Here is a 114,366-nt window from a genome sequence, read left to right on the forward strand (position 1 = left end):
GGTGGGCGCGGCCTGCTACCCATGTCTCGGCTTCGTGGGCCGTTCGGAGGACTGGCCCGGGCTGAAGTGGGCCTCGCTGGGGAGGCTGCGGGAGGAGCAGGCTCTGGCCCGGAGTCATCACGCCTTCGTGGTGGGCTCGCGGTACATGGCGGACCACGTGGCGGCGCATGGCTTCGCACGCGAGCGGACGCACGTCATCCCGCTGTACGCGCAAGCCCCGCACCAGTCGCGGGTGCAGGTGGATCGAGAGGAGGACCTGCTCCTGTTCGTAGGGCAGCTGACGACGGGCAAGGGCCTGGACGTGCTGTTCCACGCGCTGACACGCACCACGCAGCCGTGCCGCCTGGCGGTGGTGGGAAGGGGCCGGCAGGAGGAGGAGCTGCGTGCGAAGGTGGACGAGCTGGGGTTGTCGAAGCGAGTGGCCTTCCTGGGCCCGATGGCGCCCGACGCGCTCTCCGCGCAGTACCGGCGTGCCGCATGCGTCGTCTTCCCCAGCCGAGCGCCGGAGACGTCCGGCCTGGTGGGCATCGAAGCACTGGCGCACGGGACGCCAGTCATCGCCAGCCGAGTGGGCGGAGTGGGGGAGTGGCTGACGGAAGGCGAGACGGGGCTGGGTGTGCCGCCAAATGATCCGGAGGCACTCGCGAAGGCGATCGACAGGCTGATGGCGGCGCCGGGCCTGAGGAGGACGATGGAGGCGCACGCGCGAAGGACCTACGAGGAGCGCTTCGTCCCCGAGCGGCACGTGACGCGACTGCTGGCGCTGCTGGAGTCGGTGGCGGGAGCGGGAGGGAGGGCGGCGTGAGGGGCGGACACTTCACGTTGAAGGGCTCGCCCGAGGTGGAGGCGAGGATCTCCCAGGTGGTGGCCGAAGCGGCGGCCGTCATCCACGCGCATGTGCGCCCGGACGAACTGCGGACGCTGGCCCTCATTGGCGGCTACGGGCGCGGTGAGGGAGGAGTGGAGAAGAGAGACGGAGTCGAGCGGCCGCACAACAACCTCGACTTCCTCCTGGTGCTGGAGCGAGCCCCGCGAGAGGGGCTGAAGGCGCGGCTGGACCTGGTGCTGGAGCCGCTGCGCGAGCGGCACGGGCTGGGGTTGGACCTGGGCGTGACGACGGTGCGGGCGCTGCGAAGGTCCCCGTGTCAGGTCATCTGGTACGACATGCGGTTCGGCCACAAGACGGTGGCGGGGGATGCGTCGTTCCTCCCGGGGCTCGAGCACTTCACGCGCGAAGGCATCCCACCCGACGACGTACGGAACCTGGCGGTGAACCGGGGCACGCTGCTGATCATCAACCAGGTGCTGCGAGACCAGGGCGCACCGGATGAGGACGCGCGCCGCACCATCCTCCGGCACACGGCGAAGGCCATCATCGGCTACGGCGACGCGCTGCTGTACTTCCTGGGGGCATACGACTGGAGCTACGCGGAGAAGCGGCGGCGGATGGCGCTGCGGCACGACGTGCCGGCCGGGTTCCGGAAGCTGTACGACGAGGCGAGCGCCTTCCGCCTGGAGCCGGACTACGCGCGCTTCGCCCCAAGCGAGCTGGGGCCATGGATGGACGAGGGGAGGGCGAGGCTCGCGGAGGTCCACCTCACGTGTGAGGCCGCGAGGCTGTCGGTGCCCGGGCTGAAGTGGTCCGGATACGTGGAGCGGGCGTTGAAGCACTCCCTCAAGGAGGGCGGCCTCCAACCGAAGGTCTGGCTGCGACGGGTGCGCAACGGCGTGAGGTTCCGGCCAAAGGCTTCACCCGAACTGGGGCTCCGAGCGCGATTGGGGCTGAGGCTCGGAGGGCCGCGAGGGGTGCTGGCGGCGGCGTTCCCGTTCGTGGCGTTCGAGGTGGGCGGGCCCCGGGACGCAGAGTTCGCGCGACAGCTGCTGGGAGCCGCGAGCCGCGAGCCAGCGGACTTACGGCGCGCATATCTGAGGTACTGGGGCGAGTCGGGAGACCCCAACTTCGCGCACGTGGCGAGGAAGCTCGGCCTGCGCCTGGGAGACCATCCATGAGTCGCAAGGTCACCGTCATCATGCGCTCGAAGGACTCGGCCTGGGTCATAGGCCAGGCGCTCTCCGGCCTGTTCTCGCAGGCGCGCAAGGACTTCGAGTTGCTCGTGGTGGACTCGGGCTCCAGGGACGCGACGTTGGACATCGTCTCGCGCTTCCCCTGCAAACTGATCCGCATCGACGCCGGGGCGTACTTCCCGGGCGTGGTGCTCAATCGAGCCATCCGCGAAGCGCAAGGCGACATCATCGTCTTCCAGAACTCCGACGTGGTGCCGCTGACGCCGCAGGCGCTGGACCGGTTGCTGGAGCCCATCGAGCGCACCGATGCGGACGCGACCTTCGCGCGACAGCTGCCGAGGCCCGAAGCGCACACGTGGGTGCGAAGGGATTACGAAGTGGCATTCCCAGCGCAGGGAGCGCCGCCGCCCTGGATGACGTACTCGCTGCCATTCGCGGCGATGACGCGGGATGCGTGGCTCAAGCAACCGTTCTACGAGGACGCATGGGGCTCCGAGGACACGGAGTGGGGACACCGGGCGCGAGGCCACGGGCTCCGGGTGCGCTACGTGCCGGACGCGTGGGTGATGCATTCGCACAACTACACGTTGAAACAGTTGTACGGGCGCCGCTTCATCGAAGGCGAGGCGGATGCCTTCATCCGGGAGGAGCCCGCATCGCTGACGGGACTGGCCCGGAAGCTGGGCGCGTCATGGGCAAGGGATGCGGTCGCGCACATCCGGGCGCGAGATGCCGCAGGCCTGGCGCTCTCCGTTCCCCGGCGGCTCGTGTACCACTGGGCTTATTGGAAGGGACACCAGTGGGGAGAGCAGCGCCTGCGGAGCGGGAACGCGGACGCGAGCGTGGGTCAGCGGGTGGTGCTGCGGCGGCAGTGAGTTTGAGCGCGCACCGCGCAGACGTTCCCTATGTCGAGGCCGCGCCTGCGCATCGGGCATGCGGATGCGAGCGTGGGTCAGCGGGTGGTGCTGCGACGGCAGTGCGCTTGCTCCGCACCACGCAGCATCTCCTCGATGCCGAGGACGTAGGCGTCGAGTGAGGCGTGTTCCCTCACGATGTCGAGCGCTCGCTGGACAAGCGACGCCTGTGCCGCCGCGTCCCGGTGGAGGGCCGCCAGCGCCTCGGCGAAAGCCTCACCCGTGCACGCCTTCACCAGCCGCGACGCGTCGTGCCGCTCGAGAAAGTCGCGAGCCCCGCCGCTGGGGGACGCCGCCACCGGCAGGCCGCAGGCCATGGCCTCCAGATACGTGAGGCCCTGGCCCTCGTGCTCCAGCTTCGACGCGAACAGAAGCGCATCCGCGTCCTGATACAGCGGAAGCAACTGCTCGCGGGGCAACTGTCCGGCCCATGCCACGCGTCCGCCCACTCGCAGCGCCCGCGCCCGTTGCCGCAAGGACGTGAGGTACGCCGGATCGTCCGCCGCGCCCGCCAGCGTGAGGGTGGCCTGGACGCCGCGCTTCTCCAAAGCCGCCAGGGCGTCGATGGCCGCATCGGGCGCCTTGCTCGGATGGAGCCGGCCGACGAAGAGCAGCCGAGGCTCTGCGCGCATGGGCCGGAAGGGACGTGGGGTGAAGCGCGACAGGTCCACGCCCTGCGACCGCACGACACCGAAGCCCAGCGGTACACCCGCCGCGAGGCACGTGCGCCGGACCGCGTCCGAAAGCCACGCGACCCCCGCGGGTTGGATGCCGGTCCACGTTCGTGAAGGCACCAGCAGCGAGTCGATGACGCCGCCCAGCCGGGCCCAGGGCCGCGCGTCGAGCCCCACGCTGAACGCCACCGGCCAGTCATCGTTCACCGTGACGATCGCAGGGACGCCGGCCTCCTGGAGCACCCGCAGCGGCGCGAGCCCCAGTCTCCGCAGGCTCATGACCAGCACCGCGTCCGGCCTGCCACGGACCTTCAGGTAGCGGCGCACCGCCGCCGTGTTTCGCGCACCGGCCGCGAAGTGTCGGAGGCGATCCCGCCCCGCGGGCTGGCCGAAGCGGCGAGCCAGGCAAAGGGTCCGCAGCACGCGCCCGTTCTCGGAGCCATCGCCGCTGGTGAGGACATCGACCACGTGGCCGCGCCGCTCCAACCCCTCCACCACATCCCGCGCGAGCAGTTCGTAGCCGCCGAGGACGTCGGGCGGGTACAGGTTGGTAAGGACGGTGACTCTCACGGGCAGGCCCAGCAGCTTGCAGGGGACATGCCTCCCGCGAGCGGCTTCCTTGCTGATTCACCGCCCGGATGTCTCGCATTGAGACGTCTCGGAATGGGAATGGGGAAGGAGGGACGCCGCGGGTGGGCGCGGAGTGTCTGGTCCATGAATTGCGTCTTGCCCGTGCATATGACGGCTGTGGAGCGCCCCGGGCGGCGCGTGGTGCATGTCCTTCGCAAGTACGACCCGCGCGAGTGGGGCGGGACGGAGACGCACGTCGTGGAGGTGACGCGGCGGCTGGCGGCGTTGGGCTGGGGGCCAGAGGTGCACGCACCGGCGGGGCCCTCGGAGCCGGATCGAGCGCTGGGCCCCGAGGTCCCGCTGCTGCGCTATCAGGCCTTCTGTCCGTTCCTGGGCCCGGCCGAGAAGCGAAGGGCGCTCATCGCCAATGCCGGCAACCTGGCCACCTTCGATGAGCCGCTCCGGCTCGCGAAGGACGCAGGCCTCGCCCTGGCGCACCTGCACACGGCGGGGCGAATCGGCGGAGCCGTGCGGACGGCCATGAGGCTCACGAGGCGCCCCTACGTCATCTCGGTGCATGGGCCCCTGCTGGCGCGGAAGTCCTGGCTGGAGCAGGACACCGCGCGGCGGCTGTCGGGGCTCATGGATATGGGCCGGCCCATCGGGTGGCTGTTCGGTGCCCGGCGCGTCATCCAGGACGCCGCGCGAGTCATCACCTTCAACGAAGAGGAGCGTCGCGCCCTGTCCGAGGTGATCGGGGACCGGGCGGTGAGGCTCGATCAGGGCGTGGACCTGGAGCGGATGGCCAAGGGAAGCGCGCAGCGGGCGAGAGAGCGGTGGCCCCGGTTCGCGCGCGCACGCGTTGTCACCCTGGTGGGGCGCATCTCGCCGCAGAAGAACCAGGTGTTGGCCGTGAGGGCCTTCGCCGCAGGGGCGCCCGAGGATCACCACCTGGTCCTCGCGGGCGCGACGGTGGACGCCGCCTATGGGGAAAAGCTGAAGCGAGAGATACAGGCACTGGGGCTCGGCGAGCGCGTCCATGTCCTGGGCAATCTTGACGCGGCCCGCGAGGTTCCGGATCTGCTGGCGCTCTCCAGGCTCGTGCTGGTGCCCTCGGCGCACGAGGCCTTCGGACTGGCGGTGTTGGAGGCGTGGGCGGCGGGGAGACCGGCCTTGCTCGCGGATCACTCGGGGCTGGCGGATCTCGCCGGAGCCATTGGTCCAGAAGGGCTGAGCGTGCCGACCCTGGAGGTGGAGGACTGGGCCCAGGCGCTGCGAAAGGCACTCGCCAACCCCGTGCGGCTGGACGTGGCGGCGCGAGCGGGCGCCGGGCAGGTGCGCCAGCGCTTCAGCTGGGACGTGGTGGCAAGCAAGGTCGCGGAGCTCTACCAAGCGGTCCTCGAGGAAGGAGCGCGGCGATGATGGACGGAAGCCCGGTGAGGAGAGGACTCCGTCGCTTGCAGCGGCTGGCGCTGGGACGGCGAGCCCGCACGTTCAACGAGGACGAGCTCCGGTGTCCCGCGATGGTGTTCGCGCCGCACCCGGATGACGAGACGCTGGGGTGTGGGGGCGCCATCCTCCAGAAGCGGCGCGCGGGAGCAGCGGTGCGGATCGTTCTCCTGACGGACGGCGCCAGCTCACACGCGCACCTGATCTCACGCGACGAACTGAAGGCGCAGAGGGCGCAAGAGGCGCTGGGCGCGGCGAAGGTCCTGGGAGTGGAGGAGGCGGACGTCTTCCTGCTGGGCTTTCCCGACGGAGCGCTGGACGCGAACCGGGAGGCGGCAGTGGCCAGGGTGGAGGACCTGCTGCGGAGGCACCGGCCGGAGCAACTCTTCGTCCCGTACGCTCGGGGCGAACACGCGGACCACGTGAGCACGAACCACCTCGTGCATGAGGCAGTGGCAAGGGTAGGGCGGCCCGTCACGGTGTTCGAGTACGCGGTATGGGCCTGGAGGCACTGGCCCATGGTGGGCTTCGGAAGGACACGAAGGCAGCAGCGGTCGGTGCTGGCGGGGACGGTGTCGACGAGGCTGGGACTGCGGATGCTCAAGGACTTCCGGACGAAGGTGTCCCTCCGGGGCGTGGTGGAGCAGAAGCGCGCCGCGCTGGCGCTGCACGCCTCGCAGATGGAGCGCCGAGACGCGGAGCCGCGCTGGCACACGCTGCACGACGTGGACGGAGGCGAGTTCCTCCCGTGCTTCTTCGAGGAAGACGAGCTCTACCGGCGCATCGACATCGCGGCGCGCTGATGGAGACGAAGTCCCTCCTCTTCCTGGGCCTGTGCGCGGTCGTCATTCCCGCCGGGATACACGCCGTCGGGAGGTCCGAACGCCTGAAGCACCTCTGCGTCATCCTGCTCGTCTGGGGCACCACCCACGCCTCGGCGGTGTCCCTCAACTTCTTCAGCCGAGCCTGGTACCGCGGCACCACGCGTGGCTTCGAGTTCAGCTGGCTCGACTTCCTATGGATCTTCCTGTGGGTGGACGAGCTGCGGCACCGCAAGCCAGTCCAGCGGCGCGAGTGGCCCCACGGGCTGGCCATCATGGGAGTGTTCCTCGCCTACAACGCGGTGAACGTCCTGCTCTCCGATCCCCGGTTGTTCGGCCTGTTCGAGCTGTCGAAGATGTTCCGCGCCGTCATGGTGTACGTGACGATCGCGGCCTGCGTGAAGAACGAGCGGGACCTCCGGCGCCTCGTCGCGGCGCTGGCCATCACGGTCATCTACGAGTGCTTCTGGGTGATTCACTCCCGGGTCGTGTTGGGGCACAGCCGGGCGGACGGGACGCTGTTCCACCCGAACACCGTGTCGATGTTCAACCTCATCGCGGTCCCGGTGCTGCTCGCGGTGGCGCTCTCGGACGTAGAGCCACGCCTCAAACGTCTGTGCGGCGTGGCCACCTTCCTGGGCTCCATCTCGGTGCTGTGCACCGTGTCGCGAGCGGGACTGATTTCGCTAGGACTGCTCCTGGTGGCGGTGGCCTTGACGTGTGGGGCGTTGAAGCCAACGCCGAAGACAGCAGGGGTGGCGCTCCTGCTGTTGCTCGCGGCCATTCCCCTGGGCCTCAAGCTGGCACCGGCCTTCCAGGCCCGCTTCGATTCCGAAGGAGGACTCTCCAGTGAGTTCGGGGGCAAGGAGCACGAAGGGCGCGGCGCCTACGTCCACCTCGCCCGGTTGATGCAGGAGGACCATGTCTTCGGAGCCGGGCTGAACAACTGGTCCTACGCGGTGTCCAACCAGTACGGCCGGATGATCGGCTTCGGTTACATCCCCTATGCGGGCACGGATGAAGCGCCGCCCAAGGGGCCCATCCCGGCGGGCTCGAACGTGGACGCGGCCCAGGCCCCCCCGGGACACAGCCTGTATCTCATCACGCTGGGAGAGACAGGCTGGCCCGGAGTCGTCCTCTTCGCGGCGGTCTGGCTGAGCTGGTTCAAGATGGGAGCCAGCTTCTTCCTCAAGCGTTCGCCCGCGCTGCGCTCACGCTTTGGAATCGGAGTCTTCTTCGGCCTCCTGGGCGCCTTCGCCCAGAGCTTCTCCGAGTGGGAATACCGCCAGACGCCACTGCTCTTCCTGCTGCACATCCTGTTGGGAGCACTTGCGGCCGTGTACCCGGCCCGCCCGTCGGTGACGGCGAAGCGAGCCTCCGCGACATGACGGCTCCGTGTTGGAGCATGGAGCCGTCAGCGCGGGATGGCTCCTATAGGCACACCCACTGGTATCTGGGGCTGCTGCCGACGGCACAAGCAGAGCCCAGCTGTGCGCAGGGTCCATCCGGGGAGAAGTTGTTGCAGTTGACGGTCCGGCAGGCGCGGGAGCCGTCGTCGCACGTACCCGTGTTGACCCATCTCGCACCGGAGCTGACGCACGTTCCGCCGCTGCACGTCTGGCCACTGCCACAGGTCTGGACGTCGGTGATGACGACGCCAACACAGCCGCCGCCGGCGATGCAAGAGCCACTGGTGATCCTCTGAATGGTGTTGCCGCTGCAGGTGTAGACGTCATAGGGCGTGCACGTCGTGACGTCGGTGGTGGCGGTGGAACCATTGCAGCCATTGCCAAGGCAAAGGCCTCGGGTGGTCTTCTGAACGGTGTTGCCGTTGCAGGTGTAGGTGTCCACGGGCGAGCACGTCCTGACGTTGGTGGTGCTGCTGCCACTGCAACCGCTGCCGCTGCAGAGGCCGTTGGTGGTCTTTTGGACGGTGTTGCCGTTGCAGGAGTAGGTGTCGAAGGGGGAGCACGTCGTGACGTTGGTGGTGGTGCTGCCACCGCAGCCGCCACCGCTGCATAATCCGCTGGTGGTCTTCTGGACGGTGTTGCCGCTGCACGAATAGCTGTCCACCGGGGAGCACGTCTGGACGGCGGTGTCCGTGGAGCCGCAGGAGCCGCCGCTGCAACCGGTGCCGGTGGTCCTGCGGACGGTGTTGCCGCTGCAGTAGTCGTTGCTCGCGGTGGAGCACGTCTGGACGAGGGTGTCGGTGGAGCCGCAGTTGCCGCCGCTGCAACCGGTGCCGGTGAGCTTCCGGACGGTGTTGCCGCTGCAGTAGTTGCTGCTGGAGGTGGAGCAAGACTCAATGAGTTGCTGGGAGGACGTGCAGGCCCCGTGGGAGCAGCCGCCATGGACGGTCTGGTAGGCGCCGTTGCCGCTGCAGTAGGGGCCGCTGCTGCCGGTCTGGCACGTCTGCACGAGGACGTCAGTGGACTGGCAGGAGCCGCCGCTACAGGTGCCCGTGCCCATGGTCCTCCGGATGTCATTGCCGCTGCAGTAGTTGGTACTGGCGGTGCTGCAACTCAGGGGCGAGCCGCCGCAGGAGCCCGCACCGTTGCAGACATCGCCCGTCGTGCACGAGTTGCTGTCATCGCAGCTGGCGCCCGCGGCCTTCGGCACATAGGAGCAGGTGCCGTTGGAGCAGGTGCCGGCGGACTGGTAGCACTGATTGGGAGGGCTGTTGCAGCTCAGTTCCGAGCCGCGACAGATGCCCGCACCGTCGCAGACGTCGCTCGTCGTACACGAGTTACTGTCATCGCAGAGGGTGCCCGCGGCCTTCGGCGGGTAGGTGCACGCTCCGTTGGAGTACGTGCCCGGGGAGCCATGGCAGGCGTCCGGCGGTGTCGTGCAGGCCGGCACTCCGGCGCAGACGCCCGCTCCGCTGCACACGTCGTTGATGGTGCCCCCATTGTTGTCATCACAAGCCGTGCCCGCCGCCTTCGGAGCATACGTGCACGCCCCGTCGCTGCACGTCCCCGCCAACTCGAAGCACTGGCTCGGCGGGCTGTTGCAGCTCATGGGCGAGCCTGAGCATCCGCCCGCCCCATTGCACGTCTCGCCCACCGTGCACGCATCCCCGTCATCACACGCGGCGCCCGTCGCCTTGTACGCGTAGGAGCACGTCCCATCGCTGCACGTTCCCGCCGTCTCGTAGCACTGCCCCGGAGGACTGCCGCACTGGGTGGCACTCCCCGCGCACACGCCCGCGCCGTTGCACGCGTCCGCGGTGGTGCACGTATCCCCATCGTCGCAGGTGACTCCAACGGCCTTCGGCGCGTAGCTGCACACCCCATTGCCACACGTCCCCGTCGCCTCGTAGCAGGGCCCTGGTGCGCTGTTACAGGTCACCCAGGTGCACGCGTCGTAGCCATACAGCTCCGCCGTCTTCAGGCTCGTGCCGCTGGAGCCCAGGCCGCCCACCACCAGCACCTTGCCCTGCGCCCCCAGCGACACCGCCACATGCGAGTACCGAGCACCGACCATGGGAGTCGCCGCGCTCCACAGCCGGGTGGCGGGGTCGTACACCTCCGTGCTCGCGAGTGCGGCCGTCGCGGCGCTGCCAAACATTCCGCCAGTCACCAGCACATGCCCCGTGCTCAGCAGGGTGGCGGTGTGCAACTCCCTGGCCGTGCCCAGTGCGCCCGTCGCACTCCACTGCCCGGTGCTCGGGTCATACTCCTCGGCCGTCACCAGCAGGCCGGTGCCGTTGCGGCCACCCACCACCAGCACCTTGCCCGAAGGCAGAAGCGTCGCCGTGTGGTTGTAGCGCGCGGACGCCAGGCTGCCCGTCGCCGCCCAGGTATTGCTCGACGGGTTGTACAGCTCCGCCGACGCAAGGCTCACGCTCTCTACGCCGCCCGCCACCAGCACCTGGCCCGAAGGCAGCAGCGTCGCCGTGTGGTTGCGGCGCGGCGCGCCCAGATTGGAGCCGGCACTCCAGCTTCCGGAGGCCGGGTCATACAGGTCCACCTTGAAGTAGGCGCCCGTATTGTTTCCACCGCCGGCCACCAGCACCTTGCCCGAGGGAAGCACCGTCGCCGTCACGGCCGCCCGAGCCACGCCCGTGGCGAAGCTCCCCGCGAAGGCCCAGGTATTGGTGTCCGGGGAGTACACCGCCGCGGAAGCCAGACGGCCCGTCGCATTCTCTCCGCCCACCACGAGCACCTTGCCCGAAGGCAGCAGCGTCAGGGCGTGGATCTGCCGGGCCTCCGGCATGGACGCGGCCGCCGTCCAGGAGCCCGTCGCGGGGTCGAAGAGGGTGGAGGAGGAGAGATAGCCACTGGCGTTGTACCCGCCCGTCACCAGCACCTTGCCTGACGGCAGCGCGACGCCTGCGTGGTACTTGCGAGCCTCCGCCATGGGCGCGGTCTCGGTCCAACCCTCCACCGCCAGTGGCGAAGCCTGTTGGGCCAGCGTCTTCTCTTCTGGTGGTTTGCTACTACAGCCCACGACGACACAGAGCAGCCCCAACAGCAGAGCCCTGCTGACTCTCCACGCGTCCATGACAACTCCAGGGAATGGAGGCGCACAGAGGGGCCCCCATGAAATTTGGTTTAGCCCGCCAGCATGGCGATCCGCTTTTGAAACACAATCATCCCGCCATTCGGCCGACGCTCTACATGAGATCGTGCATTGGCCTCAATCACGACCATGGGGTCGTCCCCTGCGAGCCGGGTGTCGACAGACTCATCCACGCCGAGCTCTTGGGCGCCGCGGAGCACCCCGTCGAGGCGAAGCCTCCGTGCGTTGGGGGCGCACGGAGGCTTCCACGCTGAATTCAAGAGGTGTGAGTGGACGGACTCCGACTCACACATTCATTCAGTACGGCGCGCACTTCCATTCGGTACGACCGGTGGGGCCGCCATACCAGAAGCAAGTGGAACCCACGGGCCTGCAGTCCTGGCCGTCCGGGTTGACGGGGGAGCATTCATTGGCTGGGCACCGGGTGCTGCACGAACCCACCAACTGCCAGAGCCCATCGTTGGAAACGCATGCGCCGTCGCTGCACATCTCGAACTGGCTGTTGCACGTCTGGACCAGGGTGTCCGTGGAGCCGCAGGTACCACTGCCGCTGCAACCCGTGCCAGTCGTCCTCCGGACGGTGTTGCCGCTGCAGTAGGTCGTGCTCGCGGTGGAGCACGTCTGGACCAAGGTGTCGCTGGAGCCACAGTTGCCACCGCTACAGCCGGTGCCAGTGGTCCTCCGCACGTTATTGCCGCTGCAGTAGGTCGTGCTCGCGGTGGAGCACGTCTGGACGAAGGCGTCGGAGGAACCGCAGGAGCCGCCGCTGCAACCGGTTCCGGTGGTCTTCCGCACATCATTGCCGCTGCAGTAGTTGTTGCTGGAGGTGGAGCACGTCTGGACGAGCTGCTGGCTGGACGAGCAGGAGCCTCCGCTGCAGCCGCCATTGACGGTCTGGTAGACGCTGTTGCCGCTGCAGAAAGGGCTGCTGGTGCCCGTCGCGCACGTCTGGACGAGCGTGTCGGTGACGCCACAGGAGCCACCGCTGCAACCGGTGTAGGAGGTCTTCCGGACGGTGTTGCCGCTGCAGTAGTTGCTGCTCCCGGTGGTGCAGTTCTGGACGACGGTGTCGGTGGATCCGCAGGAGCCGCCGCTGCATCCAGTGCCGGTGACCTTCCGGACGGTGTTGCCGCTGCAGTAGTTGCTGCTGGAGGTAGAGCACGACTCGATGAGTTGCTGGGAAGAAGTGCAGGCACCGTTGGAGCAGCCGCCGTAAACGGTCTGGTAGGCACCGTTGCCACTGCAGAAGGGGCCACTGGTTCCGGTCTGGCACGTCTGCACGAGGGTGTCCGTGGAGCCGCAGGAACCGCCGCTGCAGGTGCCAGTGCCCGCGGTCTTCCGCAAGTCATTGCCGCTGCAGTAGTTGGTGCTCGCGGTGGAGCACGTCTGGACGAGGGTGTCCGTGGTGCCGCAGGCGCCGCCGCTGCAAGTGCCGGTGCCGGTGGTCTTCCGGACGGTGTTGCCGCTGCAGTAGTTGCTGCTCGAGGTGGAGCACGTCTCAATGAGTTGCTGGCTGGACGCGCAGGCGCCTCCGCTGCAGCCGGAATTGAGGGTCCGGTAGACGCTGCTGCCACTGCAGAAGGGGCTGCTGGTGCCCGTCGGGCACGTCTGGACGAGCGTGTCGGTGGAGCCACAGGAGCCGTCACTGCAACCGGTGCCGGTGGTCTTCCGCACGTCATTGCCATTGCAGTAGTTGCTGCTCGAGGTGGAGCACGTCTGGACGAGGGTGTCGGTGGAGCCGCAGTTGCCGCCGCTGCAACCGGTGCCGGTCAGCTTCCGGGCGGTGTTGCCGCTGCAGTAGTTGCTGCTGGAGGTGGAGCACGACTCGATGAGCTGCTGGGAGGACATGCAGACACCGTTGGAGCAGCCGCCATGGACGGTCTCGTAGGCGCCGTTGCCGCTGCAGTAGGGACCGCTGCTGCCGGTCTGGCACGTCTGCACGAGGACGTCAGTGGACTGGCAGGAGCCGCCGCTACAGGTGCCCGTGCCCATGGTCCTCCGGATGTCATTGCCGCTGCAGTAGTTGGTACTGGCGGTGCTGCAACTCAGGGGCGAGCCGCCGCAGGAGCCCGCACCGTTGCAGACATCGCCCGTCGTGCACGAGTTGCTGTCATCGCAGCTGGCGCCCGCGGTCTTCGGCACATAGCTACAGGTGCCATTGGAGCAGGTGCCCGCGGCCTCGTGGCACTGGCTGGGCGGACTGTTGCAGCTCAGCGCCGCGCCACCACACGTGCCAGAGCCGTTGCAGACGTCGCCCGTCGTGCAGGCGTTGCCGTCATCGCAGCTCGCACCCGAGAACTTCGGCGCGTAGGAGCAGGTGCCGTTGGAGCAGGTCCCCGCGGCCTCGTGGCACTGGCTGGGCGGGCTGTTGCAGCTCAGCGCCGCGCCACCGCAGGTGCCAGAGCCGTTGCAGACGTCGCCGCTCGTGCAAGCGTTGCCATCATCGCAGAGGGTGCCTGCGGCCTTCGGCGGGTAGGTGCACGCCCCGTTGGAGTACGTGCCCGGGGAGCCATGGCAGGCGTCCGGCGGCGTCGTGCAGGCCGGAACTCCGGAGCAGACGCCGGTCCCATTACAGACGTCATTGATGGTGCCACCATTGCCATCATCACAAGCGGTGCCCGTCGCCTTCGGCGCATAGGTGCACGCCCCATCGCTGCACGTTCCCGCCGCCTCGAAGCACTGGCTCGGCGGGCTGTTGCACGTCACCGGCGTGCCCGAGCACCCGCCCGCCCCGTTGCACGTTTCGTCCACCGTACACGCATCCCCATCATCACACGCGGCGCCCGTCGCCTTGTACGCGTAGGAGCACGTCCCATCGCTGCACGTTCCCGCCGTCTCGTAGCACTGCCCCGGAGGACTGCCGCACTGGGTGGCACTCCCCGCGCACACGCCCGCGCCGTTGCACACGTCCGCCCCGGTGCACGCATTGCCGTCGTCACAGGTGGCCCCGGTCGCCTTCGGCGCGTAGCTGCACACCCCATTGCTGCATGTTCCCGCCGCCTCATGGCAGGACCCTGGGGAGTTGTTGCACGTCACTCCGGCGCACGCGTCATACCCATACACCTCCGCCGTCTTCTGGCTCGCGGCGTTGGCGCCGATGCCGCCCACCACCAACACCTTGGCATGCGTCCCCAGCGACACCGCCACATGCGAATACCGCGCACCAGCCATCGGCGTCGCCGCGCTCCACTGCCGGGTGACAGGGTCGTACAGTTCCGTGTTCGCCAGGGCAGCCGTCGCGGCGCTGCCAAACATTCCGCCGGCCACCAGCACCTTCCCGGTGCTCAGCAGGGTGGCGGTGTGCAGCATCCTGGCCGCGCCCAGCGCGCCCGTCGCACTCCACTGCCCGGTGCTCGGGTCATACTCCTCCGCTGTCGCCAACAGTCCGCTGCTGTTACGGCCACCCACCACCAGCACCTTGCCCGAAGGCAGCAGCGTCTCCGTATGGTCGTAGCGCGCTGTCGCGAGGCTCCCCGTCGCCGACCAGGTATTGCTCGAGGGGGTGTACACCTCGGCAGTCGCCAGGCTCCCGCTCTCGACGCCGCCCGCCACCAGCACCTGGCCCGAAGGCAGCAGTGTCGCCGTGTGGTTGCGACGCGGCGCGCCCAGGTTCGGTCCGACACTCCAGCTTCCGGAGGCCGGGTCATACACATCCACCCGGAAGGACGCCCCCGTACCGTTTCCACCGCCGGCCACCAGCACCTTGCCTGAAGGCAGCAGCGTCGTCGTCATGGCCGCCCGAGCCACGCCCGTGGCGAAGCTTCCCGCGGGGGCCCAGGTATTGGTGTCCGGGGAATACACCGCCGCGGAAGTCAGGCGGCCCGTCGCATTCTCTCCGCCGACGACCAGCACCTTGCCCGAAGGCAGCAGCGTCAGGGCGTGACTCTGTCGGGCCTCCGGCATGGGCGCGGCCGCTGTCCACGCACCGGTCGCGGGGTCGAAGAGCGTGGAGGAGGAGAGATAACCACTGGCGTTGTATCCGCCCGTCACCAGCACCTTGCCGGAAGGCAGCACGACACCCGCGTGGTATTTCCGAGCCTCCGCCATGGGTGCGGTCTCGGTCCACCCCTCCACCACCAACGGCGAAGCGCTGTGGGTCAGCGTTTTCTCTTCTGGCGGCTTGCTGCTACAGCCTGCTGCAACACAGACCAGTCCCAGCAGCAGGGCCCTGCTGGCTCGCATCACGTCCATGACAACTCCGGGGAATGGAGGCGCTCAGAGGGGGCCTCCATGAACTTTGGTTTAGCCAGCCAGCATGGCCGTCCCTCCCTGAAACACAAACATTTTGTCGATTAGGAAACACTTCATTTGGGTTCATACGTCGGCCCCTTTCATGGTTGATGCCTCCACCCGCCGTGGCCGGGTGCCAGGGGACTCATCCGCGCCGAGGCCGGGCGTGTCCAAAGGGACACCCGGCAGACCGATGCTCCACCGGAAGGCACGGTTCCTCTCCAGGAGGAGGTAGAGGCCCAGGGGTCCCATCAGCCCGACGAGTGAGCCCAGCGCCAGGTGCAGCACGAGCGGCGCTCCTGGCAGCACCTTGCCCAAAGCCAGTCGCATCCCGGACACGAAATAGATGTGGAAGAGGTAGAGGGGCATGCTGATCGAGCCCAGGTAGACAATCCGGCTCGCCAATCCCTTCCACGAGGCACCCAGGAGGAAGATGGCCAGGGTGAATTGCATGCAGAAGCCCAGCGGCCCCGTGATCAGTCGCGGATCCAGATGTCCCTCCGCGAGCCCCGAGACATGGAACGAGACCAGCAGTCCCAGGAACCCCAAGGGAACCAGTCCCTGGAGTGCCAGAGGCCACTGGGACAGCCGGCTGCGCGCCAGCACCAGCCAGGGAGACAGGCTCATTCCCAGACCGAAGAGGCAGTTCCAGAAGAGGATGAAGCGGAGGTATCTCATCCCAATTCCAGACAGAGGAGAGTCCAGGGCCTCGACAGCGGCATACAACACCCAGGACAGGCCCAGGTAGCTCAGCCCGTTCCAGTGGTACCGGGCAGGCACGATGCGCTGATACACCCACGCCAGACAGGTACAGCCCACCAGGGCGTGAATGAACCAGAAGATGGCGTACGGAGGGAACCAAGCAGCAGGGAACTGGCCCAGCAGCACCAGCCATCCACCAGGTGTCCGCGGGCGCGCCTGGGAGAGTTCATGGGTGTAGAGGAAGACGGGGGCCCACACCACCATGGGGATGACGAGCTTGCGCAGCTTCTTGTGTGCAAACTCCCGGAAGGACGAGTCCGGCGCGCCGAAGAGTGACACCGCCACTCCCGAGCCGATGATCATCACCGCCATGTTGAAGCTGTGGATGAGCTCCGCCACGAACCGCAGCTCCGCGCGCTCCGGGGAGAAGAGCTTGCGCACTCCCTGGAAGGGCTCCACGCCAATCACATGGACCAGCACCACGAGCAGCAGGCTGACGCCGCGGACGAAGAACAGTTCCTCGGAGAGCGCCTTGCGAACCCGTGCAACGCGCGTTTCAGTAGCTACGTCAGGGAGCGTGAGCATGGCAGGCAGGAGTCCTCAACGGAGGACACGCCCTGCATGCAGATATCGTGCGCCACGCTTCCCGGATTCACGGCCGGCTGCCGGCCGCCGGTGTCTCATTCCGGGACGTCAATCTGTCTCGCGTTGATATTGGCGGTAGGGCACGGGAGCGGCGCGTCCATGGGGAGCCACCCGCGTCCGTTCATCTTGGGTACAGCTTGGGTACGAGGGTGGGGATGGCAGGGGGCAGGGAACCCTTGGCTACGTCAGGCCGGTGACGTCCGTGAACTTCGCGCCAGTGACGCCCGCGCGCTCCATGGCATCCTTGAACTTGATGGGGATCCTGATGCGCTCGCCCGGAGCTCGTCCATCCGATGCGGGCTACTCTGGATCGAGCGCCCAGGTTCCTTCTTCCCAGCGCTTCAATGCCTGCCCGGCTTCGAACGTATCGACCCCCACGTAGGCAATGAGGGAGACGGTCATCACAGCGGCCACGCCCTTCGAGAAAGGCTCGGGCACCGCGAGCAAGATGCAGTACGTGGTCCACGTCCAAAGAACCGCCGCCAAAATGGCCTTGGGGTTGGCCATGTCCTTGAAGTCGTCCATCATCTCGTCCCGTACGACGCCCTGGGCCAGGGCCATGGCGAGGGCGTAACGGCCATCCCCGGCGACTGTGGGGCTCTCCACCAGGAGGCGCAGGCAATCGCCGGGCTTCGGAACCTGTCAACGTGAATGAGACAGTGAAACTGAGAGATTAGTGCGCAGCCCCCTGTGAGGTGGGGAGCGGCGCGAGGTTGTTGATCCAGATGGCGTTTGGAAGGGCCTGGGGCTTCGGAGGGCCGTGAGGAAAGCGCTCGGGATGGGCGTCGTAGGCCGCCGCGAGGGCGGTGGCGCGGGCCGCGATGCGCGCGTCCGCCAGGCCGTGGTGACCCCCAGCTCCCGAGAGAGCGCGTCGAACTCCTCGCCCTTGAGCAATCGGAGCACGGCCTCCTTCTTCCGCTTCGCCGAGAACCGACCGTGCTCCGCCGTCCTGTCCTGCTCCTTATTCACATCTACCTCACGAGGGGGAGGTTATCCCCCAGAGAGATGTCTCAAGAAATCCTCGGGCGGAGGAGGCTGTCCTGCCTGGGAGTGAGTCAGTACCATCGGGAGATGGGGGCTGGATCTCGTTGGTGATGGCGTTAGCTGGCGAGTTCGAGGAATGTGGCAATCCATGCGGAGAATGAGCCAAGGGCGACACCTCGAAGCTCTATGAATACGAGTTGGTTCTTGGTGATGCCACTTTGGCCGAGCTTGCCTGGAACCAGTGCTGTGTAGGTTTTCTGTGGCGAATTCGAGTTGTCGGCAACTGTTATTTGCCAGAACTGTGTCGAGCTGGGGAGCCCAATCATCTTCCAGCCTGTTTGGCCGAGCTGTGCCAGCTCGTGGATGTGTTTCGTTTTTGGAAGAAGTTCGCGCACTGCTCCGATAAACTGGAGTTTTTGGTTGTGGACTGGATTGGCCCTTTCAAAAGGAGGAGGCCTCCCAGGAGGAGGGGCTGGGATGCCCGTCGGAAATGCGTAATCTAGGACCTGTTTGTCGATGGGGATTCCCATTGCTTGGAGCTTGGAGATCGCAGCCCATCCAGTTGGCAGTTGTTCCGAGGAGCAGTCGTGGTACGGCCATGGAAATGGCTGATTGTCGAATAGGACGACACTGCCGCAAGTGCATTGGAATATGAGGATGTTGGCCTTGCAGTGCCAGCATTTGGTGGGGAACGTCCAGGTTGTACAGGAGGGGCCATGGGTGGGGACAGACATTGTCTGATAATAACCCTGATCTGTCCTTCTCTTCTAATGCTACTTGGTCGTATCCGCGACGGTCCGAGAGGAGGAGCGCGGGAGCAGATATGACGTAGGCAGAGCGGACAGTGGCCCAGTCGCCGTAGTGGGTCCTCCGCCCCAGGTGCGGAACACCTTGGCGCTTTCCACCTTCGCCGGGTCGATGCGCATCTCGGACACCGAGGAGTACGTACCCACATGCGCGTCTGACTGAGCCAGTTGCCAGTTGCTCGTTGCTGAACTGCCACTGGTCATCGAGCTTCCGGCCCTCCTGATCGAGAGGATGCCCCAGCTCCCACCGGCCGGAGAGGTACACGTCATCGGTCAACTTGAAGAACCGCCTCGGCATGAGGTCGTCCGTCCGATGCGGGCTTCTCTGGATCGAGCGCCCAGGTTCCTTCTTCCCAGCGCTTCAATGCCTGCCCGGCTTCAAAGGGCACGAGCCCCTTGCCCTTGGCGGCTTCCTCCAGGACCGCTTTGGCTTCAGCCGTCCGGTAGCGGAGCAGATGGGCGGCGGCCATGACACGCACATCCATGCGCTCATGCTTGAGCAGGACGAGGAGGGCGTCACGCCCTTGTCGGGACCACACTTCCATCGCAATCTGAAGCGCTTCGTGTCCAGCGTGAAGACGCTGAAGGAGGCGTGGATCAAATACAAAGGCAGTGAGATGAGGATGAAGCGATTCATCTCGCAGATGCCTGCCACGCGCGGATCGTGGGGATGAGTGGCGGTAGGGCACGGGAATCGAACTCGCCAGGGACTGCTCTCGCAGCCCCTCACCGGTTTTGAAGACCGGGCCGGCCACCAGGTCCGGAGGCCCTACCGCTTCCGATTACCGCCGCTCCGCGCCAGTCCGTCAACCACGGTCACGCCTTGCGCGCGGACACCACGGCGTACTCGTCGCAGTTGAACAGAGCGGGCCACTGGAGCTGCTCCGGTGTCATCCTCATCGCCTTGTGCACGTCCGCGCGCACCTGGTGCAGGGACGTGCTCCCCGGATTGCGCTCCAGCTGCGTCATGCCCCGCAGCGCCACCAGCGCCGTGTTCACCGCCGGGTACACATCCTCCGCGATGGACTCCACCTTCACGTCCTGGAACCCCGCCCGCCGCAGCTCCTCCCGGTAGCGCTCCGTCGACCAGACATTCTCCTCCGGGAAGGCAATCAGCCCCCGCCAGTAGCGGTAGCGCAGCCGCGCTCGGAGTCCTGCTCCAGCCTCACGGTCCGTCTTCTGCGCCATGTCCGCCATCACCAGCCGGCCTCCCGGCTTCAGCACCCGGAAGGCCTCGCGCAGGAAGTCCTGCCGCATCCGGAAGTGCATCGCGGACTCCAGCGCGAACACCACATCGAACGCTCCCGCCCCCGGCAGCGCCGTCGCGCTCCCCACCTCCAGCCGGACCACACCCTCCAGCCCCGTCAGCTTCACGCGCTCCCGGCCCACCTTCACCTGGTTCGGCGTGATGTTCACCCCGACGATGCTCGCGGGCTTGAACTCCTCCGCCCACAGCAGGTCCTGGTCCGCGTACCCGAAGCCGCAGTCCAAGACGGCATCCCCAGGCCCCAGCTTCGCCGTCCTCGCCAACAGGCGCGCCATCTCCGCCTGCGCGGACCGGAACAGCTCCCCCACGCGCTCCACGTTGGAGTCGTCCACCTTCTCCACGTGCTTCCAGTAGCCCAGGTTGATCCAGAAGGGCTCACGGCCCGTCGTCACCCGGATGTCGCTCGGTGCCGGCATCCCCGCCACCCAGGCCCCTGTCTCGTTCGTATAGAAGCGCTCCGGGTCCGCCAGGAACGCACTCTTCAGCCGCGTCGCGACCTGCCTCACGTTGACCATCGCCAGCCTCCTGGGCCTTCCAACCGATGGCCGGAACCCTAGCCCGTGTCACGGCAATTCCAGGCTTGGCCTGCATGGCGGTTTTCACTGGTGAATGAAGCGGGGCCGCTCGCCCGGTGTCCCAGGGGGCGCCTTGCCCGGCGCGTCATCCGGGCTCCATGATGAGCGCCCTTCCGCCATGCGCCGAACCTTCCGTTCCGTCCTCCTGGCACCGGGCTTCTTTCCGGTGCCCGTCCTGCTGCTGTGTCTGTGTCTGTCCTTGAGCGCGGGGGCAGCACCGGCGGCGACGAACGCCAGGCCGTTCCGCGTCGGGCCTCCCGCCGCGTGGGTGAAGCCGCTTCCCATTCCTCCAGACCCCGGCCCGACTCCCGAGGGCGAGGAGGAGACCAGCGTCTCCCGGCTGCTGATCGAGGAACAGGTGCGCGTGTCCGGCCCGTCGCGCGTGCACTACCTGCACTCGGCCCAGAAGGTCCTCTCGCCGCGGGGCATCGACCGCGTCACGGACATCCAGTTCCGCTTCGATCCGACGTACCAGAAGCTCACCGTCCACGGCATCTGGCGCATCCGCGATGGCCGCCGCGAGGACGTCTTCCAGCCCGCCGAGGCCCGCGTCATCCAGCAGGAGACCGAGCTCCAGAACCGGCTCTACAACGGCAACCTCTCCGTGGTGCCCTTCCTCCGCGACGTGCGCGTGGGCGACACCGTGGAGGTCGCGTACTCCTTCGAAGGCGCCAACCCCGTCTTTGGCGGACGCTTCTCCGACGTCGTCGGCGTGGGCCATTCCTATCCCGTGGTCCACTTCGCCTACCGGCTGCTGTGGCCGGAAGGGCGGGGGCGCACGCTCTTCATCCGGGACTTCGCCGCGCCGGGCTTGTCGCGCTCGGAGTCGATGCTGAACGGCGAGCGTGAAATCATCCTGGAGCGCCACCACGTGCCCGCGGTCCGCCACGAGGACAACGTCCCCGGCTGGCAGCCCGTCTACCCGTGGATCCAGTTCAGCGAATACAAGGACTGGAACGACGTCGCGCGCTGGGCCTCCACGCTGTTCCAGGTGCCCGCCCGCTCGAAGTCGCTGGAGCAGGAGGTCCGCCGACTGTCGAAGGAGCCCACCCCGGAGGCGCGCTTCCTCGCCGCGCTTCGCTTCGTCCAGGACGAGGTTCGCTACCTGGGCATCGAGATGGGCCCCAACTCCCACCAGCCCCATCCGCCCGACGAGGTCCTCCAGCGCCGCTTCGGCGACTGCAAGGACAAGTCGCTCCTCTTGGTATCGCTCCTCAAGGGACTGGGCATCGACGCGCAGCCGGCGCTCGTGAGCACGGACCTCACGCAGTTGCTGGACGGCTTGCGTCCCACCGCCACCGCGTTCAACCACGTCATCGTCCACGCCACCGTGGCTGGCCGCGAACTTTGGGTGGATCCCACGGCGGCGCTGGAGCGCGGCGGGCTCGACAGCTACGAGCCGCCCTCCTACGGCCGGGCCCTCCTCGTCGCCCCCGGCACCACGGCGCTCTCCGTCATCCCCACGCCCACGCTGACGGAGCCCTCCATCTTCGTGGACGAGACGTACGTCGCGAAGGGCCGCGACGGGGCCGCGACACTCGACGTCGTCACCACTCGCACGGGGGCGGCCGCCAACTCCATGCGCCGCGCGCTCGCGGGCACGTCCCTGTCCGAGGTGTCCCGCCTCTACTTCAACTACTACGCGAAGACGGACGCGGACATCTCCATCGCGAAGCCCATGTCGGTGGACGACGACACCGTGACGAACGTGCTCGTCACGCAGGAGCACTACCGCATCGAGGACTTCTGGACCTCGGACGGTCGCCGGGAGTTCCGCGCGCATGGCCTGCGCCAGTACCTCGCCGTGCCGAACTACTCCCACCGCGCCTTCCCGCTGGAGGTGGAGCACCCCGTCTTCGCCCGCCACCGCATCACGCTGAAGGCAGGCGAGCTGCCCCCCGTCAAAACGGAGTACGAGGTCGTGGACGGTCCGGCCTTCCGCTTCGTGGCCGACACCCGCGCCGAAGGCAAGACGCTGCTGCTCGACTACAGCTACCGCAGCACCGCGGACTCGGTCCCGCCCGAGCGCATCGCCGAGTACGTGAAGGCCGTGCGCGCCACCGAGGCCCAGCGCGGCTACGCCATCCAACTCAGGAGCCGGGCCGCCCGCGACCAGGCCTCATCCGTTCCGTCCGGCGAGGCGGGTGCCATCCTCCTGGGCGTCATCGCGACGTGCCTCGTGCTGTGGTTCGTCATCGCGCAGGGCGGCCCGGTGGCGCTCTGGCGCAAGGGCCGCGCGTGGGGCCGGCGCCGGGCCTTCGCACGCAAGTTCGACGCGGACCACCGGGGCGACAGCGCGGGAACTGCCATCCCCATCACCAGCCCGCAGGAGCTGTTGTCCACGCTGGGCCGGCTGCGCTGCGCCTGTGGAGCCACCAGCGAGGCCCCACGGGACTCGCTCCGCCACGAGGCCGTCGTCCTGGGCGACCGCCACCTCACCCTGGTGCAGTGGCAGTGCCCCACCTGCGCCCGCGCCCGCCGCGCCTACTTCGAGGACAAGGGCTCGCGCGCCGCCTGACGCCTACTGGCAGATGCCCGGGCAGTCCGCGCTGCCCCCGGGCTGGCACGTGTCGGACGGATCATCCACGCAGGTGTTCCCGGACACGTTCCCCGCGCAGCCTCCGAAGAGGCCGCCGCAGCACTCGACGTACCCCTCCGGCACGTCACACGGCGTCGGGAAGGACTTGCACGTCTCGCTGTCCGAGCGCGCGAACACCACCACCTGCGGACACGTGCGCGGCTCTTCTTCGTCGTCGCCCAGACAGCCCGTCAGACCCAGCACCACCATCAGCCCCAGCTTCGTCCATGCATGCATGGCGCGCATCAGGGCAGGGGAGAACGGCGCTAGTCCAGCCCCCGCTCCCACAGGTCGTCTTCATCCAGACCCATCAAGTGACCGACTTCGTGCATCACCGTGATGCCAATCTGTTCGATGAGTTCCTCGCGGGTCCGCGCGAAACGCTCCAGGTTCTTCTGGTACAGCACGATGGAGGGCGGGAAGTGATCCGCCGCGTCCATCACGCTGCGCTCGCCCACGGGCGTGCCCCGGAACACCCCCAGGATGCACGGCGACAGCGGCGGCTGCTGACCCAGCAGGTCCTCATCCGACGGCAGGTCCTCCACCGCCAGCGTCACGTTGTCCATGTACTGCTTCACCTGGGAGGGCAGGGCGCGCATCGCGTCCTCCACCGCGCGGTCGAACGCCGCCTCCTCCAGGGCCACCGGCGGCGGCAGCTCTTCCGGGGCCAGCGCCTGCGCCCGGGAGAAGCGCTTCTTCGCCTCCTTCGCATCCTGGCGCCGCTCCGCGACGAGCCCCAGGTAGTGGTGCGCCCAGGCTTCATCCGGCGCGTCCTTCAACACCCGCTCGAAGGACTCCTGCGCGGGCGCGAAGCGGCACAATTCGAAGAGCGCGATGCCCCGCTCCAGCTGCGCGTCCGTCGAGCGCGGCATGTGCGTCAGCGCCTGGTCCAGGATTTTCAGCGCGGACTCACATTCCCCCAACTGGTTGAGGCCCATGCCCTCCAGGAGGAGGAACTCGTAGACGAGCTCCACGTCATCGGCCCGCTGCGCAAGCTTCCGTCCGCGGCCGCACCACTCCAGCCCTTCCTCCACCGCCTCGCGGTCCTCGCCGGTACGGCACACGAGGAATTCCGCCGCGCCGAAAAGGATCTCCAGGTCTTCCGGGGCCAGCTTGAGGGCGGCGCCATAGGCCTTGCCCGCGTCCTCCAGGCGTCCCACCTCCACCAGCGCGGCGGCCCGGTAGTGCAGGGCTTCTGGTGAGTCCGGAACGTCCCGGAGCAGGGCGTCGGCGCTGGTGAGCGCGGCCTCGAAGTCCCTGGCCTCGAAGGCGTCAGCGAGCCCCTCCAGCCGCGCGTCCACGCCTCGCGCCTCCCCTTGCTTCGCCATGCGCTTCGCCATTCGGGCCGGCAGCTAAGAAGCCGTCCTTCGCGTTGTCAACGACCGGCGTCGCTGTTACCTTCCAGCGCCCCGTTTCGGCCCGAACCCCGTGAACATCCTGGTCGTCGACGACGATTACGAGCTGTGCACCATGCTCTCTCGCTACCTGGAGATGCATGGCTACACCGTGTTCTCGGCGTCGGACGCGCTCCAGGCCCTGGACATCATGGAGCGTCACCCCGTGGGGTTGGTCATCACCGACTACCTGATGCCCCACCTGGACGGCATCCACTTCACGGAGATGCTGAAGGCGGACCCCCGCTTCCAGCGCATCTCCGTCCTGATGATGACCGCCAGCACGGACGCCAACATCTCGGACCGGGGCCTGCGCAAGGGCGTCGCCATCACCCTGCAGAAGCCCCTGGACATGGGGCAGCTGCTCAACCTCGTGCGCTTCGCGGAGTAGGGCCTTCCCGGGCCGTCTGGGCCCCCCACCCAGGCGGGCCAGTAGGCGTCCTCAGGCCCACACGTCTGCCCCTTTCCGTTGACATCGTCGATGCGGCCCTTATGTTGGCGCTCGACATGGCCGAGTGCTAACGGCCATCCCCATTTGTAGAAATTCCCCAAGTATTATCGGAGGTTACGATGGCAGCGAAGGAAATCTTCTTCCACCAGTCCGCGCGCGATTCCATCCTGCGCGGCGTCCGGATCCTCGCGGATGCGGTCGCGGTGACGCTCGGTCCCAAGGGCCGCAACGTGGTCATCGAGAAGAGCTTCGGCTCGCCCACCATCACCAAGGACGGCGTCACCGTCGCCAAGGAGATCGATCTCGAGAACCGCTTCGAGAACATGGGCGCGCAGATGGTGAAGGAGGTCGCGTCGAAGACCTCCGACAAGGCCGGCGACGGCACCACGACGGCGACCGTGCTCGCGCGCGCCATCTATGAGGAGGGCCTGAAGCTGGTGGCCGCCGGCCACAGCCCCATGGACCTCAAGCGCGGCATCGACAAGGCCGTGGAGGTGGTGGTCGCGGAGCTGAAGAAGATGTCCAAGACGACCACGGACAAGCAGGCCATCGCGCAGGTGGGCACCATCTCCGCCAACGGGGATGAGACCATCGGCCAGACCATCGCGGACGCGATGGAGAAGGTCGGCAAGGAGGGCGTCATCACCGTCGAGGAGGCCAAGGGCCTGGAGACGACGCTCGACGTGGTGGAGGGCATGCAGTTCGACCGTGGCTACGTGTCGCCGTACTTCGTCACGAACCGCGATCGCATGGAGGTCGTCATGGACGACCCCTACATCCTCATCAGCGAGAAGAAGGTCTCGTCGATGCAGGACATGATTCCGGTGCTGGAGCAGGTGGCGCGCTCGGGCAAGCCGCTGCTCATCATCGCGGACGACATCGAGGGCGAGGCCCTGGCCACCCTGGTGGTGAACAAGATCCGCGGCGTGCTGAACGTGGCCGCGGTGAAGGCGCCGGGCTTCGGCGACCGCCGCAAGGAGATGCTCAAGGACATCGCCACGCTGACGGGCGGCATGGTGGTGAGCGAGGAGCTGGGTCACAAGTACGAGAACCTGACCCTCACCGACCTGGGCCGCGCCAAGCGCATCACGGTGGACAAGGACAACACCACCATCGTGGACGGTGCCGGCCAGAAGGCGGACATCGAGGGCCGCATCAAGCTCATCCGCACCCAGATTGAGACGGTCACCAGCGACTACGACCGCGAGAAGCTCCAGGAGCGCATGGCGAAGCTCGTGGGCGGCGTGGCGGTCATCAACGTCGGCGCGGCGACTGAAGTGGAGATGAAGGAGAAGAAGGCCCGCGTGGAAGACGCGCTGCACGCGACCCGCGCGGCCGTCGAAGAGGGCATCGTCCCCGGCGGCGGCGTGGCCTACATCCGCAGCCTCAAGGCGCTGGACGGCCTGAAGCTGGGCGGCGAGCAGGACTTCGGCGTGGACATCATCCGCAAGGCACTGCAGGAGCCCCTGCGCAAGATCTCCAGCAACGCCGGCGTCGAAGGCGCCGTCGTCATCAACAAGGTCAAGGACGGCACCGGCGCGTTCGGCTTCAACGCCCGCACGGAGACCTACGAGGACCTGGAGAAGGCCGGCGTCATCGACCCGACGAAGGTCGAGCGCACCGCGCTGCAGAACGCCGCCTCCGTGGCGTCCCTGCTGCTCACCACCGAGGCGATGATCGCCGAGCGCCCCAAGAAGAAGGCCAAGGGCGGCGCGGGCGGCGGCGCCATGCCGGAGTACGGCGGCGACGACATGGACTACTGAGCCGACGTAACGGCTCCGTAGCTTCGTAGGGTTTCCGGCCCCGGTGGGCTCCGCGAGAGCGGGGCGCCCGGGGCCGGAGTCTTTTTCAGGAAGCGGTCTTCTTGAAGGCCAGGCCCAGCTCGCGGCTGAGCGCGGAGGTGTCGGAGAGCAGCTTGGGCAGGCACGCGGCGGCCCCGGCGCGCAGCGACGCCAGCGCCGTGTCCATGGTGAGGTGCTCGGCCAGGACGACGAAGGGCGCGCCCTGGCTCAGGGCCCGGGCCAGCTCCAGCGCCTTCTTGCCGTAGGCCGGCGCGAAGTCCCACGACACCACCACGCCCACGGGCGGCTCCATGGTGGCCACCTCCGCGCCCGCGACGACGCGCGCCTCCAGGCCCAGCAGCGTCAGCGCCTCTGAAATCAGCCGCGCGGTGGCCGGGTTGTCCTCCAGCACGTCCACCCGGCGCACGCCAGCGCTGGGGGCGGGGACAGGCGGCGCGGCCGGCGTGTACAGCGCCTGCCGCAGCAGCGCGCGCACCTGGCGGATGTCGTCGAAGGGCTTGAGCAGGTAGTCCACCACGCCCAGCTGCAGCGCCTGCTGCGTCGTCACCAGCGAGGGGTAGCCCGTCATCAGGATGACGCGCGACGCGGGGTCCAGCTTCCGCGCGTGCTGGGCCAGCTCCAGGCCGGAGATGCCGGGCAGGTTCTTGTCCGTGACGATGAGGTCCACGCGCGACGAGCGGAGGATTTCGAGCGCGGCCTCGCCCGTGGCCGCTTCAATGACCTCGCACTCCTTGTCCATCAGGTCCTTGAAGACCATCCGGATGATGCCCTCGTCGTCCACCACCAGCAGGCGCTTGCGCGGCGGGCGCGGCGCGTCCGTGGGCGGGAAGAGCACGCGGAACACAGTGGCCGGGGGCGGCACCTCGCGCAGCGTCGTGGGCGGCACCAGGGCAATCTGCGCGTGGTGCTCCTGCGCGATGCGACGACAGACGGCGAGCCCCAGGCCCGTGCCGCGTTTGCTGGCGGAGACGTAGGGTTCGAAGATGCGCGTCTTCAGCTCGTCCGGGATGCCCGGTCCCCAGTCGGACACGTAGAGGGCCGCGGAGGCGCCATCGCGCGTGAGCGTCACCTTCACGCGGCCCCGGCCGGACATGGCGTCGCGGGCGTTGTTGAGCAGGTTGAGCGTGAGCTGCTCAATCAGCCGCGCGTTGCCCTGGATGGTGAGGTCCTCGGGGGCCTCCACCTCCAGGGAGATGCGCGCCGAGTCCGGGTTGACGCTGAACACCTTCGCCGCCGCCCAGATGGGCGCGGCCAGGGACAGCCGCTGCTGCGGGGCCGGCCGCTCGCTGGCCAGGCGGATGAAGTCGGAGACGATCTGCTCCATCCGCTCCACCTGCGCGAGCAGCAGCTTCAGCGGGCCGCTGGAGCCTCCTTCCTCGGCCAGCAGCTGGGCGTAGGCCTTCGCGCCCAGCAGGGGCTGACGCAGCTCATGGAGGACCTCCGCGGCGACCTGATGGGTGTGGGCGTTGGCGCGTTGCAGCGCCACGGCCGCGAGCCGTGCCTTCTCCAGGTCCCCCGCGTCCAGGGCCTGGAGAAGCTGCGCGAGCGCCGAGGGGGTCTCCATGCGCGGGAGCATGGCGGAGGCAGGTGTTCACGTGCAACGCACCCCCAGCGGGATTCGGTTGACCGCGCTCGCGACCGAACGGATGCTCGCGCACGCCTTCCAGCCTGGCCTGATGGAAACGCTGCTGCCCGCTCGCTTGCTGGAAACCCTCCCTGTCGCTGAGGTCCTCATGCCGCAGACGAACCCGTTCCACTCGCTGGTGCCCCGGAAGCTGACGGACTCCGAACTGGCCCGCTCCATCCGGCTCAACATCGAGGCGGAACTGGACGCCATCAACCTCTACGCCGCGCACCTGGACGCGACGGACAACGAGGAGGCGAAGGCCATCCTGCGGCACGTCATGGACGAGGAGCGCGAGCACGCGGCCCTCTTCTGGCAGCTCATCGCGCGGTTGGATCCGGAGCAGGCCCAGCACGACCGCGAGGCGTCGCAGAAGTACCGCCTCATCACCACCGGCGCGTCTCACGAAGAGGTGGAGGCGGTGGGCGAGGGCGGCGGCGGCGTGCCCGCGGAAGTGGAGCTGCCCAAGCACCTCACCGTGGGCAGCCTGCGCAAGTAGCGCGCGGTGCGGCTTTCAGCCCTGGCCCTGCGGGGGCGGGGGATTCTGACGGCGCTCGGCCGGGGTGGCTTCCAGGTCCTGCGCCGCCATGTAGACGACGTTCCGGGTGCCACGCTTGCCCCGGTACATGGCCCGGTCGGACAGGTCCAGCAGGTGGTCCTTGTCCTGGGCATGCTCCGGGAAGCTGGCCACGCCGATGCAGGTGGTGAGCTTGAGCGCCAGCCCCTCGCGACCCAGGAACTGATGGGTCTCCATGGTGCGGCGGATGCGCTCGGCGACCTTGAGGGCCCCGCCGGAGTCCGTGCCGCGCAGGAGCACCACGTACTCGTCGCCGCCGAAGCGCGCCACCACGTCCGGGTCGCGCACGCAGCCCTTGAGCACGCGCGCGGCCTCCACCAGCACCCGCGAGCCCACCAGGTGCCCGTACGTGTCGTTGATGGCCTTGAAGCGGTCCAGGTCCAGGAACAGCAGGGAGAAGGGGCGCTCCGTCTGGAGGGCCTCGTTCACCTCGCGGTCCAGCACCAGGTGCAGGTAGCGCGTGTTGAACAGGCGGGTGAGGTCGTCGACGTAGGCCAGGTCCTCCACGGCGGCGAAGCGGCCCAGGTTGCGCAGGGCCAGCGCCCAGTTGCGCACGAGGAATCCCACGGTCTCCGCGTGGTGCTCCGCGGGCGCGCTGTCGTGGAAGAGCACCGCGTGGCCCAGCACCAGTTCTCCGTCCACGGCGGGGAAGGAGAGGGTGCGCGGCCAGGGAACTTGAAGTCCGTCGAGCTCCACCGGCGTGCGCGAGCCCGAGAGCCGCTCGATGAGCAGCGGGACGAGCGCCTCGTGCAGGTCCACCGGCAGCCCGCGCATGCCGTGCGAGCGGAAGCCCGTGCCGCCGGGGTCCCGCTCCAGGAGCATCACCGCGGAGGCGTTGGCCATGGACTCCAGCGCGTCCGACGCGGCCGTGGACAGCCGCTCGCGGTCGAGCGTGGTGGCGATGCGCTGGCCCGCCTCCAGCAGCGCGACGTGCTGGCGCAGGGACGCGTTCTCACGCATCAGGTCGCGCGTGGTGAGCGCGCGGCGCAGCGCGTGTTCCAGGGCCTCCGGCGCCACGGGCTTGACCAGGTACTCCGCCGCGCCGCTCTTGATGGCGCGCACCGCGGGGGCCACCTTGTCCAGGCCGGTGATGACCAGCACCTCCACGCCAGGATAGCGCTCGCGCACGTGACGGAGGACTTCCATGCCGTCGCCGCCGGGGAGGATGAGGTCCGTCACCACCGCGTCGAACCGCGCCGCGGAGAGGGCGGCCTTCGCGTCCGCCACGGTGGGCACCGCCGTGACCAGGTGTCCCGCGGCCGTGAGGTAGTCGCCGTAGAGATTGCGGGCGATCTTTTCGTCGTCGACGAGGAGCAGTCGCGCCATGACTGTTTCAGGGCTTAGCACCCAACGCTGGAAGGCTGCTAGGGTCCCGGGCCGTGCCCTTTGAAAGCGGACGGCGGCTCTGCCTGCTGGTGGAGGCCGGAGAGACGCGCTACGCGGTAGAGGCCACCTCCGTCATCGAGGTCGCGATGCCGGGCGCTCGCGGCGCGAGTCTGCGCGGCGTACTGGAAGTGAAGGATCTCGCCGCGCTGCTCGGCGGCCTGCCTGAGGAAGTGCCGGGCATGGTGGTGGTCCTGGACGTCAGCCCCACGCTCGCGGTGCGGGTGCGCGCCGTGGTGGAGGTCGCGGACGTCGCGAGGGATCCGTTCTTCCTGCTGCCTCCGGGCCTGGCGGACTCGCTGGCGCCGCTGAGCCGGGGCGCGGTGCTGCACAAGGATCGGCTGTACCTGGAGCTCATCGTGGAGGCGCTGCCGCACCGGGCGGGCCCCCGGGCGACCCCGCCGGAGCCCCGGCCCGTGCACTATGCGGACGTGCCCCCGGAGCGGGCACTGGTGCTGGAATCCCAGGGGGTGCTGTTCGGCGTTCCGCTGGGTTGCGTCTCCCAGGTGGTGCCCCGGGGCGAGGCGTTCAGCGTGCTCCCGGTGCAGAGCGGGCCGGTGGCGGGCGTCTATCCCCACGCGCAGGCGCTGTGGCCCATCTGTTCGATTCCAGCGCTGTTGGGTGCGCCGGCCCAGGCGGAGGAGCTGTTCGTCCTCACGGAACTGGCGGGGCGGAACGTGGGGCTGGCGGCCACCCGGGTGCTTGGTGTGCTGCAGAAGTTCAAGCCGGCCGAGCTTCCCGGAACGTTCCGGGCGCCGGGGCTGCCGGATCCGGTGATGTTACTGGACCTGCAGCGCATGTTTTCTTGATCGGCCCAACGCGCGAATCCTAAGCTTCTCCGATTGACACAGGGCGTGCAGGCAGGCTTGCTCGCCCGAAATCTCAAACGAATTCAGGGGGGTATGCGCCCCCCGAGGCCGGAGCCGATGCCCAAGAATCTACTGATCGCCGACGACTCGCTCACCATCCGCAAGGTGATCGGGATGATCTTCGCGACGGAAGACTTCCAGGTGACCGCGGTGGACAACGGGCTGGACGCCATCTCCCGCGCGCGCGAGCTGCGTCCGGACGTGGTGCTCGCCGACGTGATGATGCCGGGCAAGAGCGGCTACGAGGTCTGCGAGGCGCTCAAGAGCGACCCCTCCACGCAGGCCATCCCGGTGCTGCTCCTGGCCGGCACCTTCGAGGCGTTCGACGAGAACCGCGCGAAGGCCGCCCGGGCGGATGACCACATCGCCAAGCCCTTCGAGAGCCAGATCCTCCTCGACAAGGTGAAGGCGCTGGTGGGCCAGAAGTCCAACACGATGCCCGCGTCCGCCGCGACGCGCATCCTGCCCCAGACCTCCGCCCCGAGCGCTCCGGCCAGCGCGCCGCCCGCCGCCGCCGTGCCGCCGGGTGCGCGTCCCGCGGGTGCGCCGCCTCCGGGCGCCGTGCCGCCGGGTGCGCGTCCTCCGCCGGGTGCCGTGCCTCCGGGCGCGCGTCCTCCGGGCGCCGGTGTGCCTCCTCCTCCGGGTGCGGCGCGTCCGCTGCCGGGCGCTGTTCCTCCGGGCGCGCGTCCTCCGGGTGCGCCGCCTCCGGGCGCCATGCCGCCGGGTGCACGTCCTCCGCCGGGTGCGCCGCCTCCGGGCATGGGTGCGCGTCCTCCGGGTGCGCCGCCTCCGGGTGCCATGCCGCCGGGTGCGCGTCCTCCGCCGGGTGCCGTGCCTCCGGGCGCGCGTCCTCCAGGTGCGCCGCCTCCGGGCATGGCCGCGCGTCCTCCGGGCCCTGGCGCCCCGAACATCCCGGGCGGCTTCCCGCGTCCTCCGGGCGCCGCGCCGCTGCCGTCCGCGCCCCCGCCCGCCGCGGTGCCTCCAGCGGCCCGTGCCCGGGATCCGTTCGGGCTGGGTGCACCGGCCGCCCCGCCCGCCGCGCAGGCCCGCACGGGGAGCATCCGCATCGAGGACTCGCTGCCCGAGCCCAGCGGCGCGGAGGAAATCTCCCTGGATATCGGCGGCCCCTCGCCGGCGACTCCTCCCGCGCGCGCCCGTCCGGCCGCGGATGGCGGCGAGGCGCTGCTGCGCGAGGCGCTGTCGAAGGCGTCCCGCGAGGTCATCGAGAAGATTGCCTGGGAGGTCGTACCGCAGCTGGCGGAGGCCATCATCCGGGAAGAGCTGGAGCGGCTCATCAAGGACCGCGAGACCCAGCATTGATTCGCAGTCCCCTCTGATTCCCCGCCGGCCCCGTCGGGGGCCGGCCGCTTGCAATGACTGACACGACTGAACTGTCCAAGGCCTACGAGCCCTCCGAAGTGGAGGCGCGGTGGTACAACCACTGGCTGGAGCGCGACTACTTCCGCGCCGAAGCCCCTTCCTCCAAGCCGCCGTTCAGCATCGTGCTGCCGCCGCCCAACGTGACGGGCAGCCTGCACATCGGCCACGCGCTCACCGCGACCATCCAGGACATCCTCACGCGCTGGAAGCGGATGAGCGGCTTCAACGCGCTCTGGCTGCCCGGCACGGACCACGCGGGCATCGCCACGCAGATGGTGGTGGAGAAGGAGCTCAAGAAGACGGAGGGCAAGAGCCGCCACGACCTGGGCCGCGAGGCGTTCCTCGAGCGCGTCTGGACGTGGAAGGGCAAGTTCGGCGCGCGCATCGGTGAGCAGCACCGCTACCTGGGCGCGTCCCTGGACTGGAGCCGCGAGCGCTTCACCATGGACGAGCAGTCCTCGGCCGCGGTGCGCGAGGTGTTCGTCCGGCTGTACGAAGAGGGCCTGATGTACCGGGCCCAGAAGCTGATCAACTGGTGCCCGTCCTGCCGCACGGCCCTCTCCGACCTGGAAGTGGAGCACGAGGAGAAGAACGGCTCGCTCTGGCACATCCGCTACCCGGTGAAGGGCACGGAGCGCTTCCTCACCGTGGCGACGACGCGCCCGGAGACGCTGCTGGGCGACACGGCCGTCGCCGTGCATCCGGACGACCCGCGCTATCAGGACCTCATCGGCAAGAGCGTGGCGTTGCCGCTCACCGACCGTGAGATTCCCGTCATCGCGGACGGCGAGTTGGTGAACATGGAGTTCGGCACCGGCGTGGTGAAGGTCACGCCCGCGCACGACTTCAACGACTACCAGACGGGCCTGCGCCACAAGCTGCCGATGCTGTCCATCCTGGACGAAGCGGCGCGGATGACGAAGGACACCGGCAAGTACGCGGGCCTGGACCGGGCCGACGCGCGCAAGCAGGTGCTGGCGGACCTGACGGAGCTGGGCCTGCTGGAGAAGGAGGAGCCGCACAAGCTGAACGTGGGCACCTGCCAGCGCTGCACCACGGTGGTGGAGCCGCGCCTGTCGCCGCAGTGGTTCATCAAGATCGAACCGCTGGCGAAGCCGGCCATCGAGGCGGTGGAGCAGGGCCGCACGAAGTTCGTCCCCGAGTCCTGGACGAACACGTACTTCCACTGGATGCGCAACATCCACGACTGGTGCGTGAGCCGCCAGCTGTGGTGGGGCCACCAGATCCCCGCGTGGTACTGCACGGCGTGCACGCCCCCGGAGGCGCGCTCGCTGGACACCGCGGACGTCATCGTGTCGCGCACGCCGCCGGAGTCGTGTCCCAAGTGTGGCGGCAAGGAGCTGACGCAGGACTCCGACGTGCTGGACACGTGGTTCTCGTCCGCGCTGTGGCCGTTCTCCACGCTGGGCTGGCCGCGTCAGACGCCGGATCTCTCCACGTTCTACCCGACGTCCGTGATGGAGACGGGCCACGACATCATCTTCTTCTGGGTCGCCCGGATGATGATGATGGGCCTGCACTTCATGGGGGATGTGCCCTTCCGCACCGTGTATCTGCACGCGATGGTGCGCGACGAGAAGGGCGAGAAGATGTCCAAGGTGAAGGGGAACGTCATCGATCCCCTGGACGTCATCCTTGGCGCGAAGGTGGAGTCGCTGCAGCCGTCGCTGCGCAACCGCTTCCCGCAAGGCATGCCCGCGCACGGCGCGGACGCACTGCGCTTCACGCTGGCGTCCGCGACGCAGCAGGGACGGGACATCAAGCTGTCGATGGACCGCCTGGGTGGCTACAAGGCGTTCTGCAACAAGCTGTGGAACGCCAGCCGCTTCGCCCTGATGAACATGGGCGACTTCAGCCTGGACAAGACGCCGCTGGAGGGCCGCAAGCTGACGCTGGCGGACCGGTGGATCCTCTCCCGGTTGCAGAAGGCGACCACGGAGACGCACGCCGCGCTGGAGGCGTTCGGCTTCGCGGAGGCCGCGTCCACGCTGTACCAGTTCCTGTGGGCGGAGTTCTGCGACTGGTACATCGAGCTGGCGAAGGGCTCGCTGTACGGCGACGACGCGGAGGCCAAGGACACCACGCGCGCGGTGCTGGTGACGTGTCTGGACCGCATCCTGCGGCTGATGCACCCGTTCATGCCGTTCATCACCGAGGAGATCTGGCAGAAGCTGCCGATGTCCCGGCCCACGGAGAGCATCTGCATCGCGGCGTACCCGGTGCCGGAGGCGGCGTGGGTGGACGCGGCCGCGGAAGGCGAGATGGCGCCGGTCATCGCGGCCATCGAGGGCCTGCGCACGCTGCGCGGCGAGAGCAACCTGCCGCCGTCCGCGAAGGTGAAGGCGGTGGTGCAGAGCCCGGACGCGACGACGCGCGAGCTGTTGGAGCGTTGGCGCGCGTACCTGATGCCTCTCGCGGGCCTGTCCGAAGTGGTGGTGGGCCCTCCGGGCGCCAAGCCTCCGCAGGCGGCGGCGTTCGTGAGCGGCAACCTGGAAATCTACGTGCCCCTGGCGGGCCTGGTGGACCTGGACGCGGAGCGCGACCGCCTGAAGAAGGAGATCGTCCGCTCCGAGCAGGAACTCACCGGTTTGCAGCGCAAGCTGGACAACCCGAACTTCGTGGCCCGTGCTCCGCCGGACGTGGTGGAGAAGGACAAGGCCCGGGTGGCGGAGCTCCAGGAGCGCACGGTCAAGCTGCAGGATCACCTCCAGCGCATCGCCCCGGAGCCCCCCATGTCCGAGACGCCGTCGCCGTTGCCGGGCAGCACCGAGTCCGAAGCCCCTGAAGCGTCCGAGTCCCCCGCGCCCGAGAGCGCCCAGGTGAAGGTGGCCACCGAGCCGCAGGAACCGAAGGACGAAGCGGTGAACCTGGGCCAGGAGCTGAAGGGCGAGATTGAAGCCGAAGAGGCTTCGCAGGCGCCCCAGGCCGCGGATCCGGTGGTGGAGGAGGCCCTCAAAAAGCTGCGCGAGGGCACCAAGGAAGGGCTGTCCCCGGCGGACCACCACGACCTGGGCGTCGCGTACATGAGCATGGGCCTCGTGGACGACGCGATGCGCGAGTTCGACCGGGCCAAGGAGGGCGGCGACGCCCGCGAGGCGCCGGAGGGTTCGGCGAAGCCGGTGAAGAAGGCTCCGACGAAGAAGGCCCCTGCGAAGAAGGCTTCCGCGAAGAAGGCGGCAGGCAAGAAGACGGCCGCGAAGAAGGCGGCGGTGAAGAAGGCCCCTGCGAAGAAGGCCTCCGCGAAGAAGGCTGCGGGGAAGAAGTCCGCCGCGAAGAAAGCCCCTGCGAAGAAGGCTTCCGCGAAGAAGGCGGCGGGCAAGAAGACGGCCGCGAAGAAGGCGGCGGTGAAGAAGGCTCCTGCGAAGAAGGCTTCGGCGAAGAAGGCGGCGGGCAAGAAGACCGCCGCGAAGAAGGCCGCGGCGAAGAAGACCACTCGGGGCAAGCCGGCTCGCAAGGCGCGCCGGTAGGAGGCGGAAGTGCAGCAGGATTATCTCGATCGGCTCATCGCGCTGTCCCTCGACGAGGACCTGGGTGCTGCGGGGGACGTCACCTCGCTGGCGGTGGTCCCCGCCGAAGCGGAGGGCAGCGGTGAGCTGGTCGCGAAGGAGCAGATGATCGTCGCCGGCCTGGACGCCTTCGTCCGCGTCTTCCACATGGTGGACGCGGAGGTGGAGGTGGAGGTCCTCAAGCGCGACGGCGAGGAAATCAAACCGAAGGTGGTCGCCGCGCGCGTCCACGGCAAGCTGCGTTCGCTGCTGGCCGCTGAGCGCACGGCGCTCAACCTGGTGCAGCGCGCCGCCGGCATCGCGACGCTGGCCCAGCAGGCGATGACCTCCGTGCGAGGCTCGAAGCTGCGGGTGCTGGACACGCGCAAGACGCCGCCGGGCATGCGAGGCCTCGCGAAGCACGCGGTGCGCATGGGCGGCGCGTCCAACCACCGCTTCGGCCTCTTCGACGGCATCCTCATCAAGGACAACCACATCGCGGCGGTAGGTGGCGACATCACCGAAGCGGTGCGCCGCGCGAAGCTGAACGGTCCCCGGCTGGTGAAGATTGAAGTGGAGGTCACCAACTTCAAGCAGCTGGAGGAGGCCATCGCCGCGGGCGCGGACGTCATCATGTTGGACAACATGGACGACGCGCAGATCCGCGAAGCGGTGAAGCTGACGGCGAGCCGCGTGCCCATCGAAGTGTCGGGCGGCGTCACGTTGGACCGGCTGCCCCGGCTGGCGAAGCTGGGCGTGGACTTCGTGTCGATGGGCGCGCTGACGCACTCGGCGCGGGCCATGGACCTGTCGCTGGAGATCGCGACGACGAAGAAGTCCACGCGCAAGCCCCGCTCCGCGCAGGGCTGAAGCGGTCAGCGGTCTTCACGAATCCGCAGAGAGCGCCTCCGAGTCCTGGGACTCGGAGGCGCTTGTGTTTACGGCTGGGTGCAGCGCCAGACCCCGCAGGAACCGCCGCTCGTGCCGCACTCCATCTGGGTCGAGCACGGCTTGCAGGTGCGTGAACAGATCATCTGGACAGCAGACGCCTGGTTATCGGTCGTCTCCGCCGTCGAGCCGGGAACCATGGCCAGGGCCGTACCCGCCATGATGCCGATGATCAGCGCGAATCCAGGAATCGTCTGCTTCAGTCGCGATGCCTTCATGCTTCCTCCGGGGTGGGTGCCACCGGGTCAGAGCATCCTGGCCCGCTGACAGGAAGGCATTCGAACAGACGCCGCGACGCAATCCAAGGTCACTCAGTCGCGAATCCAGCGGAAGGTCACGCGGTCGCCACCGGTGAGATGGTCACCCAGACCGCCCAATGAATACATCTCCGTGTGGATTCCGAAGAGCTTGGCCTTGCTGAAGATGAAGCGCGTGCCCGAGGCCTGCACGATGTTTGTCCACTGCGAATTGGTGTCGCAGTTGGTCGTGGAGGCATTGGGCCAGTTGCACCAGGAGCTGCCGTTGTGGTTCCAGACGCGCCAGTCATCACCGCCGCCCACGAGGGCGACCTGCTTCCACCACGTCACGTTGGAGCCGGAGTTGAGCCGGAACTCGATGACCTCCGGCCCCGCCACGTTGTGCTCGACCTCCGCGAGGATGACGTCGCCATCGGGCAGCTCGGCGTAGGCCACCTTCTCGCGAATCTCCCGGTCGCACGTGATGCAGGAGTTCTGGATGTCGCTGGGCGACGTGCAGCCGCTCACGCTGTACTCCCCGGAGTACAACGGATTGGTCCCGCAGAAGTAGCACGAGTGGGTGTAGGGCCCGGTCACGCACTCGGCCACGTACTGCACCGTCGTCTTCCCGAAGTCGTTCCAGGAGAGGGCCGTCGTGGCCATCGCGGTGACGGTGCGACCTTCGTCCTGCGACGGAGCGACGGGCGCCTGCTCCTGGGGCGCGGCTTCGGGAACGGGCATCTCCTCCGCGGCGGGGCCGCAGCCCACGCCTCCCAGGAGTCCAAGGACGAGGAACGACGACGCGAGCCGTGCGCGCTGAAGCATGAGGGTTTCTCCAAATGAGGCAGAGCGGGCGCCGTCATGGCGCTCCGCATGTCTGTCTGCCTGCGAATACGGAGAAGCCCCGGCGCGCTGGTCGTTCGAAATGCGTTCCAGTCTGGAACACCGCGCACCGGAATGGAGCGAGGGTCCGTGCCAGTCCGGCGCGGTGCGGAGCTGTTCCAGGGCGAGCGATGACGGCATGGGGCTCGCAATGACTCGCGGCCGAACCCCACCACCGCGAGCAGGTGTCCCATGCCGTCCGCCCCCAGCACCGAAGCCATCCAGCGTATCTCCCTGAAGAACCGCGAGTACGCATACATCGAGGACGCCAACCGCGGCGTCGTGCTCATGGAAGTAGGCCCGCGCGTGCTGACGCTCGAAGCGCACCTGACGCTCGTGGCGAAGGAGCGGATGGTGGAGTTGGGCGCCGGCAGCTGGTGCGTGGTGCGCAACCCGGTGGTGCGCGTGGACGGTCAGGTGGCGCTGGACGACTTCGGACAGGCCCGCGTCGCGGTGGGCGACCGCGAGGTCCGCGTGGGCCCGAAGGTGTTCCCGCTGTACCCCGGCGAGGAGCTGGAGGGCGACATCGTCCCGGAATACGTCCTGGGTGTGTCGGAGGCGCTGCGGCTTCGCGCGCTCACCGCCTTCACGGACACCCACGTCCCGGACGCCCCCCGCCGCCGTGAAGCTGGTGACGAGTGGCTGGTGCGCGGCCCCGGCCGCTACGTGCCCGGCGAATCCGTCACCGTCGTGTCGCTGGAGAAGGCCCGCGTCCTCAAGGAGACCGAGTACTGCGTCATCCTCAATCCCGTGGACCGCGCCACCGGCCGCGTCCAGGAGGGCCGCCGCAAGGTCGTCTCCGGTCCGGATGTCTTCTTCCTCGAACCCGGTGAGGCGCTGGAAGGGGACGTGCGCCGCAAGCATGTCCTGTCGGAGCTGCAGGGCCTGAAGCTCCAGGCACTGGACGACCTCTCCGAGAACGAGGGCGGCGAGCCGCGCGCTCGCAAGGCCGGTGACACGTGGATCGTCCGCGGCCCGCGCACCTACGTGCCCAGCGAGAAGGTCCTCATCCATCGCGAGATTGCCGCGCTGTCATTGGGGCAGGGGGAAGGCCTGTACGTGCGCGACCTGCGCTCGGGCAAGGTGTCGCTCGTCCAGGGGCCTTGCCAGTTCATGCCGGAGGCGCATCAGGAGCTGCACGAGAAGCGCCTGTCTCCGGACGCGGAGGCCCTGCTGGGCCTCACTCCGCCGCTGCTGCCCGTGGAGGCGAAGGACGCCCGTGCGCCGCGGCCCACAAACGCGACGGAGAAGGGGGACCGCACGCGCGCCATCGTGCTGCGCATCGAGGACAACACGGCGGTCCTCATCAACGACTTCGAGTCCAATCACGCGCGCGTGGAGTTCGGCCCCGCGAAGGTGATGTTGCGTCCGTACGAGGACGTCACCGTCCTGGATTTGTCCGGCAGCACGCCCAAGCGCCCGCGTCAGCTCAAGGTGCTGATGCTGCGGCTGGGGCCGGACTTCGCCACGGACCTGTTCGAGGTGGCCACTCGCGACCACGCGCGGCTGCGCATCAAGCTTTCCTACAAGTGGCAGTTCGACGTGCAGGGCGACCCGGAGAAGGACAAGGCCATCTTCCGGGTGAACGACTTCATCGGGTACGTGTGTGAGAACCTCGCGTCGCGCATCCGCCAGGTCGCCGCGGAGAACGAGTTCGAGACCTTCCACAAGAACGCCAGCGTGCTCATCCGCCGCACCATCTTCGGCATGGATGACGCGGGCCGCGCTCGCAAGGACCGCCTCTTCTCCGAGAACCAGCTGCGCATCATCGACATCGACATCAAGGACATCGCCCCCGTCGACGAGAAGACGGCCCTGAAGCTGCGCGAGGCCATCGACACCAACATCCAGATCCAACTGGACGCCTCACGCCAGGAGGCCCAGGCCGCCGCGGAGCTCAAGCGCATCCGGAGCGAGGAGGAGAAGCAGCTCGCGGACATCTCCAGCCACCGCAAGTCGGAGGCGGAGCGCCAATCCCTCATCGAATTGCAGAACCGCAACCACCAGCTGGAGACGCTCAGCCGCGCCAAGGTGGAGGCGGAGGCCCAACTGGAGCGCGCCCGCGTGGAGAGCGAAGAGGCCCTGGCCCGTGCCGAGTCCGATGCCCGCGCTTCGCGCATCCGCTCCGAAGCGGAGATCGAACGCGAACGGCTCACCACCCAGGTGGCCCTGGATCGCCAGCAGCGCCTCAATGACCTGGAGGTGGAGCGCCAGTCGCGCCTCGCGGAAGTGGAAGCCGGCCAATTCCGTCAGCGCGTGGAATCCCTGGGGGGAGGGGAGAACTTCGTGAAGGCCGTGGCCGCGCAGGCCCAGGCCGCCGTCGTCGGAGGCCTGGACAAGGTCGTCTTCCTCCCCAGCGGCTCCAACCTCAACCTCTTCGACGCCATGCAGGGACTCCTGGGCCCCGGCGGACAACCCCGCCTGTCCGCCCACAACGCCCCGAAACCGCCCGGCGACACTTCGGCCTGAAAGTGGATCATCGATATTGAAAATGAGAATCGTTATCGAATAGAGATCGTCCCCATCGAACGGCGGCGGGTCTCCGCGGCGAAAGGTGACGACGATGAGCAACCCCGAAGGGGCGGTCCGGAAGAGCAGTGCACGGTGGTTCGGCATGGGGGCCCTGGCGGCCCTCACGCTGGCCGTGGTGGCGCCGGGATGCAGCAGCGACGAGTGCGTGGATGCGTTCGACTGCCGCGATGAGGGCGCGGCCCCCGCGGGCAAGGCCTGGACCTGCAACGCGGACAAGAAGTGCGAGCAGCGCACCTTGACGCCGGACGACGAGCCGGAGACGGACGCGGGCACCACCACCGACGCTGGGACCACCACCGACGCGGGCACGACGACGGACGCAGGTACGACCACGGACGCGGGCACGGAGACCGACGCGGGCACGGAGACCGACGCCGGCACGCCCACGGACGGTGGCGCGGAGCTGTGCCGCAACGCCGTGGCCTGCACGGAGCAGAGCATCGACAAGCTTCGGCTCCGGACCACCATCGCCACCGGCGGCGTGACGGAGGAGGGCACGACCCAGGGCGAGTACCTCACGTTCCTGGACGGCCGCGCGGGTGGCACCAGCGTTCCGGACTCGTACACCTACGCGCGCTTCACGCCGACGGGCCTCCAGAAGGTCGACATCGATGATCAGGCCGCGCTGAGCTCGACGGCGTGGGACGTCGCGGTGCGCCGGTACGTCGTGCGCTTCAACAGCGGCGTGTCCGGGCCGTCGTGCGTGACGGTGGCACAGACGCCGGAGGGCACGACGTTCGAAGCGGTGACGTCCGTGCCTACCGATGCTCAGTTCCAGGCGGAGAACTACTACACCCCCGACACCTGCACGTTCAGCGGGGACCCGTTCGGCCTCCAGAGCCCGGCGACCCAGACCCTGACGTTCTGGGACTATGCCCAATGCCTGCAGATGACGAACAAGGTGTTCCTCATCCAGTTGGCGGACGGCCGTCACGCGAAGCTGCAGGTCAAGGCCTACTATGAGCCCACCGTGCAGTCGCAGTGCGACACGACGGGCTCGGTGAGCTCTTCTACCAGCGCCGGGTCGATCCGCCTGCGGTGGGCCTACCTGCCGTGATGCTCCCCGGGGTTCCCACGCTGCTTCTGATGCTGGCTGGCGCGGGAACCCCGCGCGGCCTCCCGCACGAGCGGGAGGCCGTGGTGGGGTTGGTCGCCGAGTCCGGGCGGCCCACCTCGCCTGGCGCGCAGGCGCCGCGCTATGAGCCCGAGGACACGGTGGAGTCCGTCGTGTCGCCGGGCGGGCGCTTCCGCATCCACTTCACCCGCCAGGGCACCCACGCCGTGCCGCCCGCGGACGCGGATGGCAGCGGCGTGCCCGACTTCGTGGAACTCGTCGGGCGCACCTACGAACGCGTGGCGACGTTCTACGTGGACCTGGGCTTCCGCCTGCCGCCCGATGACACGAACCCCGCTGGGGACGACGGCGGCGACGGCCGCTTCGACGTGTACCTGGTGGACTTCGCGGGCATTGGCGACGGCGCCTTCCGGCAGGAGACCTGTCTGGACGGCGTCACGCGCTGCACGGGCTTCATGCTCCAGGAGAACGACTTCACGGGCTACAACTACCCGTCCGACGCCGAGGCCGTGGAGATCCTGGCCAGCCACGAGTTCTTCCACGCGGTACAGGCCGCCTACCGGCCCGACCTGGGCGGCGTCGCCTCCGAGGGCACCGCCGTCTGGGCCACCGAGCGCTTCGAGCCCGCGCTCGACGACCTGGAGCACTTCACCCGCGGCTACATGCTGACCCCGGACAGCACCCTGGTGCTGGACCCCGCGGGGCCCGGCGTGACCTTCATCTACGGCGCGGGGCTCTTCTTCCAGTTCGTGGGCGAGCGCTACGGTGACGGCGCGCTCGTCGCGCTGCTGGAGGAGTCCGTGCGCCAGCCGGAGGCCCGCTGGCCGGTGCTGCTGGACACCTGTCTGCGCCGCGACTTCGCCTCCAGCTTCGACGCGGCCTTCGCCCTGTTCGCCACCTGGAACCTGGGCACCGGCCCGCGCGCGACGCCGGGGTTCGGCTACGCGCGAGGGGAGGGCTATGCACCGGTGGCGAAGACGGCGGCGGAGCTCCCCACCACGATCGATCGCGTGCGCGTCGCGGCGGCGGCCTCGCGGATCTTCGAGGTCCCCGGCGGCGCGTCCTTCGTGGGCGCGTCCTTCGAGCCCGAGCCGGGCATCGACCCGGCCACGGTGCACCTGGTCGTCGCGGCCGTCACGGATGACGCCGTGCTGCGGGTGGCGACCGTGGACGGGCCGAACGCACTGCGCACCCAGGTGGCCGCGGATGACGCCACGCGCGTGATGGTGGCGGTCGTGGACGGCCGGATGGAAGGCCTGGGCCGCTATGGCCGGCTGTGCATCGCGGCCACCGGCCAGGCTGCGTCCTGCGCGCCGCTCGATGCGACGGATGCGGGAACGGACGCCGGAACCGACGCTGGGACGTCCGATGCCGGCGCGGACGCAGGCACCGCCGATGCGGGGACCGTGGACGCGGGCAGGCCCGTGGATCCCATCGATGATCCGCGCACGCCCTCGGATGACGGTGGCTGCCAGGCCGCGGGTGGCCCCCTGTCCGGTGCGCTCATCGCGCTGTTGCTCGGCGGGGGCCTGCGGGCCCGGCGGCGTTCACGGGCGCGTTAGCGCTCGAACTCGTCGCACCCCGTCTCCTGCTTGGACGGGAAGGCGGACTTCTTCTCCTGGCGCACGTAGTCGTGGCTCTGGGAGAAGAGGTCCGGGCTGTTCACGGTCACGGTGCCCTTCGCGGCGTCGGCCGTCTTCCACTGGAGCGCCTCCGGCTTGCCGTCCGCGGCCGTGAGCCCCAACACCCAGGCCCCGGCGCCCTTGCCGGCCTCCACGGACGTCACCTTCATCGTCGTGGCCTCCTGGCCCAGCTGCACCTCCACCTCGCCCGTCGCGGGCTTGACGGTGAAGCTGCGCGTCGCGGCCGAGCAGGGCTTGAGCACCACGAAGCCTTTGCCCTGCCGCGTCAACTCCACCCACGTCCCCGCGAAGGGCTGGAGCTTGTCCGCGGCCACGGGAGCCTTCGCGGCTGTGGGCGCGCCTTCCGCCGCGCAGTCCAGGTCCTCGCGCTTGAGCAGCCCCGCCGTGGCCTTCTGGGGCCCCTGGAAGCGCGCGGCGAGGAAGTCCGGCTCCACCGGGTCGACGTAGGCCTCCACCGCGTCGCCGGACACCACGAACGCCTTGCGCGGCGTGTTGGCCGCGTCCGACGCGTGGAAGCCCGCCTTGGACACCTTCACCTTGCAGATGCTCAGCGGCTTGGCGGTGCTCCGGGCGAACGAGTCCTTGCCTGGGTAGCCGGCGCCGCAACAGGACGGTGACGGACCCGACTCCAGGACGAATTGCTTGGGATTGACGCGCAGCGTCCAGGCGTCTTCCTCACCCGCCTGATGAAGTGACCAATTCGTGACTGTCTTCTTCTGGACGACCAGGGCGCAATCGCAGGTGCCCGCGCTGCTGCCCTGCGGGAACGAGCCCGAGAAGTGCACGAGCGTCTCGTTGCTGCCCTCGACGATGGCGAGCGTCCCGCCCTTGTTTGAATAGACCCCCGTGAGTCCCTCGGACCCCTGAGCCGAGGCGTCCGGGACCGCGCCCGTGACGCAAATGGCAAACAGTAATGCCAAACTTTTGAATTCCGGTTGGATCCTGGACATCCGACTGGTCCTCCTGGGCAGGTTCTTCAGTCTCAGCGGATCGATCCGCTGAAACTGAAGTTGCTGGAATCACTGGTTTCACACGATTGTGACTGGGAATGCGAAACTGATCGCATTGCCTTTCGATAATCCGATCAATCCAAGCACGTCCGCGGCGCCTTTGGTCGCGGCCAGACATAGAGGGGTCTTCTCCGTGACCGTCTCCAACATCCGCGTCAATTCCGGCGATACGCTTTCCGGCCTCGCGAAGCGCTACAACACGACTGTTGACGCGCTGGCCAAGGCGAACAACATCAAGGATCCGAACAAGATCCTGGCCGGCCAGACGCTGAAGGTGCAGGACGGTTTCGACACGAAGGGCACCAACAAGTCGAGCGCGGGGACGAAGACGTCGGGCGACAGCTTCACGCAGTCCACGGACGGCGCGAAGGCGACCACGCCCGCCGCGAACACGAACTCCAGCAGCGCGACCAACGGGGAGCTGGGCGGGCTGAGCCGCAAGTACGAGGCGCGCGGCCCCGGCACCGTGTCCACGGGCAAGGGTGACAAGGGCGGCGTGTCCTACGGCTCCTACCAGTTCGCCTCCGCGAACGGGTCCGCGCAGTCGTTCGTCAACTCGCTGAAGAAGACGAACCCGGACTTCCACAAGGCGCTGTCGGGCAGCAAGCCGGGCACCGCGGAGTTCTCCGCCGCGTGGAAGCAGCTGGCCGCGAAGGACCCGAAGGGCTTCGACAAGGCGCAGCACGACTACATCAAGACCACGCACTACGACGCGGGCGCCGCCAACATCAAGAAGGCGACGGGCATCGACCTGGACAAGCGCTCCGCGGCGCTGCGGGACGTGGCCTGGTCCACCTCCGTGCAGCACGGCCCGGGCAAGGCGGACGACATCTTCAAGAAGGCGCTCAACGGTCGCGACCCCGCGAAGGTGAGCGACGAGCAGCTCATCAAGGACATCTACGCCGAGCGCGGCCGCACCAACGCCAGCGGCACCCTGGTGCACTTCTCCGGCAGCTCCAAGGACGTGCAGAAGGGCGTGGCCAACCGCTTCAAGTCGGAGGCGAAGGACGCCCTCGCGATGCTGAAGCAGGAGAAGTCGGGCACCACGACGAAGCCGGCCAACACCAACACGGGCGTGGTTCCCCCGTCCGTGAACAACGGCTCGAAGCCGGGCACCACGGAAGGCAAGCCCACGACGCAGGGCACGAACACCTCCAAGCCCACCACGGAGGCGGCCCCCGCGAACACGGAGCAGGTGGCCCCGTCCAAGGACAAGCCTGCGGTGCACGTGAAGGTGCCGTACTACAGCCAGTTCGAGAACGGCCACGGCTACACCGCGAGCGACACGGCGTGCTTCAAGGCCGCGACGGCGATGGCGCGTGACTCCGGCGCGACCGTGCTGGGCCCGGACCGCCGCATCCAGGTGGGCAAGAGCGAGAACGGCGTCGGCGCGCTCAACGTGGACTCGAAGAAGGCCGCCGAGGGCCGCAGCTACATCGACAAGCAGCTGGAGGCCGGCAAGCCGGTGGTCGTGGGCGTGAGCCACAAGGACGCGAGCTACAACGCGGACGGCCTCACGGACCACTTCGTGACCATCACGGGCCGCGGCGTCGACGACAAGGGCCGCACCTACTACACGTTCCACGACCCGGGCACGAAGAACGCCAGCACGGGCAAGGACACGAACCCGAACAACCGCTTCTACGTGGATGACAAGACCGGGAACATGTACCGCCCCGGCAAGGCCGCGAACGGCTACGTGACCGAGCGCCACTACGACGTGGCCATGGTGCGCATCAACAAGTAGCCCCGGCGGAAAGCCGTCCCCCCCGGAAGTGAGTCGGCCCGGCGACCTCGTGAAGAGGTCGACCGGGCCGTTGCGCGTCATCCGTCTGGGATTCGAAGCGCCGGCCCTACGCCTGCGCCGCCTCGCGCCTCGCGGGCACCTCGCCGCGCAGCTCCGCGACCTCGGCGCGCAGGAGCCAGTCGGTGGGGAAGTCCGTGGACGCGCGGGCGATCTGCTCCAGTCGCTCGGAGGCCAGCTGCCCCGTCTCGCGGATGCGGCGCACCTCCGTGTAGAGGGCGGCCAGCGACGGGGGCAGGGCCTGCGCCTTGCGCTCGCGCGCCTGGGCCTCGCCGTCGCCCGCGGAGAAGGCGTCCATCTCCCCGAACCACTCGTCCCACGTGCCCGGGTCGGCGGGGCCGCCCGCCACGGACGGCAGCCGCTCCGTCAGGTACAGGCGCGCCATGGACGGCAGCGTCAGCTCCTGGCCGGCCAGCGTGCCGCGCAGGGCAATCACTTCTCCGCCGCCCACCGCGAAGCCCTCCAGCACCAGCCCGCTGTCGAGCGTGAGCGTGAAGCTCCCGCGCTCCGGCAGGGTGCCCTGGCCAAAGGCGACCAGCGCCGCGCCGCTGAACGGCTTGTCCAGGGCGTGCCCGTTCATGGACGTGAGGATGGGGCCCTCCAGCCGGGCCAGCGCGGTGGACAGGCCCGGGGCCACATCCTTCGCGGCGGGCAGCAGCTCCACCACCTTGCCCGTCACCTCGCGGCCGTCCGCGAGCACCAGGTGGTTGACCGTGCGCGCGCGCAGCGCCTCGTTGAGGCCCAGGTCGCCGCCGCGCTTCCACGCGAGCGTGGACTCGAAATCGGTCAGGACTTCGAAGAGGTGTTCGAAGTCGCGTGCCACGAAGAGCTGCGGCTGCATGCGGGTGATGTCGTAGTCCGTGTCCGCGCACGCCACGCCCAGGGGCAGCTTGTGCACGGCGGACGTCAGGCAGTGCCGGGCCTCGGCGATGCTGGACAGCAGGCCCGCACCGTAGATGCGCGGGTGCTTCAGGTCACCAATCAGCCCGAACTCCGCGGTCCACCAGTACAGGCGGCTCGCGCGGGTGCTCTCGCTGATGTAGCGGTGGCTGGCGTTGGCGGCCTCCAGGCGGGCCTGGGCGTGGGCGATTTCTTCTTCCGTCGCGGTGGGGTCCTCCTTCACCACGGAGAGGTTGCGGATGGCCTCGAAGACGGCCTGGTCCTCCACGCTGGCGATGGCCTTGAAGCCCACCAGCCCCACGGCCTTGAGGTACTGGGCGTACCGCGCGTTCGCGATGATGGGCGCGTGGCCCGCGCTCTCATGGACGATGTCCGGCGCGGGCGTGTACTGGATGTGCTCGTGCGTGCGGATGTCCGCCGCGATGGCCAGCACGCCCAGCGCCTGCAGCTCCGTGAAGACGGCCGGCGGGATGAAGCCGCGCACCGCCACGCAGGACCAGCCCAGCGTGGACAGCTTCTCGTTCATCTCGTCCAGGCTGGGGATGGCCTCCGCGCCAATGCCCGTGGCCTCCAGGCCCTCCAGGTAGACGGGGTGCGCCTTGTCGCTCAGGTGCTCGCGCAGCTGCCCCAGGATGTGCCGCCACACCGCCTGATCCCGGGGCGTGTACGCCGCGTAGTCCTGGCCCACCACGTAGCGGCGCAGGTGGGCGGGAAGGCGGGCAATGGTCCGTTCCGTGGGCGTCATCGCGAGCGGCTCCTTCAGGAGATGCAGGACTCCTGAAGAATACCCACCCCACTGCAAGACGGAAATCCGGCAGAATTCGACGTCTTCGTCGGATTATCGTCGTTTGTTCAGGCGGCGACGCAGCCCGTCAAGGATGGATTGGACGGCGGGGCTGAGGCCTCCGGAGGGCCAGACGGCGACCACCTCCACGACCTGGGGCTCCTGTTCGCGCAGGGGCCAGACGTGGAGGTCCGAGGGGAAGGGCTGGGTGGGGCGCACGTCCGGGGCGATGGTGCACGCCTTGTAGGCGCGCAGCAGCTCGTAGAGGTGGAGGAAGCTCTCCACCCGGCCGACCTCGGTGACGGAGACGCCGTGCGCGGCGAAGCGCGCGCTGTTGGCGCCGCCGTAGGGGTCGTCCCGCAGCCAGTCCACGAAGCGCTGATCCTGGAGGTCCTTCACGTCCAGGGAGCGGCGGGAGGGGTGCGTCCGGGCGAGCGCGGAGTCCGGGCCCGCGATGACGACGAAGGACATGCGCAGTAGGGACTCGGTGTCCACGCCCTCGTGTGGGGGCAGGGGGGTGAAGTCGAGCGCCAGGTCCTGCTGCCGCGTCTGCACCTGCCGCATGAGCTCGTGCGAGCCGCCGAAGCCCACCACCAGCTTGAGGTCGGCGGCGGCGGCATCCTGCGCGATGCCGCCCAGGAGCGACATGGACAGCGTGGGGTTGAGGCCCAGGCGCAGGGTGGGCTCCACGCGGGCCAGGTCCATCAGCCGCTTCACGTCCAGTTGGTGCAGCGGCGTCTGGGTGCCCGCGTAGAGGCGCTCTCCACGCGCGGACAGTTGCAGGCGCCGGCCCGGCCCCCGCTCCAGCAGGGCGGCGCCATCCGCGAGCGCTTCCTCCAGTGCGCGGATGTGCTCGCTCACGACGGAGCGGGCGACGCCCAGGTGCTCCGCGGCGGCGTCGATGCTGCCGGCCTCCACGGCGGCGGTGAAGGACTCGAGCCAGACCAGGTGTCGCTGGAGCTTGCGCGGGGGCATGGGCCGAGACGCGCTAGAGGAAGAAGTCGGGCAGCAGCTCCGCGCCGGGGACGGACTGGTACTTGTCCAGGTTGGTGATGCCGGCGGCGCGCAGCACTTCATCGTCGATGCAGAAGTTGCCGGTGAAGGAGCGGCTGGGCTTGGTGAGGATGGCGTAGGCGGCGTCGGCCATGATCTCCGGCGTGCGGCTGCCCTTGATGGTGTCGTCGCCGCCCAGCAGGTTCTGCACGGCGGCGGTGGCGATGACGGTGCGGGGCCACAGCGTGTTGACGGCGATGCCGTCGTCCTTGAGCTCCTCCGCCATGCCCAGGGCGCACAGGCTCATGCCGTACTTCGCGATGGTGTAGGCCACGTGGGGGCCGAACCAGCGCGGCTCCATGTTGAGCGGCGGCGAGTTGTTGAGGATGTGCGGGTTGGAGGACTTCTTGAGGTACGGGATGCACGCCTGCGAGCACGCGAAGGTGCCGCGCGTGTTGATGCCGTGCATCAGGTCGAAGCGCTTGAGTGGCGTCTCCAGCGTGCCAGTGAGGCTGATGGCGCTGGCGTTGTTCACCAGGATGTCGATGCCGCCGAAGGTCTCCACGGCCTTGGCGACGGCGGCGTGGATCTGCGCCTCGTCGCGGATGTCCACCACGCAGGGGAGGGCCTTGCCGCCGGCCTCTTCAATCTCCTTCGCCGCCGTGTAGATGGTGCCGGGCAGCTTGGGGTGCGGGTCCGTGGTTTTCGCGGCGATGACGATGTTGGCGCCGTCGCGGGCCGCGCGCAGCGCGATGGCCTTGCCGATGCCGCGGCTGGCGCCGGTGATGAAGAGGGTCTTGCCTTGGAGGTTGGACATGGGCCGCATCCTGACCCACTCCACCGCCGCGTGCATCTGGAAGACACCCGGTGGACCGGGGCGGCGAGGAGCCCCGGTCCCCGGACTGTCGGTTACTGCGTGATGCAGGTGACCGTTTCGAGCATGGTCACATTGGAGTTGCCGGTGGTGCCCCAGTTGCCCACGCCGTTCGTGCCCACGATGAACGAGTAGGCGGAGCCGCGGATGGCGGTGGTGAAGCTGCTCACGTTGATATGGCCCTGGTCCTGGCAGAAGCGGCGGGCGGTAGCCGCCGGGGTGCTGTAGTTGCCGGACGGGAAGTTGGGCTGGACGGTGCCCACCTGGTAGCCGTTGACCGTCGGCGTCGTGTACGTGAGCACCGTCGCGTCGAAGCAGGTGATGGTCTCCAGCATGGTCACGTTGGAATTGCCGGTGGTGCCCCAGTTGCCCACGCCATTCGTACCCACGATGAACGAGAAGGCGGAACCACGGATGGCGGTGGTGAAGCTTTGCGCGCCGCTGTGGCCCTGGTCCTGACAGAAGCGGCGGGCGGTGTCGGCGGCGCTACTGAAGTTCCCGGTGGGCTGGTTGGGGAGGTACGTGCCAATCTGATAGCCATTGACCGCGGGAGTCGTGTAGGTGACGCCCGAGTTGGAGGTGAAGCAGGTGACGGTCTCCAGCATGGTCACGTTGGAATTGCCGGTGGTGCCCCAGTTGCCCACGCCATTCGTACCCACGATGAACGAGAAGGCGGAACCACGGATGGCGGTGGTGAAGCTTTGCGCGCCGCTGTGGCCCTGGTCCTGACAGAAGCGGCGGGCGGTGTCGGCGGCGCTACTGAAGTTCCCGGTGGGCTGGTTGGGGAGGTACGTACCAATCTGATAGCCATTGACCGTGGGTGTCACATAGGTCTGGTAGGTGTCAGCGCTTGCCGACGACGCGAAGCCCACGACGAAAAGCAGGGACACGAAGAAGGAGGGAAGACCGCTGCTGCGACGAAACATGTTTTTCCTCGGCTTTGGGCTGAAGCGGGGGGAGCAGGACCGTACCGGCTCGCGGGGTTGAAAGCACCGATTCACGGGTAGGAGACATCTCGAGAATGCGGTGGGTGCGAGTCGAGACGTTGGCACGATGCACGACCCGCGCATGGTCTACGCTGCGCGCCCATGCGACTGCTCCCACTCCTCGCCCTGGTGGTGTTGACCGTCCGCTGTGCCCACGCGCCGGAGGCCGCGCCGACTGCTTCCGCGCTGCCCGCCGTCTCGTGGCCGGAGGCATTGCCCCCCGCGCTGCGGTTGCCGGACACCGTGCGGCCCATGCACTACGCGCTGGACCTGAAGCTCGTGCCCTCGGAGGACACGTACCCGGGCAGCGTCACCATCGACGTGGAGGTCCGCGAGCCCGTGCGCCAGGTGTGGCTGCATGCGCAGGACGTGGACGTGACGCGGGCTCGTGTCACCGTGGCGGGCCGCACGTTCGACGCGAAGCCTGTCACCGCGCCCGAAGGACGTCTGGGATTGCTGCTGCCGGAGGAACTGCCGGTGGGCAAGGCCCAGCTCCTGCTCGACTTCACCGGCAAGGTGGACCGCGAGCGCAGCCAGGGCATCTACGGAGTGGAGGAGGGCGGTGAGCCCTATCTCTACACGTTCTTCGAGCCCATCGACGCGCGCCGCGCCTTCCCGTGCTTCGACGAGCCGACCTTCAAGGTGCCATGGCGCCTGCGCTTCACCGTGAAGGCCGGACACGTGGCGCTGGCCAACCACCCCGTCGTGTCGCGCGAGCCGCTGGCGGACGGCCTGGAGCGCGTCACCTTCGCGGAAAGCAAGCCGATGCCCAGCTACCTCGTGGCCTTCATGGTGGGGCCGTTCGACATCGTCGAGGCCGGCACCGTGGGACGCACGAACGTGCCTCTGCGCTTCATCGTCCCCAAGGGCCGGGGCGCGGAGACGCGCTACGCCGCGAGCATCACGCCTCGCATCGTGAAGGGGCTGGAGGACTTCTTCGACCAGCCGTACCCGTACGAGAAGCTCGATGTGGCGGTCGTGCCCCGGTACTGGGGCACGATGGAGCACCCGGGCATCGTCGCACTCGGGCAACCGCTCACGCTCATTCCGCCCGGCGAGGAGACGCTGGCCCGCCGCAAGTCGTACGCGGTCATCGCCAACCATGAGCTGGGCCACTACTGGTTCGGGGACGTCGTCACCTGCTCCTGGTGGAACGACATCTGGCTGAACGAGTCCTTCACCGCGTGGTTGGACCGGCAGACCGTGGACCGGCTGGAGCCGTCCTGGGACTACCAGCAGGAGCGCGCCATGTCCGCGACCCGCTCAGCCCTGGCTTCGGATGAGCTGGCGTCGGCGCTGCCCGTTCGCAAGCCGGTGGAGAGCAATGACGACATCGTGGGCTCGTTCGACAACGGGACGACGTATGACAAGGGCTCGTCCGTCATCGCCATGTACGAGGCCTGGATGGGCCCCGAGCGCTTCCGCGACTTCCTCCGGGGCTATGTCCGCAAGCACGAGTGGAAGGTCGCGACGATGGAGGACTTCCTCGCGGACCTGTCCCAGGCGGCGGGGCCGGAAGTGGCGCAATCCTTCGGCGGGTTCATCGAGCGGAGCGGGGCGCCTCGGATCACCGCGCAGCTGTCGTGCCCGGCGGGCGGCGCTCCGTCCGTGAAGCTGTCGCAGGAGCGCTACCTGCCCGTGGGCTCCAAGGCGGACTCGCGGCAGGAGTGGCAGGTGCCCGTGTGTCTTCGCGTGGGCACGGGCACGCAGTCGTCGCGGGTGTGCTCGATGGTGCAGGGGCCCTCGACGGAGGTCGCGCTGCCCTCGAAGCAGTGCCCGGCGTGGGTGCTGCTCAACGCGGGCGGCACGGGTTACTACCGCGGCGGTTACACCCGCGAGCAGTTGACGAAGCTGCTCGCGACTCCGGTCGCGGCCTTCACTCCCGCGGAGCAGATGGCGCTCTGGGCGGATGTGGATGCGGCGGTGAGCCGGGGCGACCTGCCGCTGGGGGAGGCGCTGAAGGCGGTGCCTGCCTCCGCGAAGTCGACGAACCGGCTCGTGGTGCAGAGCGGCGCCTCGCTGCTGGAGCTCGTGCGCCTGGATCAGCTCACGCCCGAGGAGCGCCAGCGCTTCCGCGCGTGGGTGGCCTCGCTCTACTCGGCGCGCGCGCGGGCCATGGGCTGGGTGCCGAAGCCGGGCGAGGACGACTCCGTGAAGGATTCACGCTCCCTGTTCCTCCGGCTGGCCGGTGGTCTGGGCGATGACCCTCGGCTGGTGAAGGAGGCGCTGCCCCTGGTGCGCGCATGGCTGGCGGACCGGAAGTCGGTGGACCCGGAGGCGTTCAGTGCCGCGCTGCCCCGAGCGGCGACGCACGGTGATGCGGCGCTGTTCGACGCGCTGCTGGACGCGGCGAAGAGGGAACAGGACCGCACCGAGCGTTCCCGGCTGCTGATGTCGCTGGGCTACTTCCGGAACCCGGACCTGCTGTGGCGGGCGCTGGGGCTCGTGGTGTCGCCGGGCTTCGACGTGCGCGACTCGCAGATCATCCTCCGGATGGCGTTGATGTCGGCGGAGTCGCAGTCGCTGGCGTGGAACTTCTACCAGACGCACTTCGATGCGCTGACCCAGCGGCTGCGTTCGGATGAGCTGGGCCGGCTGATTGGCCAGACGGGGAGCCTCTGCGATGACATCCACCTGGCGCAGGTGGAAACGTTCCTCACGCCTCGCGTGGACAAGATTGAAGGCGGTCCGCGCGCGCTCACCCGGGCCCTGGAGTCCATCCGGCTGTGCATCGAGTCCCAGAAGCTCCAGGCCCCGAGCGTCAAGGCGTTCCTCCGCGCCCGGTGAGCCCCTGGGCCTGAAGCCTCACGGACCGTAGGGACACATCTTCAGCATCTGCGCGATGGGCGGGCGGCAGAGTTCCAGGAGCTGTGTCTCGTCGAGGAACGAGGACGTCCGTGCCTTGAAGAAGCAGGCCGCGGGATCATCCGAGGGCTGGGCGTACTGGCAGAGCTGGAGCGCCTGCGGGTCGGCGAGGAAGCCTTTCTCCTGCACCCGGAGGAAGCACTGTGCCGGGGTGTCTGAACGGGCACCCTGGCAGAGCTGCGCCGCGATGCTCTCACTCACCGAGCTGCCCTGGCGTGCCGCTTCGAAGCAGGAGTATTGCGACGCACCCTCGGGTGGGCCTTCCATCTGCCCCACCGCCGGAAGCCCGAGCAGCGCGGCAGCCAGTCCCCAGGCACCTCTCCAATGGCCTCGCTTCATCGTTCACCCCCCAAAGAAGGTGGGGGAGTCATGGCCCGCATGGGAGGGACGGGCGGGAAGACAGCCGCCGTGCGCCGGCCGCGTCAGTCGTGCACGGTGCGACTGTCGGCGGGCACGGCCGCCCGGTCCTTCAATCCGTAATCCCTCACGACGTGCGCCACCCGCAGGCGGTAGTCGCTGAACACGCCTTCTCGGCCTTCGCGCTGGGCTTCACGGTGGGCCTCCTGCCTCCGCCACTCCGCGACCGCCGCCTCATCGCGCCAGTAGGACAGGGACAGCAGCTTCCCCGGTGTGCTGAGACTCTGGAACCGCTCGATGGAGATGAAGCCATCAATGTCCGCCAGCAGGGGCCGCAGCTCCGCCGCGAGGTCCAGGTATCGCTGCCGATGTGCTTCGTGTGTCCAGACCTCGAAGATGACAGCAATCATTCCAGTCCTCCCAGTACGCGAGCATTGGTGGAAGCACGCCAGGTGACGGGGCCCGACAACGGTGACAGGTCCAGGCCGCTCGCGAGCACGCTCTCCGCCGCTGCCGTGGCCATCGTCGTTGCGAGCAGGGGCCCAGGGCAGGCATGCGAGCCCAGGCCGAAGGTGAAGGTCTGGCGCCGTGCGCGCCTTGGCAGGAAGGCGTCGGGTTGGGGATTCTCCAGCGGATCGCGATTCGCGGCGGCGAGCACGACGACCACGGTCTCACCGGCCTCCAGCGCCTGACCCGCGACGGTCGCTGCGGCATGGATGAAGCGTCGCGTGTTCTGGACCGGCGAATCGTATCGAGCCGCTTCCTGGACCACGTCGTCCAGCGTGCACGCACCCCGTGAGAGTTGTTCGCGCAGCCCGGGCACGCGAGCGAAGGCAAGCAGCGTCGCGCCCAGGAGTCCGGCCGTTGCTTCATACGCCTGGGTGAGCAGACCCACGGCGTTCGGGATGCGCAGGTCCTCCGAGCCATGGCTTTCAAGAAGCCGCGTCGTGAACGCGGTCCTCGCCGGGGACTGGAAGCAGGCCGCCATTCGTTCGTTCAGCCTCGCCGCACCCTCACTGCCCACAGGAGGACCTGCGACCGAGCGGACATAGGCATCCACGTCCTGCACGCTCGCCTCCAGCGTGTCTTCTGGGAAGCCCAGCAGCGACCCCAGCACGAACACGGGAAGCTGGAGTGCGGCGTCTGGCAGTCGAGACAGTGAGGGCGTTGCGAACAGCTGTGCCGCCCAGCGGCGGCTCTCCGCTTTGACCTCACCCAGCGCCTCCGGCAACGCGCGTGCAAGCGTCTGCTTCACGGCGGGGTAGGGGCCTCCGTCGTTCATCCTCACCAGCCGTCCAAAGAGGGCCCCGGCCGCGGTGCCCACCAGATGCGGAGGCACCGGCTCCGACAGTGGCCGGACCCGGCAGTGCTCGCTCGTGAGCACCGCGCGGACGGTGGCTGCATCCGCCGCGATCCATGGCCCGAAGCCGGGGACGCGGTGCAATCCGCCCTGGGCTCGAAGCTCCGCGTAGTAGGGGTATGGGTCGGGGTGGGGGACGGCCTGATACGGGTCGGTGGGCGGTGTCATCGGTCCTCGTTGCGGGGCACTCTGCTGCCGTTGCCGTGTCCGTGTGCTAGGAAATGGTTCGTCATGGACCGAACGATGAATGCAGGGCCGGACCTCACGACGCTGGCCACGGCCGTGGGTGACGCCACGCGGATCCGGATGCTGGAGCTGCTCATGGAGGGACGGGCGCTTGTCGCGAAGGAGCTCGCGTTCGGCACGGGCGTCAGCCCCGCGACGGCGACCGCGCACCTTCAGCGGCTGGAGCAGGCCCGACTGGTGCGCGCCACCCGGCAGGGACGCAACAAGGTGTTCCGGATCGCCACGCCCACCGTGGCTCGGATGGTGGAAGCGCTGATGACCGTGGCGGTCTGGGGACCCCGTGCGTCAGTGACTCCGGAACCCCTGCGTGCCGCGCGCTATTGCTACGACCATCTTGCGGGCAGATTGGGCATGGGCATCACCGACGCGCTCCTGCGGGCCGGGCACCTCTCCCTGCGTAAACGCGCGTTCGCGCTCACCCCGAGCGGCGAGGCGTGGTTCCAGGACTTCGGCATCGACCTGGAGCCCGTGCGCGAGCAGCGGCGCCACTTCGCCCACCGCTGCCTGGACTGGAGCGAGCGGCGCGACCACCTCGCGGGGGCGCTGGGCGCGGCGCTCGCCGCCCGGGTGTTCTCATTGGGATGGGTGGAGCGTCAGCCCGACTCTCGCGGCCTCATCGTCACGCCAGGAGGCCAGCGGGGGCTCAAGCGTCACTTCGGCGCGCTGTAGGCCGCGGCGTTCGCGTCCGCGCGCTCCCGGGTGCGCTGGATGGCGACGGATACCGCTTCGCCCACGATGCGAGGCAGACCGTGGGAATCCATCGCCATCAGCCCTGCCTCGGTGATGCCTCCCGGGGTCGCTATCTCCGTGATGAGGCGAGGGGTGGTGGCGCCGGGTTCGGCCAGCAGCTTCGCCGCGCCAATGAGCGTTTCCTTCGCGAGCGCCGCCGCCTCCTCCGCGTCCATTCCGTGCGCCATCGCGGCCTGGGCCAGGGTCTCCACGAAGCGGAAGACATACGCGGGGCCCGTGCCGCACACGCCCGTGCAGACCGTGAGCGCTTCCTCGGTCATCCACATGGGCCGGCCCGTCGCCGCGAAGACGGACTCGGTGGACTGCCTCGCGGCTTCCGTCGCCCGAGTCCCGGCCGATAGGGGTGTTACGCCCGCCCCCACTCGCACGGGCGTATGGGGCAGGGCGCGGATGACAGAGACGCTGGATGGCAACGCCGCTTCCAACTGCGCGAGTCGCACGTCTGCGGAGAGCGACACCACGGTCTGCCCAGGTTCCAAGGCAGGCGAGATGACCGCCATCAGGTCCCGCAGCTGCGCCTGTCGCACCGCCAGCACGACTACGGCCGCGCCCCGCACCGCCTGCGCGTTGTCCATGAGGACGTGCACACCGTGCCGGGAGCGCAATTCCTCTCCGCGCTCGGGACGGCGCACTGTGACGCGAAGGTCCGACGGACGCACATGGCCGGACCGCAACAGTCCCAGGATGAGGGCTTCGGCGATCTTGCCGCCTCCCAATAGGACGACGGGGGCGGGAATGGAGTGGGACGCCATGACTGAAGCCTAACCTCAGGTAGGCCGCCAGGAGCTCGCCAACAGAGTCTGTGATCCGGTGTTCGCGGCGGCGCACCCCTTGGCGGGGTGCGGCAATGGGGACCGACGGGATGCAGGAGCGGACGGCGGGGTGAGCCCACGAAGTGAGGCGCCCGCCCGGGGCCGGTTACCTCAAAACTTGTCCGACAGTCGGACAGGTTTTCGCCGCCCGGGGCCCCGGGGGGGAGCAATTTCATGCGTGAGCGAACTCCAGGCGAGGGCTCGGACAGAGTCGCCCGTCCGGGGCCGGCTTCCTCAAAACTTGTCCGACAGTCGGACAGGTTTTCGCCGCATGGGGCCCGGGGCCGTGCTGGTCCGACGGGTGACGTCGAGTCCATGTCAGACCCCTATGGTTGGATGGCGATGCTGGGACGAAGAGGGGATGGGGATGGTGCGAGTGGGGCGCGTGGCGGATGTGGGGGCGCAGTTTGAGCGCGGTCTTTCGCTGGGGGGACTACCGGCTCGTGCGCGGTTAGGCTCGGAATCGAAGCTGGCGCGTCTCCATGGCCTATGCCGGGACATAGCGCGCGAGGCGCTTCGGTTGATGGCAGCGCGGGGCCCGGTGGTGCGGCGGCCCATGCGCACTCGGCGCACGGTGGCCGTGGATGCGTCGTTGACGCTGGAGAAGGTGCTTCCTCCCGAGCCTTACTTCCGCGCTCGGTTCGTCAACGCGGTAGTTGCCATTCACTCAAAGCTTCACACCCACCGTGGTGCGCAGCTGCGTGTCCAGTGGCGGCACTGTCGCGGGCGGCGCGCTGTCGTAGGTGAGGTTGAAGCCGATGCCCACTGTGACGCGGGGATTGGGCGTCACCGCGAAGATCGTCTCGTTGAGCACGCGCAGGTCGGAGGGGCGGGTGACTCGCGGCTGGATGTAGACCGTCTCCACGAGGTTGATGTTCTCCATCAGCTTTATCCGTCCCAGCAGGTAGCTGGAGACTCGCGGATCCGTGTAGCGGTCTCCCGCGTCCGGCTCGCCGTCCTTACGCAGCCGCTCGTGCTCCATCATCAGCGCCACCCCGAAGGTGAGCCCCAGGCTGTCCTCGTTGAGCAGGATGAAGCGCGGTCCCGCGCCCAGCAGGATCCGGAGCTGGAGCCGGCGGAACTCGTTGTATTCGTGCTGCGCGAAGATCTCGCCCGACACCGTGTCCGTGAGCTTGCGCCGATAGCGCACGTGCTCCAGCACCTGGCTGACGATGCGCTCGCCGCTGGCGAACGAATACTCACCCCGGATGACGCCCAGCCAGACGTCGCGCTCGGAGCGCAACTGGCCCACCAGGGAGCCCCGAATGGAGAACAGCTCCGTGCTGCCCGTGCGCCAGTCGCCGCCCAGCTCGATGGCCGCGGCCGGCCCCGGCTCCGCCTTCTCGTCGAAGAGCGCCTGCACGTTGACGATCTGTGCCGCCGCGCCGCTCGCGTGGAGCAACACCACCAGCACCACCCACCCACCCGACTTCAGGAGATTCATGCATCCTTGCTGTGCCTGCTCCAGCGCTCCCGTTCAACCCTGTTGTGGGGGCTCCGGTGCGCCGGTCCAGCGCTTGACGCCAACGGTCCAGGCGGAGCATGCCTGCGCTGTTTCCCAGGCCCTTCCCCTGTCCGGAGTCCGCCCATGCAGGTCCACATCATCGATGCCTTCACCCGCACCGCCGGTGCGGGAAATCGCGCGGGCGTGGTGCTCGACGCCTCGGCGCTGGATGTCCCCACGATGCAGCGGACCGCCGCGGCTGTCAGCGCGTCGGAGACCGCGTTCCTGCTGTCCCGGCCCGGTGACGCCACTGTGCGCCTGCGCTACTTCACGCCCGTGGACGAGATCCCCTTCTGCGGCCACGCCACGGTGGCCACCTTCCACCTGCTCGCGGAGAAGGGGCTCCTGCGAAGCCCGGGGACGTACACGCTGGAGTGCCCCGGCGGCACGTTCGGCATCGAGCTGGAGCCCCAGGGCACGCGTGGGACTCGGGTGTGGATCGCCACGCCCCCGCCGCCCGCGCAGCCCAACCCCGTGGCCCTGGACGCGCTGATGGCCACGATGGGCGGGACCGCGTCGCAGGTGGACGCGTCACTGCCGGTCATCCGCCAGGGCCACCGGCTGGTGGTACCCCTCCGGCGGCTCGCGGACCTGGAGGCCCTGACGCCGCGAGGCGCGGCGATGAACGCGCTGCTGATGCCGCACGGCTTGCGCGGCGTCTACCTCTTCACCCGCGAAGCGAAGGAGGAAGGGAGCGTGGCTCAGGCGCGCTACTTCGTCCCGGGCTTCGGCATCCTGGAGGACCCCGTGACGGGCTCCGCCGCGGGACCGCTCGCGGCCTGGCTCGCCGAGCACGGGAGCCTTCGCCTGCCGGAGCACGGCGGCACGGTGTCGAGTCGCATCGAACAGGGCGACACGCTCGGCAAGCCGGGCCGCATCGACATCCAGGTCACCGGCCGACCAGGCCACATCGAGCGCGCCCGCGTCGGTGGAGTGGCCCTCACCGTGATGGACGCCACGCTGCTCGCATAGCGAGGCTCACGCGCATGACGGACCGCGGTGCCGGGCCCCTTGATGGCCTCGCCGCGCACCTCCAGGTTCGAGGTTGGGATGATTCCATCCCCGCTTGAGTGACCGGTGCGGTCTGGCGGCCAGTTGCCAGCCGGCTCCACCGGGGGAGGACGTCATGGCAACCGACAACAGGAACCCAGGCGCGCAGGGGGGACCCTCCTCCTCGCCCGTCATGAAGAACGCCCAGACCGAGGTGCCGAGCGCCACCTCGCCGGGACAGGACCCGAGGACGGGCGCTGGCATCAGCCGCCGCGAGTCGCAGGCACCGGCCATCGGCAGGGAAGCCGCGCCCGTGAGTCCGTTCGGGCTGCTGCGCCGGATGATGGAGGACATGGACCAGCTCGTCTCCGGCTTCGGAGGCCGGGGCCTCACCGCCCGGAGCGGCCTGCTGGACGAGGGCCTCTGGTCACCGCAGGTGGACGTGCTGGAGCGGAACGGAAACCTCATCGTGAAGGCCGACCTGCCAGGAATGCGGCGGGAGGACATCCACGTCGAGGTGCTGAAGGATCTGCTCGTCATCGAAGGCGAACGCTCCTTCGAACTGGAGGAGGAAGAGGAGGCCGAGGGCATCTGGAGCCTGGAGCGCAGCACCGGTCTGTTCCGCCGCGTCATCCCGCTTCCGGAAGGCATCGACACGGAGTCGATCCAGGCGAACTTCGAGAACGGCGTCCTGGAGGTCTCCCTGAGGCTTCCGGAGGCGCTGCCCCAGGGCAAGCGCATCGAGGTGAAGGGGGGCTCGCGCGAGCAGGCCCGCCGGATGACGCGCGGCAAGCCCATCCACTGAGGGAGGGGCACGCGGATCAATGCGTGTGCCGGCGGCCCTCGTCTTCCACGACGGCCGCCGCCACCTTCTCCGCCGAGTCGCGCAGCTCCGCTTCGGCTGGTGAGTGCCAGGACTCGAAGGCGAACAGCTTCCGCATCAGCTTCCCGGCCTGATAGCCGGGGCGCAGTCCGATGGCGTCGAACATCCAGGACAGTGCTTCGTCCGCGAAGGTGTACCAGGACTCCTCGCAGCCCGTGGCGTCGATGGTGAGGTTCATCGTGGTGACGATTCCATCCGCCAGCGCCAGCGTCCGGATGTCATTGTCGCCGGGGCCGGACGGCAGGTCCCGCTTCAGCGCCTGGAAGTGGGTATCCAGCTTGAACAGCCATTCGCGCGACTGCTCGAGCGCGTTGATGATGAGCTGGATGTTGTATTCCACGCTCATGTTCGGGGTGGGCTTCTGTCTGAAGAAGCGGTGGCACCAGCAGTAGCCGCCGAAGCTCTCATTGCCCAGATACAGACCCGTCTCCGTGTACCAGGGGCCCAGGTTCTGGTTGAGCATCCGCTGGATGTGCTTCGCCATCGTGTCGTGCTGCTCGTCCGTGAGCTTGCGCGTCCCCGGGGGCACGCGCGGCGCCAGGTATTCGCGCAGCAACCGGATGAGCTTCTCCGGGTCGTACCCCTCCAGGCTGTCACGGATGCGCAGCCAATGCCCCAGGGCCGAACGGGTCATACGGCCACTTCCGCGACCCGCGCCGCGGCGTCCCGGAGGACCTCCGGGGGCGGCGCGATCCAGGACGTGAAGTTGAAGGCCGTGTCCAGCTGCTCCTGCGTGGCACCCGACAAGGGCAGTCCCATCGCCTCGATGCACCACGACATGGCGTCCTGCGCGACCTGGTACCAGGTCTCCTCGCAGGACGTCGTCTCCGCCGTCAGGTCCACGGTCCGCACCAGCCCTTCCGCGAGCGCCTTCGCCCGGAGAGCCTTGTCGTCGGCCGCCAACTCGAGCTGACGCCGCGCGCCCTGATACACGCCGTCCAGCGCGTACAGAAACGAACGGATCCGCTCCAGCGCCTCCAGCATGAGCTGGATGTTCGCATCCACGTCCATCGTCCGATGCGGCGGGTTCTGGTTGAAGAACGAGTGACACCAGCAATAGCCCCCCAGCACTTCATTGCCCAGGGGCAGGCCGCTCTCGATGTACCAGGGCCCCAGCTCGGCCTGGAGCAGGTCCTTCACGGCGTTCTGCGCCTGTTTGAGCCGGCTTGCGTGGATGCTTCCGGACCGAAGGGGGGCCAAGGCCTCCCTCAGCCGGGACGCCAGCGCTTGCGGTGCGTAGGCATCCAGGCTGTCGCGGATGCGGCGCCACGTGAAAGCCGAAGCGTCACTGCTCATTCAGGCACCTCGTTGCGGCACGGGGCGTCCGGCCCCGCGATGGTCCGGGCCAGCAGTCTCGCCAGCCGTGTGTAGTTCACCGCGTCCCCCGGGCGCTTGGGCCACAGCACCACGGGCGCCAGCGGTGGCGTGGGCAGCCGGCCCCGGCGCAGCATGTATTCCAGCCACAGCCTTGCCGCGCGGGCGTTGCCGTCAGGGAAGGGGTGGAAGAAACAGAGGTCCAGATACAACCGCGTGGCATGCGCCACGGGATGACGTTTTTCCCGTGCGTCCGCTTCCACCTTGTCGCGGAAGGCCGCCTCCAGGCCGGGCGCTTGCGCATAGCGGTGCTCGCCACCGCGCGCGAAGGCGTCCCCGGTGCGAAAGCCCGTGGGCGCGCCCAGGAGCTCCGCCTGGACCTCCACCATCCGGGCGAAGGTCAGCGGCTCGCCCAGGTCCGCGAGCCGCCGCACCCGGGCCAGGGCCCGCTCGAAGCGCTCCGTCCGCGCCGTTCCCTGGGTTTCATGGGCCGGTGCGTCATGACGGTGCAGGAAGTCCTCCTGGGCCCCTGTCTCCCGGAAGGGCTGGCGCGCCGCCGCCGTCAGGTCCGCCCGGAGCGCGGGCAGCGCCCAGTCCAGGGCGAGTGTGGCCTCCCGGTGGGGCGCGAGCTGCTCGGTGGAGGACGGGGCATTCACTCGGGATCCGGGACGAAATGGGGGGCGGAGAGCCCAGCATGGCCGGGGCCGGGTGACAAACACCCCGGGCGATAAGGCCCTCCCGTGGGTCACGGAGTGGAGCCTTGGCTCACAATTGCGTAAACAGGTCGTTCTCGCAGCAGGGAGAAGGCACTGAATGAAGACGTTCCTCGTGGTCAACCCGCGCAGCGCCAACGGGCAGACGGGGAAGCGATGGGTGGAGATCTCCGCGCAGGTGGGCAAGGTGCTCGGCGACTTCGGGTACGGCTTCACCAGCGGCGGCATGGATGCGGCGCGTCTGGCGCAGCAGGCCATCGATGACGGTTTTGAGTGCATCGTCGCGGTGGGCGGCGACGGCACCCTCAACGAGGTCACCAACGGCTTCTTCCGCGACGGACAGGTCATCAACCCCCGGGCCACGCTGGGCCTGTTGCCCCGAGGCACGGGCGGCGACTTCCGCCGCACCTTCGGGTGGGACCTGGAGCTGACGTCCGCGCTGGAGCGGCTGCGCACGGAAACCACCGAGCCCTTCGACGTGGGGCGGCTGGAGTTCACCGACAACGACGGCAAGCCGGCCACGCGCTTCTTCGCCAACATCGCCTCGTTCGGCGTGAGCGCGGTGGTGGCCCGCGAGGTGAACCAGGGCAGCAAGGCGCTGGGCGGCAACCTGAGCTTCATGTGGGGCACCGTGAAGGGCCTCATCAAGTACCAGGAGCAGCAGGTGCGCCTCACGGTGGACGGCGGCGAGCCGGAGACGGTGAGCGTCACCGCGGTGGCCGTGGCCAACGGCCGCTACTTCGGCAGCGGCATGTTCGTGGCGCCCGACGCGGTGACGCACGACGGCCTCTTCGACGTCACCATCTGGTCCAACTACGGCCTGTCCGACTTCGTCCTCAAGTCCAAGGGCGTCTACAACGGCGACCACGTCACCTGGAAGGGCACGCGGAGGCTGCGCTGCCGCACCATCCACGCCGAGTCGCTGACGGGCGACGTGTTCCTGGACGTGGACGGCGAGACGCCGGGCCGGTTGCCCTGCACCATGACGCTGTTGCCGGGCGCCATCCGCCTCAAGGTGTAGCGCCGGAGCGGGGCGAGCGCCGCGCGTCCTCCACGGGCGCGCCGGCGCCAGACGAGGCGGGCGTGGGGCGGTACCAGCTCGTCTGTCCAATCAGGTGCCGCGTGAAGCCGTCCTCCACCAGGGGCGAGGCCTCCGCGGCGCCCAGCACCAGGTAGCCGTCCGCGTGGAGCATCCGCCGCACGCGGGCGAGCACCGCGCGCCGGGTGGGCGCGTCCCAGTAGATCATCACGTTGCGAAGGAAGACGAGATCCACGGGCGCTTCCAGCGGGAAGTCCTCCATCAGGTTGAGCGGCCGGAACTCCACCGGCTTGCGCACCTGTTCACTCAGCCGCCACCCGTCGCGCTCCTGGTGGAAGTAGCGCTGGCGCAGTTCGGGCGTCAGGCCCCGGTGAATCTCCTTCGAGTCGTAGCGGGCCTCGCAGGCGCGGACGATGGCGCGGGTGGAGAAGTCCGTGGCGAGGATGCGCACCGTCCATCCGGTGATGAGCAGTCCGGCCTCGGCCAGCGTCATCGCGACGCTGTAGGGCTCCTGACCGTAGGCACATGCCGCGCACCAGATGCGCAGCGTCCGCGTGCGGATGCGCCTGGCCAGCAGCGTGGGCAGCACCGTGGTTCGCAGGGCCTCGAAGACGGGCGCGTCGCGGAAGAAGGCCGTCTCGTGGTTGGCCAGCGCTTCCGCCAGGCGCTGGTGCAGCGGACTGCCCTCCGGCTGCGAGCGCAACCGCGAGACCAGGGAGGAGAGGTCCGGCAGCCGCTCCTCGCGCATGAGGGGCGTGAGCCGCGTCTCCACCAGCGCGTGCGTGTCGGGCTCCAGCACGAGCCCGGAGCGGCGCAGCACGCGCTGCCGCAGGTACGCGAAGTCGTCGGGAAGCAGGGACATGTTCAAGTCCTCCGTCCGCGCGGATCCACGCGCCGCGCCAGCTCCAGGGCCAGCGCATCCAGGGGCACCACGGCATCCGCGAGCCCCGCCTGCTCCACCGCACCCGGCATGCTGCCGACGACGCAGCTGGCCTGGTCCTGCACCACCACTTGACCGCCTGCCTCGTTCACCCGCCGGCAGCCGCGCAGCCCGTCCTGGCCCATGCCGGTGAGCACCACCGCCAGCGCCCCCGCGCCGTACACCTCCGCCGCGGAGCGGAAGAGCAGGTCCACCGCCGGACGGCACGCGTTCTCCGCCGGCCCCTGGTGCGTGAGCAGCCGCACGCCCGTCGCATCCCGGCACACTGCCAGGTGGAAGTCGCCGGGAGCGACCCACACCTCGCCCGCATTCACGGATGCGCCCGTCACTGCCTCTCGCACGGTGAGCGGCGTCACGCCCTGCAACCGCTCCGCGAGCAGCCGGGTGAAGAGGGGCGGCATGTGCTGCACGATGAACACCGGCACCGGCAGGTCCGACGGCAGCGCGGACACCAGGCGCACCAGCGCGCCCGGGCCTCCCGTGGACGCGCCGACGACGATGGCCTCCACCCGCGCGGGCACTCGCGGCCTGGGCTGCGGCTCGCGCGTCACCAGTGGAGGCGAGGGCGTCGCGGACGGCGTGCGCACGTTCAGCGCCTTGAGCTTGCGCACCAGTTCGTCCCGCACTGCCTCCACGGTGATGTTCATCCCGCCCGCGGACGTGGGCTTCGTCACGTAGTCGCGGGCCCCCAGCGCGAGCGCCTCCAGGGTCAACACACCCGCGCGTTCGGTGAGCGCGCTGAACATCACCACGGGCAACTCCGGGGCACGTTGGCGCAAGAGCTTCAGCGTCTCCAGCCCGTCCAGCTCCGGCATCTCCAGGTCCAACAGCACGACGTCCGGCTGGAACTGCTCCACCTTCGCCAGGGCGATGCGGCCATTGGGCGCGGTGGCGACGACCTCCAGGCCCGGCGCCGCGCCCAGCAGCAGCGACACCTGACGCCGCACCACGGCCGCGTCGTCGACCACGAGGACCCGGATGGCGTTCATTCGCACCCGCTTCACCGCGCCGCGTGCGCGACCGGGCAGCGGCCCGCTGGGGCGCTGGCGGCCCGCTCTCCATACACCTCGTGGCGCGGCCGGCTCGCGAGGATGGCGCTGGCGCCCCAGTCCGTCACGCGGTGGAAGGCCTCGGACGCGACGAAGGCGTCGAAGCCCTCGCGGCTGTGCCACTCGGAGACGATGAGGTAGCGCCCCGGCGCTCCCACGCTCTTGAACAGCTCCGTGTGAGCGTGCGTCGGCAGCTTGCGCATCGCCTCCAGCACGAGCGCGAACTTCCGCTCGAAGGCGTCCGCCTTGCCCTCACGCACTTCGTAGTTCATGCCGATGGTGACCATCCGTCACCTCCTTGTCCGTGTTTCATTCGAGCCAGACCCGGACACGCCGGCGGCCCTCATCCAGGTGGAACAACTCCGACGGCCGCAGACCCGCCGCGACCGCCGCGATACCAATGGCCGCAGGATCCACGCCCCGCGCCGCCAGCTTGCGAGGCAGGTCCTCCGGCAGCAGATCCTCCAGGTGCGCCGTCACGTCCGCGCGGAAGGTGAGCGCGACGCGCGTGCGCCCTCCTTCCGTCACCTGGACCTTCAGGTAGCGCGCGGTGCCCTCCACGGGAGCCGCCGGCGGCGATGGCGGAGGTAGTAGCGAAGGCGCGCGGGCCTCATCCAGGAGGGGTCCCCAGGCGATGGGCGCATCCAGCACGTCCAGGTGGCGCACCAGTCCATGGAACGCGCGCAGGACGAACAGGAGCGACGCGGGCCCCGCAGCGCGGAAGTTCCAGCGGTGCGGCCCCAGCGCCTCGGTGAGCCGCTCGCCCAGCCGCCAGCTTCGCGCGTGGAAGGGACGGTCCAGGAGGAAGGGCTCCAGCAGCACGCGGCTGACGGCGGGCAGTGTCTCCGCCATGGGCTCCAGCAACTCCGGCGCGAAGCCCAGCATCACCCACGCGGACAGGAGTTGATCCGGGCGCGGCGGAGTGCTCGGACACTTGAGGAGCGAGATCAACCGCCCCAGCCCCACGGACAGCTCCGGCGGCAGTGGCTTCACACAGCCGAAGTCGAGCACTCCCAGCACGGGCTTGCCGTCCGCTCCCCGCGACACGCGGTAGTTGCCCGGGTGCGGATCCGCGTGGAGCGCGCCCCACGTGAAGCAGCCGTGGAGGAACAGGCGCACCAGCGTCGTGGACAGCGCGCGGCGGTCCGCTTCGCTCCAGCGCCAGCCCTCCGCGAGCGACTCGCCCTCCACCCACGTCATCACCAGCAGGTCTTCCCGCGTGAGCTCATCCACCGGTACGGGGATGACGACGCCCGGCACCTCCGCCATGCGAGTGCCCGCGTCCTGCAGGGCCTGGGCCTCGTGGCGATAGTCCAGCTCGCCCTGGAGCATGCGGGCCAGCTCGTGGCGGTAGGCAGACAGGTCCAGCTTCCCGCGCCAGCCTCCCAACGGGGCGGCCAGCCACCCCAGCGCCCGCAAATCATCCCGCACGGCCTCCGCGATGCCCGGGTGCCGCAGCTTCACGGCCACGGTGCGCCCGTCATGCAGCACGCCCCGGTGCACCTGGCCCAGCGACGCGGCGATGCCCGTGCCCTCCAGCGACTTGAACACCTCCCGCCACGGACGGCCCAACCGGCGGGACACCTCCGCCAGCGCGGCCTCCGGGTCGAGCGGGGAGGGCGCCTCCGCGAGCGAACCGAACCCCGGCGTGTCCGCGCCCAGCTCCGCGAGCGTGAGCACCTGCCCCACCTTCTGGGGCAGGCCCCGCAGTCCGAGGAGACGCTCGGTCAGCTCCTGCCGCGCGCGCTCCACGTCCTGGGGCCGGGACCCCCGCCGCAGGCGCGTGGAGGCACGGGCCACCTGGCCCAGCTCCCACCACCGCTTCAATCCGGTTCGCACGTGTCGTGGCTCCCTGTGTCTGACGCCGCCCGCGCTACTTCGTCCGCGTCTGCTTGTCGGAGGTGTCCACCTGCACGACCAGCCGTTGCAGCGACTGCGCCATGTGGGCCAGCTCCACCGCCGAGCGCTGCGTGCTGCCCGCGCCCTCGGTGGTGCTGCGCGCGGCCTCCGCCACGGCGGCCATGTTCTCGGAGATCTGCTGGCTGCCCTTGGCGGCCTCGCCCACGTTGCGGAGGATCTCCCCCGCGGTGGCCGTCTGCTCCTCCACGGAGGAGGCGATGGACGTCTGCAACTCGTTGATGCGGCCGATGGTGGCGCCAATCTCCAGGATGGCGTTGACCACCTCCTCGGTGTCGCCCTGGATGCTGCCGATCTTCTGGCCAATGTCCTCCGTGGCGCGGGCCGTCTCGCGCGCCAGCTCCTTCACTTCGTTGGCCACCACCGCGAAGCCCCGGCCCGCCTCACCGGCGCGCGCCGCCTCGATGGTCGCGTTGAGCGCCAGCAGGTTCGTCTGCTGCGCGATGGAGGTGATGACCTTGATGACCTTGCCGATCTCCTGGCTGCTCGTGCCCAGCTTGCCGACGACGCTGGACGTGGAGTCCGCGAGCTTCACCGCGGAGGACGCCACCTTGGCGGCGGCGCTCGCGTTGCGCGCCACCTCGCGGATGTTCGCGTTGACCTCCTCCATGCCGGACGCGACGCTCTGCACGTTGCGGCTGACCTGTTCGGCGCCAGCGGACACCTGGGTGGCCTGCGCCGCGGTCTCCTGCGCGTTGCTCACCATCTGCTGGCTGACGCTGGACAGCTCCTGCGACGACGCGGCGAGCGTCTGCGAGTGCTGCGTCACCTCCTGGAAGATGCCGCGCAGGGTGGTGTCCAGATCCTTCTCACGCTGCTGCACGGCGAGCTTCTCCGTGATCAGCTCCCACGTCACCATGGGCCCCAGGTAGCGGCCCTGGCCGTCGTACACCGCCGTCACCAGCAGGTCCGCGGTCTCCGGCCCAATGGGGATGTTCGCGCGCACCGGCAGGTTCTTGTCGTTGGCCAGGATCTTCCGCTGGTACGCCACGTCCTTGTGGAAGACGTCGATGGGGGCACCCAGCACCCGGTCCGCGGCGATGGGCAGGTGCTTCTCCACGCGCTGCAACAGCCGGCGCGAGGCGGGGTTCAGGTAGACGATCTTCAGGTCCAGGTCGGCCACCATCACGCAGGTGGGCGCGTTCTCCATCATGGCCCTGAGGCGCGCCAACTCCGTGTCCGCGCGCTGTTGATCCGTGACGTCCGTCCACGTCACCACGTAGCCGGTGAGCGCTCCACCCCGGCCCGAGATGCCGTCAATGCGCGCCTTGAGCAGGGCAGCGCCCACCGCGAAGTGGGCTTCGTGCGGCAGCGACGACGGGTCGCTCAGCCGCTCTTCTTCAAGGCGAATCTGGTGCTCGAAGTGGGCGAGGAAGTCTCCGCCCGCGTCCCCCGCGCTGTCGCGGAAGGCGGCCGTCTGGCTGATGCGCTCGATGGCCTCCGAGGAGGACGCGTTCGAGAAGACGATGGCCAGGTCCGGGTCCAGGATGAACAGGTTGACGCTCGCCGCGTCCAGCACCGCCTCGCTCAGGGCGCCTTCGAGCGGCGTGGGCGCGCGGCGGCGCGAGGACCGGGGCGCGGGCACGGACACCGTGGCGACCCGGCGTCCCTCCGTCCGGGAGGCACGCGCCGGAGCACGCTTCACGGCGGCGGTCCGGGAGGAGGCCTTCTTGACGGGCCTGCTCACGATGTCGTCCTGCAAGGTGCCCACGGCGGACAGCAACTCGCGGGCGACGGGGCCCGGCACGTCCAATTCATCCAGCACGGTGGCCAGGTGCTCTGCGATGCGCCCGAAGTGATGGGGCTTGAGCTCCATGCGCGCGTGCACGTCGCGCATGGACGGGCCCTTGTAGACGGCCGGCCCACCCAGGTGCTGGGTGAGGAACGCGACCATCTGGCGCTGCAGTTGGAGCATGTCCGCGCGGCGGAAGTAGGGCTTGAGCAGCGCGTCCGTCATCACCCGTGCGTAGAGCTTCTGCACGGCGGCCGTCAGGGGGGCCTTGCCGCCCAGGCGCTGGAAGAGGGTGGTTTTCACGGCGGGCGCGGTCGGGCGGGCCATCAGCGGGACTCCTGGGGAAGCACGGGGAAGGAAGGGGAGGCGGAAGCGCTGGACGCAGGCGAGAGCCCGTCCACAACCGCGTCCGCGGACAACACGAGCAGCAGCCGGTCCGGCAGCGCATGGACACCCAGCAGGAACGGGCGCAGCGGCCCGCGCAGGTTGTCCGGCAGCGGCGCCAGGTCCGACTGTTCGAAGGGGAGGATGTCGCCAATGGCATCCACGCGAAGGCTCACCGCGCCTTCGTCGCCGCGCAGGACGACGTGGGGCGCGTCCGCGGGGGCGGTGCCTTCGGGCAATTCCAGACGGCGGCGCAGGTCGATGGCGGGGACGATCTGTCCGCGCAGGTTGAGCAGCCCCGCCACTTCCGGAGGCGCGCCGGGGACGCGCGTGAGCGGGGGCGGCAGGAGGATTTCCTGCACGCGTTCGATGTCCAGACCGAACAGGTGGTCGCCCACCTGGAACGAGCACAGCTGACGGAAGGCGCTCATGGCGCACCGCCTGTCAGCAGCTCCGGGTGCACGGCGCGCACGGTGCCCTCCACGTCCAGGAACTCGGTGGCCCGGGCCTGCACCACCATGGAGCCCAGCACGCCCGGGCGGCGCGTCTCCCACTGGAGCGCGAGCTCCACCTCCGCGACGTCGAGGATGGCGTCCACCACCAGCCCCACGCGCGTGTCCGCGTGCTGGGTGACGACGACGGACAGCGACTCGCCCAGGGCGACCTGGATGTGTTGCGCCATCCGCTCGGTCGCGCCGGGCCTGGCCTCCAGCACGGACGCCACGCGCACCAGCGGCAGCAGCTGCCCGTGGTAGCGCGCCATCTCCATGCCTCCGCTCAGCCGCTCGATGTCCGACGCGGGCAGCTCCTCCAGCCGGGCCACGCGCGACAGCGGGATGGCCACGCGGCCCTCCGCGCCGTTGCGGCACAGCAGCACGCGCTCGCGCGGCTCCTCCGGCGCAGGGGCTTCCGCGGCGGCCTCCGGAATGACGACCTGGGCCTGCGCCTCGGTGACCATGCCCGCGCGGCGGCCCAGACCCATGGCATCCAGGATGAGCGCCACGCGCCCGTCGCCCAGCACCGTCGCGCCCGCGTAGCAGGCCAGCCCCTTCAGGTGCTTCCACAGCGGCTTGACGACGATCTCTTCCGTGTCGTGGATGGCGTCCACCCACAGCCCGAAGGTGCGCTCACCGGCCTGCAGCACGACGACGGTGGCGCCCTCGTCCAGGTCCGGCATCGCCGGCCCCACGCCCAACTCGGCGGCGAGCACCACCAGCGGGAGCAACTCCCCGCGCAGCCGCAGGACGCACGCGCCCTGGATGCGGGTGATGTCCCTGCGCGCCTGGGCCGGCTCCAGGAACACCACCTCCCGCAGGGAGGCCTGCGGCAGCGCGTAGCGGTCTCCCCGGCAAGTGACGAGCAGCGCCGGGATGATGGCCAGGGTGAGGGGAATCTTCAGGGTGAACGTCGTGCCCTGACCGGGCCGGCTGTGCACCTCCACGGTGCCGCCAATGCGCTCCACCTGCGAGCGCACCACGTCCATGCCCACGCCCCGGCCGGACAGCGACGTGACGCGCTCCGCGGTGCTGAAGCCCGGCATGAAGATGAGCATCATCGCGTCCGCGTCCGCCATCCGCGCCGCCTGGTCGGCCGTGAGCAGGCCGCGCTGCACCGCGACCTGCCGCACGCGCTGCACGTCGATGCCCGCGCCGTCGTCGGACATGCCCAGGTGCACGAGCCCGCCCTCGTGCGACGCGCTCAGCGTCAGGCACCCCACGGGCGGCTTGCCCGCGGCCATGCGCTGCTCGGGCGTCTCCACGCCGTGGTCCACGGCGTTGCGCAAGAGGTGGGTGAGCGGATCATGCAGCGCCTCCACCAGCGTCTTGTCCAGCTCCGTGTCCGCGCCCTGCAATTGCAGACGCACCTGCTTGCCGCACCCGTGCGCCAGCTCGCGCACCAGCCGGGGGAAGCGGTTCCACACCTGGCCCACCGGCTGGAGCCGCGTCTTCATCACCACCTGCTGCACCTGGGTGGTGACGACGTCCAACCGCTGCGACGCCGTGACCAGCTCCGCGCCCGGCGTGGGCGAGGCCGCGCATTGGAGGATGCGGTTTCGGGCCAGCACCAGCTCGCCCATCAGGTTCATCAACCGGTCCAACAGCGCCACGTCCACGCGCAGCTTGGAGTCCACCCCGGTCGCGGCGCCGCGCCAGGGCACGGCGCCCGGAGGCGTCAGGGGCTCGGACACCTCCAGCGGCGCGGAGCCCGCCGCCGCGCCCGCCATGCGAGCGAGCAGCGCGGAGTGGTCCACCGCGGGCTCCAGCCCTGTCGCCTCGATGTGCTCCAGCGTCCCGCGCGCCGCGTCCGCCGCCGCCAGCAGCGTGGACACGCGCTCGCGGTCCAGCACCAGGCGCCGGTCGCGCGCCAGGCCGAGCATCTCCTCGGCGGCGTGCATCAGCGCTTCCAGGCGGCTGAAGCCCAGGAAGCCGCAGGTGCCCTTCACGGTGTGCAGGGCCCGGAACAGCTGCGCCAGCAACGGCTGCGAGCCCGGCCGCGCCTCCAGCTCCAGCACCGTCGCCTCGATGCTCTGCACGTGCTCGCGGGACTCGAGGAGGAACTCCCGCATCACGTCGTCCCAGCCCGGAGTGTCACCCACGGACAGGACGCTCCCGGACGGAAGTCCACATAGACTGTATGTGTTTGATGAGACGGATTTGTCTGGCGCTGCCCATGGGCAACGGCCCCCCCGACCCACAAGACTCCGGAGTCGAAGGACCAGCATCCCCCAAAGTCAACGGCGTGAAAGCTGTCCCAGAGGGAAGGCGCCCTGATCAGAAGAACAGGCGGAGCAGGTCGTATCGCGTCTCCGCGCCCAGCTTCCGGAGCAGGTTGGCCTGGTGGAATTTCACAGTGCGCTCGGTAATCCCTAACACGGTCGAGATGTCGGTGGGCGAGCGGCCGAGCGCGAGATAACGCAACACATCGCCTTCCCGCTCGGACAGCCGCGCGGCGTTCGCCATGCGCCGCACCTTCGCCTCGAAGAGACCGCTGAGTGTTTCATCACCGATGGTGTGGACGCTGACGCGCGCGGTGCCAGCGCTCGTGGGCGTGGCGGTGATGACCTCATAGCCCTCCGCGTGCTCGGAGGCCTGCCGCACGATGGTGTGTGGCCAGGAGGAGGGCGCCGCCATCGTCAGCGGGCAGTCCAGGCAGGGCGCGTCGCGGTGCGCGAAGGCGCCGAAGCACGGCCGGCCCACCAGCTCCTCCTGCCGCGCCTCCCCGGACGTCCACACCGCCTTGAGCGTCCCGAATGACGACAGCTCGGTGGAGATTTCGTAGCTCAGGTCCCGGCGAGGCCCGTGGTCCCGGGCCGGCTCCGGGACGAAGGTGCGCTCGGGGACGAAGAGGGGCGGAGCGGTGCGCGTGACGATGGCCACCAGCCGCAGGGGAGGGCGGCCCACGGCGGCCACGTCCAGCTCCACCGGCAGCCGCTCGCCGTCGCGCGTGAGCACCTCTGTCTCCATCCGCGTCTCGGCGCTGGTGAAGATGGCCCGCAGCGCTTGTCCCACCTCGCGTCCGTGCTCGCTCGGCGTGCAGACATCCGTCCAGCGGCGCCCCAACAACTCCTCGCGGGGCCGGCCCAGCAGCGACGTGAACGCGCCGTTCGCCAGCTCGATGCGGCCGCGCCGGTCCATCACGACGATGGGGCGTGTGTCCCGCTCCGCGAGCAGCGATGCGGTCAACGACCAGTCCATGAGGCCCCCCGGCCGTTGCAATCCTGTCCAAGCTTTACAGTGTTAATGCTGAATTGCTTGGTTTGGATATCTTACAGCGAGGCGACTGCGTTTGCATTTGGACGAACGTCCAATCACATACCGTCGTGCCTGGAGGAGACTGTCCGTGCGTGCCCGTTTGCCTGGGGGGCGTGCCGGAAACCTGGAACGTCCCCCTGAATCGAGGCAACCTGCTGCATCGCCTGGGCCTGGGGATTACTCCCTGGGTTTCCCCGCCGTCCCCAACGAGGGAGAGGAGCTGCACGCATGAGCGCACCGCAACGACCCGCGCAGTTCGACCTCTTCACGGGCGCGGTGGAGGAGCCACCCGCGTCGCCGCGGCGCAGGACCCAGCCGGTGGGACCCGCCGAGCCGTCCGACGGCCTGCGCATGTTGGGCGAGCAGCTCCCGCGCGGCGTCTACCTGGGCACGTCGTCATGGACCTTCCCGGGTTGGAACGGGCTCGTCTACGACCATGAGGCCAGCACGACCCAGCTGGCGCGCGAGGGCCTGTCTGCCTACGCGCACCACCCGGTGCTGCGCACGGTCGGCATCGACCGGACGTTCTACGCACCGGTGCCGGCCGCGACCTTCGCTGAGTACGCGCAGCAGGTGCCGGACGGCTTCCGCTTCCTGGTGAAGGCCCACGAGGCCTGCACGTTGGCGCGCTTCCCCGTGCACGAGCGCTACGGCGCGCACCGGGGGCAGGTGAACGAGCGCTTCCTCCAGGCGGCCTACGCCGTGGACCACGTGGTGGCGCCGTTCCTGGAGGGGCTGGGCGACAAGGCCGGGCCGCTCGTCTTCCAGTTCCCGCCGCAGGACCCCGCGGCGCTGGGGGGCGCGGGCCGCTTCGTGGAGCGGCTGCACGCGTTCTTCTCCGCGCTGCCCCGGGGACCGCTGTACGCGGTGGAGGTGCGCAACGAGGAGCTGCTCACGGAGGGCTTCGCGCAGGCGCTCGCGGACACGGGCGTGAGCCCGGTGCTCGCGGTGTGGGCCCACATGCCGCCCGTCGCGCGGCAGGCGAAGCTCACGCGCGCGTTCGAGGCCCGCGCCGTGGTGGTGCGATGGATGCTGCCGCCGAACCTCGGCTACGAGGAGGCCTATGCCCGCTATGCGCCCTTCAACCAGCTGGTGGACGAGGACGTGGGCACCCGCGACGTGCTGGCCCGTGTGTGCATGGCGGCGGTGCGACGCGAACGTCCCGTCTTCGTGACGATCAACAACAAGGCGGAAGGGAGCGCCCCGCTGTCCGCCGTACGGCTCGCGGAACGCGTCGTGTCACACAAGGAGGAGGGCGGCCAGAGAGGCGCCGTTCACGCAACATGACTTGCGCGCGAGCACGGCGCTTGCTTACGTGAATGCTCATGATGGTGATGACCCTGGCCGCGCTGTTGATGCAGATGACCGCCTCCGGTGGAGCCGGCTCGGAGGGCAAGCGTGCGGGCAACCATCACGACCCGGCTGGCGAAAGCCACCCGCGAGCGGTGAAGGAAGACATCTCCTCGCTCAAGGGGGAGATCACCAGCCTCAAGGAAGAGTTCCGGCTGGCGCGCGAGCGTCAGCGCCTGGCGGCCGAGGAGAAGAAGCGCCAGGAGGAGGCACGCTACGGTGTCACGCCGAAAGCCACTCCCGCCCCTGCCGCCGGAGGGTCCGGAGCCTCCGCCCACACCCGATGAGCTGGGAGGCGAGCTGGGAGCGGTAGAAATTCCGGTCGATGGAAACCTCGACCTGCATCTCTTCCAGCCTCGCGACGTGAAGGACCTCGTCACCGAGTACCTCTGGGCCTGCCGCCAGAAGGGCGTGCTCGACGTGCGCATCATCCACGGCAAGGGCACGGGCGCGCTGAGGCGCACCGTGCAGTCCCTGCTGCCCACGCTGCCGGAAGTGGAAGGCTTCCAGTCAGCCTCCGAAGCGGACGGAGGCTGGGGCGCGACGTGGGTGCGACTCAAGCCCCTGTGACGGGGCTCAGGACAGCCAGAAGTACGCGGACGCGATGAGGGTGCGCTTCTCCGTCACGCGCGCCTTGTTGGCCAGCTCCGCCATCTGCCGGTCCTTGGAGGCGTAGCGCTTCTCCTCCTCGTTGCGCAGCGACGCCAGCTTGCGGCGGTAGTCGCGCTCCTGCCGGTCCGAGTGCGCCCGGGCCTTCGCGCGCTCCGCGACGTCCTCGATACCGGAGACTTCCTTGCGCGCGTCGAACCATGCCTGACGGGCGGACTCCACCACCTCGCGGGACTCCATCAGGCAGTCCTCGACGTAACGGTCCGCGCGCTCCTTGGCCTTGTCCAGCTCCAACGCGTTGCGCCGTTCCGCGGCCCGAATCAGCTCATCCTTGGCGGTCATGAGCGACTGCTCTTGCATGAGCTGGACCGACACCGGCGCGGGCTGACGGCGCTTCTCTTCCTTGGCGTCGAGCTTCGTGAAGTGGACGCCGTCCGTCAGCGGCAGGGCGCGGAAGCCGCCGTCCCGGTCCTTCACCAGCACCAGGTGGACCAGCTTCTCCTCCGGCTTGAGGCCCGTCGTCTCGAACTTGTAGACGAACCACCAGCCCTCGCTGCCGGCCAGTCGCGCCAGCCGTGAGGGCAGGCCCGCCGCGTCCAGCTGCAGGTAGCTGACGGTGTCCTGGGTGCGGTCGCGCACCGCGTAGGCGGCCTTGGCCACCTGGAGCCGTCCGGAGGTGCGGCTGCCCAGCACGGAGCCGGTGAGCGCCCTTGCCTCCTGCTGGCGCTTGGCCACGACCTCCTTGGCCGCGTCTCCCGCCACGCGCAGCCGGCGGCGCACGTCGCCGTCGAAGCGCTCCAGCACCACCGAGCGCATCGACGTCATGCGCTGGTTGATGGTGCCCTCCAGCTCCTCGCGCAGCTTGTCGAAGGCGACGTTGATGTCCTTCGGGTCGCGGCAGGACTGGTAGATGTCCAGCACGCGCCGCTCGAAGTCGACGCCGCTCTCCAGCGCGCCCAGGATTTCGTCGGACGCGCCGAACACGCCGTCGAAGAGGTTGAGCTTCTTCTCCAACAGCTCGAACAGGCGCGCGTCCGCCGCGTTCTGCCGGTTGAGGAAGTTCACCACCAGCACGTCGCGCTGCTGGCCGTAGCGGTGGCATCGGCCGATGCGCTGCTCCACGCGCTGCGGGTTCCACGGCAAATCGTAGTTCACCACCAGGTTGCAGAACTGGAGGTTGAGGCCTTCGGCACCGGCCTCCGTGCAGATGAGGATCTGCGACTTGTGGCGGAACTCCTCCACCAGCGCCCGGCGCTCCTCGGGCGTGCCGCCAGCGTCGCCGGACAGGAGCGAAATCTTGTCCTTGTAGCCGTGGTCCGACAGCAGCCTGAAGAGGTACTGCTGCGTGCGCTTGGACTCCGTGAAGATGAGCGCCTTCTCCGGCCAGGAGTGCGTGCGCATCACCGCGAACGTGCGGTCCAGGGCGCGCTTGAGTGCCTCACCCTTGGCGTTGATGCGGATGGAGTCCGCGAGGTCCGCGTACTGACGCAGCTCCCAGACCTCCTGTTCCAGCGTGCGGACCTGGGGCGCCTTGGCGGGGTCGTCGGACCACTCCTCGCCTTCCTCCACGAACTGCTTGGCCTCTTCCGGCTCGAAGAGCGACAGGGCCTGCTGTCCCAGCCGCGCGGCCGACAGGCGCTTCTCCAGGTTCTCCGACAGCCGCCGCAGCGTGGGCGCGATGGCGAACGTGGAGGAGGCCAGCAGCTTGCGGTAGCACAGCGTCAGGAGCGTCTTCTTGCCCGGCTCGATGGCCGCGGCCTCCGAGCGCTGCAGGTACTCACTGACCTTCTCGTAGAGGTCGTGCTCCTCGGGGGAGGGGAGGAAGTCCTCCACGATGCTGCGGCGGTTGGTGTAGCGGACGTATTCGCGCACCTGACGGCGCAGCGTGCGTTGCACCACCGGGGCCAGCCGCTCCTTGAGCTCGCACGCGGCAGCCTCCGTCATGCCGCCGCCCTCGTCGGCGCGGTAGCGGCTGCGGAAGGCGTGCTCGGGGCCCAGAATCTGCTCGTCCAGCAGCGACATCAGGCCGAACAGCTCCATCAGGTCGTTCTGGAGCGGGGTGGCGGTGAGCAGCAGCTTGGGGCGGCCCGCGAGCGACGCGCGCAGCGCCTGGCCCGTCTTGTTGTTGGGCCGGTGCGCGTTCCGGAGCCGGTGGGCCTCATCGATGATGATCAGGTCCCACGGAATCTCTGACACGAGCGCGGAGCGGTTCGCCGCGAACGGGTGCGAGCAGATGACGGGGAAGGGCTGATCGAAGCAGTTGTTGTGCTTCTTCACGTCGCGGCCGTCGACGAGGACGCTGTCCAGGTCGAACTTCTCGCGCAATTCAGCGTTCCACTGCGCACGCAGCACGGCGGGGGCGAGGATGAGGATGCGGTTCTTTCCCTCCGCCATGAGCTGGGCGATGACGAGGCCCGCCTCGATGGTCTTCCCCAGGCCCACCTCGTCCGCGAGCATGCAGCCGCCGCGCGACAGCGCGTCCAGCGCGAACATCGCCGCTTCGACCTGATGCGGGTTGAGGTCCACCTTCGCTTCGGCCAGCGCGTTCGCCAGCCGCTGCTGCGTGTCACCGCTGCGCGCGAGCAACTCCTCGGCGAGGAGCCGCTCGTGGAAGGGCGTCAGCCCCGCCTCCACCAGCTCCTCCGCGGCACGGGCCGCGATGGCCGCGGCGTCTGCTTCCACTTCCAGCTTCAAACCCCTCGCGACCTCCGCCAAGTCCCGCCTCCCGTCCGGTTTGGAGCGTGCGCGCGTGCGCGCGAACAGTTGAGGCGCGCCATTGTGGGCAGCGATCGCCATCTGTAAAGGGGGTCGTCCCCGAGGCCGAAAACTCGGCCTCCGCGCGATTGGCAAGCGTGGTGTTCGGCGGAGTGACACATGCGCGCGCGAGCGTTGGAATGTCTCAAAGGGCTTGACGAACGCGTCGTGAGCGCTCAGAGCCGCCCGCGCGCCTTCACGTCCAGGTACACGTTGAGTGCAGCGGCGCCGAATCCGCGTGCCGGAGCGCGCACCACCAGCGCCCCCGCGTCACGCAGCGTGGTGGCGGTGCGGCGGTACTCGGACTCCATGCGGGAGGCGGCCTGCCGCGCGTAGGCGGACGTCGCGTCGCCGGGAACGTCGGTGGCGGCGGCCTCCAGGTCCTCGTCCAGCAGTGACGCGACGACGGGCAGGTGCCGGGGGCGCAGGGCCAGCGTGCGCGTGAGGAGCGCGGAGGACGCGTCCGGATCCACCAAGTCGGTGAAGAGCACCACCAGCGCGCGGCGCGTCTGGCGGGCGAAGGCGAAGTCGAACGCGCGGCCGTAGTCGCTCTCCTCCAGGCCGGCCTCCGCGCGGTAGAGGGACTCGGTGATGAGGCGCAGGTGCTCCGCGCCCTTGCGCGGGGGCAGGAAGGTGCGCACGTCGCTGGCGAACGCGAGCACGCCCACCACGTCCCCCGCGTCCAGGCTCACGCGCGCCAGCCGCAGCGCCGCGTCCACCGCGTGATCCAGTTTCCGGCGCCCCTGCACCCGGCCCGCCATGTGACGGCCGCAGTCCAGGAGAAGCAGCACCGGCTGGTTGCGCTCCGGCTGCCACGTGCGCACCAGCGTGTGGCCGTGACGCGCGGAGGACTTCCAGTCGATGTGCCGGTAGTCGTCGCCGGGGCGGTACTCGCGCAGCGATTCGAACTCGCGGCCCTCCACGGATTTGCGAAGGAGCGTGCGCGCGGACACGGCCTCCGACGCGCGCGCCAGCGTCAGCGCTTCGCGAGAGAGGGCGCGGAGGTCCGGATACACCTTCACGTCCTGGCCCGCGGGCAGCCGCACCTGCCGTGAGCACAGGCCCAGGGGCCCCATCAGGCGCAGGTTCACGTCGCCGAAGCGCGCATCGCCCCGGGAGGGAGGGTGCACGCGGTACGTCAGCCGCGTGGCGTCTTTCGGCTCCAGCGTGAAGGGCTGCCGGTGGCCGTGGCTCTCCACGTCCAGGGGCGGCTCGTCGCGAAGCTCGCCACGCACGGGCCTGTCCGTGCGCGAACGCAGCTCCCAGCGCACGGTGTTGTCCACGCCGGAGGAGAGGATGGGCTCCACCTCGCGGCGCGCGTCGACGTCACGGGCATGCGGCGCGCGCAGGAAGTCCACCGCGCACAGGAGCAGGACGGCCACGTCCATCGCGAGCGCCAGCCATCCGAAGGCGGGGCTCGCCACCGCGAGCGCGGCGGGCACCAGCGCTCCGGCGAACAGCGCCACGGCGAGGCCGCTGGGGACGGGACGCCCGAGGCTCACCGGGGCACTCGCACCCGTTCGAGCATCTGCTTCAGCACGTCGTCCGCGGTGACGCCCTCCACCTCCGCCTCGGCCTTGAGCAGGAGGCGGTGGTTGAGGACGCTGGGCGTGACGGACTTCACGTCATCAGGCGTGACGAAGTCGGTGCCCCGGAGCGCCGCGTGCGCCTTGGACGCCGCGAGCAGGGCCTGCGCGGCGCGGGGGCTCGCGCCCAGTCGCACGCGGGGATGGGCGCGGGTGTCGCGCACGAGCTGCACCACGTACTGGAGGATGGAGTCGTCACACGCGACGCGCGCGGCGCGGTCCTGCAGTTCCGTCAGCGTGGCAGCGTCCAGCACGCGGGACACGACGGGCGGCCGGCCCTCGCGCTGGTGGAAGGCGCGCAGGAGCGACGTTTCGGCGTCGCCGTCCGGGTAGCCCACGCGCACGCGCATGAGGAAGCGATCCAGCTGCGCCTCGGGGAGGGGATAGGTGCCCTCCAGCTCCAGCGGGTTCTGCGTGGCGACGACGAAGAAGTGTGGCGGCAGCGCGTGGGTGACGCCGTCGATGGTGACCTGCCGCTCCTCCATGGCCTCCAGGAGCGCCGCCTGCGTCTTGGGCGGCGTGCGGTTGATTTCATCCGCGACCAGGACCTCCGTGAAGACGGGGCCCTTCATCAGGCGGAAGGTCTGCTCCTGCGGCTGGAAGACGTTGGTGCCCAGGATGTCCGCGGGCATCAGGTCCGGGGTGAACTGCACGCGGGAGAAGGACAGGCCCAGCGCCCCCGCCATGCTGCGCGCGGTGAGCGTCTTGGCGACCCCGGGCACGCCCTCCAGCAGCACGTGGCCGCGCGCGAGGAAGGCCGTCACCAGGTCGGCCAGCACGCGGGGCTGGCCCACGACGGCCGAGCCCAGCGCGTCGAGGAGGCGGGAGAGGGGCGTGGCGTCGGACATGGTGGCGGGCGACGGTAGCCCGCCTCATGTCCGGCGCGGCAGCGAAATCCTCGGGCCTACTCCTGGCGCTTCAGCCCCATCAGGGTGCCCAGCACCGCGATGACGCCGCCGAGGATGCCCAGGAAACAGCCGATGCTCGGCGACGAGTTCATCATCTCCGCGTTGCCCATGGGCGACGGCACGAGCGTGGTGTCCGAGGAGAGCTTCAGGAACACCAGCGACCAGACGAGGGTCACCACGCTGCAGACCATCTGCGCACCCCACGGCAGCATGGGGTTCACCCAGGTCATCACCTCCCGCGCCCGCAGGCCCACGAAGACCATGGTCGCGATGGCGAAGATGAAGGAGATGAACCCCAGGCTGATGAGGCCCAGGAAGTCTCCGCCCTCCGCCGTCTCCTTCCACGGAATGAAGCAGGAGAGCACCACCAGCGCCGCGCCCCAGAACGCGATGCGGTCGCCGCCTTGCAGCTCGCCCAGGAACGAGCGCGCGTCGTCCAGCAGGACCTCTGGATCGTCGATGGGCGAGCGCGAGGACTCCAGCTCACGGGCCTCGCGGGACCAGGGGTCCGCCACCGCGTCGCCGGCGTCGTCCTCGTCCTCCTCGACGGGAGCGGGCGCCGGGGCGCGGCGGGCCGGCGCGCGGGCGGGAGCGGCCTTGGCGGCGCCACCGCCCCGGGCGGGCGGAGCGGCACGTTGGGCCTTCTCCCGGGCGATGTCGTCCATGCTCCGCACGTTGGTGGCGTCGTCGCTCGGCGGCGGCGCGGCGGGGCGGGCGCCCGTCCTGGCGCGGGCCGGAGCGGGGCGGGCGCGAGGCTCCGGAGCGGCGCGGGCCGGAGGAGGCCGCGAGCGCGGCGGCGGCCGGACTCCGGTGCTCTCGTCATCGCCGCCAGAGTCCCCCTCATCCCCGGCTCCCCCGAGGAAGGACTCGTCGATGATGTGGTCGCAGTGGGGGCAGATGGCGGTGTCTTCCGCGACCTTGCGATTACAGCCTGGGCAGTTCAGGGCCGGTGCTCCGGGAGGGGGGAAACGGCCCGATATCTTCCCGGCCCCAGCGCGCGGCTGTCAAACCCGTTCAGCGCCATAACCCCTGGATTTTCGCGGGGAATTGACCTAGCCCGTTCGAGCATGGCCCGCCTGCCCGCCGCCGTGTCCGCCGGTTTCCTCCTCGTGAGCGCCTGTGTCCGCTCGGTGCCGGCGCCCGACATGCCTTCGCCCCCTGTCGAGCCCTCGAAGGCCATCGCGCGGATCCAGGACTGGGAGGACCGCCGCTCCCTGGGAGGTGGTGACCTCGTGCGGTTCGCCACCTCCGCGCCGGAAGTGGCCGTGCGTGTGCGCGCCCTCCGGGCCCTGGCGCGCATCCAGGACGTGGCGACGCTCGATGTCGTCATCGCCGGGCTGACGGCGCCGGACAAGGCCGTGCGCGAGGAGGCCGCCTTCGCGGCGGGCGAGCTGGCGCAGTCGTGGGAGCCGCTGCCGGAGGACGCACGGACGGCGCTCACGGAAGCGCTGGTGCGAGCGGAGGCCACGGAAGCCGACGGCTGGGTGCGCATCACGCAGCTGGAGGCCCTGGGCAAGCTGGCCACGCCCGGTGCGGTGGAGGTGCTGACGGCCCGGCTGTCTCCAGCCGATGGCCCCTGGTCCGAGGCCGCGGCGATGGCGCTGGGCGTGACCGCGCGCAAGGCCGGAGCCGCGGCCGTGGCGAACGTCCCCCTGGAGACGATCCGCGCGCTGCTGAAGCCCCGATTGCGGAGCGAGGTGAACGTCGCCGGGGCGTACCTCCTGGTGGCGTCGAAGCGGCCGGATGCCGCGGATGCGCTCCGCTCCTGCCTGGCCATCGGGCATCCGGATGTGATGGCCCTCTGCGTGAAGGGCCTGGGCGACGTGGGCAGCCCGCGGGACTGGGTGGCGCTGAACCTGACGCTGGGCAACGCCACGCCTCGCGTGTCGGCGGAGGCGGCGCGTGCGCTGGCGAAGCTCGCCACGAAGTGCGAGGCCGGCTCACCCTGTACTCCACTGTTCGCGCTGGAACGCGAGGTGTACCGGGCGAAGCAGGTCGCGGAGGGAAAGGCGGCGCAGGGCCATGCGTTGCTCGCGGTGGCGCAGCAGGGACTTCCGCTCGAGGGCCGGCCGGTGTGGGGGCTCTGGAGAAAAGCGCTCGCGGATGCGGACCGGAGCGCTGCCACCGAGGAGGCCCGTGCGGACCTCGCCTGGCTGGACTGCCGTTTCGCGGCGGCCATGGACCGGCAGCAGGGCACGCTGGATCAAGTCCTCCAGTGCGGCTACGGCCGCGTCCCCGAAGCCCGATGGCTCGCGCTGGGCCTGCACGAGGTGGCGCAGTTCAAGGGGCAGCCCACCGGCGCCGCGTTCGCGGTGCCCTACCTGAACCACGTCAGTCCCATCGTGCGCGGCGCTGCGTTGGACACACTCTCTGAACGCCCCGTGCCTGAAGCGCTGGCGCCCATTCGCGCGCTCATCGGAGGAGGGGACGCGGTGGTGGCGGGACTGGCCGCGGCCGCCGCCGGCAAGCTGAAGGACGCCGAAGCCCTGCCCGCGCTGGAGGCCCTGGCCGACCGCGTCCCCAAGGAGCCGGACCTGGCGGAGGCGGTGGCCGGCGCGCTCATTGTGTTGAAGGGCCGCGCGGCGGAACCCCGCCTGCGCGAATGGCTGACCCATCCCCACGCCAACGTGCGCCGGATCGCGGCCGAGTCCCTCACCTCACTCACGGGACAGCCGGTCCACTCCGCCCGCGTGGAGCTGCCTCCGGAGACGTACCGTCCGCCGGCCGCGCCCCCGGGCACGACGCTCACGTTGCGCACGCGCAAGGGCGACATCACCGTCCTGTTGGATCCCGACGCACCGCTCACGGGAGGCAACCTGATGGCGCTCGCGAAGAAGGGCTACTTCCGGGGCATCACCTTCCACCGCGTGGTGCCGGACTTCGTCGCGCAGGGCGGAGATCCGCGCGGAGACGGGGAGGGTGGGCCTGGCTACTCCATCCGCTGCGAGATGACGCGCCGGCCGTATGCGCGGGGCACCGTGGGGATGGCGCTGTCGGGCAAGGACACCGGCGGCAGCCAGTTCTTCTTCACGCACTCACCGCAGCCGCACCTGGACGGCCGCTACACGGCCTTTGGTGAAGTGACTCAAGGCATGGACGTGGTGGACGCGCTCCTGGAGGGCACGGTCATCGACGATGTCATCGTCGGTACCCGCGCCCCCTGAAGCAGGCCCCTCGCGCGTCAGGCCCCGGCGGCGCGCGCGGGCACCGGCTCGCCCTGGGCGTTGAGCTGCGCGCCCGTCCAGCGGTGGCTCTCCGCCTCCTCCATCGTCTCCACCTCACGGCGGATGCGAGCCCACTCCGTCTCCGGCAGGCCGAGGAACGCCTCCGCGAGCATCGGATCGAACTGCGTGCCCGCGCAGCGGCGGACCTCGTCGCGCGCCACGCTCATGGGGCGCCCCTTGCGATAGGGCCGGTCGGAGGTGATGGCATCCAGCGTGTCCACGAGGCAGAAGATGCGCGCCCCGATGACGATCTCCTCGCCCTTGAGCCCCAGCGGGTAGCCCTTGCCGTCCCAGCGCTCCTGGTGCTGCAGGACGATGAGCGCCGCCTCGTGCAGGTACGGCATCTTCGCCAGCATCCGGTAGCCGAACTCCGGGTGCAGCTTCATCTCCACCCATTCCTCCGGCGTGAGCGGCCCGGGCTTGAGCAGGATGGAGTCCCGCACGCCAATCTTCCCGATGTCGTGCAGCAGCGCGCCCTGTTCCACCACGTCCAGCGCCGGTCCGGTGAGGCCGATCTCCTGCGCCAGCCGCCGCGCGTACAGCGACACGCGCCGCGAGTGCCACTGCGTCTCCGTGTCGCGGTAGTCCAGCGCGCTGATCAGCCCGTCCAGAAGGCCCGTGGTCCGCTCGATGACCCGGCGCTCCAGCCCCTCGTTGATGGAGAGGAGCTCCGCGTTCTTCTCCGCGACCTCACGTGTCAGCCGCTCGTTGGTCGCCACCAGCCGGTGGTGCTCGAAGGCCTGCCGGATGCTGCTGGTCAGGTCGCTCAGCGACCACGGCTTGCCCAGGAGCCGGAAGACCTCGCCCCGGTTCACCGCCTCCGACGCCGTCTTGAAGTCCGCCGCCGCCGTCAACATCAGCCGCACCGCGCGAGGGTTCTTCTCCCGGAGTGCCGACAACAGCTCGATGCCGTTGAGGTACGGCATCATGAAGTCCGTGAGGACGACGTCGAATCCCTGCTCCCGCGCCGCCACCACCGGGTCGCTGTGTGTCACGACCTCGTAACCCTCCGCCTGGAGGATTCGGGACAGCGCCGCGAGGATGAGCACGTCGTCGTCCACCACGAGGATTCGGGCCATGGGCTGATACGCTCCGAGCGAGTGGGCTGCGTTTTTCTCAGACTCTTATAGCCGGTCCGCAGACGGCCAGACAGGCCCCCCCAAGCTTTCCAGTACCGCCAAACTACCGGAATTCTTGAGGTTTCCCTGAAACCGGTGGTCGCTGGATTCCACGTCCTGCTTGCCTGCCCGTCGAGCCGTGTTCTATGGTGGCCGCCTACCCAACGTAAATGGCTGTAACCCCTTGGAATTCGGGAGCAATCTCCGATGGCTAGAGCCCCTGATGGGCCGGTGCCGGTGGTGGTGATGGGGCTGGGGTTTATCGGGCAGGAGATTGCCAGGGCAGCCCTGTCGTCCACCGAAGTGGAGTTGATGGGCGCGGTGGACTCGCAGCCCTCCCTGGTGGGTCGTCCCCTGGGCGACGTGCTGGGGCTGGCCGGCCCGCGCTTCAAGGTCGCGGACTCGCTGGAGCGCGCCGTGGGGCGCCGCAAGGGCGTGGTGGTGCTGCACGCCACCAGCTCGCGGCTCTCCCAGGTGATGGATCAGCTGCTGGACGCGCTGAAGCTGGGCCTGCCGGTGGCCAGCACCTGCGAGGAGCTGGCGTTCCCGCACCTCAAGTACCCGGAGCTGGCGGAGAAGCTGGAGCGCGCCGCGGAGAAGGCGGGCGTCGCCATCGTGGGCACGGGCGTGAACCCGGGCTTCGTGCTGGACCGCCTGGTGGCCACCGCCGGTCAGGTGTGCGGCCCCGTGCGCAAGGTGCTGGCCAGCCGCGTGGTGGACGCGCGTACGCGCCGTGAGGCCCTGCAGCGCAAGGTGGGCGCGGGCCTGACGGAGGAGGAGTTCTTCGACCTGGTGGACCGCGAGGAGCTGGGCCACGTGGGGCTGGTGGAGTCCGCGGCGCTGGCGGCGGTGGGGCTGGGGCTGGACTGTGACGACTTCGAGGAGGAGGTCGCGCCCGTGTTCGCCGAGGAGGACATCACCGGCGGCGCATTTGTCGTGAAGAAAGGCCGCGTCGCGGGCATGTTCCAGTCCGTGGTGGGTTTGGAGGAGGGGCAGGAGCGGGTCCGCCTGGAGCTGACCATCGCGGTAGGGGCGGACAACCCACGGGATCGCATCGAGATCGACGCGGACCCCAGGCTGGTGCTTGAGATACCGGGGGGAGTGGCGGGCGACCGGGCCACCGCGAACGCGCTGGTGAATGCCGCGCCACGTTTGACGGCCGCGGAGGCCGGGCTCCTGACGGTGCTCGAGCTTCCGTCAGGTCGCTGAAGACTCATCAGGAGAGGGAAATGCTGGACAAGAACGCGATTGGCCGCGCCTCGCCGCCGACGCTCAACGAGGTGGAGAAGGGCGCCATCCGGCGCTTCGCCGAGGCAATCGGCGACTACAATCCCATCTACTACGATGAGGAGTACGCCCGGGCCTCGGGCTACCCCACCATCGTCGCGCCGCCCACTTTCCCCGCGTCGTTCCATTCCGCCGCGGACCTCCGGGAGCTGTTGGGGGTGGGCATCAAGAGCCTGCTGCACGCCGAACAGGGCTTCGACTACGAGCGGCCCATCTTCGCGGGGGACCGCATCTACGTGTCCACTCGCGTGTCGGACGTCTTCGAGCGGCCGGGCATGTCCGGCAAGATGGACATCGCGGTCATCGAGGACGAAGGCCGGGACGAAGAGGGCAACCTCGTCTTCCGCGCCCGCCGGACCCTCGTGGTGCGTGCCGCCAAGGAGAACGCCTGATGCCCGCGCGCAAGCTCTACTTCGAATCCATCCGCGTCGGTGACGAGCTGCCGGCGTTGGCCAAGGCCCCGGTGGACCGCGTCCAGCTGTCGCGCTACGCGGGCGCCTCCGGCGACTACAACCCCGTGCACGTGGACGAGCTCTACGCCAAGAGCGTGGGCATGCCGTCCGTCTACGCCCCCGGCATGCTCGTCATGGGCATGTTGGGCCAGCTCATCAGCGACTGGGCCCGCGGCGGCCAGCTGCGGCGCTACAACGTCCGCTTCATCAAGATGGTGTGGCCGGGCGACACCGTGGTCTGCAAGGGCCGCGTGAGCGACCGCCACGGCTCCGGCGGCCGGTACTTCGTCGAAATCGACCTCTGGGCGGAGAACCAGAAGGGCGAGCTCGTCATGAAGGGCGGCTCGCAGATCCAGCTCTTCTACTCCCTGGAGGACGAGAACCGGCAGCGCTCCGGCCAGTCCCCCATCGTGGTGGAAGTGCCCCGCGAGAGCCTGGTCGTCCCGGCCCCCGCCACCCCGGATGCCGCCACCAGCGTCCCGGCGCCCGCCGCTCCGGAACGCGACCGGGACGAGGACGACGAGGACGATGACGAGGAAGCGGACGAGCCCCGCAACGGCGCCTCGTCCAAGAAGACCGCCCCTCGGGAGAAGCCCGCCGCCAAGACGGCGTCCCTCCCGGCCGCGAAGAAGGCCAAGAAGTAGGCTTTCCAGGGGCGTTCCAAGGCGAATTCCCGCGTTCCAGAAGGGCGGCTTCGACCGCTCGTCAACGCGGGGTGTCATCTTGGGTTGACTCAAAAATCAGTCGACGCCACACTTCCTGCGTCACATGGGCCGCTGACCCTTACTTTTTCCCGCCCTGCGGGAAGCAGGCAGGCAGCGAGCCCCTACGCAGGAGTGGCCATGTCCGCCGGCATCAACACCTACAAGACCGACCTTCGAGAGATCTTCTTCACGCTGTTCGAGCAGTTCGGCTTCGGCCAGGTGGCGGGCACGGCCCCCTACGACGCCTGGGGTCCGGACGAGGCGAAGGCGGTCCTCACGGAGACGTACCGCTTCGCGCGCGAGGTGCTGGGGCCCCTCAACTCGGTGGGCGACCGCGAGGGCTGCCGGGTGGAGAACGGCTCGGTCTTCACGCCCAAGGGCTTCAAGGACGCCTGGAACAAGCTCTACGAGCAGGGCTTCAAGACGGTGGCGGTGAGCCCGGATCACGGCGGCCAGGGCGCGCCGATGATGCTCCAGGTGACGGTGGAGGAGATCCTCTCCGGCGCCAACACGGCCTTCAACATGTACCCGGGCCTGGCGTTCGGCGCGGCGGAAGTTGTCGCTGAGTGCGGCACGCCCGCGCAGCAGAAACAGTTCGTGGAGCGCATGCTCAACGGCACGTGGGGCGGTACCATGTGCCTCACCGAGCCGCACGCCGGCTCCGACGTGGGCGCCGCCAAGTCCACCGCGAAGCGCAACGGGGACGGCACCTACAGCATCAAGGGCACGAAGATCTTCATCTCCGGCGGCGACCATGACATGGCCGGGAACATCATCCACCTGGTGCTCGCGCGCATCGACGGCGCGCCGGTGGGCACCAAGGGCCTGTCGCTGTTCATCGTCCCCAAGCTGCGCATCAACGAGGACGGTTCCTCGGGCCAGTCCAACGACGTCACCGTGGCGTCCATCGAGCACAAGATGGGCATCAACGGCTCGGCGACCTGTGTCCTCAACTTCGGTGAGAACGACGGCTGTCTGGGCGAGCTCGTGGGCACGGTCGAGCACGTGGGCATGAGCCAGATGTTCAAGATGATGAACGGCGCGCGCATCGCCGTGGGCATCCAGGGCGTGAGCCTGGCGTCGGCCGCGTACTACAACGCGCTCGACTACGCGAAGGACCGCAAGCAGGGCTCCCACTTCACCAAGTGGAAGGACCCGTCCGCGCCGCGCGCCTCCATCATCGAGCACCCGGACGTCCGCCGCATGCTGCTGGACATCAAGGCGCACGTGGAAGGCATCCGCGCGCTGGTCATCAAGCTGGCCATGCACCTGGACAAGGCGAAGCAGCTGGCGGGCAAGGACGACGACGCGGCCACCTACCACAAGGGTCAGGTGGAGGTGCTGACGCCGCTGGTGAAGTCCTACGGCTCTGATCAGGCCTTCCGCCTCTGCGCGCAGGCCATCCAGGTGTACGGCGGCGCCGGCTACATCCAGGACTACCCGGTGGAGCAGTACACGCGCGACTCGAAGATCTTCTCCATCTACGAGGGCACCAACCACATCCAGGCCATGGACCTGGTGGGCCGCAAGATGGGCCAGGCGGGCGGCGCGCACTTCCAGCAGTTCATGGGTGACGTGGGCAGCTTCGTGGAAGCGCACCGTGAGCACCCGGTGCTGGGCGAGGCCGTGAAGACGCTGGCCGGCGCGCAGGAAGGCCTGATGTCCAGCGCGATGGCGCTGTTCGGCTGGTCGCAGGACCAGGGCCGCTTCCCGCTCATCCCCCTGTCCGCCAACCGCTTCCTCAACATGATGTCGGAGGTCGCCGTGGGCTGGCTGCTGCTGGACGCGGCCGTCATCGCGGAGAAGGCCGCCGCCAACGTGGCCGCCGACCACCCGGACAAGGCGTTCTACGAGGGCAAGAAGTTCAGCGCCCTGTGGTACGCGCGCAACGTGCTGCCCAACGTGGAGTACGCCGCGCGCCTCATCGCCACCGAGGACACGTCTCCGGTGGACATCACCGACGCGGCGTTCGGCGGCGTCTGAAGCGGAAGCTGAAGTCCTGAAATGAAGAAGGCCCTCCGGCACGTGACGCGCCGGGGGGCCTTTTGCTTTTCGGGCCTGAGCCTAGTCGCCTTCGCGCACGCCGATGGCGAGCTGCGCGAGGCCGGCCTTCTTCGCCAACTCCATCACCTGCACCACGGTGCCGTGGGGGACGCCTTCGTCCGCCTGGACAATCACCACGGTGTCGGGGTTCTGGTTCTTCGCGTTGTCGAAGGCCTGCTTCAGCTCGGCCTCCGCGACGACGTTGCCCGCGAGCACGAAGCGGCCGTCCGCCAGCACCGCCACGGACAGGTCCGTGGTGCGCGCGGTGACGTCCGCGGCGCCGCCCTTGGGCAGGTTCACCTTGAGGCCCGCCTTGGCACCGCCGCCCGGGCCCTGCTGGGTGATGACCGAGCTGGTCACCATGAAGATGATGAGCAGCACGAGCATCACGTCCGTCAGCGGCGTGATGTTGATCTCCGCGAAGCCCGCGCCCTCCACCTCGTCGTCGCCCGAGCCGGGCGTCTTTCCCATGGCCATGGTGGGCGTGTCTCCTTACGAGGCGGGCTGCGGATCCGGGCGGGGCGCCGGGGGCGTGGTGCTTTCGCGCGGGGGCGGCGTGGCTTCCGGCAGCGGGCCGCCGGCCGAGCGCTCCTTGAGCACCTCCGCGAACTCGTCACCCAGCAGGCGCAGCTCCACCAGCACGCGGGACAGCCGGGCCTGGAAGTAGTTGTAGAAGACCATCGCCTGCACGGCGACGAGGATGCCCACGGCGGTGGCGACGAGCGCTTCGGAGATGCCCGTCATCACGGCCGCGGAGCCGCCGGTGCCGCCGGCCTCCACGTCCACGCCCAGGTCCTTGAAGGAACGCATGATGCCGGCCACGGTGCCGAAGAGGCCCACGAAGGGCGTCGTCGAACCGATGGTGGCGAGCAGCCACAGGTTGCGTCGCAGCTTGAGCCCCACCTGGGCGCGCTCGCGCTCCACGGCGGACTCAATGCCGTTGCCGCCAGTGGAGCGGGAGCGCTCCCAGCGGTCGAACCCGGCGAGGAAGATGTCGGCCGCAACGGCGTCGGAGCGCTCGGCGGCGGTGCGGGCGGCGGTCACATCTCCCCGGAGGAGGTGCTTCTGGACGATTTCGCCCAGATTGCGGGAGCGCTCGCTCACGCCCCAGAGGGCGATGAGCCGCTCGATGGCCACGCCCAGGGCCACCACGGAGGCGCCCAGGAGGAGGGCGAGGGTGACGCCGCCCAGGCGAAGGTAATGAAGTAGATCGTTCAGGCTCATGATGGATGACCGGGCAGGCGGCCCTGGCTCACACTAGGACATATGAACCGCGCAGCCGCCGCAATCTTCCTGGCCCTCCTCTGTTCGGCCTGCCCCAAACGTCTCGAGTTCGGTCCGGAGGGCCGCATCGAGGACGCCCAGACGCTCTACCAGCACGTGCGCGAGCGGCAGGCGAAGGTGGTGACCCTGGAGGGTGACGCCAAGCTGCACGTGGACTCGCCCCAGGGCAGTGGAACGCTCTCCACGTACCTCTCCATCACCCGTCCGGCCCTCATCCACCTGGAGACGTACGACTTCTTCAACCGCCCGGTGGCCTCGCTCGTCTCCGATGGCGAACGCTTTGGCGTCTACCAGGCGGGGGAGAACACGTACCTCCAGGGCCCGGCGAGCGCGGAGAACGTGTCCCGCTTCCTGCCTGTCGTCCTGCCGAGCGAGGAGCTGGTGGCGGTGATGCTGGGGCAGGTCCCCCTCCTGCCGCCGGAATCCATGACCCTGGAGCTGGACGAGAAGGAGCGGGTGTACGTGCTCAAGCTCCAGCGGGGGCCCGCGACGCAGACACTGCGCGTGGATCCCAAGCACCTGCGCGTGGTGAAGAGCGAGGTCCGGGGCGTGCCGGGCTACGACCTGGCGTTCGAGGACTTCCAGCAGCGGGACGACCAGTTCTTCCCGGGCAAGGTGCACCTCATCGCCGCCACGGCGAACACGAAGCTGGACCTGAAGTACACGGACATCCGCCTCAATGGCCGCCCGGACCTGACGCTCTATGAATTGGGCGCGCCCCAGGGGGCGAAGGTGGTGGACGTCGACGCGCGGGGCCAGGAGGTCCGCTCGGGGGAGCCGGTGTCCCAGCCGCCCCCAACGCCGGGTTCCTGAGCTTCCAGGCGTCGAAAGGCAGCGTCCCGGCGCAAACCGGGTACTATGGCGCGCACGACATGGCACAGATCAAGCTTGGAGAACTGCTGATCAAGGCGAACGTCCTGCAGGAGAGCCAGCTCAAGGCGGCGCTCGCCGAGCAGGCCAAGTGGGGCGGGAAGCTGGGCGAGATCCTCGTCCGGATGAACCTCGTCTCCGAGGACATCCTCGTGCGCGCCTTGTCGAAGCAGCTGGGCATGCCGGCGGTGAACCTGGACTCCGTGCAGATGGTGCCGCCGCACGTGAAGGCCAAGATTCCGGCGCAGACGGCGCGCGACTTCTCTGTCGTCCCGCTGCAGCTGCGCGACGACGGCAAGACGCTGGTGGTCGCCATGTCGGACCCGCTCAACGTGCGGGTGCTGGACGAGCTGCGGGCCCTGTCCAAGTGCCGCATCGTGGCCAACGTGGCCGGGCGCACCTCCGTGGCGCGGGCGTTCGCGCGCCTCTACGAAGAGACGGCGGAGCTGGAGGACGCGGACACCAACTTCAAGGTGGTGGACGCGCAGGGCCGCACCGTCGTGAAGAACCTCAAGGACCTGGACCCGGCCGCCGCCGTCGCCATGTCCCCCAAGCCTGCCGCCGCGCCGCCCCCCCGTCAGGCGCCTCCGCCGGAGGCGCCTCGCGCGGCCTCCGGCAGCCCCGCGGAGCTGCTCAAGAGCGTGGAGGACGTTCAGCGCAAGGAGGTCGCGGCGCTGAAGGCCATGGTCGAGCTGCTCATCGAGAAGGGCATTTTCTCCCGCGAGGAATACCTCGCCAAGGTCAAGCGGTAGCCCCCGGCCATGCGCAAGAAGATTGGTGAACTCCTCGTCCAGGCCGGAGTGGTGACGGACGAGCAGGTGAAGCAGGCCCTCGCGTCCGGACGGCGCGGCCAGGGCCGCAAGCTGGGTGAGGTGTTGGTGTCCATGGGCCTGTGCACGGGCCGGGACATCGCGCGGGCGCTGGCGACGCAGCACGAGCTGCCGTTCGTGGAGATCCCCGAGTACATCCCGCATGCGGTGTCCTCGCTGGTGTCCATGGACTTCCAGACCGAGCACCGGGTGCTCCTCTTCGCGGCGGAGCAGGACGGCCGCAGCGAGAAGATCCACGTCGCCGTGGAAGACCCGGGCAACCTGATGTTGGTGGACGAGCTGCGCTTCCAACTGCGCAAGCCGCTCAAGGTGTTCGTCGTAGCGCCGGACGACCTGGAGCAGGCGCTCGCGCGCGGCCGGGGTGAGCCCCTGGACATCGTGGAGGCTGAACCGATGGACATGGACGAGGACGATTCGCCGGACATCCTGCCGCCGCCCCCTCCCGCGGCCGCGCGCCCGCCTCCGCCGCCGCGCCCACCCGCGCCGCCGACGCTGGACTGGGACCTGCCGCCGCCTCCGCCGCATGATGGCGACGCGTCCGCTGACGGCGCGGAGGTGCTGGAGGACATCCTGGGCTCCACGCCCCGTCCCAAGATCCCCAAGGCCCCGCGTCCGCCGCCGCCTCCCGCCGCCGCCCGTCCGCCGCCGCCCCCGCCTCCCGCGGAGCCGGAGGATCCGAGCAAGCCGCGCGTGCCGGTGGTGCTCTTCGGCGGTGCCGCGCAGGGCGTGAAGCCGTCCGTGGCGCTCACGCCCAAGCCGGACTTCTCCGAGGAGGACCTGGCGGTGCTGGACGACATCGACCGCATCTCGCGCGGCGAAGAGGCCAGCCTGGACACGGAGAAGGTGAAGCCCGCGCGCATGGTCGCGAGCCTCATCCGCCTGCTCATCCGCAAGGGGCTCATCCAGGAGGCGGAGTTCCTGGAGGAGCTGGCCCAGAAGTGACCGGCGTCGCGCCGTCCCCCGGGGCCTCTGCCGGTGCCCCGCTCCTGGACGTGCGGGGGCTCGTCACTCAACTGTCGCTCCCGCGCGGCACGGTGCGCGCGGTGGACGGCGTGTCCTTCTCTGTCCCTCCCGGCGGCACGCTGGGAGTGGTGGGGGAGAGCGGCTGCGGCAAGAGCCTGACGGCGCTGTCGGTGATGCGGCTCGTTCCGCAGCCGCCCGGCCGTGTGGTGGGCGGCGAGGTGCGCTTCCGGGGCGAGGACCTGCTGGCCCTGCCGGAGAAGGAGATGCGGCGCGTGCGCGGCCGGCATGTGGCCATGGTCTTCCAGGAGCCCATGACGTCGCTCAACCCGGTGTTCACCGTGGGCGAGCAGATTGGCGAAGGCGTCCGGCTGCACCTGGGCGCCACCCGGGCGCAGGCGCGTGAGCGCGCGGTGGAGATGCTCCGGCAGGTGGGCATCCCGGCGCCCGGCGAGCGTGTGGATGCGTACCCGCACCAGCTCTCCGGAGGCATGCGCCAGCGCGTGATGATCGCCATGGCGCTCGCGTGCGACCCGGCGCTGCTCATCGCGGACGAGCCGACCACGGCGCTGGACGTCACCATCCAGGCCCAGATCCTGGAACTGCTCAAGCGCCTGCAAGCCGAGCGGAACATGGCGGTGATGCTCATCACCCACGATCTGGGCGTGGTGGCGGGAAGCTGCGACGCGGTGGTGGTGATGTATGCGGGCCGCATCGTGGAGCAGGCACCGGTGCGCGAGCTGTTCGCCCGGCCCGCGCACCCGTACACGGCGGGCCTGCTGCGCTCCATCCCGTCGCTGCACGACGCGGGCGCTGCATCCGAGGGCGGGCGTCAGCGCCTGAAGGCCATTCCCGGCATGGTGCCATCGCTCACCGCGCTGCCGTCCGGGTGCGCGTTCCGGGACCGCTGCGACCGCGCCTCGGAGCTGTGCGCCCGAGTCACGCCCGTGCTGGAGCCGAAGCGCGGAGGCCAGTCCGCCGCCTGCCATCACCCGGTGCCCGCGCCATGAGCGAACCGCTGGTCCAGGTGCGCGACCTGAAGGTGCACTTCCCGGTGAAGGGCGGCTTGTTGGGGCGCACTCGCGGCACGGTGCGCGCGGTGGACGGCGTGTCCTTCGACGTCGCCCGCGGGGAGACGCTGGGCCTGGTGGGGGAGAGTGGCTGCGGCAAGAGCACGCTGGGTCGCGCGGTGCTGCGCCTCATCGACCCGACCTCCGGCTCCATCCGCGTGGCCGGGCGCGAGCTGACCGGCCTGTCGCAGCGCGAATTGCGACCGCTGCGCCGCCAGATGCAGCTTGTCTTCCAGGACCCGTACGCGTCGCTCAACCCGCGCATGACGGTGGGGGACATCCTCGCGGAGCCCTTCGCCATCCACGGCCTCGCGAAGGGCAAGGCTCGCGAGGACGAGGTGCTGGCGCTGCTCGACGCCATGGGGCTGCCCCGCGAGGCGCGCCAGCGCTACCCGCACGAGTTCTCCGGCGGCCAGCGTCAACGCATCGGCATTGCACGTGCCATCGCGTTGCGTCCGGAGCTGGTGGTGGCGGACGAGCCCATCAGCGCGCTGGACGTCTCCATCCAGGCGCAGATCGTCAACCTGCTGGTGGACCTGCAACGCGAGCGCGGGCTCACCTACGTCTTCATCGCGCACGACCTGAAGATTGTTGAGTACGTGTCCACGCGTGTGGCGGTGATGTACCTGGGCCGCATCGTGGAGGTGGCGCCGTCCCGGTCGCTGTACGCCGGACCTCGCCATCCGTACACGCAGGCGCTGCTGTCCGCGGTGCCCGTGCCGGATCCGGAGCGTCCCCCCACGCGGCTGTTGCTGCCGGGAGAGCCGCCTTCGCCCCTGTCGCCGCCGACCGGCTGCGCGTTCCATCCGCGCTGCCCGCATGTGATGGAGCGCTGCCGCCGCGAGTCACCGCCGCTGTATCCCCTGGGTGGAGGCCACGCCGCGGCTTGCTTCCTGGCCGAAGGGGATTCGCGCAACGTGCAGGACGGGCCCGCTGTTTCCACGTCCGGAGGAGGTGCCGGTGTTCTGGCTCAGCCATCATCACCCGGATGAGTACAACCGCACGTACGTGCTCGCGGGCGTACGCGTGTGCGCGCGATGCCTGGGCACGTACCCGGTGCTCGCGGGCGTGTTCCTCGCGCTGTTCGCGCTGAAGGCGCCGCTCCAGTGGGAGTGGGACGTGCCGGTGGTGCTGGGGCTCACGCTTCCCGCGCTCGTGGACTGGGCGGTGGGACGCTTCCGGCCCGCCTCGGGTTCCAACGCGGTGCGCACGCTGACGGGCATCCTGTTGGGAGTGGGGCTCGGCCGCTCGCTGTACGTGCATGTGCAGCGCCCACTGCCGGCGGTATTACTTGCGCAGGCACTTCTGGTGACAGGGGTGGCGGTCCCTGTCATTCTCGCCACTTACCGGCGGCCACGGCCGGAATAGACCTTTCGCGCACGGCTGTCCGTTACAGGCCGTGGGCGGTGAAGGGGATGGCACCCGTGGCTTCATGGGCACTGGGGGAAGTTTGGCACCCGAAACCTCAGACGAGCAGCTGATGCTCGCCTTCCAGGCGGGAAACGCGCGTGCGTTCGATGCGTTGGTGCGCAAGCACCGCGCGCCGGTGTTCAACTTCATCCTGCGCTTCGTAGGGCACAGGGCGCGGGCGGAGGACGTGCTGCAGGAGACCTGGCTCAAGGTGGTCCGCAGCGCCCGGGAATACGAGCCGAAGGCCCGGTTCACGACCTGGCTGTACACCATCGCGAGGAACCTCTGCGTGGACAGCACGCGCAAAGAGAGCTACCGCCAGACGACGTCCCTGGAAGCCCCCTCGGCAGGTGCCGACGGCGACGAGGGACGTCCGTTGGGCGAGGGGCTGCCGGATGCCGGGGCCAGCCCGGAGCGCGGCGCGCACAACGCCCGCCTCCGGCCCCTGCTGGAGCGGGCCCTGTCCGCCCTGCCGGAGGAGCAGCGCGAGGTGTTCGTGCTGCGCGAGTACAGCGGCATCCCGTTCAAGGAGATCGCCGAGGTAACAGGCGTGTCCGAGAACACGGTGAAGAGCCGCATGCGCTACGCGCTGGAGGGCCTGCGCCGCCGCCTGGGTGAGCTGGGCGTGGACGGCGACCTGTCGGAGGATGGAAGGACGGTGGCGGGATGAATGCCCAGAATGCCCACGCGCACGAGGACCGGCTCCTCGACTTCGCCTATGGCGAACTGCCTGCGTCGGAGGCCCATGTGCTGGAGCAGCACGTCCAGGGCTGTGCGCGCTGCACGAAGGCGCTGGCGGACATCCGCGGCGTGCGCACCACCATGGCGCAGCTGTCGTCGGAGCCCGCGCCGGACGCGGGCCTGGAGTCGCTGCTCGCGTACGCGCAGCAGTCCGCGCGCCGAGCCGCCGCAGGCCCCGAGCCGAAGCCCTCGCGCTGGCGCCGCTTCCTGCTGCCCGCGGTGGGCCTGGCCACGGTGGGCACCTTCGGCCTCCTGACGTTGACGGTGAGCGAGAACCTGGACCTGGCGCCGAACCTGTCGCAGCGGGTCGCACCCAGCCCGACGATGGCGGCGGCGAAGCAGGAGTCGCCGACGCGCGAGAGGAACGCCCCGAGCTCCCTGGCCCCCGCGCCGTCGACCGCGACCCTCGAAGTGGACGTGCCCGAGGGTGCCTCGGACGAACTGGCGGCCGCGCCCGCGCCGGACGTGACGAAGAACCAGGTGGAGGCCAAGGTGCAGCGCAAGGGCACCGCCGCGGCGCGTCCGTCCGACTGGATGAACGCGGGCAGTGGTGGCGCGATGCTGGAGCGCCGCGCGGAAGCCGAGGCTCCCAAGAAGAAGATGTCCAAGGCCGTCCGGGACGCGGACGACGACTTCGCCGCGCTCTCGCAGGCGACGGCCGGGGTGGCCGAGCAGGAGGCGCCTCCGAAGGAAGAGCAGGCCAACGACGGCTACCTCGCGAAGGATGAGCCCGCGGCACGGCGTTCCTCGGGAAAGCTCAGCGACAAGGCCATGGGCGCGAAGGGCGACTCGCTGCGGCTGGGCGAGGCGGCCTATGGCCGTGGGCTCATGACGGAGGATGACGACCAGGCCGTGGCCGCGGGCGCGGCTCCGCCGCCTCCTGCCGTGGCCTCCGCGCCCGTGGTCCAGGCCGTGCCCAAGGCCCCCTCCGCCGTGGGCTCCATCGGCGGTGCGACGCCTCCGTCCACGCCCAAGCCGGAGTCCCCCCAGGCCCAGGCCGCGAAGCCGGCTCCCATGGAGAAGTCCGCCTCCAAGGAGGCGATGACGGCGCGCGACCTGTCCGCCCAGGCCCAGGCCGCGGCGAACCAGGGTGACCGCGCCCGGGAGGCCCAGCTGCTGCGCGCCGCGCTCGCGGCTGGAGCCAGCGGCAGTGAGCGGCTGGCCCTGCTCTCACGGCTCTGCGAGTCCGAGTCCGTCCAGGGACGGACCCGGGAGGCTGCCGCCATCTGCGGGCAGATCATCAACGAGGCCCCCGGCTCCAGCGCGGCGCAGCTGGCCCAGCGCCGCATGCGTCAGGCCTCGCCCGCCACGGCTCCGGAGTCTGCTCCGGCCAGTGCCGCCCCTTCCCAGCCCGCGCAGTAGGGGAGGGCGGCAGTCCACATGACCGATGCGTCCGGGGCCTGGGTCCTGGATAATAGGAGCATGACGTCGGACGTGCACGCTCCCCCCGTGAACAGCCCCCGGAAGTCACCGCCGCGCTCCCCGCGCCGGGCCCGCCGTGGCCAGGCCATGGTGGAGTACTCGATGATCAACTGGGTGTTGATCGTCGGGCTCGTCGTCGGCGCCACGGTGAAGATCCGCTGGACGGACGACCGGCAGACCAACGTCATCGACCTGTTCCTCGAGGCGTACCAGATCTATTACGACTCGTTTTACTTCGTGCTGAACCTGCCTTTCCCCTGAGGGACGGAAGGCCGCGGATCAACTCACTGCGTCGAGCCGTCCTCCCCCCTGGGCGGACAGGCTCCGCGAGCTCCGGCAGTCCCGGGATTCCGCTTTGTCACGAGAGGTGGTTTTGACACCTGCTCTGGGGCATGGCTAACATCTTGCCTCGTTCGCGCCCTGGCATCGCCCCCTCGTCCAAAGCAGTCCTGCCGCCACGACGGCGCCCCACCGTTCTGGAGGACTTTGAACCATGTTGAAGGGTAAGACCCCACTCGTCGTCGCACTGGTGCTCGGTTTGCTCGCGGGCATCGTGGCCTACTCGGCCATCAAGAAGAAGGAATCCGATGTGCGCCGCGGGTGGAACCTGGTTCCCGTGGTGGTGGCGGGCCAGGACATGCCCGAGGGCTCGGTCATCACGTACGAGATGATCTCCCAGCGCTCGGTGCCGGAGCAGTTCGTCACCTCGTCGGTGGTGAAGCCGGACTCCGCCAACTACATCGTGAACCAGAAGGTGCTGGTGGCGCTGCAGGCCGGCGACCCCATCCTCTGGAGCCAGTTCGAGACGACGAAGGCCGCCGAGCGCCTGTCCACGAAGGTGCAGAAGAAGGCGCGCGCCATCACCATCGAGGCGAAGCAGACCACGTCCGTGGGCGGGTGGATTCGCCCGAACGACCACGTGGACATCATCGGCACGTTCCGCGATCCGCAGACGGACGAGAGCGTCGCGGTGACGCTGCTGCAGAACATCATCGTGGTCGCCACGGGTAAGATCACCGGCACCACGAACATCAACCTCATCCCGGAGAACCAGCGCGAGTACTCCAACGTCTCGCTGATGGTGCTGCCGGAAGAGGCGGAGATCCTGGTGCTGGCGGCGGAACTGGGCCAGCTGACGTTGTCCCTGCGCAACGAGGACGACGTGGACCTCATCGAGGAGCGTGGCCGCGCGACCATCAGCACGCTGCTCTCCGGTGAACGCACCCGTGTGCTGGAGCAGAAGCGCCGGGAGATCATCCAGATCATCAAGGGCAGTGGCGGCGGCGAGAAGGCCTCGGCCGGCTCTCCGTAGTCCTGCGCGCGGGGCCGCTTCGCTCACGGCTGAAGCGGCCCTGCCGACCCCTCCCTCATCCCCCGGGGATTCGCGCCCATGCTCGCAGGTATCGTCCTCCTTCTCGTCACCGGCTCGGTGTTCTTTTTCAGCCTGGTGATCTTCAGCGTCCTGTCGAAGGCGTATGAGCAGTACCAGGAGCGGTACGTCGCCAAGTCGATGAACGACTTGAGCGACATGTTCCTCTTCATCGACGCGCGGCAGATGTTGATCCTCAACATCGCCTGCATGTGCCTCCTGGGCATCCTCAGCTACATCGTCTTCAACCCCATCCTCGCGGTGCTCGCGACCATCTTCGGCTTCTTCCTGCCGATGCTGCTCGTGAAGCACTACCGCAAGCGCCGCATCAAGAAGTTCAACGTGCAGTTGGTGGACGCGCTGCAGGCCATGGCCAACGCGTTCAAGGCGGGCCTCACGTTCCCCCAGGCCATTGAGCACGTGGCGCGCGAAGCGATGCCGCCCCTGTCCCAGGAGTTCGGCCTCTTCGTGAAGGAAGTGAAGCTGGGCGTGCCGCTGGAAGAAGCGCTCGTCAACATGGGCAAGCGCGTGGGCAGCGACGACCTGGAGCTGGTGGTGGTGTCCACCAACATCGCGCGCCAGCTGGGCGGCAACATGGCGGAGATGTTCGAGACCATCTCCACGGTGATCCGCGAGCGCTTCCGTCTGGAAGGCAAGATCGACGCGCTGACCTCCCAGGGCAAGCTTCAAGGGTGGATCGTCGCGGCCATGCCGGCGGTGCTGGGCATGGTTCTCAACTACATGCGTCCGGACCTGATGGAGCCGATGATGAACCACATCTTCGGCTACATCCTGGTGACCATCATCGCCATCATGGAGATCATGGGCATCCTCATCATCCGGCGCATCGTCAACATCGACATCTGAAACGAGGCGCACCGTGCAGGAAGTCCTGACATTTCTGCTGATGGGCGGCTCGGCACTGCTGACCGCGGGCGCGGTGGCGTTCCTGGGCATCGGCCTGTACTCCAACCTCCTGGAGCGCTTCCTCACGGAAGTCCGCGACGAGTCCGCGGGCGGCATGAAGGGCGCTGGCTCCGTCGCCGTCCGCAAGCTGGGCTCGATGAACCGGCGCTTCATGTGGCCGGGCTACGAGTCCAAGACGCGCCGCAAGCTGATCAAGGCGGGCGAGCCGTCGCAGTACAAGCCCGAGGACATCATGGCGCTTCAGGAGATCAGCGCCTTCTTCGCGCTCCTGGCCGGCCTGTTCGTCGTCAACGGCATGGGCATGAACCTGGCCTGGTCGCTGCTGGTGATGCTGCTGGGCCTGTTCTATCCGCTCATCTGGTTGAACGATCAGGTGAAGCGCCGTCACCTGGCCATCAGCCGCGCGCTTCCGTACAACCTGGACCTGCTGACGCTGTCGGTGGAAGCGGGCATGGACTTCACGGGCGCGCTGGCGAAGGTGGTGGAGAAGGGCCGCCAGGGTCCGCTGCGTGAAGAGCTGCAGCTGGTGCTCAAGCAGCTCAAGATGGGCAAGACGCGTGAAGAGGGGCTCAAGAGCATGATCGTGCGCGTGGACCTGCCGTCGCTGACGACGTTTGTCACGGCGCTGATCCAGGCGGACAAGATGGGTACGAGCCTGGGCAAGGTGCTGCGCATCCAGTCCACGCAGATGCGCATCGACCGCACGCAGCGCGCCGAGAAGCTGGCGGGCGAGGCGCCGGTGAAGATGCTCTTCCCGCTCATCGCCTGCATCTTCCCGACGGTGTTCATGGTGCTCTTCGGGCCCATCGTGTTCCAGTTCATGTTCGGCAACGTCGGGGGCTAGTCCTCTGCCCATCCTGCTCACCATCACCCAGGGGCTCCAGGTCGGACGGGAGCTCGCCTTCGAGCAGGCCGAAGTGAAGATCGGCCGGACCTCGGAGAACGACCTGGTGCTGCATGACCACGGTGTCTCCCGGCGTCATGCCCGCATCACGGCGAGGGATGGGCGCTACTTCGCCGCGGACGTTGGCAGCGCGAACGGCACGCAGCTGAACGGCCAGCCGCTGGCCGGCGAGAAGCAGCTGCGCGACGGCGACCGCATCACCGTGGGGCCCGTGGAGTTCACCTTCGTGTGGATGCCGCCGGAGGATGACGACGACGTCACCCGGCCCATCCGGCGGGTGCTCGCGCCGCCCCACGCGAACGTGTCGCCGCAGGGCTTGGGGCAGGCCTCGCTCGCGGAGATCGAAGCGGCGCCCACGAGCTACCAGCAGTCGATGCCGGCCATGGCCCGGCCTGCATCCCCGCCGCGCCCGGGAATGGCGGTGCCCGCTGCGAAGGGTGGGGCGACCCCGGCGATGCCGGTGCCGGCCGCCACACCGAAGCGGCCCTCCGCTCCGGATCTGCCGGCGGTCACTGCCCCCGCGCCGGGTGCGGCCGCGCAGGTCCGGCCTCCACCGGGGCCTGCGCTCAGCGCTTCCGCGCCGGGTGCGGCGGCTCCGCCCAAGCCTTCCGCCGGGCCTCCTGTGCTGGGAGCTTCCTCGCCGGCATCCGCTGCGCCGGCTCGGCCTGCACCTGGAGCGCCCGTGCAGGGAGCTGCCGTGACGGGTGCGGCGACTCCGCCCAGGCCTCCTCCGGGTCCGCCTGCGCTGGGTGCCTCCGCGTCGGCTGCTTCGGGCAAGGTTCCCGCCGCGCCTCCTGTGTTGGGGCCTTCGGCGCCGGGCGCGACCGCGCCTGCCAGGACTCCCGCCGGGCCCCCGGTGTTGGGTCCTGCTGCTTCGGGCGCGGGTGCGCCGGCCAAGGCTCCTGCTGGCCCCCCGGTGCTGAGCGCTCCGGCCGTGAACAAGGCTCCGGGACCTTCCGCCTCCGTCCGGGCCTCCGGGCCGGGACTGTCAGCGGTCGGTGCCTCGGGACCGGGCAGGTCGTCCGCGCTGGAGGCTGCCCCGGCCCCCTCGCACCCCACCGCGCTCGAACATCCCGCGGCTGGAGTTCCTGCCTCGACTGCGACCTCCTCGCAGGGGAAGGCCGCCGCTTCAGCTCCTGCCGAGCCCGCGGCTCCCGCCAAGCGGAACGGCGTCGCGAACCTGCCTGGTGTCGGCGCGCCCGCGCTGAACCGTCCCTCGCTGGGGCTTGGCGCCGCGCGCGCGTCCGCTGCTCCAGTGTCCCGGGGCGCCGCGGCTTCCGCGCCTGGACTGCCGTTGATGTCGCCGCCGGGGCTCATGGCTCCGCCGCCTCCGGCTCGGCCTTCCGTCGTACCGCCTCCCGTGGATCTGGCCCCCGTGGTGCCGGATGAACCCGAGGAGCGCACGCTGATGGCGATCCCCACGGCGGACGCACCCGCCGCGGCGCTGTCTCCCGTACTGCCGCTCCCGGAGCTGGACGAGCCCGAGGAGCGCACGCTGATGGCGATCTCCACGGTGGACTCGCTCGTGCCCGCCGTGGTGCCGCCCCCCGTGCTGTCGCTCCCGGAGCTGGACGAGCCCGAGGAGCGCACGCTGATGGCGATTCCGGCGACCCCGGAAGCGCCTCCCCTGGAAGAGTCGGCGCCGCCACCGGCGGCCTTGCCCGCGCTGCCTCCGCCGATGATGGAGGAGCCCGAGGAGCGGACCGTTCTCGACCTCCGGCCCATCACTCCGGTCAGTCCGCTCGTGGCCCCTCCGGTGCGCGTCGCGAGCGCTCCCGTCCCCGCGCCCGACTCCAGCGAGCCCTCGACCTTCGTCGGCCAGGACGATGACCTCTACGCGGCCCCCGAGGAGACCCGGGCTTCGGGGACCTTCACGGGCCAGGTTGCCCCCGCCCCCGTGGCGCCTCCGCCGGCCTCGAGCCCTCCCGTCCCGCCGCCATCGCCGGAGCCGGTGACGTTCGTCGGCCGGGACCGGGCCGCGCCTGCCCCGACCCTGGACCCCGGCCCGCTGCCGGGCGAGTTCCCACTGGCCCCCGTGCCCTCCGCGGACGTGGAGGGGGATGCCACCCAGCCCGTGCCGGCCGACCTGGAAGACTCCTTCGTCCAGCCCGTGCCCAACGGCCCGGTGACGGTCGTCGCGAAGGTCGAGCCCTCGTCCGCCGCCGACAAGGCTCGTCAACGGCGTCAGCTGGGCAAGTCACTCCAGGGCCGGTTCATCCTCTTCTGGAAGCGCCAGTCGCTGCCCAAGCGGATCGCCTTCGCGTCGCTGGCGGGCGTGGCCGTGCTGTGCGTGGTGACGCTGCTCGTGGCGCTCGCGGTCCCCACGGCCATCCGGCTCCCGGGCAGCGAACCCTTCAAGCTGGGCATGGAGCCGGTGACGGACTCCTTCGGCCTGGGCGACGGCGTGCGCTGGGTCCACGCCGACGACAAGCTCTTCGACTTCCGCTTCGTGTCCCCCACGCGCGCCGTGGCGGTGCTGCACTACCAGGCCAGCAGCATCGCCCGGGACGAGGTCAACCTGTCCCTCAACGGCGTGTCCCTGGGCTGGGTGCCCCCGGACACTGCGCAGACGGCCGAGCGTGAGCTGGAGCAGATCCTCCCGCCCAGCCTCCTGCGGCGCAACGCCAACAACCAGATCCTCTTCGACAACGCCCTCAACCCGCCCGGCCGCGACCCGTGGCGCATCTGGAACCTGCGGCTGGAGATCATCCCGGTGCCGGAGGCGCCGCCGGATCAGCTGGTCGCCTCCGCCCGGGAGGCCGCGACGGCGGGGGCCCGCTTCTACGAGCTCAAGGATGTGGGCGCGGAGAACCTGTTCAAGGCGTGGCGGGAATACCGCGCCGCTTGGATCACCCTGGAAGCGCTGGACGACAAGCCGGAGCTTTACGAGGACGTCCGGGAGCGGATTGCCCAGATTTCAATGGAGCTGGACCACCGCTGCAGCCAGCTGATGATGCAGTTCCAGCGGGCGGTTCAGTTCCGCAGCCGACGGGATGCGGTCGCGACCCTGGAAGACGTACGGAGACGCTTCCCTACGGCTGAGCATCGCTGCCACAATCTCGCGCAGGAAAAAGCCTATGAGCACGAGCTTTAGGGCCCGTGCCCCCCTCAGCAGGACGCGGTGACCGCCATGTCGAACGCACCTCCCCCCGCCCGCCGACGGCCTACGTCCGGTACGCCCTCCTCCGGGAGCGGATCGCGCGCGCCGGTCCGCCGGTCGACCGCCGGTGCCGCCGCGGCCCGCCCCGCGAAGCTCGTCGTCGTCGCCGGCCCCATGGAGGGTGAGGAGTTCGCGCTCTCCGAGCTCGAGTACACGGTCGGCCGCTCCGCCGACAACCCCATCTGCATCCAGGACACGTCCGTCTCCCGCAAGCACGTGACGCTGCGCAAGGAGTCCTCGGGCTGGATGGTCAGTGACATGGGCTCCGGCAACGGAACCATCCTCAACGGCGAGCCCATCGCCGAGGAGACGCTCCTCGCCAACGGCGACGTCATCACGCTGGGCGACTCGGAGCTGCGTTACGAGGACACCGCCAACAGCACCGCGAAGGTGCAGGCCCCCACCGGCTCCCGGCCCCGTCCGTCCACGGCGGCGGGCCGAGCTCCCACGGCCGTGCCCACGCGTCCCGCCCGGGAGGGCCGTGCGCGCCCGCAGACGTCGCGCGCCGCCGCCGCCGCGGAGCTCACGCCGGAAGCGCAGCGCAAGCGCATGCGGATGAAGCTCGCGGGCGTCGCCGTGCTGGTGGTGCTCTTCGCGGGCCTGGGCGTCGCGCGCTCGCGCATGCGGCAGCAGGCGGAGGAGCAGGGCCGCATCGAGGCGGAGCAGCGTGAGTACCGCGCGCAACTGGGCGGCCTCTTCCAGGAGGCCAAGAACCTGGTGCGCGAGGGCCAGTGGGAGCAGGCCAAGGCGAAGCTGGAGGAGCTCCACACGCGGGCGTCGGACTACCCCGGCGTGGAGGACTACCTGAAGGCCGCGGACCGGGAGATTCCCAACCAGAAACACCTGAGCGCGGCCCAGGCGGCGTTGACCAAGGGCGAGCTGGCCAGCGCGAAGGCGTCCATCGATAAGGTGACCAGCGACACCCAGCAGTACGAGCAGCTGAAGACGGCGCGCAAGAACCTGCTGGACGCCGCCGACACGCGCACGAAGGAGGCCAAGGGGCTCCTGGACACCCGCCAGCTGGATAACGTGCAGAAGGCCAAGGCCATCACCGACGACGTGCTCGCGACCTTCCCCGAGCACCGCGACGGCAAGCTGGTCAACGACGACGCCGCGCGTGTCATCGCGGACCTGACGCGTCCGGACCCCGTGCGCGTGGCCGCGGCGCCCAAGCCGTGGGAGCCCGCGGTGGAGCGCTTCCGCGACGGTGACATCACCGGCGCGGTGGCCATCCTCAACGCGTGCGCCGGCAAGACGTCCCAGTGCAAGCAGGTGATGGGACAGGTGACGGAGTTCGGCAACCTCTACAAGAAGCTGGAGGATCTGGACGCGAAGGGCCTGACCCGGCTGCTCGCGCTGGACAAGGACATCACCGACGGGCGCGGCAGCAAGATGGGGCGCAACGCGGGCACCCGCGCGGGAACCATCTATTACAAGAGCGCCGCGGGCGCGAAGGCCGCCGGCCAGTGGTCGCGCGCCATGGAGTTCGCCCGCCGCGCGCTCCAGGCGGACCCCAACCACACGGGCGCCGCCAATATCGTCAACGACCTCAAGGGCAAGGCGAAGGACCTGTACATGCAGGCCTACTCCATCAAGGACTCCAGCCCGGAGGACGCGCTGCCCAAGTTCCGCGACGTCGTCGCGATGACGCCGCCTGACGACGAGCTGCACGGCAAGGCCCAGGGCTGGGTCGAGAAGCTGTCGCGATGAAGAAGCGCAAGGGGCTGGAGCCGCCTCCGGCCGATGAGCCGGGGCAGGGCGACCTGTTCGGCACGTCGCTGCTACCCCCCTTGCGTCCCGCACCGGCGAAGGCCGCCAGCGGAGGCAAGACGCCTCCTGCCCCCCCGGCTCCCCTGGCTCCTTCGACCGCGCCGGTGGCTGAAATCGCTCCGCCGCCTCCGGCCGCCGTCACCCCGCCGCCGCGCCCGGAGCGCACGGTGTTGTCGGTGGGCGAGCTCACCCGGCAGATCAAGCAGACGGTGGAGACGCGCTTCCCGCGCGTGATGGTTCGCGGTGAGGTGTCCAGCTTCCGGGGCGCCAACGCGCGCGGCCACTGGTACTTCACGCTCAAGGACGCGGACGCCTCCATCGACGCGAAGGTGTGGGCGTCCATGGCGGGGCGGATCCGCTTCGCGCTGCGCGACGGCATGGAGGTGGTGGCCGAGGGCAGCGTGGACCTGTACGAGCCGCAGGGCCGCTACAGCCTCATCGTGTCCCGGCTGGAGCCGGTGGGCGAGGGCGCGCTGGCGCTCGCGTTCGAGCAGCTCAAGCAGCGGCTGGCGGCGGAGGGGCTCATCGGCGACCGGCGCGTGCGGCCGCCCCGGCCCGTGCCGTTCCTGCCCCGGCGCATCGGCGTCGTCACCAGCCGCACCGGCGCGGCACTCCAGGACTTCCTGCGCGTGCTGCACTCGCGCAACCCCCGGCTGGGCGTGCTGCTGGCGGACGCGCGCGTGCAGGGTGAGGGCGCCGCGGAGGACGTGGCGCGGGCCATCGAGCGGCTTTCGCGCACCGACGTGGACGTCATCGTCGTGACGCGCGGCGGAGGCTCCGTGGAGGACCTCTGGACGTTCAACGAGGAGCGGGTGGCGCGCGCCATCTTCGCCTCGCCGGTGCCGGTGGTGTCCGCCATCGGCCACGAAATCGACTTCACCATTTCGGACTTCGTCGCGGACCTGCGCGCGCCCACGCCCAGCGCGGCGGCGGAGCGGCTGGCGCCGGTGCTGGCCGACCTGGAGCTGACGCTGGCCACGCAGTCCGGCCGCTTGCGCCGGGCCATGGAGCGCCGGGTGCTGGAGCTGCGTCAGAGCCAGGGCCAGCTTCGCGCGCGGCTGCCGGACCCTCGCCGCGAGGTGAACCACCAGCGCCTGCACCTGTCCGAACAGGTGGAGGCGATGATGCGCGTCCTGCGCCCGCGCGCGCGCGAGCACCGGGAGACGCTGCGAGCCCTGCAGGAGCGGCTGCAGCGGGCGCGGCCCCAGACGCGGCTGTCGGAACAGCGGGCCCACCTGCTCAAGCTGGCCATGCGCCTGTCGGAGGCAGCACGCGCGGGCGTCACCCGTCGGCGGGGCGCGCTGGCGGACGCGCGGCTGGGGCTGGAGCGGCAATCCCCTACGGCGCGGGTGGCGGCCGAGCGGGCGAAGGTGGCCCAGACGCGCTCGCGGCTCCTGGAGCTGCAGCGGGGCATGCTGGCGACCGCGCAGACGCACTTCGGACGGTTGGGGGGCCGCCTGGACGCCCTGAGCCCCCTGAAGGTGATGTCTCGCGGCTATGCGGTGACGTTCCGCCAGCGGGACGGCGTCGTGGTGCGCTCCACGGCGGACGTGGTGGTGGGGGACGTGCTGGGCATCAAGCTGGCGGCCCACGGGGCGAAAACCCTGGGCGGGTGTGAAGAAATCGAAGCCACCGTTACCAGCCTGAAAGGCCCGGTGGACTGCTAGCGGGCCACCCTCTACATTCCGCGCCCCGCTCGGGGAGGTGGATGGCCGTGGCGAAGTCGGACAAGAACCCCAAGGTGGAGCCCGCTCCGGAGCAGTACGGAGACGTGGTGTCGCGCTTGGAAGACACAGTGGCGCGGCTGGAAAGCGGCGACCTGTCGTTGGAAGAGTCGCTCAAGGCGTTCGAGGAGGGCATCCGCCTCGTCCGCCGGGGTGAGAAGCTGCTCACGGAGGCCGAGCAGCGAATCGAACAGCTGCTGGTGGACGAGGACGGCCAGGACGTGGCGGCGCCGCTGGCGGTGGCGGCCCGGCCCGCTCCGCAGGCTGCCCCCCGGACGAGCGCGCAGGCGCGTCCGCCACCGGAGGACGATGTCCCGTTCTAGGTATCAGGGGAAGGGTGGAGGCCGGGCATGTCGAAGCCGAAGATTACAATTGTCGATGACGACCGCGACACGCGCGAGCTGCTCGCCGAGGCCCTGGGGGCCGAGGGGTTCGAGGTCATGTCCGCGGCCAATGGCCTGCGGCTCGTCGCGTCGCTGGAGCTGCACCGGCCGCACGCCATCCTCCTGGACGTGAACATGTCCTGGATCAACGGCTTCGAGCTGTGTCAGGCCGTGAAGCAGAACAAGCAGTTCCGGGACATCCCCATCATCTTCATCAGCGGGCGGGGAGACCCGGAGGACAAGCGGCGAGGCATGGAGGTCGGCGCGGCCGACTACTTCGTGAAGCCGCTGGAGCTGGACGCGCTCGTCAAGCGCATCCGCGAACTCATCCCCGCCGACGTGGCGAAGGAGCCCTGACGACGATGGCCGCTTTCAACCTGGACCCCTTCATGCGCACCCAGCAGTCGCGGGTGGAGGCGCTCCTGCTCGAACGCGCGGACCGCCTGGGTCCCGCGGGCACGCCGCCCCGGCTGGCGGAGTCCATGCGCTACTCGCTGCTCGCGGGGGGCAAGCGCCTGCGCCCGGTGCTGTGCCTGGCCTTCGCGGACGCGGTGTCCAAGTCGAGCACCGACGCCGCCGTCGTGGCGGACGCGGCCTGCGCGCTGGAGTACGTACACACCTATTCGCTGGTGCACGACGACCTGCCCTCCCTGGACAACGACGACCTGCGCCGGGGCCTGCCCACGAACCACAAGGTCTACGGCGAGCCGGTGGCGCTGCTGGCCGGGGACGGGCTGTTGACGGAGGCCTTCAACGTGCTCGCCTCCGGACCGGAGCCGGTGCGCGGCCTCCTGTGCGCGGAGCTGGCGCGCGCGGCGGGCGCGAGCGGGATGGTGGGCGGGCAGGCGCTGGACATCGCGGCGGACCGGGCCGCGGCTTTGGATTACCTCCTGCGGTTGCACCGGATGAAGACGGGCGCGCTCATCCTCGCGGCGTGCCGGATGGGCGTCCTGGCGGCCGGTGGCGACGCGGCGGCGCTCGCCAGCGCGGTGACGTACGGTGAGGCGGTGGGCCTGGCCTTCCAGATTGCCGACGACGTGCTGGACGTGACCTCCAGCGCGGAGGCCATGGGCAAGCCGGTGGGCGCGGACGCGGAGGCCGGGCGCTTCACCTTCCCGGCGGTGGTGGGGCTGGACGAGTCCCGCCGCATGGCAGACGAGCTGGTGGCCCGCGCGGAGGCGGCGGTGCGTCCGCTGGAGGGCGTGGACGGTCCGCTGGCGGCGCTGGCGCGCTACTCGGTGGAGCGGAAGTCCTGATGGCGGACGTGCTGTCCGGTGTCGCGTCTCCCGCGGATGTGCGCGCGCTCCCCGAGGACGCGCTGCCCGGCCTGTGCGAGGCGCTGCGCGAGGCCATCATCACCACCTGCGGCCGCGTCGGAGGCCACCTGGGCGCGTCGCTGGGCGCGGTCGAGTTGGTCGTGGCCCTGCACCGCGTCTTCCACACGCCGCAGGACGCGCTCCTCTTCGACGTGGGGCACCAAGCATACGCGCACAAGCTGCTCACCGGCCGGCGCGACCGGATGCACACGCTGCGGCAGGCGGACGGCATCGCGCCGTTCCTGGATCCGCGGGAGAGCCACCACGACGCGCTGGCGGCCGGGCATGCGTGCACGGCCATCTCCGCGGCGCTGGGCCTGCTCTCCGGCCGGCGGCAGCTGGGGCACTCGGGCCACGTGGTGGCGGTGGTGGGCGACGGCGCGCTCACCGGCGGCCTGAGTTTCGAGGGTCTCAACAACGCGGGGGGGAGCCCGCTGCCGCTCGTGGTGGTGCTCAACGACAACCAGATGTCCATCAGCGCGAACGTGGGCGCCATCCCCGCGCTCCTGCGCACGCGCAACGCCCGCGCCTTCTTCGAATCGCTGGGCTTCACCTACCTGGGCCCGGTGGACGGGCACGACCTGGGCGCGCTCACGCGGGTGCTGCGCGAGGCGAAGGCGTCATCGCGTCCGGTGGTGGTGCACGCGCTGACGAAGAAGGGGCGCGGCTTCCCGCCTGCCGAAGCCGACGAGCAGACGCGCGGCCACGCGATGGGGCCGTACGAGTGGCGCGACGGAAAGCTGGTGCGCTCGCGCGGGGGACGGCCCACGTACAGCGAGGCCTTCGCCCAGGTGTTGGGTGATGCGCTGGAGCGCGACCCGCGCGTGGTGGCCGTGACGCCCGCGATGCTGGAGGGCAGCGCGCTCACCGGCTTGAAGGCGCGCTTCCCGGACCGAGTGCACGACGTGGGCATCGCGGAGCAGCACGCGGTGACGTTCTGCGCGGGGCTCGCCGCGGCGGGCGCGAAGCCGGTGTGCGTCATCTACTCCACCTTCCTCCAGCGCGCGTACGACCAGGTGGTCCACGACGTGTGCCTGCCGGGGTTGCCCGTCGTCTTCGCGGTGGACCGGGCGGGGCTCGTGGGCGCGGACGGCGCCACACACCAGGGCGCCTACGACGTGTCCTTCCTCCGGCCGCTGCCGGGCCTCACGCAGTGGGCTCCGGTGGTGGGTGAGGACCTGGGGCCCATGCTCGCCACCGCGCTCCAGGCCTCCGGGCCCTCCGTGCTGCGCTTCCCGCGCGGCACTCTGCCGGACCTGCCGCCGGAGCTGGCGCAGGACGGGACCGAGGCGTCGGCGCACGACGCGCGCGCTGGCGCGGAGGGGGGCAAGAGCTCCACGGCCTCGCGGCTGACACCGGCCGCGCTCCCCATGCCGGGCGCCCGCTGGCTGAAGCGTGTGCCCGGCTCACGGCTGACCTTGGTGACGCTGGGCCCGCTGGGCCTGTCCGCGCTGGAGGCCGTGCGGAGCGAACCGGACTGGAGCGTGCTGGACGCGCGCCGGGCGTGGCCCTTGGATGAAGCCGCGCTGCTGGAGGCCGCGGCGGGCGGGCACGTGGTGGTGGCGGAGGAGGGCACCGTCCGGGGCGGCCTGGGCAGCGCGGTGCTGGAGCTGTACGCCGCGTCGGGCGTATCCCCCCGCGTGACGCTCCTGGGCATGCCGGATGTCTTCCTGCCGCACGGAGACGCGCGGGTGCAGCGCACGCAGCTGGGACTGGATGCGGCGGGCCTGCTGCGCGCGGGCCGTGCGCTGCTGGGAGAGGAGAACCGGTGAAGCCGAAGAAGGAACGCCTGGACGTGCTGGTGGTGGAGCGCGGGCTCGCCGAGTCGCGTACCAAGGCCCAGGCGCTCATCCTCGCCGGCCAGGTGGTAGTGGCGGACCAGCGTGTGGACAAGCCCGGCTCCCTCGTGCCGGTGGAGGCCGAGCTGCGCCTCAAGGGCGAGGTGATGCCGTACGTGTCGCGCGGCGGCCTCAAGCTGAAGGGGGCCATGGACCGCTTCGGCCTGGACGTGACGGGCCGCGTGGGCGCGGACATCGGCGCCAGCACGGGCGGCTTCACCGACTGCCTGCTCCAGCACGGCGCGGTGCGGGTGCACGCCATCGACGTGGGCTACGGCCAGCTGCACGAGAAGCTGCGCGTGGATCCGCGCGTGCGCTCCCGCGAGCGGGTCAACGCGCGCTACCTCACGGACGAGGACCTGCCGGAGAAGGTAGGCGTGGTCGTCATCGACGTGAGCTTCATCTCGCTCACCCAGGTGCTGCCGTCGGTGCTGCCGTTCCTCTCACCGGGCGGGCTGCTCATCGCCCTGGTGAAGCCCCAGTTCGAGGTGGGCCCGGAGCGGGTGGGCAAGGGCGGCGTGGTGCGCGACCCGCAAGCGCGTCAGGACGCCATCGACACCGTGACGGCCTTCGTGCGCGAGCACGGGCTCAGCGTGCGCGGGTTGATGGACTCGCCTGTGCCTGGGCCCGCCGGCAACGTGGAAGCGCTCCTCGTCGCCGACAGGCCCTGAGGCCCGCCGTCACGGCTTGACGGCGCGGTACTCGGGCAGCGTGAGGGCCTGGACCAGGTTGTTGCCCACGCGCATCCACAGCCGCCCGCTGTCATCCACGGAGCAGGACAGGCTGCTGGAGACCTCGTAGCGGAACAGCTCGCCCTGTTCGGCGGAGTCCACCGCGACGATCTCCTGGGGCAGGGCGCCCGCCACGTTCGGGCCGGTGAGCAGGTAGAACTCCGCGCTCGTCGGCTGGCCCAGCTGCACCTGGAGGATGCGCAGCTGCCCGGACGCGTCCACGGACGTGCCGCCCTTGTTCATGACGAGGCCGCTCGTCGAGTTCAGGAACCACACGCGCTGGTCGCCAATGGCCGCCACCTTCGCGCCGCCATTGAACGGCAGCAGGAAGCGGATGGGCACCGGGAAGGTGGTGCTGGACCACCGGTACGCGTTGCCCTCGCAGCCCGCGGCCTCCGTGGAGCAGGCCTCGATGCGCGACTGGTTGTTGTTGAAGTCGAAGGACATGAAGAGCGTGGAGCCATCCACGCTGAACGACGCGGGCGGCGGCGCGCTGATGAGGCCGTTGTACTGGTAGATGATGCGCGTGCTCACCGGCTGGAGGTCCTGGCTCGTGGCGTTCGCGTCCAGGGTGGCGACCTCGATCTGCAAGGCGGGCCCGCCGCCACCCGCGGTGTTCGGATAGGCCACCAGCACCTGCTGGCCCTTCTCCTTGGGCGGGGTGATGGGCTGCAGCGGCGCGTTCTCGAACATCCACTGGAAGGAGCCGCCGGACGACGTGTGCTTGAGGCGCGACACCGTGTAGAGGTCGTTCACCAGCGCGTCGCCGTTGGCCATCACCGACAGCTGCTGCAGCTTGTACGTGGCCGCGGTGCGGCCGGAGGTGGCGAAGTTGGAGTCCACCGCCACGGCGCCCGAGCCCGGCGTCCACACCCACCGCTTGCCACTCGTCGAGTTGATGCTGGTGATGACGGTGGAGGAGCTGCACGGGATGCCCAGCTCCACCGAGTTGCGCACCACGCCCGCGGAGTCCACGCGGAAGAGCGTGCCGGAGCCCGTGGTGGGGTTGCCGCACCCGATGAAGGCGACGCTGGTGCCGCTGCCCTCGGCGATGAAGAAGTCCGTCACCACCTGGCCGTTGGGGTCCGGATCCTTGATGACCTTCGTCACCGGCAGGAACGTGGCCGCCTGAGGCTGGGACGAATTCGTCCGGCCGTCCGAGCACGTCGCCCGCGCGTTGAGCGACAGGCTCACGGCGAGGCCGCGGGTGTACTTGATCTCATTCGAGGCCAGCTCGAAGTCCATGGACCCGCTGGTGTAGGGCACGGTCTTCAGGAACGTGTCCTTGTCGTAGATGTCCACCCGCGACACGGCGTCACACCCGGACACGATGACCCGCACCGTCAGCGACGGGGCCGCCGTGTTGGGCTGCGGCACGGTGAGGGTCACCGTCGGCGGGTCCGGAGTGGGAGCCGGCTTCTCACCACCACAGGCGGCGAACACGGAAGCGCAGAAGGTCAGCGAGGCCAGGAAGGCCCGCGGCGCGAACGGGCGCGAAGGGACGGAGTGCATGGTTTCGCACTCTACCGCGCTCCCCCGGGAAGCGGGCGGGGCCACGTCCCTACCGCGCCCATCCCCCGGAATCCTGATCGCGAGAGCCCTGAAAACCCTCGCCGGCGCCTGTCTGCCCACCCTGCCTCCGGCCGGACGACGAGGGTGGTGTTGGAAGAAAGTGACAGTCTGACTGTTTTCGTGGGATTCCACCGCTACAAGGGGTGGGCGAGCGGTTTCCGGTCATCGGACCGTCACGCGCGTGCGGGATTCCGGAGGAAGAACACCGGTCCGGGGTATACGTCGCGCGCCTTTTCCCACCCCTCTTGCTTGAGGAGAGCCCCGTTCAACCGCTGGCCCGCGGACGGGTTAGACGGCATGATCCGGAATCGACCATGACCCCTTTCGCACCCAACGGGTTTTCGCGACGTCGTTCCCAGTCTGGGCGGGGCGGAGGCGCGCCGTGAGGATCGAGATGTTGTCGTCTGAGCAGCGGGGGCGGGTGCTGGTGCTCGCGGCCAAGGCCGCGGGTGACGCGTTGGTGGAGCGGCTCACGGCGAGTGGCTACCAGTGCGCCTCCACGGAACGGGAGACCGGGCTGGCGGAGATGGTGGATCAGCTCCAGCCGGAGGTGGTGCTCCTGGCGGTGACGGCCAAGCGGGCCGCGGAGCTGCTGGAGACGGTGCGCAAGACGGACAAGCTCCAGCGTCTGCCGGTGCTGGTGGATCAGGGCCGCGCGCGCTCGGCGGAGGCCTTCAAGCGGCTGGCGGTGGACGACTTCGTGCGCGGCGCCGACGAACTGGTGCCCCGGCTGGAGTCCGCCCTGCGCGCCTGGAGGCTCAAGGAGCGCGAGGAGCGCATCCGGATGCGCATGGGGATGCTGCTCGAAATCACCCAGGCGGCCACCAGCTCGCTGGAGCTGGAGGAGATCCTCCGCATCGCGGTGGAGAAGGTCGGCCAGGTGACGGGCACGGACCGCTGCTCCGTGGTGCTGGTGGAGGGCAGCCACGCGCGCACGGCCACGGTCGTCGCGACGCAGGAGGACCCCAGCCTCGTCCAGCTGGACATCGAGGTGGCGCGCTACCCGGAGCTGCGCCGCGCGCTGGAGAC

Annotated in this window: 94 protein-coding genes, 1 tRNA gene and 1 pseudogene (2 of these 96 cut by a window edge); 52 read left to right on the forward strand and 44 right to left on the reverse strand. The window is 69.5% G+C overall.

Translation table 11 applies throughout. From position 1 onward, the window contains the following. The 3 genes in view from D7Y04_RS12770 to D7Y04_RS12780 are tightly spaced (each overlapping or abutting the next) and all read left to right on the forward strand, a layout consistent with a single transcriptional unit that may run on beyond the window. Positions 1-805, forward strand: the 3' portion of a protein-coding gene (locus D7Y04_RS12770; RefSeq protein ID WP_158627509.1) for a glycosyltransferase family 4 protein. The gene continues 383 nt to the left of window position 1, outside the view; 805 of the gene's 1,188 nt are visible here — the last part of the coding sequence; its start codon lies beyond the left edge, outside the window; the stop codon is at positions 803-805. After that, positions 802-2,010 (forward strand): hypothetical protein, encoded by a 1,209-nt coding sequence (locus D7Y04_RS12775; protein WP_121759506.1) that lies wholly within the window; start codon positions 802-804, stop codon positions 2,008-2,010. Before D7Y04_RS12770 ends, D7Y04_RS12775 begins: the two co-directional genes overlap by 4 nt. After that, positions 2,007-2,900 carry a glycosyltransferase gene (locus tag D7Y04_RS12780; protein WP_121759507.1) on the forward strand — a complete coding sequence of 298 codons (894 nt, stop codon included), beginning with the start codon at positions 2,007-2,009 and terminating at the stop codon, positions 2,898-2,900. Before D7Y04_RS12775 ends, D7Y04_RS12780 begins: the two co-directional genes overlap by 4 nt. Before the next feature lie 77 nt (positions 2,901-2,977). Here the strand turns inward: D7Y04_RS12780 and D7Y04_RS12785 are convergent, their stop codons facing one another. Continuing rightward, entirely contained in the window at positions 2,978-4,183 is a 1,206-nt protein-coding gene (locus D7Y04_RS12785; RefSeq protein WP_121759508.1) for a glycosyltransferase family 4 protein, read from the reverse strand. Between the two features lie 168 nt (positions 4,184-4,351). Here D7Y04_RS12785 and D7Y04_RS12790 point away from each other — a divergent pair, with 168 nt between their 5' ends. Genes D7Y04_RS12790 through D7Y04_RS12800 form a run of 3 tightly spaced genes read left to right on the forward strand, consistent with a single transcriptional unit; the run spans position 4,352 to position 7,841 of the window. After that, positions 4,352-5,605 carry a glycosyltransferase family 4 protein gene (locus tag D7Y04_RS12790; RefSeq protein WP_233601450.1) on the forward strand — a complete coding sequence of 418 codons (1,254 nt, stop codon included), beginning with the start codon at positions 4,352-4,354 and terminating at the stop codon, positions 5,603-5,605. Continuing rightward, positions 5,602-6,435 (forward strand): PIG-L deacetylase family protein, encoded by an 834-nt coding sequence (locus D7Y04_RS12795; protein WP_120595107.1) that lies wholly within the window; start codon positions 5,602-5,604, stop codon positions 6,433-6,435. Before D7Y04_RS12790 ends, D7Y04_RS12795 begins: the two co-directional genes overlap by 4 nt. Then, the gene (locus tag D7Y04_RS12800) at positions 6,435-7,841 is read left to right on the forward strand and encodes an O-antigen ligase (RefSeq protein ID WP_121759510.1); all 1,407 of its coding nucleotides are present in this window, start codon (positions 6,435-6,437) and stop codon (positions 7,839-7,841) included. The genes D7Y04_RS12795 and D7Y04_RS12800 overlap by 1 nt, the downstream gene beginning before the upstream one ends. 43 nt (positions 7,842-7,884) lie before the next feature. Here the strand turns inward: D7Y04_RS12800 and D7Y04_RS12805 are convergent, their stop codons facing one another. The 8 genes and pseudogenes from D7Y04_RS12805 to D7Y04_RS12850 all read right to left on the reverse strand — a co-directional run bounded on the left by D7Y04_RS12805 (position 7,885) and on the right by D7Y04_RS12850 (position 20,123). Further along, positions 7,885-10,956 (reverse strand): kelch repeat-containing protein, encoded by a 3,072-nt coding sequence (locus D7Y04_RS12805; RefSeq protein WP_121759511.1) that lies wholly within the window; start codon positions 10,954-10,956, stop codon positions 7,885-7,887. Between the two features lie 315 nt (positions 10,957-11,271). Further along, entirely contained in the window at positions 11,272-15,165 is a 3,894-nt protein-coding gene (locus tag D7Y04_RS12815) for a kelch repeat-containing protein (protein ID WP_121759513.1), read from the reverse strand. Between the two features lie 123 nt (positions 15,166-15,288). Further along, on the reverse strand, positions 15,289-16,491 hold the full coding sequence (locus D7Y04_RS12820; RefSeq protein WP_121759514.1) for an acyltransferase: 1,203 nt from the start codon (positions 16,489-16,491) through the stop codon (positions 15,289-15,291). A gap of 360 nt (positions 16,492-16,851) precedes the next feature. Next, complete coding sequence (locus D7Y04_RS12825) at positions 16,852-17,112, reverse strand: hypothetical protein (protein ID WP_233601387.1); 261 nt, start codon at positions 17,110-17,112, stop codon at positions 16,852-16,854. A gap of 539 nt (positions 17,113-17,651) precedes the next feature. Next, the gene (locus tag D7Y04_RS44435; RefSeq protein WP_158627511.1) at positions 17,652-18,065 is read right to left on the reverse strand and encodes a hypothetical protein; all 414 of its coding nucleotides are present in this window, start codon (positions 18,063-18,065) and stop codon (positions 17,652-17,654) included. 542 nt (positions 18,066-18,607) lie between these two features. After that, positions 18,608-18,901 (reverse strand): annotated as a pseudogene (locus D7Y04_RS12840) (DUF2019 domain-containing protein); the annotation flags it as partial. A gap of 115 nt (positions 18,902-19,016) precedes the next feature. Beyond that, a tRNA-Sec gene (locus D7Y04_RS12845) sits at positions 19,017-19,115 on the reverse strand. A gap of 42 nt (positions 19,116-19,157) precedes the next feature. Beyond that, complete coding sequence (locus D7Y04_RS12850; RefSeq protein WP_121759516.1) at positions 19,158-20,123, reverse strand: methyltransferase domain-containing protein; 966 nt, start codon at positions 20,121-20,123, stop codon at positions 19,158-19,160. Positions 20,124-20,301: 178 nt separating this feature from the next. On the opposite strand from D7Y04_RS12850, the gene D7Y04_RS12855 reads away from it, so the two are divergent. After that, on the forward strand, positions 20,302-22,701 hold the full coding sequence (locus tag D7Y04_RS12855) for a DUF3857 domain-containing protein (protein ID WP_158627512.1): 2,400 nt from the start codon (positions 20,302-20,304) through the stop codon (positions 22,699-22,701). A gap of 3 nt (positions 22,702-22,704) precedes the next feature. Here the strand turns inward: D7Y04_RS12855 and D7Y04_RS12860 are convergent, their stop codons facing one another. Further along, positions 22,705-22,998, reverse strand: coding sequence for a hypothetical protein (locus tag D7Y04_RS12860; RefSeq protein WP_121759888.1), 294 nt, complete (start codon positions 22,996-22,998; stop codon positions 22,705-22,707). A 29-nt stretch (positions 22,999-23,027) separates the two neighbouring features. Further along, entirely contained in the window at positions 23,028-24,101 is a 1,074-nt protein-coding gene (locus D7Y04_RS12865) for a metallopeptidase family protein (protein WP_171807662.1), read from the reverse strand. Positions 24,102-24,189: 88 nt separating this feature from the next. Between D7Y04_RS12865 and D7Y04_RS12870 the strand changes: the two genes are divergently transcribed. After that, complete coding sequence (locus D7Y04_RS12870; protein WP_120576603.1) at positions 24,190-24,546, forward strand: response regulator; 357 nt, start codon at positions 24,190-24,192, stop codon at positions 24,544-24,546. A 179-nt stretch (positions 24,547-24,725) separates the two neighbouring features. Beyond that, the gene (gene groL, locus D7Y04_RS12875; RefSeq protein WP_120597303.1) at positions 24,726-26,369 is read left to right on the forward strand and encodes a chaperonin GroEL; all 1,644 of its coding nucleotides are present in this window, start codon (positions 24,726-24,728) and stop codon (positions 26,367-26,369) included. A gap of 85 nt (positions 26,370-26,454) precedes the next feature. Here groL and sinK read toward each other — a convergent pair whose 3' ends face one another. After that, entirely contained in the window at positions 26,455-27,972 is a 1,518-nt protein-coding gene (sinK, locus tag D7Y04_RS12880) for a hybrid histidine protein kinase/response regulator SinK (protein WP_158627513.1), read from the reverse strand. 31 nt (positions 27,973-28,003) lie between these two features. Between sinK and D7Y04_RS12885 the strand changes: the two genes are divergently transcribed. After that, positions 28,004-28,531, forward strand: coding sequence for a demethoxyubiquinone hydroxylase family protein (locus D7Y04_RS12885; RefSeq protein ID WP_233601388.1), 528 nt, complete (start codon positions 28,004-28,006; stop codon positions 28,529-28,531). A 15-nt stretch (positions 28,532-28,546) separates the two neighbouring features. Here D7Y04_RS12885 and D7Y04_RS12890 read toward each other — a convergent pair whose 3' ends face one another. Continuing rightward, positions 28,547-29,935, reverse strand: coding sequence for a diguanylate cyclase (locus D7Y04_RS12890; RefSeq protein ID WP_121759519.1), 1,389 nt, complete (start codon positions 29,933-29,935; stop codon positions 28,547-28,549). Positions 29,936-29,988: 53 nt separating this feature from the next. Here D7Y04_RS12890 and D7Y04_RS12895 point away from each other — a divergent pair, with 53 nt between their 5' ends. The 4 genes from D7Y04_RS12895 (at position 29,989) to nadC (ending at position 36,617) form a co-directional block, all read left to right on the forward strand. Further along, on the forward strand, positions 29,989-30,801 hold the full coding sequence (locus tag D7Y04_RS12895; RefSeq protein ID WP_120597306.1) for a chemotaxis protein CheW: 813 nt from the start codon (positions 29,989-29,991) through the stop codon (positions 30,799-30,801). 117 nt (positions 30,802-30,918) lie between these two features. Further along, entirely contained in the window at positions 30,919-32,181 is a 1,263-nt protein-coding gene (locus D7Y04_RS12900; RefSeq protein ID WP_121759520.1) for a PleD family two-component system response regulator, read from the forward strand. Positions 32,182-32,234: 53 nt separating this feature from the next. Next, positions 32,235-35,729, forward strand: coding sequence for a valine--tRNA ligase (locus D7Y04_RS12905; protein ID WP_121759521.1), 3,495 nt, complete (start codon positions 32,235-32,237; stop codon positions 35,727-35,729). A gap of 9 nt (positions 35,730-35,738) precedes the next feature. Then, positions 35,739-36,617 (forward strand): carboxylating nicotinate-nucleotide diphosphorylase, encoded by an 879-nt coding sequence (nadC, locus tag D7Y04_RS12910; protein ID WP_169820991.1) that lies wholly within the window; start codon positions 35,739-35,741, stop codon positions 36,615-36,617. A 68-nt stretch (positions 36,618-36,685) separates the two neighbouring features. Here nadC and D7Y04_RS12915 read toward each other — a convergent pair whose 3' ends face one another. Together D7Y04_RS12915 and D7Y04_RS12920 are read right to left on the reverse strand one after the other, a co-directional pair. After that, positions 36,686-36,913, reverse strand: coding sequence for a hypothetical protein (locus D7Y04_RS12915; protein WP_121759522.1), 228 nt, complete (start codon positions 36,911-36,913; stop codon positions 36,686-36,688). Positions 36,914-37,006: 93 nt separating this feature from the next. Continuing rightward, the gene (locus D7Y04_RS12920; RefSeq protein ID WP_121759523.1) at positions 37,007-37,756 is read right to left on the reverse strand and encodes a hypothetical protein; all 750 of its coding nucleotides are present in this window, start codon (positions 37,754-37,756) and stop codon (positions 37,007-37,009) included. A gap of 249 nt (positions 37,757-38,005) precedes the next feature. On the opposite strand from D7Y04_RS12920, the gene D7Y04_RS12925 reads away from it, so the two are divergent. The 3 genes from D7Y04_RS12925 to D7Y04_RS12935 all read left to right on the forward strand — a co-directional run bounded on the left by D7Y04_RS12925 (position 38,006) and on the right by D7Y04_RS12935 (position 42,982). Further along, a complete protein-coding gene (locus D7Y04_RS12925) occupies positions 38,006-40,282 on the forward strand; it encodes a hypothetical protein (protein WP_121759524.1) in 2,277 nt (758 codons plus the stop codon). A 94-nt stretch (positions 40,283-40,376) separates the two neighbouring features. Further along, positions 40,377-41,402, forward strand: coding sequence for an HmuY family protein (locus tag D7Y04_RS46750; RefSeq protein ID WP_147477100.1), 1,026 nt, complete (start codon positions 40,377-40,379; stop codon positions 41,400-41,402). Continuing rightward, complete coding sequence (locus tag D7Y04_RS12935; RefSeq protein WP_233601389.1) at positions 41,327-42,982, forward strand: MXAN_6640 family putative metalloprotease; 1,656 nt, start codon at positions 41,327-41,329, stop codon at positions 42,980-42,982. Before D7Y04_RS46750 ends, D7Y04_RS12935 begins: the two co-directional genes overlap by 76 nt. Here the strand turns inward: D7Y04_RS12935 and D7Y04_RS12940 are convergent. Further along, positions 42,979-43,983: a hypothetical protein gene (locus tag D7Y04_RS12940; RefSeq protein WP_233601390.1), complete on the reverse strand. Its 1,005-nt coding sequence runs from the start codon at positions 43,981-43,983 to the stop codon at positions 42,979-42,981. The genes D7Y04_RS12935 and D7Y04_RS12940 overlap by 4 nt on opposite strands. Positions 43,984-44,206: 223 nt before the next feature. On the opposite strand from D7Y04_RS12940, the gene D7Y04_RS12945 reads away from it, so the two are divergent. Beyond that, positions 44,207-45,820: a LysM peptidoglycan-binding domain-containing protein gene (locus D7Y04_RS12945; protein WP_121759528.1), complete on the forward strand. Its 1,614-nt coding sequence runs from the start codon at positions 44,207-44,209 to the stop codon at positions 45,818-45,820. 106 nt (positions 45,821-45,926) lie between these two features. Here the strand turns inward: D7Y04_RS12945 and D7Y04_RS12950 are convergent, their stop codons facing one another. The 4 genes from D7Y04_RS12950 to D7Y04_RS12965 all read right to left on the reverse strand — a co-directional run bounded on the left by D7Y04_RS12950 (position 45,927) and on the right by D7Y04_RS12965 (position 50,354). Beyond that, positions 45,927-47,522, reverse strand: a complete 1,596-nt coding sequence (locus D7Y04_RS12950; protein WP_121759529.1) for an aromatic amino acid hydroxylase — start codon at positions 47,520-47,522, stop codon at positions 45,927-45,929. Between the two features lie 93 nt (positions 47,523-47,615). Continuing rightward, positions 47,616-48,536, reverse strand: a complete 921-nt coding sequence (locus tag D7Y04_RS12955) for a LysR family transcriptional regulator (RefSeq protein ID WP_121759530.1) — start codon at positions 48,534-48,536, stop codon at positions 47,616-47,618. Between the two features lie 13 nt (positions 48,537-48,549). Further along, a complete protein-coding gene (locus D7Y04_RS12960; RefSeq protein ID WP_120556336.1) occupies positions 48,550-49,371 on the reverse strand; it encodes an NAD(P)-dependent oxidoreductase in 822 nt (273 codons plus the stop codon). A gap of 92 nt (positions 49,372-49,463) precedes the next feature. Next, on the reverse strand, positions 49,464-50,354 hold the full coding sequence (locus tag D7Y04_RS12965) for a hypothetical protein (RefSeq protein WP_121759531.1): 891 nt from the start codon (positions 50,352-50,354) through the stop codon (positions 49,464-49,466). Between the two features lie 162 nt (positions 50,355-50,516). On the opposite strand from D7Y04_RS12965, the gene D7Y04_RS12970 reads away from it, so the two are divergent. After that, positions 50,517-53,201 carry a M1 family metallopeptidase gene (locus tag D7Y04_RS12970; RefSeq protein ID WP_121759532.1) on the forward strand — a complete coding sequence of 895 codons (2,685 nt, stop codon included), beginning with the start codon at positions 50,517-50,519 and terminating at the stop codon, positions 53,199-53,201. Positions 53,202-53,219: 18 nt separating this feature from the next. Here D7Y04_RS12970 and D7Y04_RS12975 read toward each other — a convergent pair whose 3' ends face one another. The 3 genes from D7Y04_RS12975 to D7Y04_RS12985 form a co-directional block, all read right to left on the reverse strand. Next, positions 53,220-53,618, reverse strand: a complete 399-nt coding sequence (locus tag D7Y04_RS12975; RefSeq protein WP_120576622.1) for a hypothetical protein — start codon at positions 53,616-53,618, stop codon at positions 53,220-53,222. Between the two features lie 83 nt (positions 53,619-53,701). Continuing rightward, positions 53,702-54,046, reverse strand: a complete 345-nt coding sequence (locus D7Y04_RS12980; RefSeq protein ID WP_120597183.1) for an antibiotic biosynthesis monooxygenase — start codon at positions 54,044-54,046, stop codon at positions 53,702-53,704. Then, complete coding sequence (locus D7Y04_RS12985) at positions 54,043-55,164, reverse strand: cytochrome P450 (protein WP_121759533.1); 1,122 nt, start codon at positions 55,162-55,164, stop codon at positions 54,043-54,045. The genes D7Y04_RS12980 and D7Y04_RS12985 overlap by 4 nt, the downstream gene beginning before the upstream one ends. A 63-nt stretch (positions 55,165-55,227) precedes the next feature. Here D7Y04_RS12985 and D7Y04_RS12990 point away from each other — a divergent pair, with 63 nt between their 5' ends. Next, on the forward strand, positions 55,228-55,911 hold the full coding sequence (locus tag D7Y04_RS12990; protein ID WP_121759534.1) for a helix-turn-helix transcriptional regulator: 684 nt from the start codon (positions 55,228-55,230) through the stop codon (positions 55,909-55,911). Here D7Y04_RS12990 and proC read toward each other — a convergent pair. Both proC and D7Y04_RS13000 read right to left on the reverse strand, forming a co-directional pair. After that, a complete protein-coding gene (proC, locus tag D7Y04_RS12995; protein ID WP_121759535.1) occupies positions 55,893-56,744 on the reverse strand; it encodes a pyrroline-5-carboxylate reductase in 852 nt (283 codons plus the stop codon). The genes D7Y04_RS12990 and proC overlap by 19 nt on opposite strands. 727 nt (positions 56,745-57,471) lie before the next feature. Then, positions 57,472-58,248, reverse strand: a complete 777-nt coding sequence (locus D7Y04_RS13000) for a YdiY family protein (RefSeq protein ID WP_121759536.1) — start codon at positions 58,246-58,248, stop codon at positions 57,472-57,474. Positions 58,249-58,392: 144 nt separating this feature from the next. On the opposite strand from D7Y04_RS13000, the gene D7Y04_RS13005 reads away from it, so the two are divergent. Both D7Y04_RS13005 and D7Y04_RS13010 read left to right on the forward strand, forming a co-directional pair. Next, a complete protein-coding gene (locus tag D7Y04_RS13005) occupies positions 58,393-59,280 on the forward strand; it encodes a PhzF family phenazine biosynthesis protein (RefSeq protein WP_121759537.1) in 888 nt (295 codons plus the stop codon). 154 nt (positions 59,281-59,434) lie between these two features. Then, the gene (locus D7Y04_RS13010; RefSeq protein WP_121759538.1) at positions 59,435-60,103 is read left to right on the forward strand and encodes an Hsp20/alpha crystallin family protein; all 669 of its coding nucleotides are present in this window, start codon (positions 59,435-59,437) and stop codon (positions 60,101-60,103) included. A 16-nt stretch (positions 60,104-60,119) separates the two neighbouring features. Here D7Y04_RS13010 and D7Y04_RS13015 read toward each other — a convergent pair whose 3' ends face one another. Genes D7Y04_RS13015 through D7Y04_RS13025 form a run of 3 tightly spaced genes read right to left on the reverse strand, consistent with a single transcriptional unit; the run spans position 60,120 to position 62,151 of the window. After that, positions 60,120-60,815 (reverse strand): hypothetical protein, encoded by a 696-nt coding sequence (locus tag D7Y04_RS13015; protein ID WP_121759539.1) that lies wholly within the window; start codon positions 60,813-60,815, stop codon positions 60,120-60,122. Beyond that, positions 60,812-61,477, reverse strand: coding sequence for a hypothetical protein (locus D7Y04_RS13020; protein WP_121759540.1), 666 nt, complete (start codon positions 61,475-61,477; stop codon positions 60,812-60,814). Before D7Y04_RS13020 ends, D7Y04_RS13015 begins: the two co-directional genes overlap by 4 nt. Next, positions 61,474-62,151 (reverse strand): Fic family protein, encoded by a 678-nt coding sequence (locus tag D7Y04_RS13025; protein WP_121759541.1) that lies wholly within the window; start codon positions 62,149-62,151, stop codon positions 61,474-61,476. Before D7Y04_RS13025 ends, D7Y04_RS13020 begins: the two co-directional genes overlap by 4 nt. 157 nt (positions 62,152-62,308) lie before the next feature. Between D7Y04_RS13025 and D7Y04_RS13030 the strand changes: the two genes are divergently transcribed. Continuing rightward, positions 62,309-63,229: a diacylglycerol kinase family protein gene (locus D7Y04_RS13030; protein ID WP_120597174.1), complete on the forward strand. Its 921-nt coding sequence runs from the start codon at positions 62,309-62,311 to the stop codon at positions 63,227-63,229. Here D7Y04_RS13030 and D7Y04_RS13035 read toward each other — a convergent pair. The 8 genes from D7Y04_RS13035 to D7Y04_RS13070 all read right to left on the reverse strand — a co-directional run bounded on the left by D7Y04_RS13035 (position 63,219) and on the right by D7Y04_RS13070 (position 72,964). After that, complete coding sequence (locus tag D7Y04_RS13035; RefSeq protein WP_121759542.1) at positions 63,219-64,109, reverse strand: protein-glutamate O-methyltransferase CheR; 891 nt, start codon at positions 64,107-64,109, stop codon at positions 63,219-63,221. The two genes, D7Y04_RS13030 and D7Y04_RS13035, sit on opposite strands and share 11 nt — an antisense overlap. A gap of 2 nt (positions 64,110-64,111) precedes the next feature. Next, entirely contained in the window at positions 64,112-65,176 is a 1,065-nt protein-coding gene (gene cheB / locus D7Y04_RS13040) for a chemotaxis-specific protein-glutamate methyltransferase CheB (RefSeq protein WP_121759543.1), read from the reverse strand. 11 nt (positions 65,177-65,187) lie between these two features. Then, entirely contained in the window at positions 65,188-65,523 is a 336-nt protein-coding gene (locus tag D7Y04_RS13045) for an antibiotic biosynthesis monooxygenase (protein ID WP_121759544.1), read from the reverse strand. 22 nt (positions 65,524-65,545) lie between these two features. Further along, positions 65,546-67,075: an AarF/ABC1/UbiB kinase family protein gene (locus D7Y04_RS13050; protein WP_121759545.1), complete on the reverse strand. Its 1,530-nt coding sequence runs from the start codon at positions 67,073-67,075 to the stop codon at positions 65,546-65,548. Positions 67,076-67,109: 34 nt separating this feature from the next. After that, the gene (locus tag D7Y04_RS13055) at positions 67,110-69,212 is read right to left on the reverse strand and encodes a methyl-accepting chemotaxis protein (protein WP_121759546.1); all 2,103 of its coding nucleotides are present in this window, start codon (positions 69,210-69,212) and stop codon (positions 67,110-67,112) included. Beyond that, positions 69,212-69,700 carry a chemotaxis protein CheW gene (locus D7Y04_RS13060; RefSeq protein WP_120597168.1) on the reverse strand — a complete coding sequence of 163 codons (489 nt, stop codon included), beginning with the start codon at positions 69,698-69,700 and terminating at the stop codon, positions 69,212-69,214. The genes D7Y04_RS13055 and D7Y04_RS13060 overlap by 1 nt, the downstream gene beginning before the upstream one ends. Beyond that, positions 69,697-71,865, reverse strand: coding sequence for a chemotaxis protein CheA (locus tag D7Y04_RS46520; protein WP_199749658.1), 2,169 nt, complete (start codon positions 71,863-71,865; stop codon positions 69,697-69,699). Before D7Y04_RS46520 ends, D7Y04_RS13060 begins: the two co-directional genes overlap by 4 nt. Positions 71,866-72,040: 175 nt before the next feature. After that, positions 72,041-72,964 carry a PAS and helix-turn-helix domain-containing protein gene (locus D7Y04_RS13070; protein WP_121759548.1) on the reverse strand — a complete coding sequence of 308 codons (924 nt, stop codon included), beginning with the start codon at positions 72,962-72,964 and terminating at the stop codon, positions 72,041-72,043. A gap of 285 nt (positions 72,965-73,249) precedes the next feature. Here D7Y04_RS13070 and D7Y04_RS13075 point away from each other — a divergent pair, with 285 nt between their 5' ends. From D7Y04_RS13075 to D7Y04_RS13085, 3 genes are read left to right on the forward strand one after another with little or no spacing between them, the layout of a single operon-like run. Further along, entirely contained in the window at positions 73,250-74,308 is a 1,059-nt protein-coding gene (locus tag D7Y04_RS13075; RefSeq protein ID WP_121759549.1) for a DUF72 domain-containing protein, read from the forward strand. Between the two features lie 38 nt (positions 74,309-74,346). Beyond that, a complete protein-coding gene (locus D7Y04_RS13080) occupies positions 74,347-74,658 on the forward strand; it encodes a hypothetical protein (protein WP_121759550.1) in 312 nt (103 codons plus the stop codon). After that, a complete protein-coding gene (locus D7Y04_RS13085) occupies positions 74,591-74,941 on the forward strand; it encodes a Smr/MutS family protein (RefSeq protein WP_120598775.1) in 351 nt (116 codons plus the stop codon). The genes D7Y04_RS13080 and D7Y04_RS13085 overlap by 68 nt, the downstream gene beginning before the upstream one ends. A gap of 6 nt (positions 74,942-74,947) precedes the next feature. Here D7Y04_RS13085 and D7Y04_RS13090 read toward each other — a convergent pair whose 3' ends face one another. The 4 genes from D7Y04_RS13090 to D7Y04_RS13105 form a co-directional block, all read right to left on the reverse strand. Beyond that, positions 74,948-77,668 (reverse strand): SNF2-related protein, encoded by a 2,721-nt coding sequence (locus D7Y04_RS13090; RefSeq protein WP_233601453.1) that lies wholly within the window; start codon positions 77,666-77,668, stop codon positions 74,948-74,950. A 242-nt stretch (positions 77,669-77,910) separates the two neighbouring features. Then, positions 77,911-79,236, reverse strand: coding sequence for a DUF58 domain-containing protein (locus D7Y04_RS13095; protein ID WP_121759551.1), 1,326 nt, complete (start codon positions 79,234-79,236; stop codon positions 77,911-77,913). Continuing rightward, positions 79,233-80,168, reverse strand: a complete 936-nt coding sequence (locus D7Y04_RS13100; RefSeq protein ID WP_121759552.1) for a MoxR family ATPase — start codon at positions 80,166-80,168, stop codon at positions 79,233-79,235. The genes D7Y04_RS13095 and D7Y04_RS13100 overlap by 4 nt, the downstream gene beginning before the upstream one ends. A gap of 56 nt (positions 80,169-80,224) precedes the next feature. Beyond that, positions 80,225-80,893 carry a hypothetical protein gene (locus D7Y04_RS13105; RefSeq protein ID WP_121759553.1) on the reverse strand — a complete coding sequence of 223 codons (669 nt, stop codon included), beginning with the start codon at positions 80,891-80,893 and terminating at the stop codon, positions 80,225-80,227. Between the two features lie 402 nt (positions 80,894-81,295). Between D7Y04_RS13105 and D7Y04_RS13110 the strand changes: the two genes are divergently transcribed. Further along, positions 81,296-83,392, forward strand: coding sequence for a peptidylprolyl isomerase (locus tag D7Y04_RS13110; protein WP_121759554.1), 2,097 nt, complete (start codon positions 81,296-81,298; stop codon positions 83,390-83,392). A gap of 17 nt (positions 83,393-83,409) precedes the next feature. On the opposite strand, the gene D7Y04_RS13115 is transcribed toward D7Y04_RS13110, so the two are convergent. Next, positions 83,410-84,531: an HD domain-containing phosphohydrolase gene (locus D7Y04_RS13115; protein WP_120598769.1), complete on the reverse strand. Its 1,122-nt coding sequence runs from the start codon at positions 84,529-84,531 to the stop codon at positions 83,410-83,412. 246 nt (positions 84,532-84,777) lie between these two features. On the opposite strand from D7Y04_RS13115, the gene D7Y04_RS13120 reads away from it, so the two are divergent. From D7Y04_RS13120 to D7Y04_RS13135, 4 genes are all read left to right on the forward strand, one after another. Continuing rightward, positions 84,778-85,779: a dihydrodipicolinate reductase gene (locus tag D7Y04_RS13120; protein WP_120580222.1), complete on the forward strand. Its 1,002-nt coding sequence runs from the start codon at positions 84,778-84,780 to the stop codon at positions 85,777-85,779. A gap of 20 nt (positions 85,780-85,799) precedes the next feature. Continuing rightward, positions 85,800-86,249, forward strand: coding sequence for a MaoC family dehydratase N-terminal domain-containing protein (locus D7Y04_RS13125; protein ID WP_014397671.1), 450 nt, complete (start codon positions 85,800-85,802; stop codon positions 86,247-86,249). Then, complete coding sequence (locus D7Y04_RS13130) at positions 86,249-86,953, forward strand: MaoC family dehydratase (RefSeq protein ID WP_171807924.1); 705 nt, start codon at positions 86,249-86,251, stop codon at positions 86,951-86,953. Before D7Y04_RS13125 ends, D7Y04_RS13130 begins: the two co-directional genes overlap by 1 nt. A gap of 198 nt (positions 86,954-87,151) precedes the next feature. Next, entirely contained in the window at positions 87,152-88,996 is a 1,845-nt protein-coding gene (locus D7Y04_RS13135; RefSeq protein ID WP_120599337.1) for an acyl-CoA dehydrogenase, read from the forward strand. Positions 88,997-89,077: 81 nt separating this feature from the next. On the opposite strand, the gene D7Y04_RS13140 is transcribed toward D7Y04_RS13135, so the two are convergent. Then, the gene (locus tag D7Y04_RS13140) at positions 89,078-89,533 is read right to left on the reverse strand and encodes a biopolymer transporter ExbD (protein ID WP_120565608.1); all 456 of its coding nucleotides are present in this window, start codon (positions 89,531-89,533) and stop codon (positions 89,078-89,080) included. A 15-nt stretch (positions 89,534-89,548) separates the two neighbouring features. Further along, entirely contained in the window at positions 89,549-90,280 is a 732-nt protein-coding gene (locus tag D7Y04_RS13145; RefSeq protein WP_121759555.1) for a MotA/TolQ/ExbB proton channel family protein, read from the reverse strand. Positions 90,281-90,322: 42 nt separating this feature from the next. Between D7Y04_RS13145 and D7Y04_RS13150 the strand changes: the two genes are divergently transcribed. The 20 genes from D7Y04_RS13150 to D7Y04_RS13245 all read left to right on the forward strand — a co-directional run bounded on the left by D7Y04_RS13150 (position 90,323) and on the right by D7Y04_RS13245 (position 111,705). Then, positions 90,323-91,153, forward strand: coding sequence for a DUF4292 domain-containing protein (locus D7Y04_RS13150; protein ID WP_120600281.1), 831 nt, complete (start codon positions 90,323-90,325; stop codon positions 91,151-91,153). Between the two features lie 59 nt (positions 91,154-91,212). Then, positions 91,213-91,962: a general secretion pathway protein GspE gene (locus D7Y04_RS13155; protein WP_120600282.1), complete on the forward strand. Its 750-nt coding sequence runs from the start codon at positions 91,213-91,215 to the stop codon at positions 91,960-91,962. A 9-nt stretch (positions 91,963-91,971) separates the two neighbouring features. Then, positions 91,972-92,982 (forward strand): general secretion pathway protein GspE, encoded by a 1,011-nt coding sequence (locus tag D7Y04_RS13160; RefSeq protein ID WP_121759556.1) that lies wholly within the window; start codon positions 91,972-91,974, stop codon positions 92,980-92,982. After that, the gene (locus D7Y04_RS13165; RefSeq protein ID WP_121759557.1) at positions 92,979-94,010 is read left to right on the forward strand and encodes an ABC transporter ATP-binding protein; all 1,032 of its coding nucleotides are present in this window, start codon (positions 92,979-92,981) and stop codon (positions 94,008-94,010) included. Before D7Y04_RS13160 ends, D7Y04_RS13165 begins: the two co-directional genes overlap by 4 nt. Next, entirely contained in the window at positions 94,007-95,062 is a 1,056-nt protein-coding gene (locus D7Y04_RS13170) for an ABC transporter ATP-binding protein (protein ID WP_120599417.1), read from the forward strand. Before D7Y04_RS13165 ends, D7Y04_RS13170 begins: the two co-directional genes overlap by 4 nt. Continuing rightward, a complete protein-coding gene (locus D7Y04_RS13175) occupies positions 95,031-95,438 on the forward strand; it encodes a DUF2085 domain-containing protein (RefSeq protein WP_120599419.1) in 408 nt (135 codons plus the stop codon). The genes D7Y04_RS13170 and D7Y04_RS13175 overlap by 32 nt, the downstream gene beginning before the upstream one ends. Positions 95,439-95,502: 64 nt before the next feature. Beyond that, entirely contained in the window at positions 95,503-96,150 is a 648-nt protein-coding gene (locus D7Y04_RS13180; protein ID WP_120565707.1) for an RNA polymerase sigma factor, read from the forward strand. Continuing rightward, entirely contained in the window at positions 96,147-97,583 is a 1,437-nt protein-coding gene (locus tag D7Y04_RS13185) for an anti-sigma factor (RefSeq protein WP_121759558.1), read from the forward strand. Before D7Y04_RS13180 ends, D7Y04_RS13185 begins: the two co-directional genes overlap by 4 nt. A gap of 60 nt (positions 97,584-97,643) precedes the next feature. Further along, positions 97,644-97,904 (forward strand): hypothetical protein, encoded by a 261-nt coding sequence (locus D7Y04_RS13190; RefSeq protein WP_120580964.1) that lies wholly within the window; start codon positions 97,644-97,646, stop codon positions 97,902-97,904. Between the two features lie 232 nt (positions 97,905-98,136). Further along, complete coding sequence (gene cpaB, locus D7Y04_RS13195; protein WP_120565598.1) at positions 98,137-98,955, forward strand: Flp pilus assembly protein CpaB; 819 nt, start codon at positions 98,137-98,139, stop codon at positions 98,953-98,955. 78 nt (positions 98,956-99,033) lie between these two features. Continuing rightward, positions 99,034-99,879, forward strand: coding sequence for a type II secretion system F family protein (locus D7Y04_RS13200; protein ID WP_120580963.1), 846 nt, complete (start codon positions 99,034-99,036; stop codon positions 99,877-99,879). 13 nt (positions 99,880-99,892) lie between these two features. Next, a complete protein-coding gene (locus tag D7Y04_RS13205; RefSeq protein WP_120580962.1) occupies positions 99,893-100,783 on the forward strand; it encodes a type II secretion system F family protein in 891 nt (296 codons plus the stop codon). Between the two features lie 73 nt (positions 100,784-100,856). Next, positions 100,857-103,937, forward strand: a complete 3,081-nt coding sequence (locus tag D7Y04_RS45605) for an FHA domain-containing protein (RefSeq protein ID WP_233601391.1) — start codon at positions 100,857-100,859, stop codon at positions 103,935-103,937. A gap of 36 nt (positions 103,938-103,973) precedes the next feature. Further along, positions 103,974-105,713, forward strand: coding sequence for an FHA domain-containing protein (locus D7Y04_RS13215; RefSeq protein ID WP_233601392.1), 1,740 nt, complete (start codon positions 103,974-103,976; stop codon positions 105,711-105,713). Then, positions 105,710-107,440, forward strand: a complete 1,731-nt coding sequence (gene xseA / locus D7Y04_RS13220) for an exodeoxyribonuclease VII large subunit (RefSeq protein ID WP_121759560.1) — start codon at positions 105,710-105,712, stop codon at positions 107,438-107,440. Before D7Y04_RS13215 ends, xseA begins: the two co-directional genes overlap by 4 nt. A gap of 41 nt (positions 107,441-107,481) precedes the next feature. Then, positions 107,482-107,820, forward strand: a complete 339-nt coding sequence (xseB, locus tag D7Y04_RS13225) for an exodeoxyribonuclease VII small subunit (protein ID WP_120598232.1) — start codon at positions 107,482-107,484, stop codon at positions 107,818-107,820. A 27-nt stretch (positions 107,821-107,847) separates the two neighbouring features. After that, positions 107,848-108,237, forward strand: coding sequence for a PleD family two-component system response regulator (locus tag D7Y04_RS13230; RefSeq protein ID WP_014397650.1), 390 nt, complete (start codon positions 107,848-107,850; stop codon positions 108,235-108,237). A 5-nt stretch (positions 108,238-108,242) separates the two neighbouring features. Continuing rightward, on the forward strand, positions 108,243-109,136 hold the full coding sequence (locus D7Y04_RS13235) for a polyprenyl synthetase family protein (RefSeq protein WP_120598233.1): 894 nt from the start codon (positions 108,243-108,245) through the stop codon (positions 109,134-109,136). Next, positions 109,136-110,968 carry a 1-deoxy-D-xylulose-5-phosphate synthase gene (locus tag D7Y04_RS13240; protein WP_121759561.1) on the forward strand — a complete coding sequence of 611 codons (1,833 nt, stop codon included), beginning with the start codon at positions 109,136-109,138 and terminating at the stop codon, positions 110,966-110,968. Before D7Y04_RS13235 ends, D7Y04_RS13240 begins: the two co-directional genes overlap by 1 nt. Then, positions 110,965-111,705, forward strand: coding sequence for a TlyA family RNA methyltransferase (locus tag D7Y04_RS13245; protein ID WP_121759562.1), 741 nt, complete (start codon positions 110,965-110,967; stop codon positions 111,703-111,705). The genes D7Y04_RS13240 and D7Y04_RS13245 overlap by 4 nt, the downstream gene beginning before the upstream one ends. Positions 111,706-111,714: 9 nt before the next feature. On the opposite strand, the gene D7Y04_RS13250 is transcribed toward D7Y04_RS13245, so the two are convergent. After that, positions 111,715-113,277 carry a hypothetical protein gene (locus D7Y04_RS13250; RefSeq protein WP_121759563.1) on the reverse strand — a complete coding sequence of 521 codons (1,563 nt, stop codon included), beginning with the start codon at positions 113,275-113,277 and terminating at the stop codon, positions 111,715-111,717. 457 nt (positions 113,278-113,734) lie between these two features. On the opposite strand from D7Y04_RS13250, the gene D7Y04_RS13255 reads away from it, so the two are divergent. Further along, positions 113,735-114,366 carry the beginning of an ATP-binding protein gene (locus D7Y04_RS13255; protein ID WP_120598238.1) on the forward strand. It continues 1,867 nt past the right edge of the window, so only the first 632 of its 2,499 coding nucleotides appear in the window; its start codon is at positions 113,735-113,737; its stop codon lies off the right edge, out of view.

It is taken from the genome of Corallococcus sp. AB038B (genome assembly GCF_003668955.1).
Lineage (GTDB): Bacteria > Myxococcota > Myxococcia > Myxococcales > Myxococcaceae > Corallococcus > Corallococcus exiguus.

What these genes read in the sequence shown, in the direction of transcription:
- D7Y04_RS12990 (WP_121759534.1), top strand. Translation starts at nt 55,228, where the DNA reads ATGGACCGAACGATGAATGCAGGGCCGGACCTCACGACGCTGGCCACG.
- D7Y04_RS13015 (WP_121759539.1), bottom strand. Translation starts at nt 60,815, where the DNA reads ATGACCCGTTCGGCCCTGGGGCATTGGCTGCGCATCCGTGACAGCCTG.
- D7Y04_RS12855 (WP_158627512.1), top strand. Translation starts at nt 20,302, where the DNA reads ATGCGCCGAACCTTCCGTTCCGTCCTCCTGGCACCGGGCTTCTTTCCG.
- D7Y04_RS12825 (WP_233601387.1), bottom strand. Translation starts at nt 17,112, where the DNA reads ATGGCCCTGGCCCAGGGCGTCGTACGGGACGAGATGATGGACGACTTC.
- D7Y04_RS12850 (WP_121759516.1), bottom strand. Translation starts at nt 20,123, where the DNA reads ATGGTCAACGTGAGGCAGGTCGCGACGCGGCTGAAGAGTGCGTTCCTG.
- D7Y04_RS13105 (WP_121759553.1), bottom strand. Translation starts at nt 80,893, where the DNA reads ATGGACGACATCGCCCGGGAGAAGGCCCAACGTGCCGCTCCGCCCGCC.
- sinK (WP_158627513.1), bottom strand. Translation starts at nt 27,972, where the DNA reads ATGGAGACCCCCTCGGCGCTCGCGCAGCTTCTCCAGGCCCTGGACGCG.
- D7Y04_RS13130 (WP_171807924.1), top strand. Translation starts at nt 86,249, where the DNA reads ATGCCCGCGCGCAAGCTCTACTTCGAATCCATCCGCGTCGGTGACGAG.
- D7Y04_RS13250 (WP_121759563.1), bottom strand. Translation starts at nt 113,277, where the DNA reads ATGCACTCCGTCCCTTCGCGCCCGTTCGCGCCGCGGGCCTTCCTGGCC.
- cpaB (WP_120565598.1), top strand. Translation starts at nt 98,137, where the DNA reads ATGTTGAAGGGTAAGACCCCACTCGTCGTCGCACTGGTGCTCGGTTTG.
- D7Y04_RS13055 (WP_121759546.1), bottom strand. Translation starts at nt 69,212, where the DNA reads ATGGCCCGCCCGACCGCGCCCGCCGTGAAAACCACCCTCTTCCAGCGC.
- D7Y04_RS13155 (WP_120600282.1), top strand. Translation starts at nt 91,213, where the DNA reads ATGGCACAGATCAAGCTTGGAGAACTGCTGATCAAGGCGAACGTCCTG.
- D7Y04_RS13100 (WP_121759552.1), bottom strand. Translation starts at nt 80,168, where the DNA reads ATGTCCGACGCCACGCCCCTCTCCCGCCTCCTCGACGCGCTGGGCTCG.
- D7Y04_RS13035 (WP_121759542.1), bottom strand. Translation starts at nt 64,109, where the DNA reads ATGTCCCTGCTTCCCGACGACTTCGCGTACCTGCGGCAGCGCGTGCTG.
- D7Y04_RS12960 (WP_120556336.1), bottom strand. Translation starts at nt 49,371, where the DNA reads ATGTCCAACCTCCAAGGCAAGACCCTCTTCATCACCGGCGCCAGCCGC.
- D7Y04_RS12985 (WP_121759533.1), bottom strand. Translation starts at nt 55,164, where the DNA reads ATGACACCGCCCACCGACCCGTATCAGGCCGTCCCCCACCCCGACCCA.
- D7Y04_RS13030 (WP_120597174.1), top strand. Translation starts at nt 62,309, where the DNA reads ATGAAGACGTTCCTCGTGGTCAACCCGCGCAGCGCCAACGGGCAGACG.
- D7Y04_RS12905 (WP_121759521.1), top strand. Translation starts at nt 32,235, where the DNA reads ATGACTGACACGACTGAACTGTCCAAGGCCTACGAGCCCTCCGAAGTG.
- D7Y04_RS13240 (WP_121759561.1), top strand. Translation starts at nt 109,136, where the DNA reads ATGGCGGACGTGCTGTCCGGTGTCGCGTCTCCCGCGGATGTGCGCGCG.
- D7Y04_RS12800 (WP_121759510.1), top strand. Translation starts at nt 6,435, where the DNA reads ATGGAGACGAAGTCCCTCCTCTTCCTGGGCCTGTGCGCGGTCGTCATT.
- D7Y04_RS13150 (WP_120600281.1), top strand. Translation starts at nt 90,323, where the DNA reads ATGAACCGCGCAGCCGCCGCAATCTTCCTGGCCCTCCTCTGTTCGGCC.
- D7Y04_RS13170 (WP_120599417.1), top strand. Translation starts at nt 94,007, where the DNA reads ATGAGCGAACCGCTGGTCCAGGTGCGCGACCTGAAGGTGCACTTCCCG.
- D7Y04_RS13180 (WP_120565707.1), top strand. Translation starts at nt 95,503, where the DNA reads ATGGGCACTGGGGGAAGTTTGGCACCCGAAACCTCAGACGAGCAGCTG.
- D7Y04_RS13070 (WP_121759548.1), bottom strand. Translation starts at nt 72,964, where the DNA reads ATGGACTGGTCGTTGACCGCATCGCTGCTCGCGGAGCGGGACACACGC.
- D7Y04_RS13160 (WP_121759556.1), top strand. Translation starts at nt 91,972, where the DNA reads ATGCGCAAGAAGATTGGTGAACTCCTCGTCCAGGCCGGAGTGGTGACG.
- D7Y04_RS13005 (WP_121759537.1), top strand. Translation starts at nt 58,393, where the DNA reads ATGCAGGTCCACATCATCGATGCCTTCACCCGCACCGCCGGTGCGGGA.
- D7Y04_RS13135 (WP_120599337.1), top strand. Translation starts at nt 87,152, where the DNA reads ATGTCCGCCGGCATCAACACCTACAAGACCGACCTTCGAGAGATCTTC.
- D7Y04_RS44435 (WP_158627511.1), bottom strand. Translation starts at nt 18,065, where the DNA reads ATGGGAATCCCCATCGACAAACAGGTCCTAGATTACGCATTTCCGACG.
- D7Y04_RS13010 (WP_121759538.1), top strand. Translation starts at nt 59,435, where the DNA reads ATGGCAACCGACAACAGGAACCCAGGCGCGCAGGGGGGACCCTCCTCC.
- D7Y04_RS12915 (WP_121759522.1), bottom strand. Translation starts at nt 36,913, where the DNA reads ATGAAGGCATCGCGACTGAAGCAGACGATTCCTGGATTCGCGCTGATC.
- D7Y04_RS12865 (WP_171807662.1), bottom strand. Translation starts at nt 24,101, where the DNA reads ATGGCGAAGCGCATGGCGAAGCAAGGGGAGGCGCGAGGCGTGGACGCG.
- xseA (WP_121759560.1), top strand. Translation starts at nt 105,710, where the DNA reads ATGAAGAAGCGCAAGGGGCTGGAGCCGCCTCCGGCCGATGAGCCGGGG.
- xseB (WP_120598232.1), top strand. Translation starts at nt 107,482, where the DNA reads ATGGCCGTGGCGAAGTCGGACAAGAACCCCAAGGTGGAGCCCGCTCCG.
- D7Y04_RS13075 (WP_121759549.1), top strand. Translation starts at nt 73,250, where the DNA reads ATGAGCGCACCGCAACGACCCGCGCAGTTCGACCTCTTCACGGGCGCG.
- groL (WP_120597303.1), top strand. Translation starts at nt 24,726, where the DNA reads ATGGCAGCGAAGGAAATCTTCTTCCACCAGTCCGCGCGCGATTCCATC.
- D7Y04_RS12925 (WP_121759524.1), top strand. Translation starts at nt 38,006, where the DNA reads ATGCCGTCCGCCCCCAGCACCGAAGCCATCCAGCGTATCTCCCTGAAG.
- D7Y04_RS12975 (WP_120576622.1), bottom strand. Translation starts at nt 53,618, where the DNA reads ATGAAGCGAGGCCATTGGAGAGGTGCCTGGGGACTGGCTGCCGCGCTG.
- D7Y04_RS13185 (WP_121759558.1), top strand. Translation starts at nt 96,147, where the DNA reads ATGAATGCCCAGAATGCCCACGCGCACGAGGACCGGCTCCTCGACTTC.
- D7Y04_RS13230 (WP_014397650.1), top strand. Translation starts at nt 107,848, where the DNA reads ATGTCGAAGCCGAAGATTACAATTGTCGATGACGACCGCGACACGCGC.
- D7Y04_RS13235 (WP_120598233.1), top strand. Translation starts at nt 108,243, where the DNA reads ATGGCCGCTTTCAACCTGGACCCCTTCATGCGCACCCAGCAGTCGCGG.
- D7Y04_RS12780 (WP_121759507.1), top strand. Translation starts at nt 2,007, where the DNA reads ATGAGTCGCAAGGTCACCGTCATCATGCGCTCGAAGGACTCGGCCTGG.
- D7Y04_RS12860 (WP_121759888.1), bottom strand. Translation starts at nt 22,998, where the DNA reads ATGCATGCATGGACGAAGCTGGGGCTGATGGTGGTGCTGGGTCTGACG.
- D7Y04_RS12950 (WP_121759529.1), bottom strand. Translation starts at nt 47,522, where the DNA reads ATGACGCCCACGGAACGGACCATTGCCCGCCTTCCCGCCCACCTGCGC.
- D7Y04_RS13110 (WP_121759554.1), top strand. Translation starts at nt 81,296, where the DNA reads ATGGCCCGCCTGCCCGCCGCCGTGTCCGCCGGTTTCCTCCTCGTGAGC.
- D7Y04_RS12790 (WP_233601450.1), top strand. Translation starts at nt 4,352, where the DNA reads ATGACGGCTGTGGAGCGCCCCGGGCGGCGCGTGGTGCATGTCCTTCGC.
- D7Y04_RS13145 (WP_121759555.1), bottom strand. Translation starts at nt 90,280, where the DNA reads ATGAGCCTGAACGATCTACTTCATTACCTTCGCCTGGGCGGCGTCACC.
- D7Y04_RS13200 (WP_120580963.1), top strand. Translation starts at nt 99,034, where the DNA reads ATGCTCGCAGGTATCGTCCTCCTTCTCGTCACCGGCTCGGTGTTCTTT.
- D7Y04_RS12965 (WP_121759531.1), bottom strand. Translation starts at nt 50,354, where the DNA reads ATGTTTCGTCGCAGCAGCGGTCTTCCCTCCTTCTTCGTGTCCCTGCTT.
- D7Y04_RS13120 (WP_120580222.1), top strand. Translation starts at nt 84,778, where the DNA reads ATGGCTAGAGCCCCTGATGGGCCGGTGCCGGTGGTGGTGATGGGGCTG.
- D7Y04_RS12805 (WP_121759511.1), bottom strand. Translation starts at nt 10,956, where the DNA reads ATGGACGCGTGGAGAGTCAGCAGGGCTCTGCTGTTGGGGCTGCTCTGT.
- D7Y04_RS13125 (WP_014397671.1), top strand. Translation starts at nt 85,800, where the DNA reads ATGCTGGACAAGAACGCGATTGGCCGCGCCTCGCCGCCGACGCTCAAC.
- D7Y04_RS13080 (WP_121759550.1), top strand. Translation starts at nt 74,347, where the DNA reads ATGATGGTGATGACCCTGGCCGCGCTGTTGATGCAGATGACCGCCTCC.
- D7Y04_RS12980 (WP_120597183.1), bottom strand. Translation starts at nt 54,046, where the DNA reads ATGATTGCTGTCATCTTCGAGGTCTGGACACACGAAGCACATCGGCAG.
- D7Y04_RS13060 (WP_120597168.1), bottom strand. Translation starts at nt 69,700, where the DNA reads ATGAGCGCCTTCCGTCAGCTGTGCTCGTTCCAGGTGGGCGACCACCTG.
- D7Y04_RS12795 (WP_120595107.1), top strand. Translation starts at nt 5,602, where the DNA reads ATGATGGACGGAAGCCCGGTGAGGAGAGGACTCCGTCGCTTGCAGCGG.
- D7Y04_RS13115 (WP_120598769.1), bottom strand. Translation starts at nt 84,531, where the DNA reads ATGGCCCGAATCCTCGTGGTGGACGACGACGTGCTCATCCTCGCGGCG.
- cheB (WP_121759543.1), bottom strand. Translation starts at nt 65,176, where the DNA reads ATGAACGCCATCCGGGTCCTCGTGGTCGACGACGCGGCCGTGGTGCGG.
- D7Y04_RS13190 (WP_120580964.1), top strand. Translation starts at nt 97,644, where the DNA reads ATGACGTCGGACGTGCACGCTCCCCCCGTGAACAGCCCCCGGAAGTCA.
- D7Y04_RS13215 (WP_233601392.1), top strand. Translation starts at nt 103,974, where the DNA reads ATGTCGAACGCACCTCCCCCCGCCCGCCGACGGCCTACGTCCGGTACG.
- D7Y04_RS12890 (WP_121759519.1), bottom strand. Translation starts at nt 29,935, where the DNA reads ATGGCGCGACTGCTCCTCGTCGACGACGAAAAGATCGCCCGCAATCTC.
- proC (WP_121759535.1), bottom strand. Translation starts at nt 56,744, where the DNA reads ATGGCGTCCCACTCCATTCCCGCCCCCGTCGTCCTATTGGGAGGCGGC.
- D7Y04_RS12920 (WP_121759523.1), bottom strand. Translation starts at nt 37,756, where the DNA reads ATGCTTCAGCGCGCACGGCTCGCGTCGTCGTTCCTCGTCCTTGGACTC.
- D7Y04_RS12815 (WP_121759513.1), bottom strand. Translation starts at nt 15,165, where the DNA reads ATGGACGTGATGCGAGCCAGCAGGGCCCTGCTGCTGGGACTGGTCTGT.
- D7Y04_RS13045 (WP_121759544.1), bottom strand. Translation starts at nt 65,523, where the DNA reads ATGGTCACCATCGGCATGAACTACGAAGTGCGTGAGGGCAAGGCGGAC.
- D7Y04_RS12820 (WP_121759514.1), bottom strand. Translation starts at nt 16,491, where the DNA reads ATGCTCACGCTCCCTGACGTAGCTACTGAAACGCGCGTTGCACGGGTT.
- D7Y04_RS12900 (WP_121759520.1), top strand. Translation starts at nt 30,919, where the DNA reads ATGCCCAAGAATCTACTGATCGCCGACGACTCGCTCACCATCCGCAAG.
- D7Y04_RS13140 (WP_120565608.1), bottom strand. Translation starts at nt 89,533, where the DNA reads ATGGCCATGGGAAAGACGCCCGGCTCGGGCGACGACGAGGTGGAGGGC.
- D7Y04_RS12970 (WP_121759532.1), top strand. Translation starts at nt 50,517, where the DNA reads ATGCGACTGCTCCCACTCCTCGCCCTGGTGGTGTTGACCGTCCGCTGT.
- D7Y04_RS13020 (WP_121759540.1), bottom strand. Translation starts at nt 61,477, where the DNA reads ATGAGCAGTGACGCTTCGGCTTTCACGTGGCGCCGCATCCGCGACAGC.
- D7Y04_RS13000 (WP_121759536.1), bottom strand. Translation starts at nt 58,248, where the DNA reads ATGAATCTCCTGAAGTCGGGTGGGTGGGTGGTGCTGGTGGTGTTGCTC.
- D7Y04_RS46750 (WP_147477100.1), top strand. Translation starts at nt 40,377, where the DNA reads ATGAGCAACCCCGAAGGGGCGGTCCGGAAGAGCAGTGCACGGTGGTTC.
- D7Y04_RS12955 (WP_121759530.1), bottom strand. Translation starts at nt 48,536, where the DNA reads ATGCCCCCGCGCAAGCTCCAGCGACACCTGGTCTGGCTCGAGTCCTTC.